Origin of the sequence: Hassallia byssoidea VB512170, from assembly GCF_000817785.2 — a bacterium.
GTDB classification, from domain to species: Bacteria; Cyanobacteriota; Cyanobacteriia; order Cyanobacteriales; family Nostocaceae; genus Hassallia; species Hassallia carrinoi.
Window position 1 is genome coordinate 1 of sequence record NZ_JTCM02000013.1, and the last position, 97,669, is coordinate 97,669.

At 41.4% G+C, this 97,669-nt stretch carries 106 protein-coding genes and 4 pseudogenes; 40 read left to right on the forward strand and 70 right to left on the reverse strand.

What is annotated here, in order from left to right; all coding sequences use genetic code 11:
- Positions 1 to 103 precede the first annotated feature (103 nt).
- The 4 genes from PI95_RS08890 to PI95_RS08905 all read right to left on the reverse strand — a co-directional run bounded on the left by PI95_RS08890 (position 104) and on the right by PI95_RS08905 (position 5,247).
- A complete protein-coding gene (locus PI95_RS08890) occupies positions 104 to 2,254 on the reverse strand; it encodes a GumC family protein (protein WP_039753526.1) in 2,151 nt (716 codons plus the stop codon).
- A 120-nt stretch (positions 2,255 to 2,374) separates the two neighbouring features.
- The gene (locus PI95_RS08895; RefSeq protein WP_039754209.1) at positions 2,375 to 3,733 is read right to left on the reverse strand and encodes a polysaccharide biosynthesis/export family protein; all 1,359 of its coding nucleotides are present in this window, start codon (positions 3,731 to 3,733) and stop codon (positions 2,375 to 2,377) included.
- 353 nt (positions 3,734 to 4,086) lie between these two features.
- Positions 4,087 to 4,779: a cyanoexosortase B system-associated protein gene (locus PI95_RS08900; RefSeq protein WP_039753524.1), complete on the reverse strand. Its 693-nt coding sequence runs from the start codon at positions 4,777 to 4,779 to the stop codon at positions 4,087 to 4,089.
- A gap of 219 nt (positions 4,780 to 4,998) precedes the next feature.
- Entirely contained in the window at positions 4,999 to 5,247 is a 249-nt protein-coding gene (locus PI95_RS08905; protein WP_039753523.1) for a hypothetical protein, read from the reverse strand.
- A gap of 433 nt (positions 5,248 to 5,680) precedes the next feature.
- Between PI95_RS08905 and PI95_RS08910 the strand changes: the two genes are divergently transcribed.
- From PI95_RS08910 to PI95_RS08920, 3 genes are all read left to right on the forward strand, one after another.
- Entirely contained in the window at positions 5,681 to 9,130 is a 3,450-nt protein-coding gene (locus PI95_RS08910; RefSeq protein WP_039753522.1) for a P-loop NTPase family protein, read from the forward strand.
- Positions 9,127 to 10,899: a hypothetical protein gene (locus tag PI95_RS08915; protein WP_039753521.1), complete on the forward strand. Its 1,773-nt coding sequence runs from the start codon at positions 9,127 to 9,129 to the stop codon at positions 10,897 to 10,899. Before PI95_RS08910 ends, PI95_RS08915 begins: the two co-directional genes overlap by 4 nt.
- A 445-nt stretch (positions 10,900 to 11,344) precedes the next feature.
- Complete coding sequence (locus PI95_RS08920; RefSeq protein WP_163518735.1) at positions 11,345 to 11,482, forward strand: hypothetical protein; 138 nt, start codon at positions 11,345 to 11,347, stop codon at positions 11,480 to 11,482.
- 81 nt (positions 11,483 to 11,563) lie between these two features.
- Here the strand turns inward: PI95_RS08920 and crtB are convergent, their stop codons facing one another.
- Entirely contained in the window at positions 11,564 to 12,457 is an 894-nt protein-coding gene (crtB, locus tag PI95_RS08925) for a cyanoexosortase B (RefSeq protein ID WP_039753515.1), read from the reverse strand.
- A 201-nt stretch (positions 12,458 to 12,658) separates the two neighbouring features.
- A complete protein-coding gene (locus PI95_RS08930; RefSeq protein ID WP_039753514.1) occupies positions 12,659 to 13,816 on the reverse strand; it encodes a DegT/DnrJ/EryC1/StrS family aminotransferase in 1,158 nt (385 codons plus the stop codon).
- Positions 13,817 to 14,697: 881 nt separating this feature from the next.
- Between PI95_RS08930 and PI95_RS08935 the strand changes: the two genes are divergently transcribed.
- From PI95_RS08935 to PI95_RS08945, 3 genes are all read left to right on the forward strand, one after another.
- Positions 14,698 to 16,230 carry a GAF domain-containing sensor histidine kinase gene (locus PI95_RS08935; RefSeq protein ID WP_039753513.1) on the forward strand — a complete coding sequence of 511 codons (1,533 nt, stop codon included), beginning with the start codon at positions 14,698 to 14,700 and terminating at the stop codon, positions 16,228 to 16,230.
- 1,339 nt (positions 16,231 to 17,569) lie between these two features.
- Positions 17,570 to 20,506, forward strand: coding sequence for a methyl-accepting chemotaxis protein (locus PI95_RS08940; RefSeq protein ID WP_039753512.1), 2,937 nt, complete (start codon positions 17,570 to 17,572; stop codon positions 20,504 to 20,506).
- 150 nt (positions 20,507 to 20,656) lie between these two features.
- The gene (locus tag PI95_RS08945; protein ID WP_039753511.1) at positions 20,657 to 22,078 is read left to right on the forward strand and encodes an IctB family putative bicarbonate transporter; all 1,422 of its coding nucleotides are present in this window, start codon (positions 20,657 to 20,659) and stop codon (positions 22,076 to 22,078) included.
- 166 nt (positions 22,079 to 22,244) lie between these two features.
- Here PI95_RS08945 and PI95_RS08950 read toward each other — a convergent pair whose 3' ends face one another.
- Both PI95_RS08950 and smpB read right to left on the reverse strand, forming a co-directional pair.
- The gene (locus tag PI95_RS08950) at positions 22,245 to 22,553 is read right to left on the reverse strand and encodes a WGxxGxxG family protein (RefSeq protein ID WP_039754207.1); all 309 of its coding nucleotides are present in this window, start codon (positions 22,551 to 22,553) and stop codon (positions 22,245 to 22,247) included.
- Between the two features lie 182 nt (positions 22,554 to 22,735).
- Complete coding sequence (gene smpB, locus PI95_RS08955) at positions 22,736 to 23,203, reverse strand: SsrA-binding protein SmpB (RefSeq protein ID WP_039753509.1); 468 nt, start codon at positions 23,201 to 23,203, stop codon at positions 22,736 to 22,738.
- A 437-nt stretch (positions 23,204 to 23,640) separates the two neighbouring features.
- Between smpB and PI95_RS08960 the strand changes: the two genes are divergently transcribed.
- The gene (locus PI95_RS08960) at positions 23,641 to 24,318 is read left to right on the forward strand and encodes a response regulator transcription factor (RefSeq protein ID WP_039753508.1); all 678 of its coding nucleotides are present in this window, start codon (positions 23,641 to 23,643) and stop codon (positions 24,316 to 24,318) included.
- Positions 24,319 to 24,336: 18 nt separating this feature from the next.
- Here the strand turns inward: PI95_RS08960 and PI95_RS08965 are convergent, their stop codons facing one another.
- From PI95_RS08965 to murC, 5 genes are all read right to left on the reverse strand, one after another.
- The gene (locus PI95_RS08965) at positions 24,337 to 24,810 is read right to left on the reverse strand and encodes a low molecular weight protein-tyrosine-phosphatase (protein WP_039753507.1); all 474 of its coding nucleotides are present in this window, start codon (positions 24,808 to 24,810) and stop codon (positions 24,337 to 24,339) included.
- A gap of 159 nt (positions 24,811 to 24,969) precedes the next feature.
- Entirely contained in the window at positions 24,970 to 25,317 is a 348-nt protein-coding gene (locus tag PI95_RS08970) for a YbaB/EbfC family nucleoid-associated protein (RefSeq protein ID WP_039753505.1), read from the reverse strand.
- Positions 25,281 to 25,532: a hypothetical protein gene (locus PI95_RS08975; protein ID WP_039753502.1), complete on the reverse strand. Its 252-nt coding sequence runs from the start codon at positions 25,530 to 25,532 to the stop codon at positions 25,281 to 25,283. The genes PI95_RS08970 and PI95_RS08975 overlap by 37 nt, the downstream gene beginning before the upstream one ends.
- A 4-nt stretch (positions 25,533 to 25,536) precedes the next feature.
- Positions 25,537 to 26,529 (reverse strand): UDP-N-acetylmuramate dehydrogenase, encoded by a 993-nt coding sequence (gene murB, locus PI95_RS08980; protein ID WP_039753501.1) that lies wholly within the window; start codon positions 26,527 to 26,529, stop codon positions 25,537 to 25,539.
- A gap of 122 nt (positions 26,530 to 26,651) precedes the next feature.
- Positions 26,652 to 28,127: a UDP-N-acetylmuramate--L-alanine ligase gene (gene murC / locus PI95_RS08985; RefSeq protein WP_039753499.1), complete on the reverse strand. Its 1,476-nt coding sequence runs from the start codon at positions 28,125 to 28,127 to the stop codon at positions 26,652 to 26,654.
- A gap of 343 nt (positions 28,128 to 28,470) precedes the next feature.
- On the opposite strand from murC, the gene nadD reads away from it, so the two are divergent.
- Both nadD and PI95_RS08995 read left to right on the forward strand, forming a co-directional pair.
- The gene (nadD, locus tag PI95_RS08990) at positions 28,471 to 29,094 is read left to right on the forward strand and encodes a nicotinate (nicotinamide) nucleotide adenylyltransferase (protein WP_039753497.1); all 624 of its coding nucleotides are present in this window, start codon (positions 28,471 to 28,473) and stop codon (positions 29,092 to 29,094) included.
- Between the two features lie 117 nt (positions 29,095 to 29,211).
- Positions 29,212 to 30,228 carry a type I glyceraldehyde-3-phosphate dehydrogenase gene (locus tag PI95_RS08995; protein ID WP_039753495.1) on the forward strand — a complete coding sequence of 339 codons (1,017 nt, stop codon included), beginning with the start codon at positions 29,212 to 29,214 and terminating at the stop codon, positions 30,226 to 30,228.
- Between the two features lie 107 nt (positions 30,229 to 30,335).
- On the opposite strand, the gene thiL is transcribed toward PI95_RS08995, so the two are convergent.
- Positions 30,336 to 31,412 (reverse strand): thiamine-phosphate kinase, encoded by a 1,077-nt coding sequence (gene thiL, locus PI95_RS09000; protein WP_039753494.1) that lies wholly within the window; start codon positions 31,410 to 31,412, stop codon positions 30,336 to 30,338.
- A 125-nt stretch (positions 31,413 to 31,537) separates the two neighbouring features.
- The gene (locus PI95_RS09005; RefSeq protein ID WP_236116996.1) at positions 31,538 to 32,644 is read right to left on the reverse strand and encodes a peptidylprolyl isomerase; all 1,107 of its coding nucleotides are present in this window, start codon (positions 32,642 to 32,644) and stop codon (positions 31,538 to 31,540) included.
- Positions 32,645 to 32,733: 89 nt separating this feature from the next.
- Here PI95_RS09005 and PI95_RS09010 point away from each other — a divergent pair, with 89 nt between their 5' ends.
- The 4 genes from PI95_RS09010 to PI95_RS09025 all read left to right on the forward strand — a co-directional run bounded on the left by PI95_RS09010 (position 32,734) and on the right by PI95_RS09025 (position 34,648).
- Complete coding sequence (locus PI95_RS09010; RefSeq protein WP_039753490.1) at positions 32,734 to 33,000, forward strand: hypothetical protein; 267 nt, start codon at positions 32,734 to 32,736, stop codon at positions 32,998 to 33,000.
- A gap of 44 nt (positions 33,001 to 33,044) precedes the next feature.
- Complete coding sequence (gene efp, locus PI95_RS09015) at positions 33,045 to 33,602, forward strand: elongation factor P (protein WP_039753489.1); 558 nt, start codon at positions 33,045 to 33,047, stop codon at positions 33,600 to 33,602.
- 107 nt (positions 33,603 to 33,709) lie between these two features.
- Positions 33,710 to 34,237 (forward strand): acetyl-CoA carboxylase biotin carboxyl carrier protein, encoded by a 528-nt coding sequence (gene accB, locus PI95_RS09020; protein WP_039753488.1) that lies wholly within the window; start codon positions 33,710 to 33,712, stop codon positions 34,235 to 34,237.
- Positions 34,238 to 34,300: 63 nt separating this feature from the next.
- Positions 34,301 to 34,648, forward strand: coding sequence for an ArsR/SmtB family transcription factor (locus PI95_RS09025; protein ID WP_039753487.1), 348 nt, complete (start codon positions 34,301 to 34,303; stop codon positions 34,646 to 34,648).
- 118 nt (positions 34,649 to 34,766) lie between these two features.
- Here the strand turns inward: PI95_RS09025 and PI95_RS09030 are convergent, their stop codons facing one another.
- The 3 genes from PI95_RS09030 to PI95_RS09040 all read right to left on the reverse strand — a co-directional run bounded on the left by PI95_RS09030 (position 34,767) and on the right by PI95_RS09040 (position 38,207).
- Entirely contained in the window at positions 34,767 to 35,387 is a 621-nt protein-coding gene (locus PI95_RS09030) for a GerMN domain-containing protein (protein WP_039753486.1), read from the reverse strand.
- A 65-nt stretch (positions 35,388 to 35,452) separates the two neighbouring features.
- Positions 35,453 to 36,262: an LmeA family phospholipid-binding protein gene (locus PI95_RS09035; RefSeq protein WP_039753484.1), complete on the reverse strand. Its 810-nt coding sequence runs from the start codon at positions 36,260 to 36,262 to the stop codon at positions 35,453 to 35,455.
- A 130-nt stretch (positions 36,263 to 36,392) separates the two neighbouring features.
- Positions 36,393 to 38,207, reverse strand: coding sequence for a proline--tRNA ligase (locus PI95_RS09040; RefSeq protein WP_039753483.1), 1,815 nt, complete (start codon positions 38,205 to 38,207; stop codon positions 36,393 to 36,395).
- A gap of 199 nt (positions 38,208 to 38,406) precedes the next feature.
- Here PI95_RS09040 and PI95_RS09045 point away from each other — a divergent pair, with 199 nt between their 5' ends.
- The gene (locus PI95_RS09045) at positions 38,407 to 39,777 is read left to right on the forward strand and encodes a glycerol acyltransferase (protein WP_039753481.1); all 1,371 of its coding nucleotides are present in this window, start codon (positions 38,407 to 38,409) and stop codon (positions 39,775 to 39,777) included.
- Between the two features lie 28 nt (positions 39,778 to 39,805).
- Here PI95_RS09045 and PI95_RS09050 read toward each other — a convergent pair whose 3' ends face one another.
- The 22 genes from PI95_RS09050 to PI95_RS36730 form a co-directional block, all read right to left on the reverse strand.
- Positions 39,806 to 40,552, reverse strand: coding sequence for a Uma2 family endonuclease (locus tag PI95_RS09050; protein ID WP_039753479.1), 747 nt, complete (start codon positions 40,550 to 40,552; stop codon positions 39,806 to 39,808).
- A gap of 124 nt (positions 40,553 to 40,676) precedes the next feature.
- Positions 40,677 to 41,249 carry a Uma2 family endonuclease gene (locus PI95_RS09055; RefSeq protein WP_039753477.1) on the reverse strand — a complete coding sequence of 191 codons (573 nt, stop codon included), beginning with the start codon at positions 41,247 to 41,249 and terminating at the stop codon, positions 40,677 to 40,679.
- A gap of 27 nt (positions 41,250 to 41,276) precedes the next feature.
- A complete protein-coding gene (locus PI95_RS09060; RefSeq protein ID WP_039753475.1) occupies positions 41,277 to 42,140 on the reverse strand; it encodes an STM4011 family radical SAM protein in 864 nt (287 codons plus the stop codon).
- 93 nt (positions 42,141 to 42,233) lie between these two features.
- On the reverse strand, positions 42,234 to 43,646 hold the full coding sequence (locus PI95_RS09065) for an STM4012 family radical SAM protein (RefSeq protein WP_039753473.1): 1,413 nt from the start codon (positions 43,644 to 43,646) through the stop codon (positions 42,234 to 42,236).
- Positions 43,647 to 43,836: 190 nt separating this feature from the next.
- Entirely contained in the window at positions 43,837 to 44,295 is a 459-nt protein-coding gene (locus PI95_RS09070; protein ID WP_039753472.1) for a hypothetical protein, read from the reverse strand.
- A complete protein-coding gene (locus PI95_RS09075; protein WP_039753470.1) occupies positions 44,288 to 44,653 on the reverse strand; it encodes a hypothetical protein in 366 nt (121 codons plus the stop codon). The genes PI95_RS09070 and PI95_RS09075 overlap by 8 nt, the downstream gene beginning before the upstream one ends.
- Positions 44,654 to 44,927: 274 nt before the next feature.
- Positions 44,928 to 45,725, reverse strand: coding sequence for an STM4013/SEN3800 family hydrolase (locus tag PI95_RS09080; RefSeq protein ID WP_201280370.1), 798 nt, complete (start codon positions 45,723 to 45,725; stop codon positions 44,928 to 44,930).
- A gap of 59 nt (positions 45,726 to 45,784) precedes the next feature.
- Complete coding sequence (locus tag PI95_RS09085; protein WP_039753468.1) at positions 45,785 to 46,909, reverse strand: STM4014 family protein; 1,125 nt, start codon at positions 46,907 to 46,909, stop codon at positions 45,785 to 45,787.
- 15 nt (positions 46,910 to 46,924) lie between these two features.
- The gene (locus tag PI95_RS09090) at positions 46,925 to 47,845 is read right to left on the reverse strand and encodes a hypothetical protein (protein WP_052325840.1); all 921 of its coding nucleotides are present in this window, start codon (positions 47,843 to 47,845) and stop codon (positions 46,925 to 46,927) included.
- Positions 47,846 to 47,971: 126 nt separating this feature from the next.
- The gene (locus tag PI95_RS09095) at positions 47,972 to 48,979 is read right to left on the reverse strand and encodes an STM4015 family protein (RefSeq protein ID WP_052325839.1); all 1,008 of its coding nucleotides are present in this window, start codon (positions 48,977 to 48,979) and stop codon (positions 47,972 to 47,974) included.
- 202 nt (positions 48,980 to 49,181) lie between these two features.
- Positions 49,182 to 49,736 carry a (2Fe-2S) ferredoxin domain-containing protein gene (locus PI95_RS09100; RefSeq protein ID WP_039753467.1) on the reverse strand — a complete coding sequence of 185 codons (555 nt, stop codon included), beginning with the start codon at positions 49,734 to 49,736 and terminating at the stop codon, positions 49,182 to 49,184.
- 151 nt (positions 49,737 to 49,887) lie between these two features.
- Positions 49,888 to 50,091, reverse strand: a complete 204-nt coding sequence (gene nifT / locus PI95_RS09105) for a putative nitrogen fixation protein NifT (RefSeq protein WP_039753465.1) — start codon at positions 50,089 to 50,091, stop codon at positions 49,888 to 49,890.
- Entirely contained in the window at positions 50,088 to 50,354 is a 267-nt protein-coding gene (locus PI95_RS09110) for a nitrogen fixation protein NifZ (RefSeq protein ID WP_039753463.1), read from the reverse strand. The genes nifT and PI95_RS09110 overlap by 4 nt, the downstream gene beginning before the upstream one ends.
- Positions 50,341 to 51,474 (reverse strand): homocitrate synthase, encoded by a 1,134-nt coding sequence (nifV, locus tag PI95_RS09115; protein WP_039753462.1) that lies wholly within the window; start codon positions 51,472 to 51,474, stop codon positions 50,341 to 50,343. The genes PI95_RS09110 and nifV overlap by 14 nt, the downstream gene beginning before the upstream one ends.
- A gap of 391 nt (positions 51,475 to 51,865) precedes the next feature.
- Positions 51,866 to 52,063 (reverse strand): DUF2949 domain-containing protein, encoded by a 198-nt coding sequence (locus tag PI95_RS09120; RefSeq protein ID WP_039753461.1) that lies wholly within the window; start codon positions 52,061 to 52,063, stop codon positions 51,866 to 51,868.
- Between the two features lie 168 nt (positions 52,064 to 52,231).
- Complete coding sequence (locus PI95_RS09125; protein WP_163518743.1) at positions 52,232 to 52,489, reverse strand: Asr1405/Asl0597 family protein; 258 nt, start codon at positions 52,487 to 52,489, stop codon at positions 52,232 to 52,234.
- A 147-nt stretch (positions 52,490 to 52,636) separates the two neighbouring features.
- Positions 52,637 to 53,383, reverse strand: a complete 747-nt coding sequence (gene cysE / locus PI95_RS09130) for a serine O-acetyltransferase (RefSeq protein ID WP_039753458.1) — start codon at positions 53,381 to 53,383, stop codon at positions 52,637 to 52,639.
- Positions 53,384 to 53,834: 451 nt separating this feature from the next.
- The gene (locus tag PI95_RS09135) at positions 53,835 to 54,014 is read right to left on the reverse strand and encodes a hypothetical protein (protein WP_163518736.1); all 180 of its coding nucleotides are present in this window, start codon (positions 54,012 to 54,014) and stop codon (positions 53,835 to 53,837) included.
- Positions 53,995 to 54,939, reverse strand: coding sequence for an NAD(P)-dependent alcohol dehydrogenase (locus PI95_RS09140; protein WP_039754204.1), 945 nt, complete (start codon positions 54,937 to 54,939; stop codon positions 53,995 to 53,997). Before PI95_RS09140 ends, PI95_RS09135 begins: the two co-directional genes overlap by 20 nt.
- A gap of 45 nt (positions 54,940 to 54,984) precedes the next feature.
- The gene (locus PI95_RS09145; protein ID WP_336507191.1) at positions 54,985 to 55,428 is read right to left on the reverse strand and encodes a type II toxin-antitoxin system PemK/MazF family toxin; all 444 of its coding nucleotides are present in this window, start codon (positions 55,426 to 55,428) and stop codon (positions 54,985 to 54,987) included.
- A 2-nt stretch (positions 55,429 to 55,430) separates the two neighbouring features.
- The gene (locus tag PI95_RS09150; protein WP_039753456.1) at positions 55,431 to 55,661 is read right to left on the reverse strand and encodes a hypothetical protein; all 231 of its coding nucleotides are present in this window, start codon (positions 55,659 to 55,661) and stop codon (positions 55,431 to 55,433) included.
- 82 nt (positions 55,662 to 55,743) lie between these two features.
- Positions 55,744 to 55,869 (reverse strand): hypothetical protein, encoded by a 126-nt coding sequence (locus PI95_RS36730; RefSeq protein ID WP_268896709.1) that lies wholly within the window; start codon positions 55,867 to 55,869, stop codon positions 55,744 to 55,746.
- Positions 55,870 to 56,623: 754 nt separating this feature from the next.
- Here PI95_RS36730 and nifB point away from each other — a divergent pair.
- The 5 genes from nifB to PI95_RS09175 all read left to right on the forward strand — a co-directional run bounded on the left by nifB (position 56,624) and on the right by PI95_RS09175 (position 61,519).
- Positions 56,624 to 58,057, forward strand: coding sequence for a nitrogenase cofactor biosynthesis protein NifB (gene nifB, locus PI95_RS09155; protein ID WP_039753454.1), 1,434 nt, complete (start codon positions 56,624 to 56,626; stop codon positions 58,055 to 58,057).
- Between the two features lie 113 nt (positions 58,058 to 58,170).
- Positions 58,171 to 58,506, forward strand: coding sequence for a DUF362 domain-containing protein (locus PI95_RS09160; protein ID WP_039753453.1), 336 nt, complete (start codon positions 58,171 to 58,173; stop codon positions 58,504 to 58,506).
- Between the two features lie 269 nt (positions 58,507 to 58,775).
- Positions 58,776 to 59,978 (forward strand): cysteine desulfurase NifS, encoded by a 1,203-nt coding sequence (gene nifS, locus PI95_RS09165; RefSeq protein ID WP_039753449.1) that lies wholly within the window; start codon positions 58,776 to 58,778, stop codon positions 59,976 to 59,978.
- Between the two features lie 127 nt (positions 59,979 to 60,105).
- A complete protein-coding gene (gene nifU, locus PI95_RS09170; RefSeq protein WP_039753448.1) occupies positions 60,106 to 61,014 on the forward strand; it encodes a Fe-S cluster assembly protein NifU in 909 nt (302 codons plus the stop codon).
- 148 nt (positions 61,015 to 61,162) lie between these two features.
- The gene (locus PI95_RS09175) at positions 61,163 to 61,519 is read left to right on the forward strand and encodes a group I truncated hemoglobin (RefSeq protein WP_039753447.1); all 357 of its coding nucleotides are present in this window, start codon (positions 61,163 to 61,165) and stop codon (positions 61,517 to 61,519) included.
- 283 nt (positions 61,520 to 61,802) lie between these two features.
- Here PI95_RS09175 and PI95_RS35740 read toward each other — a convergent pair whose 3' ends face one another.
- Entirely contained in the window at positions 61,803 to 61,976 is a 174-nt protein-coding gene (locus PI95_RS35740) for a hypothetical protein (RefSeq protein ID WP_236116997.1), read from the reverse strand.
- Between the two features lie 2 nt (positions 61,977 to 61,978).
- On the opposite strand from PI95_RS35740, the pseudogene nifH (PI95_RS09180) reads away from it, so the two are divergent.
- Positions 61,979 to 62,758, forward strand: a pseudogene (gene nifH / locus PI95_RS09180) (nitrogenase iron protein); the annotation flags it as partial.
- Between the two features lie 114 nt (positions 62,759 to 62,872).
- On the opposite strand, the gene PI95_RS09185 reads toward nifH (PI95_RS09180), so the two are convergent.
- A complete protein-coding gene (locus PI95_RS09185) occupies positions 62,873 to 63,793 on the reverse strand; it encodes an NAD(P)-dependent oxidoreductase (RefSeq protein WP_052325838.1) in 921 nt (306 codons plus the stop codon).
- A gap of 297 nt (positions 63,794 to 64,090) precedes the next feature.
- Between PI95_RS09185 and PI95_RS09190 the strand changes: the two genes are divergently transcribed.
- Positions 64,091 to 64,945, forward strand: a complete 855-nt coding sequence (locus PI95_RS09190; protein WP_039753446.1) for a dienelactone hydrolase family protein — start codon at positions 64,091 to 64,093, stop codon at positions 64,943 to 64,945.
- A gap of 233 nt (positions 64,946 to 65,178) precedes the next feature.
- Complete coding sequence (locus PI95_RS09195; RefSeq protein ID WP_163518737.1) at positions 65,179 to 65,328, forward strand: hypothetical protein; 150 nt, start codon at positions 65,179 to 65,181, stop codon at positions 65,326 to 65,328.
- 102 nt (positions 65,329 to 65,430) lie between these two features.
- Here the strand turns inward: PI95_RS09195 and PI95_RS09200 are convergent, their stop codons facing one another.
- Both PI95_RS09200 and PI95_RS09205 read right to left on the reverse strand, forming a co-directional pair.
- The gene (locus tag PI95_RS09200) at positions 65,431 to 66,612 is read right to left on the reverse strand and encodes a Shedu immune nuclease family protein (RefSeq protein WP_039753445.1); all 1,182 of its coding nucleotides are present in this window, start codon (positions 66,610 to 66,612) and stop codon (positions 65,431 to 65,433) included.
- Positions 66,613 to 66,757: 145 nt separating this feature from the next.
- Complete coding sequence (locus PI95_RS09205) at positions 66,758 to 67,774, reverse strand: isopenicillin N synthase family dioxygenase (protein ID WP_336507192.1); 1,017 nt, start codon at positions 67,772 to 67,774, stop codon at positions 66,758 to 66,760.
- Positions 67,775 to 68,001: 227 nt separating this feature from the next.
- On the opposite strand from PI95_RS09205, the gene PI95_RS09210 reads away from it, so the two are divergent.
- Complete coding sequence (locus tag PI95_RS09210; protein WP_052325837.1) at positions 68,002 to 68,382, forward strand: NmrA family NAD(P)-binding protein; 381 nt, start codon at positions 68,002 to 68,004, stop codon at positions 68,380 to 68,382.
- 145 nt (positions 68,383 to 68,527) lie between these two features.
- Here the strand turns inward: PI95_RS09210 and PI95_RS36735 are convergent, their stop codons facing one another.
- From PI95_RS36735 to PI95_RS09235, 6 genes are all read right to left on the reverse strand, one after another.
- Positions 68,528 to 68,656, reverse strand: coding sequence for a hypothetical protein (locus PI95_RS36735; protein WP_268896711.1), 129 nt, complete (start codon positions 68,654 to 68,656; stop codon positions 68,528 to 68,530).
- A gap of 9 nt (positions 68,657 to 68,665) precedes the next feature.
- A complete protein-coding gene (locus tag PI95_RS09215; RefSeq protein ID WP_039753441.1) occupies positions 68,666 to 69,022 on the reverse strand; it encodes a DOPA 4,5-dioxygenase family protein in 357 nt (118 codons plus the stop codon).
- A 16-nt stretch (positions 69,023 to 69,038) separates the two neighbouring features.
- Complete coding sequence (locus PI95_RS09220) at positions 69,039 to 69,431, reverse strand: carboxymuconolactone decarboxylase family protein (RefSeq protein ID WP_039753437.1); 393 nt, start codon at positions 69,429 to 69,431, stop codon at positions 69,039 to 69,041.
- A 30-nt stretch (positions 69,432 to 69,461) separates the two neighbouring features.
- Positions 69,462 to 70,499, reverse strand: a complete 1,038-nt coding sequence (locus PI95_RS09225; RefSeq protein WP_039753436.1) for a threonine aldolase family protein — start codon at positions 70,497 to 70,499, stop codon at positions 69,462 to 69,464.
- A gap of 381 nt (positions 70,500 to 70,880) precedes the next feature.
- On the reverse strand, positions 70,881 to 71,507 hold the full coding sequence (locus tag PI95_RS09230) for a 2-phosphosulfolactate phosphatase (protein ID WP_236116998.1): 627 nt from the start codon (positions 71,505 to 71,507) through the stop codon (positions 70,881 to 70,883).
- Positions 71,508 to 71,648: 141 nt separating this feature from the next.
- Entirely contained in the window at positions 71,649 to 71,870 is a 222-nt protein-coding gene (locus PI95_RS09235; RefSeq protein WP_052325836.1) for a VOC family protein, read from the reverse strand.
- A gap of 343 nt (positions 71,871 to 72,213) precedes the next feature.
- Here PI95_RS09235 and PI95_RS09240 point away from each other — a divergent pair, with 343 nt between their 5' ends.
- The gene (locus PI95_RS09240) at positions 72,214 to 73,194 is read left to right on the forward strand and encodes an aldo/keto reductase (RefSeq protein WP_039753435.1); all 981 of its coding nucleotides are present in this window, start codon (positions 72,214 to 72,216) and stop codon (positions 73,192 to 73,194) included.
- A gap of 223 nt (positions 73,195 to 73,417) precedes the next feature.
- On the opposite strand, the gene PI95_RS09245 is transcribed toward PI95_RS09240, so the two are convergent.
- From PI95_RS09245 to PI95_RS09265, 5 genes are all read right to left on the reverse strand, one after another.
- On the reverse strand, positions 73,418 to 74,284 hold the full coding sequence (locus PI95_RS09245) for a CmcJ/NvfI family oxidoreductase (protein ID WP_039753434.1): 867 nt from the start codon (positions 74,282 to 74,284) through the stop codon (positions 73,418 to 73,420).
- A 3-nt stretch (positions 74,285 to 74,287) separates the two neighbouring features.
- Entirely contained in the window at positions 74,288 to 74,545 is a 258-nt protein-coding gene (locus PI95_RS35745; RefSeq protein ID WP_236116999.1) for a hypothetical protein, read from the reverse strand.
- A gap of 60 nt (positions 74,546 to 74,605) precedes the next feature.
- On the reverse strand, positions 74,606 to 74,830 hold the full coding sequence (locus PI95_RS09255; protein ID WP_039753433.1) for a hypothetical protein: 225 nt from the start codon (positions 74,828 to 74,830) through the stop codon (positions 74,606 to 74,608).
- Between the two features lie 99 nt (positions 74,831 to 74,929).
- Complete coding sequence (locus PI95_RS09260; protein ID WP_039753431.1) at positions 74,930 to 76,201, reverse strand: MFS transporter; 1,272 nt, start codon at positions 76,199 to 76,201, stop codon at positions 74,930 to 74,932.
- Positions 76,164 to 76,625, reverse strand: coding sequence for a MarR family winged helix-turn-helix transcriptional regulator (locus PI95_RS09265; RefSeq protein ID WP_039753429.1), 462 nt, complete (start codon positions 76,623 to 76,625; stop codon positions 76,164 to 76,166). The genes PI95_RS09260 and PI95_RS09265 overlap by 38 nt, the downstream gene beginning before the upstream one ends.
- A gap of 331 nt (positions 76,626 to 76,956) precedes the next feature.
- Here PI95_RS09265 and PI95_RS35750 point away from each other — a divergent pair, with 331 nt between their 5' ends.
- The 3 genes from PI95_RS35750 to PI95_RS09275 all read left to right on the forward strand — a co-directional run bounded on the left by PI95_RS35750 (position 76,957) and on the right by PI95_RS09275 (position 78,748).
- Entirely contained in the window at positions 76,957 to 77,388 is a 432-nt protein-coding gene (locus PI95_RS35750) for a class I SAM-dependent DNA methyltransferase (RefSeq protein ID WP_236117000.1), read from the forward strand.
- A 7-nt stretch (positions 77,389 to 77,395) separates the two neighbouring features.
- Entirely contained in the window at positions 77,396 to 77,518 is a 123-nt protein-coding gene (locus PI95_RS36740; protein WP_268896712.1) for a hypothetical protein, read from the forward strand.
- 558 nt (positions 77,519 to 78,076) lie between these two features.
- Entirely contained in the window at positions 78,077 to 78,748 is a 672-nt protein-coding gene (locus PI95_RS09275) for a cadmium resistance transporter (protein ID WP_039753427.1), read from the forward strand.
- Between the two features lie 671 nt (positions 78,749 to 79,419).
- Here the strand turns inward: PI95_RS09275 and ssuE are convergent.
- The 4 genes and pseudogenes from ssuE to PI95_RS37145 all read right to left on the reverse strand — a co-directional run bounded on the left by ssuE (position 79,420) and on the right by PI95_RS37145 (position 80,953).
- On the reverse strand, positions 79,420 to 79,992 hold the full coding sequence (gene ssuE / locus PI95_RS09280) for an NADPH-dependent FMN reductase (protein WP_039753425.1): 573 nt from the start codon (positions 79,990 to 79,992) through the stop codon (positions 79,420 to 79,422).
- Between the two features lie 29 nt (positions 79,993 to 80,021).
- Positions 80,022 to 80,255 (reverse strand): annotated as a pseudogene (locus PI95_RS09285) (alkanesulfonate monooxygenase); the annotation flags it as partial.
- A gap of 29 nt (positions 80,256 to 80,284) precedes the next feature.
- On the reverse strand, positions 80,285 to 80,701 hold the full coding sequence (locus PI95_RS09290) for a VOC family protein (protein WP_039753423.1): 417 nt from the start codon (positions 80,699 to 80,701) through the stop codon (positions 80,285 to 80,287).
- A gap of 42 nt (positions 80,702 to 80,743) precedes the next feature.
- Positions 80,744 to 80,953 (reverse strand): hypothetical protein, encoded by a 210-nt coding sequence (locus PI95_RS37145; RefSeq protein ID WP_039753421.1) that lies wholly within the window; start codon positions 80,951 to 80,953, stop codon positions 80,744 to 80,746.
- Here PI95_RS37145 and PI95_RS37150 point away from each other — a divergent pair.
- From PI95_RS37150 to PI95_RS09310, 3 genes are all read left to right on the forward strand, one after another.
- Positions 80,940 to 81,083 (forward strand): NAD(P)-dependent oxidoreductase, encoded by a 144-nt coding sequence (locus PI95_RS37150; RefSeq protein ID WP_336507193.1) that lies wholly within the window; start codon positions 80,940 to 80,942, stop codon positions 81,081 to 81,083. The two genes, PI95_RS37145 and PI95_RS37150, sit on opposite strands and share 14 nt — an antisense overlap.
- 224 nt (positions 81,084 to 81,307) lie before the next feature.
- Positions 81,308 to 81,577, forward strand: coding sequence for a class I SAM-dependent methyltransferase (locus tag PI95_RS09305; RefSeq protein ID WP_052325835.1), 270 nt, complete (start codon positions 81,308 to 81,310; stop codon positions 81,575 to 81,577).
- Between the two features lie 330 nt (positions 81,578 to 81,907).
- Positions 81,908 to 82,051: a hypothetical protein gene (locus PI95_RS09310; protein WP_163518738.1), complete on the forward strand. Its 144-nt coding sequence runs from the start codon at positions 81,908 to 81,910 to the stop codon at positions 82,049 to 82,051.
- Here PI95_RS09310 and xisF read toward each other — a convergent pair.
- Positions 82,029 to 83,570: a fdxN element excision recombinase XisF gene (gene xisF / locus PI95_RS09315; protein ID WP_163518739.1), complete on the reverse strand. Its 1,542-nt coding sequence runs from the start codon at positions 83,568 to 83,570 to the stop codon at positions 82,029 to 82,031. The genes PI95_RS09310 and xisF overlap by 23 nt on opposite strands.
- 39 nt (positions 83,571 to 83,609) lie before the next feature.
- Here xisF and nifH (PI95_RS09320) point away from each other — a divergent pair.
- Positions 83,610 to 83,735, forward strand: a pseudogene (gene nifH, locus PI95_RS09320) (nitrogenase reductase); the annotation flags it as partial.
- Between the two features lie 123 nt (positions 83,736 to 83,858).
- On the forward strand, positions 83,859 to 85,253 hold the full coding sequence (gene nifD / locus PI95_RS09325; RefSeq protein WP_063842459.1) for a nitrogenase molybdenum-iron protein alpha chain: 1,395 nt from the start codon (positions 83,859 to 83,861) through the stop codon (positions 85,251 to 85,253).
- Positions 85,254 to 85,512: 259 nt separating this feature from the next.
- Here the strand turns inward: nifD and PI95_RS09330 are convergent, their stop codons facing one another.
- Positions 85,513 to 85,770 (reverse strand): PDDEXK-like endonuclease domain-containing protein, encoded by a 258-nt coding sequence (locus PI95_RS09330; protein WP_039753417.1) that lies wholly within the window; start codon positions 85,768 to 85,770, stop codon positions 85,513 to 85,515.
- Positions 85,771 to 85,873: 103 nt separating this feature from the next.
- On the opposite strand from PI95_RS09330, the gene PI95_RS09335 reads away from it, so the two are divergent.
- The gene (locus PI95_RS09335) at positions 85,874 to 86,431 is read left to right on the forward strand and encodes a COP23 domain-containing protein (RefSeq protein WP_039753415.1); all 558 of its coding nucleotides are present in this window, start codon (positions 85,874 to 85,876) and stop codon (positions 86,429 to 86,431) included.
- A 44-nt stretch (positions 86,432 to 86,475) separates the two neighbouring features.
- Positions 86,476 to 88,122: a serine protease gene (locus PI95_RS09340; protein ID WP_039753414.1), complete on the forward strand. Its 1,647-nt coding sequence runs from the start codon at positions 86,476 to 86,478 to the stop codon at positions 88,120 to 88,122.
- Positions 88,123 to 88,397: 275 nt separating this feature from the next.
- Here PI95_RS09340 and PI95_RS09345 read toward each other — a convergent pair whose 3' ends face one another.
- Both PI95_RS09345 and PI95_RS09350 read right to left on the reverse strand, forming a co-directional pair.
- Entirely contained in the window at positions 88,398 to 88,607 is a 210-nt protein-coding gene (locus tag PI95_RS09345) for a BrnA antitoxin family protein (protein WP_039753412.1), read from the reverse strand.
- A gap of 126 nt (positions 88,608 to 88,733) precedes the next feature.
- Entirely contained in the window at positions 88,734 to 89,333 is a 600-nt protein-coding gene (locus PI95_RS09350; RefSeq protein ID WP_039753411.1) for a hypothetical protein, read from the reverse strand.
- A 267-nt stretch (positions 89,334 to 89,600) separates the two neighbouring features.
- Between PI95_RS09350 and PI95_RS09355 the strand changes: the two genes are divergently transcribed.
- On the forward strand, positions 89,601 to 90,200 hold the full coding sequence (locus PI95_RS09355) for a hypothetical protein (RefSeq protein WP_201280371.1): 600 nt from the start codon (positions 89,601 to 89,603) through the stop codon (positions 90,198 to 90,200).
- Here the strand turns inward: PI95_RS09355 and PI95_RS36745 are convergent.
- From PI95_RS36745 to PI95_RS09370, 4 genes are all read right to left on the reverse strand, one after another.
- A complete protein-coding gene (locus tag PI95_RS36745; RefSeq protein WP_268896715.1) occupies positions 90,177 to 90,311 on the reverse strand; it encodes a hypothetical protein in 135 nt (44 codons plus the stop codon). The genes PI95_RS09355 and PI95_RS36745 overlap by 24 nt on opposite strands.
- A gap of 111 nt (positions 90,312 to 90,422) precedes the next feature.
- On the reverse strand, positions 90,423 to 90,758 hold the full coding sequence (locus tag PI95_RS09360; RefSeq protein WP_039753409.1) for a XisI protein: 336 nt from the start codon (positions 90,756 to 90,758) through the stop codon (positions 90,423 to 90,425).
- Positions 90,746 to 91,186 carry an element excision factor XisH family protein gene (locus PI95_RS09365; protein WP_052325834.1) on the reverse strand — a complete coding sequence of 147 codons (441 nt, stop codon included), beginning with the start codon at positions 91,184 to 91,186 and terminating at the stop codon, positions 90,746 to 90,748. The genes PI95_RS09360 and PI95_RS09365 overlap by 13 nt, the downstream gene beginning before the upstream one ends.
- A 101-nt stretch (positions 91,187 to 91,287) precedes the next feature.
- Positions 91,288 to 91,866 (reverse strand): Alr1449 family protein, encoded by a 579-nt coding sequence (locus tag PI95_RS09370; RefSeq protein ID WP_039753407.1) that lies wholly within the window; start codon positions 91,864 to 91,866, stop codon positions 91,288 to 91,290.
- 214 nt (positions 91,867 to 92,080) lie between these two features.
- On the opposite strand from PI95_RS09370, the gene PI95_RS09375 reads away from it, so the two are divergent.
- From PI95_RS09375 to PI95_RS09385, 3 genes are all read left to right on the forward strand, one after another.
- Positions 92,081 to 92,395 carry a hypothetical protein gene (locus tag PI95_RS09375; protein WP_039753406.1) on the forward strand — a complete coding sequence of 105 codons (315 nt, stop codon included), beginning with the start codon at positions 92,081 to 92,083 and terminating at the stop codon, positions 92,393 to 92,395.
- A gap of 36 nt (positions 92,396 to 92,431) precedes the next feature.
- Positions 92,432 to 92,857 carry a hypothetical protein gene (locus tag PI95_RS09380; RefSeq protein ID WP_039753404.1) on the forward strand — a complete coding sequence of 142 codons (426 nt, stop codon included), beginning with the start codon at positions 92,432 to 92,434 and terminating at the stop codon, positions 92,855 to 92,857.
- A gap of 89 nt (positions 92,858 to 92,946) precedes the next feature.
- On the forward strand, positions 92,947 to 93,498 hold the full coding sequence (locus PI95_RS09385; protein ID WP_039753402.1) for an REP-associated tyrosine transposase: 552 nt from the start codon (positions 92,947 to 92,949) through the stop codon (positions 93,496 to 93,498).
- Positions 93,499 to 93,571: 73 nt separating this feature from the next.
- On the opposite strand, the gene PI95_RS09390 is transcribed toward PI95_RS09385, so the two are convergent.
- Complete coding sequence (locus PI95_RS09390; protein WP_039753401.1) at positions 93,572 to 94,159, reverse strand: hypothetical protein; 588 nt, start codon at positions 94,157 to 94,159, stop codon at positions 93,572 to 93,574.
- 186 nt (positions 94,160 to 94,345) lie between these two features.
- On the reverse strand, positions 94,346 to 95,764 hold the full coding sequence (locus PI95_RS09395) for a site-specific integrase (protein WP_201280372.1): 1,419 nt from the start codon (positions 95,762 to 95,764) through the stop codon (positions 94,346 to 94,348).
- A 110-nt stretch (positions 95,765 to 95,874) separates the two neighbouring features.
- Between PI95_RS09395 and PI95_RS37445 the strand changes: the two are divergent.
- Positions 95,875 to 96,033, forward strand: a pseudogene (locus PI95_RS37445) (nitrogenase molybdenum-iron protein alpha chain); the annotation flags it as partial.
- Here the strand turns inward: PI95_RS37445 and PI95_RS09400 are convergent.
- Positions 95,971 to 96,132, reverse strand: a complete 162-nt coding sequence (locus tag PI95_RS09400; protein ID WP_163518740.1) for a hypothetical protein — start codon at positions 96,130 to 96,132, stop codon at positions 95,971 to 95,973. The pseudogene PI95_RS37445 and the gene PI95_RS09400 sit on opposite strands and share 63 nt — an antisense overlap.
- Before the next feature lie 62 nt (positions 96,133 to 96,194).
- Between PI95_RS09400 and nifK the strand changes: the two genes are divergently transcribed.
- The gene (nifK, locus tag PI95_RS09405) at positions 96,195 to 97,499 is read left to right on the forward strand and encodes a nitrogenase molybdenum-iron protein subunit beta (RefSeq protein WP_039753399.1); all 1,305 of its coding nucleotides are present in this window, start codon (positions 96,195 to 96,197) and stop codon (positions 97,497 to 97,499) included.
- The last annotated feature ends 170 nt before the right edge of the window (positions 97,500 to 97,669 follow it).

A 97,669-nucleotide genomic window follows, 5' to 3' on the forward strand; every position in this document is an offset into this window, starting at 1 on the left:
AAAATGGCACTCATAGTTCGTTTACTAGATCCTCAACACCCCACGACATTTTACAGATGTTGGCTGTCAATGAGTGAAAGAGTGTTTGTGAAACCCCTAGACATCACCCAACAGACACTTCTCGTTCTTCAGGTGGATAGACTCGTGGTGCAATTGGTTGAGGCATAGAAACGATGATATCAGCGCCATTGATAACGGTTCCCAATAGCCCCAATTCAGATTCAACCAATTGATCGACAGCTTCACCGAGCATGTTTTCTTGTGTATAGTTTGGTCGTGTTACCAACACTATGCCATCGCTGTAAGGTTGAATTAACAAGGGGTCATTAGATAAACTGAGAGTGCCAGTATCTAAAATCACTAAATCATAACGTTGGCGAGCATCCTCCATTAGCTTTCGCATTTCGCTAGATTCTAAAATAGCGGCAGATTGGCGCACAGGACCCGCGCTAGGAACAATGTATAAATTTTCGACTCCGGGGACTAAATAAATACACTCACTCAAGCTGCCGTAATAGCGTAGGGGTTCAACAGTGGCATCGGAGTCGAGAGTAACATTGAGGGATTGGCAACGGCTATGCGATCGCAAATCTGTTTCAATAATCAAAGTTCGTTTGCCAGCACGCGCAGAGGCAATGCCCAAATTATAAGCACTCACCGTTTTTCCTTCCGAACTGCTGGTGCTAGTAATCAATACAACCTTCAAGTTTTTCCCACCAATGCGGCGCAGATTACTGCGGAACTTTTCATAATACTCTAAATAGGGAGACTCCGCAGAAAGTATTGTTGGCACTGCATCTAAACTTAAATCATCAACTGGCATTAAAGGCAATTCGCCCAGCAGATTGACTTCTCGTTGTTTGAGGTTGTTGCGGATATCTTCTTGAGTTTTGAAAGTCCCTTCCAGCGCTCCTAACAAAAATATTACCCCACCACCAACCAACAATCCAAGTATTGCACCTACACCCAAAGTAACTGGCACATTCTTAGGCGGTTTTTGGTCGCTAATGACTACTGGTGGTCTAGCAATGCTAAGACTAGTAACAGTTTCTGCTTCTGCGGTTCTCGCATCAGTTAGCTTTGCTTGCATTTGATCGTATACGGCTTTTTTGAGGAGAATTTCCTGTTCTATACGCGATCGCTCCAATTGCTTATTAGGTATCAGAGAATACTCTTGCCGCAATCGCGCCTCTTGTTTGATTTCGTCAGTTAGTTGCTTTCGGAGAGTATCCCGTTGGGTTTCCAAAGCCACCAGTTGATTTGCCAACAGTTGACGGGCTGGGTCTAAATTGCTATTGCTACGAATAGCCCCAGAGTTAGGAGTCAAAGCCGCTGCCGTACCGCCACCACCTACAACCTCAGCTGCACGTTGTTGCAACAGTTTTTCCGAAGTTTCTTTCTGACGTCGCAATCCAATCATTGTCGGGTGTTCTGGGCGCAAGTCTTTTCTAAGCAATTCAATTTGCGACTCAGTTTGATAAATTTGCAATCGCAAGTTGGCAAGAATCGGATCGGCACTCAAAGCCGAAGATACATAAGCTTGGTTAACTGTCAACCCCAGCTTATTTTGTAAACTGGCAATTTGAGCATCAATACCAGACAGCGTTAATTGAATTTGCCGTTGCTGACCTTGGCTGATAGTGACTGCGTTTAGCAAACTGCCATTTTCAGCAGCTAATATAGCAGGTCGTTGCAGGCGATCGTACCTTTCTAATTTCTGTTCAGCAGCTTGTAATTCTATCTTCGCTCGTGGTAAGCGCTCGTTAATTTTGGCAATAATTGCCTTTAATCGCCCAGTATTAATCTCACCGCTTAACTTGACCATTGCTTGCATTAATGCCAGCACAGTCTCTTGTGCCCGCTTTTGGTCACTATCTTTATATTTGATTTGAATAATTGCCGGGGCTGCTGCTTCTCCTTCCTTGGCTGCTTGCGGAACACTAAGCGCCACATTTTCACCAATTGTTTTCGGCTCGACCTTTACTTGCGATGCCACAGACTCAATGATCTGGTCTGAGAGCAAAATTTCTTGAGACAGTTCTTGTCCTTGCTGCTGAATTTGCGTACCAGTTGCCGAGAAAGAAACTGGCGGACGAGTGTAGGCAAGTGCAGCACTGGCTAGATAGCTAGGGGCTGGATCTGGTTGCACAGCCACCAGAGTTGACCCCGCTACAACTAAACCAAAACTGGCTAATCCAATCCACTTGTATTTATCAAAAGCAATAAGATAGCGCTTAACAATCGGTGGAGCCATGACAATAATCAATTCTTAGGCAGGTTTTAGCAGAAAGGCAGAAGCACGAACCAGATAAATCACATCTTTTACTTACTTTAAACAAGTTTTGTGACCAACAGCAATCAAGCAACAAAGTAACTACCTTCTGTCACCACTAAAAGTGTCAAAGAAGCGGATAAAGCTTTCAACATTAAAGAAAGGTCGAGTAATTGTAGTCAAAACATTAGTGATTTTACCGATAAGGTTTCGACCTACAACGATAACATCATTGTCTTGCAGCGGCACGTTTTGAGACGCATCGCCGGAAAGCGCCTTTTTCGCATCAAGTTTCTGGGTGACGGCTTTACCTCGTTCTGGATCGAAGCGAACAAGAGCAATGTCTCGGAGATTGGCAGTATCCGGATTGATTCCTCCTAAAGCATCTATAAAACTACTACCATTAGGCAGTACTTGAGTGCCAATTCCACTCGCCGCATAGTTTAAAATGCGGATTCTAATTTGCGGTTGAGCTAAAGTTGAACGAGCTACTAAATTTCGGTCGTAACCGTCATCAGCACCGATTTCTCGACGCGGTACAATTATCGCATCACCATCTTGCAGCCGTAAATTAGGTAATGAGCTAGCATTTTGCAACGTGGCATACAAATCAATAGTTTGTGAAACCACAGAACCATCAATTAATCTCCGCCGCACTTGCACTTGCCGCAGGTCTGCGTTTAGTGTCGAACCCCCAGCTATCAGCAGCGCATCACCAAGACGAGGTGTCGGCGAAGCGATCGGATAAATTCCTGGACGCGGCACTTCGCCACTAATCGTAACTTGAACTGGTCGCGCCCCTGCCAGCCCGACTGCCACAACCGGATCGACCAAAATGCGACTTAAACCCAAGCGAATTTTTTCTTGAGCTTCTTCCAAACTCAAGCCTTGTACCGAAACTGTTCCCAATTGCGGCACTACAATATTGCCTTCGGGATTTATTTGCGCTTGAAAACTCAACTCAGGACGTTGCCCTGTCAGTGATAAAGCGACAATTGGATCGACGACAAACCGATTTAAACCAGAGCGAATTTTTCCTTGTGCTTGTTGTAAAGTTAAACCTTGTAGGGACACTGTTCCCAGTAGCGGCACTGTAATATTGCCTTCGGGATTTATTTGAGCTTGAAAACTCAAATCGGAAAAGCGCTGAACCACAACGGTAATTACATCTCCAGGTCCTAAGCGGTAGCGACCTGGAGGACGCTGAACCGTTATCCCCAATACATCTCCAGGTCCTAAAAGATAGCGACCGAGTTGGGGTGATATTCCCTCATTTAAACCCGCAGGTGCAAAATCAACACTCGACGGGGGTGAGGGAGGTTGCCCTTGCCCCTGTCCTGGGGAGGGTAAAGGTTGAGCCACAACATCCGGGACAGATATTGTACAGAATACCCCTACCTGAAGACTGACAAGACACAAAGCGCTAAATACACGCCTAGAAGAACTGGGAACTATGAACATCGATGCAATCAAGCTAAGTTAAGAAATGCTACGCCGACTCGCTATTTTACTCTGGAAATACTCTGAGTGTCCGCTCTTAATCGCAGGTATTTTTATACAATTTATCTTTTTTTGCATAACCTAAGAGCGAAACCTGTTTGATAAAGAAGTGGTCAAAAGTCAGAAGTCAGAAGTTAGATGGGAATAGGTATGTTACTGACACCATAAAGATTGGTTTAAAGCCTCATCTATGAGTGGACGAGAAAAAATTAATAAATATAAAGATTGAAACTCCACCCATAAAGCGATCAAGTTCTCCAAACTGCCCGTACAGACGTTCCGGACCGAACGTCTCTACATAACTCCTAACTTTTTTATAAAGGACCTGCCATTAATGCCCGTTGGACTGTTTCACCAATAGACTTGGTTAAAGACCAAGTTGTTTCTACCTGCCCCAAAGGTTCCATCGGAATCATAATGCTCACGCCAACCCAAGGAGCACGCTGCTTGCGTAACTGTGCTAATTGATCTGCCACAAACCACTGTAAAGGTGATGGGTTTCCACCATTAGGGAAAGCATACCATTGCAAAACCGCAAATGTTTGCTTCATAGTGGAGGCGCGAAAAAATTGAGCCTCGACTTTAACTTCGGTTGATGCAAGTTTTACCGTAAATTCCGCCGGACGAAATTGAGCTACGTTCCACTGCTGCCAGCTTTGAATCTCTGTCCATTCTACTTCTGGTTGATTTTTGTCATCAGTTTGCGGCAGCAAAAGCAAGATAGCCTGAGTTTGTGTGCCTTGTTTTTTGTTGATTTGCATTAACCATTTGCGTCCGCCAATTTGTTGTTGGCTTTTTTCAATTGTTTCCCAACCAGGAAGGTTTAACCCTTGCTGCCGCAACTGTCTCAACTGCTTGATACTGGTGATAGGAGGCAGCTTTTGCCATTGCCAGTGTCCTGTCATATATCCGGGAACAGCTCCTATCACCAGCAGTACTAGTAACAACAAAAGCGCTGCTAGCTTAGGAAATTGGTTTTCTTTGAGTAATTTAGAAAAGGATATCATAAGTAAAATTTGCAATACTTACGCAAAATTTTACCTGCTAAAATCACTTCCTGAGTTCAGTAATTTTGACAGTGCCCTACGTATTTCCCCAAGAGTAAACCGTATAGCGGCTTTTGGCGTTGCCGATTGCTGATTTGATATCTCTCGTAACTGGGCTGCTGCCTTGTTATGCAACCGGAGGTAGAGCGTTCCCAGGCAGAGCCTGGGAACAAGATAATATCACTTTCTGAGTTCAGTAATCTTGACAGTCCCCCTTTTTTGAATCGAAATTGAGAGTGCGTCTTCGACTAAATCTCCTAACTTCATACGAACTACGGAGGCGATCGCGTTCAAGACTTGCTGTAGTGTTGGCTTGGGTTGTTGAAGCTCTTCGTAGTGTTCAGCAATAGCCTTTAATGTAAAGTCCAGAGTATCGGCAGGACGATCGCCGATAATATCCTCATCTTCTCCTGTTGCCCACCATCCCATATTTAACTTTTATTTAATTAATGTTACAGTCCGTTTTAATTTGTAACTATACCTTATGATGTTGGTAGATTTTTATATACATGGGTCGTGCAAATATTTATAATCATTTTTAAGTTAAACCCCTTTCCCTCGAATAGTTCCTCCGCTTTTATTACTCCAATCTCATCAAATTATTCGGATAAATCAGGTTCAGGAACTTCACAAAAACCTTCTTTTGTTGACTATTTAGTGACTTTGAAAATAACGCGAATTTAACTGCTGGGAAAAATCATAAGCATCATAAAGAGTCTCAACAACGCCTGTGCCGTCCCCGGACTATGATAATAATTTTTATCGATGTGATAGTGATATTTTTTAATTTAATAAATTAATTTCTGGCTGGGGTAATCATCTCAAACTTAAAGTCTATTAATCTACTAAAATCATCAGGGATATGGAACAAATATTAAACGAATACTGTAAACAATTTAATCCGGGGCTGCTTCTTTTGAGTATGCCGACTGGTTCTGGTAAAACATACAATGTCCTTAACTTTATCTATTCTAATTACGAGGAATTTGCTACTCAAAAAAGAAAAATACTGTTTATTACCAACCTCAAGAAAAACTTGCCAATTAACGAACTAAAAGAGCGTTTTATTGCTGACAGAAAAGAAGATGAATTTGATAAGTATGTTCTTTTTATTAATTCTAATGTTGACACGGTTATTAAAAAGCTACTCGCCATTGATGATGAAATTCCCGATCAATTCAAGACAGAAAGTTATAATAAATTAAAATCTCATATAAAAATACTCCAAAATAGTCAACTTCCCAAAGAAGTTAAAGATAGCTGGGAAACAGAAATTCGCAAAAATATTGAGCCAAAATTCCGACAAATTATTAAAAAAGAACTGGAGAATAACTTCAAAACAAAAAAAGCCCGCCTTTCAGCTATAAAGAACGATCAAGACTATCAATGGATTGGGAAATTATATCCCGCAGTATTTACAGATGAAAAAACTGTTTTTTTCCTTAGTATAGATAAGTTCGTCGCTAAAAATACGACACTTGTTGAGCCGTCATATTACTTTAATGAACGGTTTATTGAGAAAGCACTTATTTTTATTGATGAGTTTGATACTACCAAAGAAGCTGTACTCAAAAAGATCATTGAATCAGGCTTACACCATCGAGTGGATCTTCTTGATTTATTCTTGAATATTCATAACCATCTTATGCAAAATGAATGTCCTGAACTGCTTATTAAAGAATCCGAAACGTTCAAGAAAAAATCTTCCGGTAAAAATTGGTTATCCCCGCGACAACACATTGAAACCTTTCGAGATAAAGCTAATTACATATTCACCACATATAAATTACAGCATACCTGTAAATCTCATGAGGACTTTTCAACAAAGCAAAGGAACTTTCTGTTCTATGACTATCAATTCCATAATGTGATGGATCGTGATAAGCGTATCGAGATTATTGAAGATATAGAAAACCGTACAAATTGGATTAAGGCTTTTGATATTAAAACAAAAAATTCTGGTGTCGAGATACAGAAACTGCTGAGTGAGATTACTGGATTTTTAACCTACTTTCAGAGAGGAATTAAGTATTTAGCCGATAACTATCGTCATTTGAAAGACGAAAATAACAGCATTAACGAAGCCTTTTCCCTTGAATTTGCCGTTACGACCGTTCTTAATAATTTTCACATTGACAATACAGATGTCGAATTGTTGACCAGTAAAATTCTCGAAGATGACTTACCGTATGACTTGCAAACCGACAAAGGAACAATCCAGCGTCAGGGGTTCTATGATACAGGCTTTCGTTACCACGATATCGTCGATAGTGATGAGCATGATACGTTATCGAAAATATATATGTTCAACTTCAGCCGTACACCCGAATCCTTTTTGGCTGGAGTTTGCTCAAAGGCTATGGTAGTCGGCATTTCTGCGACTGCTGGACTTTATACCAACATTGGAAATTACGATCTTGAATATCTGAAATCCCGTTTGGTAAATTCATTTATACGTGTTAAAGAAGATGCTATTATCAGGCTCAAAAACGCATATTCTGAAGCAACTAAAGGATATGATCAAGTTGTCATAAAAACTGAATTTATTGGAACAGATTCGCAGAAGGAAGCAATCAAACAGCTTGAGGAGCTTTTGCGTGACCGAGAAGCAGCACAGGCTTTCTGGAACGATCTTCGTCATAAAAATACTGATAAGAAGAAGAATATTGAATTTTTGTTTGACCGTTATGTGAGAGCGTTGACTGCATGGAAATATTTTCTGGATCACCCTGATTGCCATGCGTTTCTTTGCCTCTTTAATAAATTGCCAAAGCCTGCCGATCCAGAGTTCGACCTGGATATATTACATAATTACGCCAAATTACTATTGGATGACAATAAAGATGTCATAGATGGTAGTGTACATGATACGATTTTCCTGCTTAGTGGAGATAACTTTGAGGAAAATAAAGAGCAACTGCTAAATGAACTGAAAGATAATAAACGTCGATTCATTATCTCTGCCTACCAAACAATTGGAGTCGGACAAAATCTACAATTTCCCATTCCTTCTTCTATAGAGCCAATACATATTAACAGCTTGCCAAAGCATTCAGATATGGATATTAACGGTATTTATTTAGATAATCCAACTAATCTAGTTGTGAATATTTTTGGGAATGAACTCGAAAATGATAATTTTATAAAATACATTTTTCAATTGGAATTTTATCGTGAGAATGGAGCTTTTTCTCTCAACACATTTAAGAGCAAGTTGGATGAAGCTTTTCAGAGATATATAAGAAGAGATAAGCCTAAGCGCAAGGCTGAGGACTTCATCAGCTTATACAATACAGATACTTATTCACGCTTCTTGAATAAAATAATTATTCAGGCAATAGGTCGGATATGTCGCACCAATATGAAGGCTCCAACAATCCATATTCTTGCTGATGCTTCAATCCGAAAACATCTAACTAGATTTTCTCTACCAGAGGATGTAATTCCTGTTCGTGAATATACTGCTCTCCTTGAATCAGTCACTAAATCGACCAATCAATCTGAAGATTTGATAGAAGCCCAAAACCGTGCATCCCACACAAGCAATCAGACTTCTGCTTACATACGCCGCCAACTGAATAGGCCGTGGACATCTCAGAGTGTTAAAGCATGGCAGGATCTTAGAGAGCAAGTTCTCCGTCAACCCGCTATTGCCAAAGAGTCAGAATGCAATCCTAAATGGAATAGTATCTACATTCAATTGCCGAAAGCCGCCTCTTTATATCGTTATTCAGAAGAATATGATTTTAGGGAAATTGAAGTTTTATTTTCTGAGGAATACGGTAAAAAAGAAGTTAAAGAAGTGAGTGAACGAACTGCCCGTCTTTCAGATTTGATGAGAATCAATATCCTACATAAATTGTTCATTGATTCTGGCTGGGCAACAACATTCCCTGAATCTGAACTTCTGCTTACACCTCCGATGTTCAACAATATTTATAAAGGGGCATTAGGCGAAGTATGCGGGAAACATATTCTTCAAAGCCAGTTAAATATTCACTTGCTAGAACTTGATGTGGATGAATTTGAATGCTTTGACTTCAAAACTGATCGGAACATTTATATAGACTTCAAGTTATGGAACGATCAGGTTGCAGTACCAGCTGATGAATTAATTGATAAAATCCGTGAGAAAATGGCGATCGTTGGGGCAGATCGGGTTTTTGTGATTAACATTCTTGGTAGCTCAGATACAGCTTTTGGTGAGATTATTCAACGTGACAGGAAAATCGTCGAAGTTCCTTATCTTTGTAAAAACGATAAAGTTGACGATAAAGCAATTGAATTTATTCTCAAGGAATTTTGCAAATGAGTATTCTCACGAATCGTCTGAAAATCACTTTTAACATTGATGCTATTAAACAAGACTTTGTGTTTATTCGATTAGAAAGACAACAAAATGGTAAATGGTATGGAACTAGAGAATTAGATTATCTTATTGGTAAAGATTTCAATGCTGCTGCTGTCATGTTTCAGTATGGAAAATATGCCTATGCCATGTTCAAGAAACCGCTTGATGTTTACCAATTTCTCTCTAAGATTAGGGAAAATGATAAATTCAAAAACAATGCTGTTATTGAAGTTACTCCGAAAGCTATACTTGCAGGCTCTGAAGAGTGCATTTGTGAAGCATGGCTAGCTCAGATTTTATTAAACTCGCTTTCATCCTCTAGATCGCGTTTTGCTAAATATCATTATTGCAATCTAACCGGATCATTGTTACTTGTACGAGATTTTGAAGGCAAAAACAAAGACTGTCTTGATGTTGCAAAAATCACTCTCCATTCTGGATACTTGCTAGAGATTAAAACTGCTCGTCACCGAACAAAAATTTCTATTCTTACAGAGCTAAAAAATACTATTGATAATAAACGGAAACAGGAACTTAAAAATGCTCTTGATAAGCCTAATTATATATTTGAAGTATCAACTGGAAGTCTTCGGAGACATTTACCACGTGATGGTGAAATTGATGCAAAATTAATATATATCGAATGTGGTTTAAAAGGTAAAAAAGCATCTACTCCATTTCTGGAGTTTGTAAGTATTGATAATTTTTATAAAAGTAGCGCTGGTGTTTTTCACCATATCATGATCAGCATTCAGGAACATCTATCAAAATACATGGATGTTAACTTTTGTTGCCGTGAAATTGACGACAACTTACCACTTACAAACACCTTGTTTAAAAGTCCAAAACAACTTCACTCAAAACTTGATGGTCAGGCAATACATATAGTTGATAGAGTGAATGATGAAGATTCTGCTGATTTAGCAATCACACTGAAAGAATTGCTTCTTCCTTATATTACTGATGAAAAGCTAATTACTGTTGGTAAAGGTGATAAAAAAGACGCTCTAAATTTTAGAATTCTTCATGATGCTGACTTTTATGAAAAGACGGGACAAAAAGACGAATATCTCCCTTCAACAGATAAATTTCAGCGGCAGCACCTCACAATTGAATCAACCATAAATGTCACTGAAGCTATTGTTAAAACAATCATAAAAGAACAGCTTATAAAGCGTGATATTAGCTCTCGAACATTGAACATGTTTGATTGGTCTAAACTTAAATTAAAAGGAGTTTGGACTTTTGCTGCTTGGGATGAAGATGAAAATCACGTTATTTTTATGGAAATCGAACCGAATGGTAATTTTGAATTCTATGAAATAAAAGATCAAAACATATTTAACTGGGAAAAGTTTGAGAAATATAGAAAATTCATGACAGATAGTAGCTCTGGAGATAAAATCAGGACGTTGGAAGGTCTTGTTATTTCTGATGCAGGTGATATAAATCAGATATTCCGTACCGATGAAATCACCATTCCTGAGCTTTCTAAAATTGAAGCTATTATCAACGAAGTCGAAACTGAGTTTCCCGAAAATAAGCGAAGTGGAAACGCTTTGGCAGCGTTGATACAAGAATTTATGACTGAAAGTTCTAGGAAAGATAATGAAGAACTTGTGATATTTTCCGATGAATTGCAAATTTTGGGTAGCAATGAACTAGACAAAAAAAGCTTCAAAAAACTTCTGAATCAAAGGCTAGGAAAGAGTTCAAATATTTCATCTTAATTACGGAACTATCTTCTAAACAAACATAACATAAGGCTGATTTTTTCAAAAAATAAGGAAAATATTGAAGATTTATTTGACGCTTCTCTCAATATAAAATATTTCGGTGAAACTGAAAAAGAAGCAGATTATTTCGTGGGAGATGGAAATGTAAAAGATTATTCTTTCAACGATGCCTGTCATCTCCGTAAAATTGTTGCGGTGAATAACTCAAAATTGATATTCAGACAACTCCTTCAAACTATGAATGTTGATTTTGTCCGCACGGGGCAAAGTACCGTAATCCCTTTTCCATTTAAGTATATTAGGGAGTATAAAAATTTTGGCGTTGCTAAATAACTGTATGAATCGGTATTAATCAACTACTGGGACACATATTCCCACACAAACAATACTAATTATCCCAATTCAATATCACTCCCCCAATGGGGGATTTTTTAGGGCAATGAGCGAAAAACACCGCCATGAACAGCAAATTTACAGTTTATTACCACAAAGCTTTTGGACATTACCTCGTACACCCATTGGATATTATCGCGCTCGCGGAGGGAAAGAGAGTTATTGCTGTGCCGAGGCAGAGTAAGACCAATAAACCGCAAGGTGGAAAGGCATCTGTCGTTGAAGCCAGAAGCCTACACTTACCCGAAGGGTAAGTGTGGGTAGTTCACCTTTCGTCTTCTGGCAGAATTGCTTCAGGTTCTGAGAAATATCTATCAAGTCGATTGAGAATAGGCACTAACAAAAGCAGCATAATGGCAGAATATAAGTCTCCACCCCAACTGTCATGCAGCCATTCAAAAGCTGCCTGTTGTCCTGTGCCATGAAAGAAACTCAGTAAAGTGTTGCGAATGATATTCGCGGTGATGCTTACCACAACAGCAGTAGATAAAAACCAAATAGTTGTGCGACGCGATGATAAAGCACCTGTCCAATAAAGCAGCATTAAGCAGACGTATAAGGTAGTAAATAACATCTTCAACCCCGCACAGTAAGGGGCAACTTCCACAATGCGTCCCCCGACAAAGATATTTGTGCCATCGACAGCTACTTCCAGACCAAACTGACTTAGGATGAAGCCAGCGGTACCAGCGATGAAGCTTTGAAGAGGCAAGGTGTAGGGAGCGATGAGGTAAGGTAATGCTGTTGGAGTTGCCAAAAATACTAATACTAGGGGAAATCCTTGCAATTTAAAGCCGGCAATTCCTTTTAACCACAAGCACAATCCTGCTAGGATGGCGGGGAAGGAAAGGTTAACCCATTCGGTGACACCGCTAAGATAAAAAATTCCCCCGATTATCAGCAAGACTACACCCAAAGGATGATTGACATCTGGCAGTCGTTGCCATTTTTTTCGGTTTATCCAGCCCAGATAAGCGGCAAAGGGTATACCAATAATACCGTGGCTAAAATATTCGTGTTCTGTACTAATACTTTTGTTTAGCCAACCATCCAACCAGTGTAGCAATATTGGCGCATAAAGCAGCGCTAATACACCGAGAATGGCAAAGCTGAACAATTGTGTTGCGTTTCTGTTTTGAATTTGACGCTGGAATGTCATAATTTTCAGCTATTTAAAATTAAATATTTCAAATTTGTTAAGTAGATGGGCATAAATAAACGAAGGACTGAATGTAGTAAGGGATAGGTGCCCTTAATACCGAAGATATGAGCGGTAAACCGCTCACTACGAATCAGGACAGTTTTTGCGAAGGGCTAAGAGCTCATAGTTAAATGATAATGAGCAATTAGCCATTGGTGATTAAATGCACAACAACTGTTGTTGTTCGCCACTGAGGATTGATGCCAAGGCTGCGACAACTTCTTTGACTTGGCTATGGCTTAAGCCTGGGTACATGGGTAATGATAAGATTTGCTTTGCCTGCTTTTCTGCTTGGGGAAAGTCTCCAATTTGATAACCTAAGTCGGTAAATGCCGGCTGGAGATGGCAGGGAATTGGATAGTGAATGCCTGTTTGAATTCCTACTGCTGCGAGTTGTTCCTGGATTTGTTGGCGTTCAAGCACGCAAGAATCATCGATTTTGATGACATAAAGGTGATAAACGTGTCCTGTGCCACTTTGGTTTTGCATGGGGATGATACCTAGCCGATTTAAGGGTGCTAATTCAGCATCATACTGTTGGGCAATGTTCAGGCGATCGCTATTCCAATTCGGCAAGTATGGTAGTTTCTCTAGCAACACTGCCGCTTGCATGGTATCCAAACGGCTATTCGTACCCGCTTCGGTATGATAATACTTCGAGGATGCGCCGTAATTCCGCAAGCGTGTCATTTTCTGGGCAACATCTGCATCTTTTGTTAGCAGTATTCCCCCATCCCCAAATGCGCCTAAATTTTTACTCGGATAAAAACTAAATGCTGCTGCTATCCCCACCGAACCGGCGCGATATCCATCGCGTTCGGCTAAATGCGCTTGTGCTGCATCTTCAAAAATTAGTACTTTGTATCTATCGGCAAAGTCTAACAACTGCTGTGGCGATACCATTTGTCCATAAAGATGCACGGGGATAATCGCTTTGGTATGGGGCGTAATTGCTCTTGCTGCCGCTTCTAAATCAATTAAGGCTGTTTTGGGATCGCAATCGACAAAAACCGGTTTTGCTCCCGCTCGCAGCACGCCAATTAGGGTAGCGACAAAGGTGTTTGCTGGCAAAATTACTTCATGTCCGGCACCAATATTACACGCTTGCAAGCCGAGAGCGATCGCATCGGTTCCGGAAGCAACACCAATACCGTATTTTGTCCCAGACTCCGCTGCAAATGCTGTCTCAAAATCTTTCAATGCTTGCCCTAAAATAAAATCTCCCTTTTCAAATACAGCCTGCATTGCTTGCTGCAATTGAGTTTTCATCGATTGGTGTTGTAAGTTCAGGTCTACAAAAGGAATTCTAATTGTCATATTATTCTTTTTCAGAAAGCCTCAAAATTAATCTCAAAATCCGGTTTTTTCACATCTAATCCATTTTTGACTGAATACCCAACTTTTGGGTGGTTTCTGATTATGAAGTATTTGTGAACTTTTTATTAAGTTTGTCTTTAGTTACCATTTTTATTTGTAGCAAAAAAGGATTGTATCTTTGATTTTTTGTCAGATTTTCTCAACTTATTACCGACAAAGTAAAAAATTATATTTAATATTTATTTTATTTATTTACCCAAAAAAATCACTATAAATGTGAAGCGCGATCGCTTTCAGAATTTTCGAGAAAACAGCCTCAGTAAATTCCAGGAAAAAAATAATTTTTCCTTAAATGGGATTGAGTATATAAACGGAAAATTTTCCCTTTATATATTAAGAATCGGAAAATTTTATCCTTAGCGTTATCGTACCCACATCAAATGCAAAACTAACGCGCTTGTGGCATTAAAACCTAAAGTAAGGTACAGCAGCGAGTTCAAAGAAAGCTCCTGCGCCTTTATTAACACCCTTGCAGTGCGAAAAGAAGTGCATGTTTTTTCTTACCCTTTCCCCAAATAATTGCCATTCGTCTATTAGATAATTAGTGAACTGCAACGGCGATGTCTACCAACAAGCCACTATACGTGCAGGCATTGCTTACCAAAATGCATTCACATACCATAAACTTAATACACGAGTCGCATTCTCAAAGTATTTATTGTTTTACTCAGCACTCAATAATTTTAAGTAAGGTAAAAAATTTTCTGGCAAAATTGTTTATCGGCAGCAAAATTGGGGAATGCTTAAGTTAGCAAACAATAACCCATAAATAGGGGTTATATAAATTACAGTATCAAACAATTATCAAGGTAACAGTGGCAATGGTAGAGCCGGAAAACAAGTTGTTTGCCCTCAAGGATGGTTGGGCTTCCCAGGAAACGAAAGAACAACAACGACTAAAAGCATTGTTGGAACTAGGTTTGCGGCAATCAGAAACGATTCCTGTTTTTGAAGAAGCGACTCAAACTGCTGCCCACTTTTTGGATGCCCCAATTTCCATATTGGGATTTGTCGATGAAGACCGTCATTGGTTCAAGTCAGCGGTAGGCTTATCGAGACTGGGAATCATGAATCAGCTGGCGCAAAGTCGTCAACTGTTACGCCGGGAATCGTTTTGCACCCAGGTGGTAGAGTCTTCGCAAATAGTGGTTATCACCGATACGCGAAAAATCACGGATGCAGAACTGCAAAGTAGCAAATTGGTAAAAGATTATGGCATTCGCGCTTACATGGGAGCACCGCTAATTGATGCTTCTGGGCATTGTCTGGGTTCGCTGGCAGTCATGTATCTCAAGGAACACGAATTTTCCCATCGAGATATTGAGTTTCTACAAATCATAGCTCGTTGGTGCATGAGTGAATTTGAGCGCAATCGACTTTTGCAACAAAAGCCAGAAAGCGCTCATAATAACGTTTCTCATTTCTCATTTAAGGATGAGCAGCACAGCGAAATCAGAATCACCACACCCCTAATAGAAAAAGACACCGATCCTACCAAGGAACTGAAGTTGGAACTATTGGGGCAGCTAACTCAGGAGTTGCGTACACCGTTGACATCTGTGTTAGGTATGGCTAGTGTTTTGGGACGTGAGATTTATGGACCTTTGACGACTAAGCAAAGAGAATATCTAGAGATTATTCAACACAGTGGTCGATACTTGCTTTCGTTGGTAAATGAAATTAGCGAACTCGGAACAGTGGATGAAAGTCCGAATGTGCTGAATCTAGCTCCTATGGATATTGAAATGCTGTGTCAACAAGCTATCAATACTTTAGAAGAAGCAGCCAACCGGAGAGAGCAAGATATTCGCTTGTCGATAGAACCAAACCGCAGTCGCATTTGGACTTTGGATAAAGACAAGGTGCGACAAATGCTTTATCACCTGGTTTTCAGCGTGATTCAACTTTCTGCTACAGGTAGCGTTGTTCGCATTCATGTTTCTAACAAGGAAGATACACTCAACATTACTGTCTGGGTATCGCATCCCTGGTTGGGAGACGGTATAACCGAGGTTGATCCTTATTTTCGTCTAAGTCCACTAGCGTTGGTGGAACTGACTGCTGAGGCTGCAAGCTACAATATTCATCAGAAAAATCAAGAGCAAGTAAGGAGTTTGCCATTAGTAGAGTTGGATGATTCAAATTCATACGAATTTGGTGTTGATTCCAACTTAGATTTAACTAAGCCGCATAAAAGCATGTCTCGCGAAAGTTTGGGTCTGTTGCTTAGTTGTCATCTGGCTTCTTTGCATGGTGGGCAAATTTCGATTCAAGGTTCACCAGAATCAGGATACCGCTATGTGCTTTGTTTACCATTAAAAATAGCGACAACAGAAAAAGTTAGCGATATCTGATGCAGATCGTATGCCGATCGCGTTTGAGGATGGCAAAAACATTTGTTATGTTGGCACTGATTCCTGGAAGTTTCGCTCTTATGCGTCGAAAATCAGCTATTTAGTCTATTTATCACAAGAGTGAGAAAAACTTAACCTAAATGTCGCGGAATTCCCCACCGTCTTATACGGTGGGGATGGATAGCGACCAAAAAACAAATTGCGAAGCAACATTATTTTCTAGATATATGCTATAGGGAACGTAAGTCAAAAGGCGCAAAACTTCTGTTTTGCTAGATGCTGTTCCCTGTGAAGTTGGAAACCCCACCCGTCGAGGGCGCGGGGTAGTTCATGATTGATTGTTGCGAAACTAGTCGTCACCGAGGAAAGTAAAATTTGCTTTTGCTTGGACTGCGATCGCGCAAGTTTTTATTACCAAAGTAGATTTCTCGTCTTTTTCCAAGACGCAAAGAGCGTTCGTGTCTTCTCAATCACGGAGATCAAGAAAGAACGTGGTTCGGTTTTCCTAATGAGTGCGTAAGTCCTATAAATATTTTATTTCCTACTGGCTGCGATCTACTTTTTAGGAATGAGCGCTTTTCCTAAAGTCTTGTAGGGGACCCTTCATGAATTGCCCCTACGTCAATTCAATGGTGACGACGAAGGAAGTGCGTAAGTCCTACTTTTATCATCACAGTTGGCAGTATATATTTTCCAAAGTAAATATACCTTATTAACACTCCCCCATGCTGATATCATAGGGTTATTAACTTATACGTAAGTAGGAACATGTATCAAATTATTATGATAGCGTCGATTTAGAATGAGCAAAGACCTTATGTGTCTTTGTTTTCAGCTAATTTTGTCAAAAATATAACTTAAGACTGATGTTTTATTGTAGAAAATTTGCATTCATGATAAATTAATTACTTGACTCATGAGCTATATCAGACAAATCCGGCAGAACTTTCTTCGGATATCAGAGTGCATCCTAATTTTCTTTTCGATGTTATGTATTCCCCAATTTAGATTCCCGGTTAGAAATCAGTGAAATGTATAGTTGTTCACTTTTCGATTGATTCAATTGATGACGGATATTTACGCTCGTAGGCTTAACGTTTTCATCATCGCTTAAGTCAATATCAGTGTGTAAATATGTATTCGTTATTTCTAGGACTTACGCAAAAATAATTGTGCATGCACATTATTCCGTAGCGGTAATTCATGAATTACCGCTACTTACAACTTTGTCGATTGCGTAAGTCTGATTTCTTCGGCAGTTATTAAGCTTAGTGCTATAACTGTTCAATTTGTGCTGCGAACAAGATTTATAAATTACTGAATTAAGAGGAAAATTGAAGTGAGTAAACATTTTTTAACAACAAAAGATAGTCAATTTACTTCAGAAACACATTTGTTAAATAACTCCGAACAAGATTCTGGATTAAAAAAATTTACACAATCTATCAATAAGCTTAGTTCGTTGCGAGTCAAACCTTCTTTATGGCAAAAGTTTGCTAATCTTTCTATTGCTCGCAAACAGTTGATTGTATTGATTGCTTCGGAACTAATAGCAATTTTGGGGCTGGGTGTTGTCAGTAGATATTTAACTACAAGTAATCTTCAAGCTTTGTCACTGGAACAAGCTAAGTCAGAAGTTGCAGTTACAAATATGGCTTACAATATTAAAGTTGATCAAATGGGCTATGGTTTTCGAGGGCAATCAGATAATACTGCAATTATTAGAGCGGCAAAGCTGAATGCTTCTGGTCAACTTATAAGTCCATACTTGAAGGCACAAGTCAAGCAAATTCTGACAAATGAAATCAAAGCAAGAAGAATAGAATATGCTACGCTTGTTGGCAAAGATTTTAAGATTATAGTCAATGCCAATGCTGACCGTCAAGGGGAAATTTTTAATCCCGACAATTTAGTGAGTGAAGTTTTCAACTATCCAAAACAGGTTAAAGCTACTCGCATTGTCAAATGGTCAGAACTAAGGCGAGAATCGCCACCTTTACCGAGTGGGTTTAGAAATAAAAATGCACTGATTCGTTACACAGTTACCCCGGTAAAAAATCCGGAAACAAACGTAGTAATCGGTGCTTTAGTTTCTGGGGATATAGTCAACGGCAAAAACTCAATTTTCCGAGGTGCATTGACAACTACTGCTGGTGGCTATAGCGCAATTTATTTTCGCCAACCAACAGGAGAATTTACCTTAGCAACATCTTTAGCTCAAGGCGAATCGGAGAAACTCTCAAATTTAGACTTACCTCAAACAGGTAAATCGTTACTAGAAACAGCATTAAATTCGGCAGGTGAAGCAGTCACGGCACGGATGAAAATTGACAATGAAACTTACACTGTAGCGACGAAGGCTGTACCCTACAAAATTATCCAAGCAGATGATGAGCCGATTGCTATTTTTAGTAAGCAGCCTGTGGCTATTTTAGTGCGGGTAACTCCAGAAACAGCGTTGAATAAATTGCTTGCAGATAGTTTTTGGGTGCAGTTATTGACGATTATTTTGGCATTAGCGATTATCTTGATTTGGACTTTGATTCAGAGACGGACAATTATTAAACCGATTCAGCAGCTACAGCGAACAGCGTTAAAATATGCAGCAGGCGATCGCGCTGCTCGGGCAGAAATTTTTTCAGCTGATGAAGTTGGACAATTAGCTGTCAGTTTCAACCAATTAGCAAACAAGATTAATCAACAAATCCGTCAACAAGAAGATGAAGTAAAACTAGCAAAACTAGTTAATGAAATTACTGGGCGTTGCCGTGGCTCCCTGAACACTCAGTACATTTTGAATGCTGCTGTGACGAGTGTACAAGCAGCTCTGGAAGCAGATAGAGTTATTGTCTACAAATTTGATGAAACTTGGAAAGGCAAGATAATTGCTGAATCCTTAAATCCTGAATTCCCGGTAGCTTTGGGAGCAGAAATCGCCGATCCTTGTTTTGCCGACAGTTATGTAGAAAAGTACCAGAAAGGACGCGTGCAAGCGATCGCAAACATTTATGCAGCTGGTTTGACTGATTGTCACCTAGCTCAGTTGGAACAATTTGAAGTCAAAGCAAATTTAGTTGCACCAATTTTAATTAACAATAAACTTTATGGTTTGCTCATCGCTCATCAATGTTCTCGTCCCCGTCAATGGCAAGAATTAGAAATTAATTTGTTGAGGCAAGTGACAATTCCGATTGGTTATGCTCTAGAGCAAGCATCACTCATCGAAAAAGTTGAAAATGCCAACTCTTATGCGGAAATTTTTTACGATGAGCAATCTCAACAACAACAATTACTACAACAGCAAATTCTCAAATTGCTCAAAGATATCGACAAAGCATCTCAAGGCGATTTGACAGTTAAGGCAGAAGTAATATCTGGAAAAATAGGCATTATCGCTGAAAATTTTAATGCCATAATCGATAATCTCAGAGCAATTGTGGCGAAAGTACAATCATCTACCTCTCAGGTAAATATAGCTGTTAATGAAAACCAAGATGCAATTCGACAACTATCTGAAAAAGCGCTTACAAAAGACACTAAAATCAACCGGACTTTAGATAGCGTTCATCAAATAAAGCGGGATCTGCAATCAATGTCAGAAAACGCTCAAAAAGCTGCGTCCTTCGCTCAGACAGCCACTTTTAATGCTCAAGAAAGCGGAACGGCTATAGATTTGACGATGCAAAACATCTTCAATTTGCGTTCCACAATTGATGATATGGCAAAAAAAATCAAGCGCTTAGGAGAATCTTCACAACAAATTAGCCATATGGTTTCTTTGATTGACGAGATAGGAACGCGAGCCAACATATTAGCATTCAATGCTGAATTAGAAGCTGCCAGAATTAATCAAGACAATAACAGTTTTTTGGTATTTGCTACAGAGTTAGGCGAACTAGCTATACGATGTACAGGTGCTACCCAAGAAATTGAGCAAATAGCGAAAAACACGCAACGGGATACACAACAAGTCGTCAACGCGATGGAGTTGGGAACTTCGGAAGTGGTGAAAGGAACGCACCTTGTAGAAGATGTGAAAAAATCCCTAAATCAAATTTTGAATGTATCCCAGCAACTTGATAAGTTAGTGCAATCTATTTCTCAGGCAACAGTATCTCAGGTGCAAACATCCCAAGCAGTTACAAAACTTCTAGAAGAAATTTATCAAGTATCAGAAATTACTAGTAGTTCCCAGAGAATTTCTCAATCTTTGCAAAAAACTGTAGACATTGCTCAGGAATTGCAAACAAATGTAAGTAAGTTCAAAATCAGTTAGTCAAAATTCACTTACGTTTGTAGCGATCGCCTACATCTAGTAAAATCTCCCATTAGGAATTTTAAGCAATTAATTCCTAATGAAAGGAACTACTCGCATTACGATAGAGTCCAAGCGAGAGCTGATTGTTAATTGATCGCAGTTTTCTTTATGAATTTAGTCTGGCAAAGATTCACTTTATCTTACTTGCCGCTCAAACAATATCTCACCACTAGCTACCTGCACCGTTTTCTAGTCGGGTTGTTGAGTTCCTGGCGGCAAGGCAGTATCCTAATGCAATGGGGAGACACAATCGCGGCTGCTTTATTGAGTCTGGTGTACGGTCTTGCGCCTTTTGTATCGACTACACTTATCGGGTTATTGCTGACGGGTTGTGTGGGATTTTGGCTGTTGTTGACTTTATCAGATGAAGCCGCACCAGGAAATCTGGCATCTGTCACTCCCATTCACCTGTTGGTATTGCTTTACTGGGCTGTTGCTGCTACAGCTACGGCACTATCACCAGTAAAAAAGGCGGCGATTAACGATTTGGCAACGTTAACGCTCTATTTGTTGCTGTTTGTCCTTTGTGCTAGGGTGTTGAGGTCGCCTCGCATCCGCTCTTGGATGATTGTTCTTTACTTGCACGTATCCCTAATTGTCAGTATTTACGGGATGCGGCAATGGTTTTTTGGCGCTCCTCCCCTAGCAACTTGGGTCGATCAAGAATCTAGTTTTGCTAAAACTACAAGGGTCTATAGTTATTTGGGCAATCCTAACTTACTTGCCGGATACCTTCTACCCGCTGTGGTTTTCAGCTTAGTTGCCGTGTTTGTATGGCAAGGCTGGATCAAGAAAGCTTTAGCACTAACGATGTTTGTTGTCAATACTGCTTGCCTAATTTTGACTTTTAGTCGTGGTGGCTGGATTGGGCTAGTTGTGGCACTTTTAATTGTGATGGGATTGTTGGTTTATTGGTGGAGTATAGAAATGCCTCCTTTTTGGCGAACTTGGTCGCTACCGATTATTTTAGGAGGTTTGATTGGGGTATTGCTGCTAGCGGTGATATTTGTAGAGCCGGTGCGCTTGCGGGTTGTGAGTATTTTTGCTGATCGCAAAGACAGCAGTAATAATTTTCGGCGCAATGTTTGGGATGCTGTTTTTGAGATGATTCGCGATCGCCCAATTATCGGTATTGGTCCTGGTCACGGCTCTTTTAATAAAATTTACCCGCTTTACCAACACCCTCGTTATACTGCTTTAAGTGCTTATTCGATTTTATTGGAGGTGACTGTAGAAACTGGCTTTATTGGTTTAGCCGCTTTCCTCTGGTTGCTAATCGTAACTTTTAATACAGCATTTTTACAAATGCAACGCTTGCGAAAATTGAGAAGAAACGATGGCTTTTGGTTAATTGGAGCGATCGCCACAATGGCAGGTATGCTCGCTCATGGCACAGTAGATACTGTCTTTTATCGTCCTGAAGTCAATAGCGTTTGGTGGCTAGTAGTTGGTTTGATTGCCAGCTATTACACATACACACCTCAAGACCAAAGTCAAGAAGGAAATTCACATCTTGCACCTGCACCCTAGAATAATCCAACCGTTGTAGAGACGTTCCAATGGAACGTCTCTACGATATGTGTCCCAATATAGGACAGATGTGAAAAAAGAAGAAAGAGGCTATGAATCCCTTCTTTCTTCTTTTTCGTGATTCCCCTATTTTTATCCAAAATAAGCAACTGAAGCGGCGAATATCTTATTCTCTGTAAGTCGTCGAAGTACCTACGGTGTTTGGGTCGCGATAGCGGGTTGTGTCTTCGCTGCGCTTTTTACCAGCCAAACCTGCTAGACCTAATAAACCTGTTAATCCTAACCAACCCCAATCAAAATCATTTCTTTCATAAGTTGTTGTTGTTGTGCTTGGGGCAGTTGTTGTGGTTCCATCTGTGGTGGTGTTGGTGTTTCCACCATTAGATTGAGCTTGTGCAGGCAATGTTAAGGGCAACATTGTCATACTCAAGGCAAAAACGCTAGCGCCAATAACTTTGGTGAGATTACTTTTCATAAATGTTTGTTCCTGTTCGGTTCCTTTGTTACTCACCAATTTATCTACTCCAAAGATTAATTGAATCAATCTACAGCTATAAACTTAAGTTTCTCTCAACTCACGCTGAGGATAGACAAATGTTGGTAACTTAAAGTAAGTTTCTCCCTCTGATGTAGTACTTCTGTCTGTCACCCTGCGGCTTAATAATTCTTCATCGCCCGTTGAATATCGCGTTGATCTTGGCGTCGTTTCAAGTCTTCTCGCTTATCGTGCAGCTTTTTACCTTTGCCTAGAGCGATACTTACTTTTACTAAACCTCGTTTCAAATACATTTTCAAAGGAACTAAAGTTAAACCTTGCTGTTCCACCTTGCCAATTAGCTTGCGGATTTCTTGGCGATGCAGCAGCAGCTTGCGCGTGCGGCGCGGTTCATGGTTAAAATATTGTCCGCTAGCAGTGTAAGGGGAGATATGTACATTCAAAAGCCATGCTTCGCCATCGCGAATCAAAGCATAGCCATCTTGGAGATTAACTTTTCCCGCACGGATTGACTTAACCTCGGTGCCTGTCAACTGAACTCCAGCCTCGTAGGTTTCCAGGATTTCGTACAAATAACGGGCTTGCCGATTATCGCTTACAACTTTGTAACTGTCGCTTTTCTCGCTCATTGAGTATTTTGCTTGCGTCAAATTTGCCTAAAAATTCGTGTTTAGTTGTTGCTAAACTTTAGTGGGGGATATTAAACCACTATAAATGCTTTACTGGATAGATATCAGTGTTATCTTATTAATTTAACGTGCGAGGTGATTTATTTAGTAAGTATTAATTTATAGTCATCGAATGGGCGATCGCCTTCAAGTACTCGTTTAGTGATGACAAATCATAAAACTATCTGCCCGCATCACACACCTGAAGAAAATGAGTTAAACTTTATTAAGCTATTGTAAGAATTTAAGATTTTATTTATAAATCAACCCAAAGGCAGTTACTAGCTATTAATCCTGTCATAGTATGAAACATAAGAGTACTATTGTTGCTTAAGTCTACTGATATTGCTCATAGAAGCAAATTGTTTATTCAAAAAAATGCTAGGGGTGTACTGTCCATGCCCTTGACGATCCTTGTAGTGGATGACGACCTGGGCACTCGTCTGTCTATCAGCGATTATCTTGAATTATCTGGCTACATAGTAATTACAGCTGATGATGGTCAAGAGGCTCTGGAGATTGTGGAAGAGTACCATCCTGATTTGATTGTCACCGATATTGTCATGCCACGAATGAATGGCTATGAATTGGTGCGCCAGGTGCGTCAAAAACCAGCGTTTCGTTTGTTACCGGTAATTTTGTTAACGGCAAGAATTAAGACTCAGGAAAGAATCTTGGGCTATCAGTCAGGGTGCGATTTATATTTGCCCAAGCCTTTTGAGTTAGAAGAGTTAGCCGCAGCGATTCGGAATTTATTAGAGCGATCGCAAATCATGAAATCAGAGTATGGCTTTTCTCCTCAAGAAAATCCAGCTAATTCTGCGCCTAAAGTTGCTGACTCTCATAATCATGTTAATCATTTTGAGAAGGGAGAAGTACTTTTATCTTTAAGTTCTAGAGAACAGGAAGTCCTCTACCTGTTAACTCATGGTCTTTCTAATGCCCAGATGGGTAATCAGTTACATCTAAGTCCTCGGACAGTAGAAAAGTACGTTAGCAGCTTACTAAAGAAAACTGATACCAACAACCGCGCCGAACTAGTGCGTTTTGCGATTACGCACGGTTTAGTTAAATAACAGCTAATCACACCTTGATTACTGGCTGCGAAGGTGTTTCAGCAGACCTTGACAAGCATCTACGAGTAAATCAATCACCTGATTAAATCCCTCTTCACCGCCATAGTAAGGGTCTGGAACTTCTTTGATGGTGTATTTAGAGCAAAAATCACACATCAAGCGCACTTTCTGGCGATATAGCCCAGTTGGATCGAGAGAGAGGATATCCTTATAATTCTCTCGATCCATAGCCAAAATCAAATCAAAATCTTGAAAATCTGACTTTTGAAACTGTCGGGCTGAACCACGTAGTTTAATTCCCAACTTTTGAGTAGCCGCAGCACTCATGCGTCTGTCAGGTGGGCTACCAATGTGGTAACTAGATGTCCCAGCAGAGTCGCAGAGGATGCTTTCGCTCAAGCCGGCACGCTCGATTAAATGATACATGATATTTTCTGCCGATGGCGAACGGCAAATGTTCCCCAGGCAGACAAAAAGCAGCTTATAAGGCATAAAAATCCGCTTTACGGAGTCAAGAGTCAATAGTCCATAGTCAATAGTCCATAGTCCAAAGTCCAAAGTCCAAAATTCTTAACTGTTGACCCTTTACCATTGACTCTTGACTTTTGACTCTTGACTATTAACCGTTGACTATTGACTATTGACACTTTACTAAAATCCGGGAAGTTCTAGCCCACTGGTCAAGTCTTCCATGCGATCGCGCATTGTCGCAGTGGACTTGTTGTAAGCATCTTTCATTGCTGCTGTCACAAGGTCGGAAAGTACGTCTGCACCTTCTTCTAGAGCAGTTGGGGAAATTTCCACGCGCTTTGGTTCTTGGTTTCCGCTGACAATCACCTTGACCAGACCACCACCAGACTCTCCCAAAATTTCCATTTGCTCCAATTCTTCTTGGAGTTTTTTCGCGCCTTCTTGAACTTGCTGCGCTTTTTTAAACGCTTCGGCGAGTTCTTTCATTTTTCCTAAGCCGAAGCCAAATCCCTGTCCTTTTTCTGCCATAACTGATTGTCCGCGTGTGCGTTGAATAACAAATCAAATTCAATTATAGATGCCGCAGGCAAGTTGCCTGTTTTTTTACCTATTAGGGGCATTGGGAATTGGTAATTGGTAATTGGTAATTGGTAATTGGTAATTGGTAATTGGTAATTGTTTTTCCATTCCCCATTACCCATTACCCATTCCCCATTACCCATTCCCCATTCCCCATTCCCCATTCCCTCAAACTGGTTGAAAATCTCCGATCATTTTCACTTCTGGCTCTAACAAAATCGACCAACGGTCTTGTACCCGCTGCTGGATGTGGCGAATTAGACCAAAGATATCGTTAGCTTTTGCTCCGCCACGATTGACGATAAAATTAGCGTGGAGTTGTGCTACCTGCGCTCCGCCTATTTGATAGCCTTTAAGACCGGTTTGTTCAATTAACCAGCCTGCGCTATGAGGTTTAGGATTGCGGAATACGCTACCACAGCTGGGGAAGTTGTAGGGTTGAGTGGTCAAACGATGTTGTTTGTGTTGTTTTGTTGCGGCTACAACTAAAGCCGGATCTGCCCCTGGCTTAAGTTGGAAGGTGGCTTGGGTGACTATGCGATCGCTTCCTTGTAGTAACGAAGTTCGATAGGCGTAACCCAACTGATCGGGGGTGACAATTTCTAATGTGCCATCAGGTGAAAGCACTTCGGCGCTGACTAACATATTAGCTACACAGCTACTGTGTGCCCCAGCATTCATCACAACCGCACCGCCGACGGTTCCGGGGATGCCAACCGCCCATTCTAATCCTTCCCAACCCAAATCTGCTGCTTGCCAAGCCAAGCTGGGGATTGATTCTCCCGCTGCAACTGTTAATCGACCTGTTTGGGGGTCAAAGTGGCTGTGGCGCAGATGACGAGTCGCGATAACTAAACCGGATATACCGCGATCGCTTACCAACAAGTTAGAGCCTGCACCGAGTATTGTTACTGTTAAATCATGTTCTTTTGCATACTTGACACTCGCTTCCAGTGCTGCTAAGTTTCGCGGAGCTGCGTACCATTCGGCAGGTCCGCCAACTCTGTAGGAAGTAACTGCTGCGAGGGAAGCTTGAGACTTGATGGCAAAATCGCTACCGATTATGTAAACTTTCTTGTCGATAGAATTAACTGTTTCTTGCTTACTTGTCGCTAAGGTAGAAACTTTGCAGACGTTTTTAGCTGCCTGGGAAATTGTCATATAACTTCAATTGGTGATTTTTTTACATTTATATGCCGTATAGATACGGCAAAAAGGTGAAGTAAGGAAACTCTCGCGAGACAGACACAATGCTTTTGGAATTAAGCAACAAGTGTCAGCTTTTAGGATGTAGCTTTAGCTGGTTCGCAAAGAGTTGTAATTACTTCGGGTATCACCATGTTCAAGTTCCCAGCACCTAAAAACAAAGCTAAGTCTCCAGGACGCAGCTTAGAAAGTAAATATTCACGCACTGAGGATAAAGTCGGTTGATAAGTCACGTTGGACTGGTGAGTAGCAATTTTCGCCACCAGTTGTTCACCACTGACTTGTCCTAAATCTGGTTCGCCAGCACTATAAATATCAGTGATGACGACCAAATCAGCATAACTAAAGGATTCGGCAAATTCTTCTAAAAAGGTGAGCGTGCGGCTGTAACGATGTGGTTGAAAGATAGCAACTACTCTTTGTCCGGGTCTAGCTTGGAGACGTGCGGCAGCAAGAGTGGCGCGAATTTCACTGGGGTGATGGGCGTAGTCGTCAATAAAGGTAATACCATTGACTTGACCCCGCAATTCAAAGCGGCGTCTTGCACCTTCAAAAGTGGCGAGAGATTCAGCAATTAAGCCAAATTCTAAATTTAAGACTCGACCAACAGCGACTGCGGCTAAAGAGTTACTGAGGTTGTGACGACCGAGCAAACGCAAGTTTAACACGCCCAAGGCTTTGCCTCGTTCCCAAACTAAAGCTGTAGTACCATCAGCGCGATATTCGATATTGGTGACAGTGTAATCAGCATCGGTGTCTGAGTGTAAGCTGTAGCTGATAGTTGGTTTGAGGCGATCGCTTACCGTTTGACAATCAATACTACCGATCAATACTTTGCAACTTTTAGCAAATGTCTGGAAAGTTTCCACCACCTGCTCTAATGTGTCGTAGTGGTCGGGATGATCTAATTCAATATTGGTGATGATGCCAATTTCCGGGGCATGTTTCACCAAAGAACCATCTGATTCATCTGCCTCAGCTACTAAATACTTACTTTCTCCCAATCGGGCATTGCCAGACCAAGCTTTTACTTCGCCACCTATCAGAATCGTTGGGTCTAAACCAGCTTGCAATAGCATATAACCAATCATGCTACTAGTAGTAGTTTTACCATGCGTTCCTGCTACTGCAATACTGTAATATTCCGCAATTAATGCGGCTAGTACATCAGACCGATGAAAGATTGGACAACCTAATTCTAGTGCTGCTTTGTACTCTAAATTATTTGTATTAATTGCTGTTGAACAAATGACTTGGGGCAGTATTGCTTTACTTACAGTAGGCAATTTTTCTGGTGAATTTAATACTACTGTATTCTTCTCAGTAATAACCTCACTTTGAGGATGAAAAAACGCGAGATTGCTTGCTGATTGTGTCCCAAATATATGAGAGCCGATACTTTCTAACTTTCGCGTAATGTGGTTGGGACGAAGATCCGAACCTGACACTGGCAAATGGCGTTTTGTCAGAACGTATGCCAGAGCAGACATACCTATACCGCCAATACCAATAAAGTGAAATGGTCTACCACTAAAGTCTACAGAATTGCTCATTGTTTAATCCTCTTACACCACACCACACCAATATTCACAAATGACACGCGTATCATAACAGGAATTTGATTTTTACCGTTACAGATTATGCATCATTTTCTGCCTGATAATTCAGTTGCTTTGTTTGCTAAACATCTACATATTCAGAATGATTTTACCAAGGCATGCGATTTTTTCTTTTTCTGAACTGTTTTTATGTTTATTCTGAAAATTTCCGCCGCATCGGGAAATAAATGGCTGTAATTTCAAATACATTTTTTGCCTTGGTTACTGGAATTATCGCTCAATAGTACATTAGGATGCGAAACTGCTTTTAAACTGAAATAAAACTCACACTAAGCATATGCGGTCTATTGCAATTTTCGGCGGCACTTTTGATCCTGTTCATTGGGGACACTTGATTTTAGCCGAGACTGCTTTGCATCAAGTACCCTTAGAATACGTAATTTGGGTGCCATCGTTAAATCCTCCTCATAAACAAGCGACTTCCTTTGAGCATCGAGTAGAAATGCTCCAACTAGCGATCGAAGACAACCCCTCGTTTACTATTTCATTGGTTGAGATGAATCGCTCCGGAACTTCCTATGCGATTGATACCCTACTTGAGTTATCTACTTTTTACCCTAATACTCACTGGTACTGGATTCTAGGCTTGGATGCCTTCCTGACTTTGCCCCGTTGGTATCGTGGACGAGAATTAGTACAAATGTGTGATTTGTTGGTCGCACCCCGATTAGTCGGTGGTGAGAATATAGCTCAAAGCGAGTTGATCTGCAAGCAAGTACAACAACTGCAAAAACAATCCTATACCATTAGCTGGCAATTATTGCATATACCTTTAGTGGGACTTTCGTCAACTATAATTCGGCAGATGTGCGGCGATCGCCAGTCAATTCGTTATCTAGTCCCGGAATCGGTTAGATTGTACATCACCGCCCAAAACCTCTACTTCGATAAATCTAAATAAAATATGTATTTTTTTGTTGCTTCAGCACTTTATAGTTATAAATACCCTCCCGCTTTGCGGTATGATCGGGGTCAACGATATTAATGTATAGGCATAAATACAGAGGGGCAAGACGCTGTGATTAGAGTTGCAATCAACGGTTTTGGGCGCATTGGACGTAACTTTATGCGCTGCTGGGTAGGTAGAGAACATAGCAACATCGACGTGGTTGCTATCAACGACACCTCAGACCCAAGAACCAACGCGCATCTGCTCAGATATGACACGATGCTAGGAAAGTTACAGAATGCTGACATTTCTGCCGATGATAATTCTATCATCGTTAACGGTAAAACCGTGAAGTGCGTATCCGATCGCAATCCAGAAAACTTGCCCTGGAGAGACTGGGAAATAGACCTGATTATTGAAGCAACAGGTGTATTTACCAGCAAAGAAGGGGCAATGAAGCATGTAAATGCAGGTGCCAAAAAAGTTCTGATCACTGCCCCAGGCAAAAACGAAGATGGTACGTTTGTAGTTGGCGTGAATCATCACGATTACGACCACAACAAACACAACATCATCAGTAATGCCAGCTGTACTACCAACTGTTTGGCTCCCGTTGCCAAGGTGTTGCACGAAAAGTTCAACATCATCAAAGGCACAATGACCACTACTCACAGTTACACCGGCGACCAACGTCTGTTAGACGCTAGCCACCGGGATCTGCGACGTGCTCGTGCTGCGGCAATGAACATTGTACCCACCTCTACCGGTGCGGCAAAAGCTGTAGCGTTGGTACTACCAGACCTCAAAGGTAAGCTGAATGGTGTGGCATTGCGCGTACCCACCCCGAACGTTTCGATGGTGGATTTCGTCGTTAACGTCGAGAAGCGCACTATTACCGAAGAAGTCAACCAAGCCCTGAGAGATGCTTCTGAAGGTCCACTCAAGGGGATTTTAGACTATTGCGACCTCCCCTTGGTATCATCCGATCACCAAGGTACTGAAGCTTCTTCGATTGTCGATGCTAGCTTGACAATGGTCATGGGCAGCGACATGGTGAAGGTGATGGCGTGGTATGACAACGAGTGGGGTTACAGCCAGCGAGTCTTGGATTTGGCAGAGCTAGTAGCCGAAAAGTGGACTAATTAAAGAATTTTGGATTTTAGATTTTAGATTTTGGATTTTAGGTTTAATCCAAAATCCGTCTTGTAAAGTTCTGATCGGAGGAAACCTCCGCTTGTGACTTTCCGCAAAATCTAAAATCCAAAATGTTGAAACCCTCGACCAAGAGTGAGAACTTGGTCGGGGTTTTTTGCGTTCTGGTCGTGCAAAATGACTTTGGAGCCAGATGTAATTGTTCCGACGATCGCTGCCCGTTTACCAAGTTTTTGAACTAATGCATAAGCTGGCTGTTTTGGCAAGCAAAGCACTAATTCAAAGTCTTCGCCACCGTAAAGAGCGTTAAAGAGCGCTTTTTCTTTTGTCAGCCAGTAGTTGAAAGCATCTGGTAAAGGAATTTGCGTAGATTCTAGAACAGCGCCAACACCACTGGCGCGGCAAATTTGCAAAACTGCATCCGCCAAACCGTCGCTGCTGTCCATACCGGAGATGGGGAGAGGGGGGGAGGGGGAGAGGGGGGGATGGGGAGAGGGGGGGATAGGGGGAGTAGGGGCGGGGTTTTTTCGCCCTTGTGGAATTGAGTCAGATAAAATTTCCCAGAGGATGGGTAAGACATCTAAACGGGGTTGTGGGCGCTGGTGTGCGAGGATGAGAGCCGTATAATCCCCTTGAGTGAGGTTTTGCCCCAATTCTGGATGTAACAGCAGTTCTAAGCCGGCGCGGGAGGCTCCATGAACACCTGTGACAACGATCGCATCCCCGACTTGGGCTTGATTGCGGCGGATAATTTGATGGGGATGAGCTTGACCAAAAGCGGTGATTGATAAAGTGATGACAGGCGATCGCACTACATCACCACCCACAATTGAGGTATTGTATTTTTGCAGGCATTGTGTTATACCCTGGTACAATTCCTCAACCCAACTGACGCTAACTTCTCCCGGAAGTCCCAAACCAACAGTAATTCCCAATGGCGTAGCGCCCATTGCCGCCAAATCTGATAAATTGGCAGCAGCAGCCCGCCAACCCGCATCTTCAGCAGAAGTAGTAACTTCGCTAAAATGCACGCCGTCAACCAGCACGTCGGTTGTCACCACCAAAGATTCCCCTGGTTTAGTCACCAGCACCGCAGCGTCATCCCCGATAATCTCCGGTGGACAAAAGCGCTGCAATCTTTCTAAAAGACCTTGTTCACCAATATCTCGAACTTTCATCGCGATTTTAGATTTTAGATTTTGCGGAAAGTCACAAGCGGAGGTTTCCTGCGATCAGAACTTTACAAGACGGATTTTGGATTGAATCTGAAATCCAAAATCCAAAATCCAAAATCCAAAATCGATTATGCTGTTTTCGGCTCGACTAAATTTTCTATGCCTTGGGTGACTTTTGCTGATTCGATTTTGTCACCTGCCTTAAGTTGATCTAAAACTTCTTTACCCTCGGTGAGGTAACCAAAAACGGAATAGCGTCCATCTAACAAATTGCGTCCAGCTGGGGTAAGTTCTGGTTCAAACAAAAAGAAGAAAAATTGCGAAGAACCGCCATTAACTTCATTTTCCGGACGAGCCATCGCCAACGCGCCAAAGGCAGAAAAAGGCAGAACTGGCATATCAGTATAACGTCCAGCTTCTTCTAGTGTAATCCCGTAGGTCGGTTCTTTATCGCCTTCAGCGAGAATTTCTAAGGGAATAGCGCGGTATTTTTTCGTTTTTGGGTCAATAAAACCGACTTCCTTACCTGCGGGATCTCCGGTTTGCAAAACGTAAGATTCTTCAGAGCGGGTAAATTCTAAACCGTTATAAAACCCTCTTTGCACCAAATCAACAAAGTTTCCGGCGGTGACAGGGGCGCTGTAACCGTCCACAATCATAGTAAGATTACCTTTGTTGGTTTTCATTTCTACGGTGGCACGACCTTTGAGTTGAGGTAGGTTGCTGTACTCAGCAGGCACTTCAAAGGGGTATTTTTTCACCATTGACTCTTCTAACAAAGTAACGAGATTCAACAGCTTGGCTCGTTCAGAGCGAAGTTTTTCTTTATCTTTGGTTTTAACGACTTCATCCAGAGAAGTCACGCCAGATTTTAACTCAGCAATCCAAGCTTCTGCTTGGGGCTGGCGTTCTTGGGGGACACTTGCTAGGATTTTGTCGGGATTATTCAGAATCCGCGATGCTTTGCTAAGGTCTTTGGAAATAGCTCCCCAGCGGCGATTTGCTCGCAGTTGCGCGGCAATGTCTTCTAAAGAAGCTTGCAAGTCCCGCACGGGTTTATTATCTATGGGAAGGGCGTAGCGTAACAAGGCGTTGCCATCGGTGATTGCATTTCCAGCTGGTAGCGCGGCTCTACTCATGGGAGTCCACCCAGCTGTACTTATGCCTAAACTTATTGTCACCAACAACACTGCAATTAGGCTTTTTTTCAGCCAGGATTTTAATAAGTTGAACATGGCATTGCTCAAATACGGCATCTAAATTTTTGACTTCTTGCGTAACCCATGAATAATCTTCCCACAGTACAGGGACTGGGGAATGGGGAATGGGGAATGGGGAATGGGGAATGGGGAATGGGGAATGGGGAATGGGGAATGGGGAATGGGGAATGGGGAATGGGAAAGAATTATTACCGATGTCCAATGACGGCAGGTGCTCCTTTGCAGGTGAACCCCGCTCCCCGCACAGCCAAACCTATGCCCAATGCCCAATGCCCACGTTCCCACGTTCCCACGTTCCCAATGCCCAATGCCCATTGCCCCATGCCCAATTCCCAATTCTCAATGACAAAATGACTAATTCCTCCGCTTGAGGGGTACAATAAATGCCGATTGTCTTCCAAAGAGTAAAAGCTTCATGATTTCTAGTAACGACTTTCGACCCGGTGTTTCAATTGTTTTAGATGGATCTGTATGGCGGGTGGTAGAATTCCTGCACGTTAAGCCAGGTAAAGGTTCTGCGTTTGTGCGAACAAAGCTGAAAAATGTCCAGAGTGGGAGTGTGGTAGAAAAAACCTTCCGAGCCGGGGAAACTGTGCCGCAGGCTAATCTAGAAAAAAGCACGATGCAACATACCTATAAAGAAGGCGATGAGTATGTCTTTATGGATATGGAAACTTATGAAGAAGGCAGATTGAGCGCTAAACAAATTGGCGATCGCGTAAAATACCTCAAAGAAGGTATGGAAGCTGAAGTCATCCGCTGGGGCGATCAAGTCCTAGGTGTGGAATTGCCTAAGTCTGTGGTTTTGGAAATTGTCCAAACAGATCCAGGTGTCAAAGGTGACACTGCCACAGGTGGTTCAAAACCAGCAACTCTCGAAACTGGCGCAATTATCATGGTTCCTTTGTTTATTGCTCAGGGAGAACGCATCCGAATTGATACTCAGGAAGATAAATATATCAGTAGGGAATAATTTTTATCTCACCTGGTTTATCTGAAGGCGGAATTCCACCACAATCGGGATGCGAGCTTTTTGCCACGAAAAATATTTCATACGGATAGGTTGAGGTAAGAAAAACTGTGCCATTGGACTTTAATGAAATCCGCCAATTGCTGGTAACTATTGCACAAACAGATATTGCAGAAGTAACCCTTAAAAGTAACGATTTTGAATTAACGGTACGTAGGGGGGTTAACGTCAGCAATCAAGAGCACCTTAGCGGTGCAGCTGGTGAGGGATTGACAACGACACCAGCTGCACCCCAAGTGGCATTTACTCCGTTACCGGAAATTGCCATAAGTCGCGTTACAGAAAATGCCGGGACTGGGGTGTCGTCGTCAGCACAAAACTCGACGCGTGACCAGCGATTAGTAGAAGTGCCTTCCCCGATGGTGGGAACATTTTATCGCGCTCCGGCTCCAGGTGAATCGTCTTTTGTAGAAGTGGGCGATCGCGTCAAGAGCGGTCAAACTGTCTGTATTATCGAAGCAATGAAGCTGATGAATGAGATCGAAACCGAAATATCCGGACAAGTGATGGAAATTTTGGTGCAAAATGGCGAATCGGTCGAATATGGTCAACCTTTGATGAGAATTAACCCTGATTAAGTATTAATCTATATATGAAATGAGTAATTGTTGATATTTTCTGTCCTTGCGGGTTAAACAGTAATGAAACAAGTGTTGCCTATACCCCCTGAAGTGGTGCAACAAGTAGCCGAATACTTCAGCCTGTTGAGTGAACCGATGCGCTTGCGGCTGTTGCACCTACTACGGGATGATGAAAAATGCGTGCAAGAGTTGGTAGAGGCAACACAAACTTCTCAGGCAAATGTGTCAAAACACCTGAAGGTAATGTGGCAAGCGGGAATTCTCAGCCGTCGCAGTGAAGGAACTTGCGCTTATTACCGCGTGGAAGACCAAATGATTTTTGATTTGTGCAATCGAGTTTGCGATCGCCTTGCCACTAGGTTAGAACAGCAAGCTCGTAGTTTTCGGATTTTGAATAGCAAGCTGTAAGTCAAGAGTCAATAGTCATTAGTCCACAGTCAAAAGTCCACAATCCAAATACTTACTCTTGACTGTTAACTATTGACTCTTGACTCTTAACTCAAGACTATTGACTATTGACTCCTGATTAAAGCGAATAGTCTTTCTTAAAGCTTTCGCGAGTTAATGGCTGTTCTACTTCCAAACCTTCACCGCCTAAAGTTTCTAACTTTTTGCCGTTCACATCAATGTATACTTTGGCGGTGGGATTCAATGTGGTAGCTGTGTAGACAACTTGTCCTACGCGACCCATCATTGAAGTACTACCACCTCCACTAGTAAATTCATTCGATAAGTTAACGTGGATCTCATCATTTTGCACTTTTAAACTTTCTAGTTTTGTTCCTTTGGGGATGGTGGTGGAACCTGTTCCTTCTGTAGGTCCTGCTAACAAACTTTGGAAAACCTCTTCTAAAACTTGGTCGGGCTTGTTACCAGATGCTTTAGTTTGAACTTGAACTGGCTGGGGAACAAATTCAAAGTTTCTACCATTATCTTTCAACCAATAAATATTAGTTGCTTTTTCAACAGGCTGGGTTGGTATAGTATTGCCTGAATTTGGTAAGCCTGTAGGTGCAGGAGTTGGCACTCCAGAATGATTGGCATTCCAAGTTAGCCAAGCTACACCACCACTGACGGCTATAACTGCGGCTGAAACAGCTGCTATTACACCTGAAGAAATACGTTTAGATCCTTGTTGGTCTTTCATGCTTAAAAGCTTCCTGAGAGCTAAGATAATATTTATGTGAGTAGAAGCCTGGGTAACGACGATACTTATAAACGGGGAGTTTCCAAAAGCGCTAAGTAGGATGGCTCTATCCTTACAAATGCTGCCATCTCTAATTCTCCTTGGCTTATCTTCAATTTTAGAATTCGCGCTTGCAGTCCGCCACCTTCTAGGTTACGTAAATCTAATCGTTTGTTGATGTTATTTAGGATTAGATTAATAAGTTTTGGTGGAACTTCTACTTGATCGACTTGGGCAACTAAATTAACTAGCTGGATTTGTCTGCCATTAACTATACTCACTTGTGATTCTGCTTTAATTAAAAGTGGTTTGCTTTTTCCTTTTTCCTGTAATTCTACTTGGATTTGCAGGCGGTTATTAGGTAAAAATTGTACCTGTGGATTGACTAAATTGTATACAGTGTTAGCCCTTGTATTTGTAAAATCTTTTAAATTGATGTTTAGTTTTTGTAGCCTAGCTATTAATTGTGGCGATCGCAAACCTTGATTAATATCTTCTTCAGCCAAAACTAATCGCACCCCCGCTTGTAAAGGTTTCTTTAATTGAGGAAAGCGAGTTAAACTACGCGGTTTGATTTCAATGCGATCGCTTTCTAATTCTAAAACTGCAATCCGGATATTTTGCCTTTTCAATTGCAAAGAACGTCCGGCAATTCTTATTCGTTCTACTTTACCTTGCAATAATTGATAACTGGGTGCGTTATCTACACGCACTTGTAATTCTCCCACTTTCGCAAACTGAGAACGGATGGCATTTTCCGCAGTGCGATCGACTGCGATTCCCACGGGGGAAACTAAACCCAGCAAACCTGATAAAAGGATTGTGAGGAATTCCATTTTTTTGAAGATATTTTTTAACGCAGAGGAACGCTGAGGATAACGCAAAGGAACGCGGAGTATTTCTCTGCGAACCTACCCTACGGGAACGCCTAACGGCGAATGCGTAAGCCTTTGTGTCCCTCTGCGTTTATTTTTTAACTTCTATTGCTTCGGAAATCCACTGTTTTAGGGTTGTCACAACTTCTTCAATGGCAATTTCTTGAGATTGGCGAGTTTGGCGTTCGACTACTTCGACTTTGTTGTTTGCGATCGCTCTTCCTGTTACAATCCTGTAGGGGATGCCTATTAAGTCGGCGTCTTTGAATTTAACGCCTGCACGCTCATCACGGTCATCAAGTAAGGTTTCAACCCCCGCTTGATTAAGTTCTTTGTAAAGTTTTTCGGCGATTTGGACTTGTTGAGCGTCTTTTATGTTAGGGATTGTGACTATGGCGTGATAAGGTGCGATCGCTACTGGAAAGATTATCCCGTCTTTGTCATAAGATTGTTCTACAGCGGCTTGAGCCAAACGAGATACACCCACACCATAACAACCCATGTATAAAGGCTTTTCTTCACCTTGTTCGTTGGTGTAATTTGCTCCCATGATTTGGGAATATTTGGTTCCGAGTTGGAAAATATGCCCTACCTCGATTCCCCGCGCTGTGGCAAGAGTTTGTTCGGGGTTGTGCTGGGCGCGATCGCCTGGTCTTGCCTTGCGTATATCTACTATTAATTCTGGTTGCTTAATTTGCTCTGACCAATTTGCCCCGACTACGTGATAGCCTGATTCATTCGCACCTGTGACAAAGTTCTTTAAATCGACTGCGGTTTTATCTACCAGCCGGACAAACTTCGGTGAAACATCGAGGGTAGACTGAATATAATCATCGGCGATATCGGGGGCAATATAACCCAAAGGAAGAGATTTTGCCGCCCATTTTTGCTGCGCTTCTGCATCTGGTACGCTTAAATTAATAATCGTCTTCGCGCCGTACTGCGAAGCTAGTTTTGTTAACTCATTCTGCAACTTGACTTCATTAACTTCCTGATCGCCGCGAATGCTCACCAGTACTAATACTGTTGTACCATTATCGTAAACTGTCTGATAAAGAACGTTTTTGACAACTTGGGTAGGAGAACATTTCAGGAATTGGCAAAGCGTCTCGATTGTCTCTGTCCCTGGTGTTTCGCGTTTCTCGAAGGTGGTAAACTGTGAAGGTTCAGCATCAGCGGGTAAAGAAACAGCCTTTTCGACGTTAGCCGCGTATTTGCCATCTTCAGTATAGAGAACTTCGTCTTCACCAGCTTCCGCCAATACCATAAATTCTGTAGAACCAGATCCACCGATCGCACCAGAATCTGCTTCGACTGCTCGGAAAGCTAAACCAGAACGCCGCAGCATATTACTGTATGCTGTGTACATATCTTGGTAAGTTTTTTTCAGGCTTTCTTCATCGGCGTGGAAGGAGTAGCCATCCTTCATGATAAATTCGCGTCCGCGCATTAAACCAAAGCGGGGACGAATTTCATCGCGGAATTTAGTTTGAATTTGGTAAAGATGCAGCGGTAATTGGCGGTATGAGCGAATCATATCACGAGCGATCGCCGTGATAACCTCTTCGTGAGTTGGACCTAGTGCCAATTGTTCGTCTTTGCGATCGATGAGGGAAAACATGATTCCCTCAGCTTTAGTATAAGTATCCCAGCGACCAGATTCGCGCCATAATTCAGCGGGTTGTAATTGCGGTAACAAACATTCTTGTGCGTTTGTTTTGTTCATTTCTTCGCGCACAATCTGAGATACTTTTTGTAAAACACGCCACATCAAGGGGAGATACGCATAGAGACCTCGACCGATGCGACGAATATAACCTGCACGGACTAGTAATTTGTGGCTGGGAATCTCGGCATCTGCTGGATCGTCCCGGAGTGTAACGAATAACATTTGTGACAGTCGCATCGTTTGTCCTTTTTTAGATTCGATAATTTCTATCTCAGTTAAAGTCTATTGAAGTATCAAGTATGAAGTATAAAGTGTAAAGTCTTAAACTTTCTGCGTCAATTTTTTCTTTTAGGAATTTCTAATTTTTTTCTTGTTTCTCTCAATCCAAGCGTCCCCAGTCCCCAATCCCCAGTCCCTAATCCAGGAGAAAACCACTTTGTCAGATGTAATTTATCAAGCACAACCACCCTTAGAATTCATTCCCCCAGCGCTGAATCCGTTATTTTTGAGATTTGTCCATCTATTTTTACCGAGTTGGATGCGTTGGAAAACTGCGATCGCTGATGTTGAAGCAGATAAAGTAGAGATTTTGGTGGATCTCTATCGCCAATTTCAAGATGGTAAAATCCGCTTTATGTTGGCGTTTCGTCATCCCAAGGTGGACGATCCATTTTGTTTGGGTTATTTACTTTCGCAACTCGTGCCCAAGGTAGCACGTTATCAGGGTACAATACTAGAGTCGCCGATTCATGCTCATTTTATCTACGATCGCGGTATTCCTTTATGGGCTGGTTCCCATGTCGGTTGGATCGCTTCTAATTTGGGTGGTACGCCAATTCAACGGGGTAAAGCTGATTGGACGGGTTTGCGATCGGCTCGTGAGTTGTTTGTAAATGGAAAATTCCCGATGGCGGCGGCGCCAGAAGGTGCTACTAATGGTTTGAGTGAGTTTATCAGTCCATTAGAACCGGGAATCGCGCAATTAAGCTTTTGGTGCGCGGAAGATTTGCAGAAAGCACAACGCTCGGAACAAGTTTTAATTGTACCAGTTGGAATTAAATATAGTTACGTCGAAGCGCCTTGGGAAGCGATCGCAACTCTATTAAGTGAATTAGAAGCGGATAGCGGTTTACCTGTACAAGGAAATAATCCTAGCTTCGAGTCGCTTTATCCCAGGTTGTTAAATGTGGCTGAACATTTAATGTCTTTGATGGAAAAGTTTTACACGCGGTTTTATCATCAAAAGCTGCCAGATATTAAGATTGTTGAAGGACAAGATAGAAATGAAGCGTTAGCAGCTAGACTGCAAGCGATGTTAAATATAATTCTACAAGTACCAGAGCAATATTTTGACTTGCACCCCATAGGAAATTTAACCGATCGCTGTCGTCGAGTAGAACAAGCAGGATGGAATTATATATTTAGAGAAGAATTTAAAGATGTAAAAAAGCTGTCTGCTGTAGAAAAAGGTTTAGGCGATCGTATTGCCGAAGAAGCAAATTTACGAATGTGGCACATGCGACTTGTAGAAAGCTTCGTTGCAGTTACAGGAAAATACATTCAAGAAAAACCGACAGCAGAAAGGTTTGCGGAAACAACTTTACTTTTATGGGATATGGTAACACGAATTAAAGGTAGCAATCCCTTCAAGCGTCCGCAATTAGGTAAGCAAAAAGCAAGAATTACTATCGGTGAACCGATATCAGTTTCTGAACGTTATCCTGTTTATAAAGCAACTCGTCAAGGTGCGAGACAATCAGTTACTGAGTTGACGAAAGATTTGCAACAAGCGATGGAAAAAATGTAGTAAGCGCTTCAGCGCTTAAACCACTATTCTAAGATAATTCCCCAAAGCGATCGCGATAACGCTGTAACAAAGCTTGCATTTCTGCTGCTTGTTGTTCAACTAACTCTCTTTGCTGTCTTTCCTGTTGTGCTTTAATACTTTCTTGTTGTGCAACTTCTTCAGGAGTGGGGAATCTGTTTCCTTGTTCGTCAAACCAGTATAACCACTCACGCTGCCATCCTTCATGAACACCTTGACCTCTACCAATTCCCAAATCTATTTCTGGCATCCACACTGGTTCACCAGAACAAAGCAAATATACGCCATTTTCTAAGCGATAAACCTCAAAAGGTTGATGCTTGTCACGCTGATAATATTCAGGGTTGTAAATCACATAATACAACACGCCCAGCCGAGCATAAGCGGTTATTTTATCTTCGTATTCTTTCCCGTAGGTTTGAGAAACAAGTTCTAACACCAAAATGGGAGCAATATTATTTTCTTCTAACAAAACGTAACTTAAACGTCCCTTGGGATCATTTTTGCGACGCGGTACTCCTAAACTTAAGAAACCATCAGGAATTATTGGAGTTCGTCGAATTTGACCTGTGCGGTCATAAATTCCCATATCGACACCAAAAAACCAGTCCCATCGGTTTTGCCAAATTAAAGCTAAAATGGCTTTTAACAAATTGGGAATCAGGTTTTGTAGTTCATTATCCACAGGGGTATCGTCCGAGCAAGGTAACTCTTCTGAGGAGGGTAAATACTCATACTCAGGTGTATTGTATAGCATGATGAGTCATTTATTTTAGATTGATTATATTGCCGTCGAAATCATTTTTTAACGCAGAGTAACGCAAAGGTTTCGCTAAGGTTCGCAGAGTTCTTTATATATGTATGGTGCTGCGAGTGACACATTATCCCGGAAAAACTTTAGATAAATCAAGAGTTAAATCGGGAAAACACGGTAAATTAATTGATTCGTTTGGCAAAGAAATAAATTTGCGACGATAGCCAAATTTATCTGGTAGATTTTGATAAGGTTCGCTGTAAGATTCCAGGTAATTATCTACTAAATTAAATATCCAATAATCGCAAATACCGGCTTCAGCATAAAGTGATAATTTCACCTCTTGGTCATATTTTAAAGAAGAATCGGCAATCTCAATTAAAAGTAATATATCAGCCGGACTGGGATGAGCAGAAAGGTAATTATCATTGACATTACGGACAATGGTTAAATCTGGTTCAGGTTGGCTGCTGTATGGTATAATAATCGGCTGTTGTCCTCGCACTAAAGCGCGGTCTACCAAAAGCTTGATTAACTCCCTAAACAAAAGTGTCTCACAAACTGCGTGCGGTTTACCTTTAGCTACCATTGGGATTATTTCTCCTCTAATTAGCTCAAATCGGTCGTTTTCTTTGAAAAATCCGAGTTCTGCCAAACGTTCATATTCATTTATCGTAAAGCGTTTAGTGGTGATAGTCATAACAGTTATGGGTGTGTAGGGCTACTTTTATTTTAATGGTTGGAAGTTGATAGGAATGCGTTCTAAAATGCCAGAACCAAATACTTTTTCTAGTTCTAAATACTCAAGATGAACGTAACCGATGTGACAGTGACAAGTTTGGTTAATGCAAGAGCGATCGCACAAATTATCTGACCAATTCAAATCATATATATTACCAATTAATTCTTTAATAAAATGGCAACGTCGCATCGTCCCATCACCATCAACTGAAATCGCTGATTTACCAGCGCGGCATTGATGACCGAAGCTGGTATAATGCTGAGTATTCAGATGAAACAGCGGATCGATTGACTCGAAAAAATTCCGGTCTTCATCAGACAAATTTGGTAGTTCTCGCTTAACTGCATTAATCCACAAATAAATGTGTTTAGGTAACTCGCGACGTAAAGCAGCAATTTCATCTTTGAATTGAGGAAAACCGACAACACCCGCACTAAAACGGACATTTCGCTTATCGAGTTCTAAACATCTATTTAGAAAGCTTTGACGTGATACCCATTCTGGATGAAATGTTGCCCAAAGTGCCAATCTTTCTTTATTACACTCTTCCACCCAATCTAAATTACAGGAAAGATTAGTTTGAATTGCTGCCTTATTAACGTGAAACATTTGAGTTAATTTTATCAATGCTTGCTGATACCACTTCTGAATAAGCGCTTCACCCCAAGGTGTGAATAATATTGAGAATTGGTGTTGTGAATTTTCAGCAACCCAATTTACAAACCGCTCTAAAGATTGTTTATCTATAGCTAATTCTGCGGCTGTTTGTTGGCGTTTCGCAAAAGGGCAATATTCGCAGCCGTAGTTACAACTTATCAAAGAACCGCGATAGAGAATTGTGATATGCATGGTAAATTAAAAACTTAAAAGGTCTTATTTGAGTTGTGAGATTCTCTATTTATTTCTTACCTTGAAAAAAAGAGAGACTGCTATGTTCCGTAGCTATTTCAACTCATAACTTTGCATTAATTGGTTCACTTTCTCTGAAAATAACCAAGCACCAATTACATCAGATTTCTCAATACCAACTTCAGTCAAACGCAAGATTTGTTCATCTTGTGTCGCCAAATTCAAAGATAGCAATTGCGAAAGTTCTGGAAATGCAATTACATCTGTCCCAAACTGATTTTGATAGTCAGCAAGATTCAATCCTTCATCGGAAAACAAAGATAATAAAATGTAGCGACGACGGCGTTCTTGAGCATCCAGTTGAAAGCCATAATTAGCATACTCGAAAACTTCATCAGGTGTCTGAATAAAGTAAAGCAAAATGTCGCGAATTTCCCTAGAATTCACAGCATAGTCGTTAGAGTAGTGCAACGTATCAGTGTAAGAACGTGCCCCACAACCCAAACCGACCATTCCATCTGCTTGACAGCAGTAGACGGGAGTGGGGGAGGGGGGGAGTGGGGGATGGGAAGATGAGGGAGATGGAGAGACAAACTCCCCCTGCCCCCTGCCCCCTGCCCCCTGCCTCCTGCCCCCTTGTCCCAACTGTCGGAACATTCGCATGGAAACTTGAGTATATCCAGATGACAAAAGGAGCGATCGCCCTTGGCGATAACATGCTAAACGTATATCATCCCATTCTTTATCCGAGCGTCCCAAACCTGTCAGCGGTCGCACATACAAAGGATATAAGTAAATTTCCTCTGGCTGAAAGCGCAAAGCCGCACGTATCGAATACAACCAGGTTTCTACAGTTTGTCCGGGAAGTCCGTAAATTAAGTCTATATTAATTGTCGGAAATCCAGCCTCGCGCATCCGATTTAGTGCGGTTTCTACCTGCGCGGTGGTTTGACGGCGACCGGTTGCGAGGACTTCTGACTCAATAAAACTTTGGACACCAATGCTTGCTCTATCTACGCCACGCGATCGCAACAATTCTAGTTTATCTTTGTCTGCTGTCTCTGGTGACATCTCTACAGAAACAGGAATATTCTGCAAATCTGCACCCATCGTTTCTGACGCAACATTAAGGATTGTTTCCAAATGGTTAATTGGTAACTGAGTTGGTGTACCGCCACCAAGAGCAAATCTAGCAAAAGTCACTTCACCTAACAATGATTTTACTTGTCGCGCTTGTCGCTCAACCGTGCGAACATATTGACTAACAAAATCTTCGTTATGGGTGACGGTGGTAAACAAATTGCAAAATCCGCAGCGCATTTCGCAAAACGGGATGTGAATGTAGAGAAACAGCGCTTGTCTATCTTGCTTTGACCATAAATCTGCGAGTTTGACAGGCGGGGTGAGAGGACGATAAGCTGTCTTATGCGGGTATGAGTAAACGTAAGCTTGATAAGGCGATTTCTCAAGAAAGGATTTTAAATTTTGGATTTTGGTTGCGATCATCTTGTCAATTTTAGTTTTGGATTTTTGTTATAAATTGAGTTTTTTACTCCCCACTTTCTGCCTTGACTGTAGTCTATACATTTGAAAATGGCAGTAAGACTAGATAGCGATATGTTAATAAGGCAAAACAGCAATATTTAAAGTTAATTTCCGCACTTGTTACCAGGATTTGAGTAGGCTAATAGCAATGCTACTTGTTTTTTCTGTCTAAATATCCTTTCAATCCAAAACCGCTACCTAGTCCGCCGGCAAATGCAATAGCTAGCTTAAGTAACTCTCGATAACTTTCTACGTCTTTATAAACTAAGAAAACTGTGATAAATCCAAAAAATATTAAAACAACAATAGTATTAATTAAAGTATATTTCCGAGATGCTTGGGCATCAGCGAATGTCCTTTCATCATCTTTCTCAACAATCTCAAGTATTTTTGAGATATGTGATTCATTAATTTTTTCTTGAAGTGGCGATAAATAAGGTGTTGCAGAAATACGCTGCATTGAGAGAGTTGCTTCCACAACTCTCTTTAATTGTGGAGGTAAATCCTCTAATTCATCAGGCAGATTTTCTAAGTCTCCAGTATTATCTAATTCTTCCTTTTTATTTTTCTTATCCAAGCTTTCATTCGGTTCAGGCTGGTTGCTAGACATCTGATAATCTACTCCTTATCAGCCGGGATATATCCAAGCCGTAAATCACTTTTTCTATATCATAAGCTTCATCTGTAGATGAAAATTTAGAGCGTACAAACTGCATAAGTTTACGCTCCAAAGTTTCTTGAACTATTTCCTCTACTTCATTCTCAATAAAAATAGAGCAGGCATAGTGAACTAAACTTTCAAATGCTTTGTCGCTAATTTCTCCATTAGCACGTAAATAAGAAAAGTAAGATAAAACCCCCTTAAGCTTTTCTACATTTAAGCTCGTAAACTTTGCTCTGTTTAATGATGCGCTTTTTTTTAACGCCAAGTTTGATATTCCTGTAATCTCTTTATTTTGTAAAAACATAGTAATATTCTTGAACTCAGAAAAGAGTTTAGTTTATTACGAACTTGAAACAAATATCTAACTATTGTATAAATAGCAACAATTAAATAAAATTAATTTGCCATACCATATGTGAATACATTTTACTGAATATAAATTTTAACATTATACAATGATTATAAAATATCGCTGGCAAATCCTCTTCACTGACAAAACCGGAATTGTCAAACTTGCAAATTTTAGATGTTCACCAAAACAAGTGTAGCTGGGGCAAATTACCTTTAATGTCTCCTCATCACCCCAAAATAAACTCCGCATAAGGAACCGTCCACACTGCCGGATGGCTGAGACGATGACCAGTGTATCCATCATCACCATAAGTTGTGCCGTGGTCAGAGCAGAGAATACAAAACGTAGAAGCCTTTTGCTGTAAGGCATCCCAAAGTTTACCTAACTGACTATCGATATATTCCAAGGCAGCGACGTGAGATTCAATAGTATCTTTTTTAGCATCATGGAGGTAGAAATAATTCGGTTGATGCAAAGCTGAGATATTGATGAATAAAAATAAGCGTTGATTTTTGGGAGTTTGGGCAAGGATTTTTTGGGCGATCGCTACCTGATTTTCTGTAGAGTTAAAATTGGTGACACCCAACTCCGGACTCCAATAACTCTCAGCAAACATTGAAGGAAGCACATTACCCAAAGGATTTCGTTTGTTAAAAAAGCCGACACCACCAATACAAACAGTATGATAGCCTTTAGCCGCAAATCCACTGACAATATTAGCACCATCCAACACACAAGTACATTCAGTAGTAGTCATACTACCCTCAAAACCCAAAGCAAATAATCTTGGGTGTACTCCAGGTTTTACAGGAGTTGGTAGAAAACCGGCAAAAAAAGCATGATGAGCAGCATAAGTAAAACTTCCCGGAGAATGACGTTCTTCCCAACCACTTTCGGGTAAAACTGCCGCTAAATTAGGAGTGCGTCCTTTTACAAGTAAATCTTTTGCAACATCATAACGCAAAGTATCTAAAGTAATAAACAGAATATCGTGTGTACCGACAACTTGATTCATATTCAGCATAAAAGTATTTCGTAGTGAGCGCTTTAGCGCTCTCATCTTCTCATTTTCTCATTCCCTATCTAAAACAGAAAACTAGAAAAAATCGCCTTTATTTCACTCGCATAAGTATCCATTCCATTCCAACTAATCCCAGGTAATAAATCACCAAAAGCATTAACTTCCAAAATTGCATGATTTTTCCAATCAGGTAAAATCAACAAATCAACACCGCAATATAAACTATTAGGAAACAACGCTGCTACAGCTTCGCAACTTTGCTTCATCACTTGCCAATTTTCAACTTTAACTTTCGCAAAAAATTCCTCACTATCTCCTCTTTCATTACCAAGATGTAAATTCGTCATCGGACTTTTTCCCAACCTAACAACGATATGTTGCGCTTCACCGTTAATAACCACCACACGCAAATCAAAACCGCATCCTTGCAAGCGTGCTTTAGGGAGCCATTCTTCAACTTGAACGCCTTCAGATGTTAAAATGTTAATAATATCGGCAATTTCTTCTCTTTTTGTATAGTTACGAATTTTACGCGAGTTGTAAAGCAGTGTTTGCCCGTTTTTCTGCACTCGTTCCACCGTAGTTATAGCAGACTCAAAGCGCGAATTTGCTTGATAGGCAACGACTCCAGACGCAGCTGAACTGTGAGAAAGCTTGATAAATACTCGCTCTAACTTTTGCTGCTGCATCTTTTGGCGTAGATGTTCGTAGTTTTCAATAATACCTAAAGAGCGCGGAACCGGGATACCGTTGCGATTAAATTTTTCATGACACAACGGTTTATCAAACATCGTCGCAATGTCTTGCGGATGATTCATAATTGAGCATTTGAGTTGCTTTTCCCATTCCTGAAGTAGATATTGCCAGCCTAAATACCATTGTCGGGGATAAAGAATGCGTCCTTTATCAAAGACTAATTTTGCAGCTTCAAGAGAATTAATTTGTTGATGTTTACCTGCTGCAATTTCAGCACCAACAGCAATGATTGCTTTCTCAACTTCAAAGTTTTTTTCAGGGGAATCAAACCGGATGATAGTATCGGGTGTATTAAAATGTTCGAGAGTTTTACCTGCAATTAAATCTGCATAAGCTATGAGAATTGCAGGTGGTAAATTGAGATTTTTAAGCGCTTGTTGAAAGAAATTAACCCGCCGATTTTCCGGGTTAGCGATGATGACATTCAGCATTTTATTGCTTATACTTTATTCGTAAAGGGCGCAGTAGCGTTCTTCTTCATCGTCTTGCGGTTCTGCTATTACGTGACAATTAAGTTGAGAAAATTTTTGAATCATATTTACAGATAATTGGTTCAATGAAACATTGAGCGTATGAAGCTGATTAACTGGTGGAAAATTCAATAAAGCTTCAGCTCCTTCATCAGTTAAAGTTCCCATTGAAAGGTCAAGTATTGCAAGGTGTTCAATGACTGTGGGCAATTCCGCTAGGCAAAAAGCAATATTGTCAGAATAGTCGCTGCTACGTAATCCCAGATATTTTAAACTAGGGAAAACCTTTCCGGCTAAAATTGGCAATAGGTGTTCGGTTCCAACATCATCTCCATACCTATGACAACCACCAAGCCACAATTCAAGGTACTCTAGTCCTGGTAGATTAAGAGAGCAAATCTGATTTATAGTATCAGGCTCAATAAACATCAAACCTGTTTCAACAACCAAGGTTTTTAAGGACTCGTGTTGTAAAGGTCTAACCTGTAAACCCCAACCACCACGCACTTGTAAAACTTCTAAATAAGGAAAAGCCTTCAATATTGGGGTTATTTCACCTAGTTCTAGCCAGGAATTCATATATGGGCATTCTTCACCATCACCAATGAACAAAGCCTTAAGATTGGTTAATCGCTCGTAAGCGTCAGAGAGAGTATTTACGAAAGTGTAGAACTGCACATTATAATTGTGTTCATAAGCCCACAATTGACAGATTAAAGCTTCAACCTTACTAGCATGTGGGTCTTGTAGTAATAATTTCAGTTGCTCGATATTTACAATATAAGCCGTACCAACTGGATCTGTAATGCCTACTGGAGGATTAAATTCTTTAGCTTTCCAATCTTGCAACTTAATAAAAAAGTCAAATTCTTTTGGCTGATTTGGATTATTATTCATATTTTAATTTAATAGTTTGCGAGCGCTTTATTAAAAGAAAACTCCACCCTACCTTTGTCTTGTGCTAAAGTCTCTTCGCGAGTCAGGAGAGGTGGAGTGCAGTGCAATTACAAAGCGTACATGATTTTACTCGGCAACAGAGCAATAACGATAAGCATCATCCTCATCATAATCTTCTTCCGGTTTTTTCTGTCCATCAGTGATGATGCGAACCTGCATATCATCCTGTTTTACTTGCACAGATGCTATCATTTTTTTTGATAAGAAGTTTTCGGAAAGGTTGAGAATATTAAGTTGATGAACAGCGAAACAATTAAGCAATACTTCAGCACCAGCATCACTCAGCGTTCCTAGTGATAAATCGAGAATTTTAATTGAGTTAATTAAAGGTGAATTTATCACAACTTTGGCAATATCATCAGAGTATTGGCTATTTCGCAATCCCAAATAAATCAAGTTAGGAAATACTGTATTAACTAAAATTGGATTTAAGTTTTCAATGGTCGAATCTCCACCGTAACTATCTGAACCCAGCCATAATTCTAAATGCTGTAATTTCGGCAAATCGAGAGCGCAAATTTGGGCAATGGTTGCACTACTCAAGCCACCAGTTTCAATAATTAGTGCTTTTAAATTTTCATGTCTGACAAAGGGGCTAAATGCTAAACTATCACCACCGCGAATTTGCAATACTTCTAGTTTGGGATATGCTTCTAAAACAGGGCTGATGTCACTCTGTATTATCCAAGAAATTTCACTTTCATCGTAAGAAATATCTCCTATAAATAGCGCTTTTAAATTAGTTAGTTGATCTTTGGCAGCAATTAGGGCGTCAACTACAAGTTTAGAACTGTGAGCATACATTTCTCCATGCCACATTCCGAAAATTAAAGCTTCTAGTTTACTAGCTTGGGAATCTTGCAGCAGTTCTGCCAGTTTCTCTATAGCATCTTCTTGAGCATCATATTCGCATCGAATGGCGTATGCGGTGTTAACAAAATCGCTGATAGCAACTTCTGGATTGTATTCGACAACTTGCCGATTCGCAAATGTGGAGACGTGCATACCTCTGTATCCTGGATACTTCTCCAATCGTTCGTGAAGATTCCAAGATTGATTTTGATTGTCTGCCATGATGATCTAACTTATGCACTGGTAATAGGAGTTCTATTAATATTACTAAGCGATCGCTCTTTCCACCAGATCCTATTTCTAGTAATATTTATCTTCTAATATGTTATCTGCGATTTCATACAAACAACTTATAGGGACATAACAATAGTTATGCCCCTAGACAGTGGTATATTCATTTGATGAAAAGCTTTCTACGAGTGAGTTAGCACTCATCGCTTTTGCAGGTGAAGTGATTTTCTAACAGAGAGGCGATCGCTTCCGGGCGCACTTTGTTGTATTGCTTCTTCCCAACCTGTAAAATACAGTTGGGTGCGCTGCTACAACGTTTTTGGCAGCTGGTACGTTCGATTGTAACTCGATCTAACAAACCGCGATCGCATAAAGTTTGTTCTAATTCTGACAACAAACCTTTACCACCACGCTTCAAGCAACCGGATTTTTGACATATCATAATCCGTGCTTTTTGGTCAGGTGCATTTTGTTTTGGGCAAACACCACTTCGAGACACACCATCAGCCTTAAGTTTAAGTTCGCCTGTCACCTTATTTAACTTACTAACACCAACAACGCGAATTTTATCACCTGGTACTAAAGATACACTAATAGAGGTACGCAATTCTTTAGGAATTTTAATTTCTACCTCTTCAGAAGAAACTACTAAGCGCAAATATTTCGGCTTTCTTGGTTTATCACCAATAAAATTTAGTAATTCTCCTTCAAGATTAAATTCTGATATCGTCAGGTATTTGTCGCTCATTTTTGATTGTTGGTTGTTGGTTGTTAGTTGATAGTTGATAGTGGATAGTTGTTAGTGGATAGTTGTTAGTGGATAGTTGTTAGTGGATAGTGGATAGTTGTAACCACTACCCATTACCCATTACCCATTACCCATTACCCATTACCCATTTTCACGCCAGCCGTTTCGCTTCAAAAGTTTGTGGTAATTTCAGCGGTTCTGGCAAGTTGGAAAATTCTAATTCCCAACCGTTAGCTAAAGTAAAAATCATTCCGTCGTCGCCGGCTGTTTGCTTAACAACTTCTTCTTCTAAGTCTTTTTTAGCAACGTAGGCAATTAAATTTCCGGCATCATTCATCCGCAGCATTACTTTCATTTAGTTTCCTCAACAGCTTCTAATTCTTTTTTGCGACAACCGACGATGAATCCTGTTTCCAAAAAATGCACCGCATAAATATACGAACTTTGTAAAAAAGTGCCGATACTGGCAATGTAGCCAATATCTCCCTTTTTCGCTAAAACTGCCCCGATTTCTTGACCGGGAAATGTGCCATCATTTTTAATTAACTTGCGAAGTCGGACTTTTTGACCGATTTCAAAAACTGGTGGCAAATCCAGTTCTAATTCATCCCGCTGCATGAGAATACCTCTGTTGTTCGACCAAATTTAAAAGTTCTTGTGTAGTCAAGCTGCGTTTTTTCTGAACTGACTGCTGTCGCACTGCATCCAAGACAGATTTTGTTTCTTCTGAGTTCAGGCTAATACCGTGCTGCTGAAGTAAATTAGATACCAAATGACGACCAGAATGTTTGCCTAAAACCAAACGTCGCTCCCAACCTACTTCTTCGGGGGCAAATGGTTCGTAGGTGATAGGATTTTGTAGGACACCGTGAGCGTGAATACCGGATTCGTGAGCAAAAGTGTTGTCACCAACGATCGCTTTCCAAGGAGGTACGCTGCAACCTGATGCTGATGCCACAAGTCGGGAAAGTTCCAACAACCTAGGTGTATCAATGCCCAAATCAACATTATGGATGCGCTTCATCCCCATGACAACTTCTTCTAAAGCTGCATTTCCGGCTCTTTCACCCAACCCGTTGACTGTGGTATTTACTGATAACGCACCAGCTTTTATACCAGATAAAGCGTTAGCAGTCGCTAAACCAAAATCATTATGAGTGTGGATTTCCACGGGAATCATCAAAGCATTCACCAATCGCTTTACTTTGGTGAAAGTTCCGAATGGTTCGAGAATCCCGACGGTATCGCAGAAGCGAAAGCGAGATGCACCCCACTCTTGAGCATAAAGCGCGACATCTAAAAGAAAGTTATCATCGGCTCTAGATGAATCTTCGCCTCCGACTGCAACCCAAAGACCTTTATCAACGGCGAAGCTGATAGAATCTCTCAATTGTTGCAAAGTTACCCGCCACTGACCGTGAAATTTTGCGGCAATTTGAATTCCGGAGACGGGAATCGAAATATGCACTCGTTGCAAACCACAAGCCATAGAAGCTTGAATATCTGAGATAACAGCGCGGTTCCAGCCTAATAGTTTGGCTTGCAAACCCATATTATTAATTATAGATATAGCGCGTATTTCTTCCTCGCCCATCGCCGGAATTCCGACTTCTAATTCCTGAACACCCATTGCATCCAAAAATTTGGCGATCGCTACTTTCTCTTCTAAATTGAAAGCAACACCTGCCGCTTGCTCACCGTCACGCAGCGTCGTGTCATTAATGATGACTTGATTCATATCTAATATCCTCTTAGGAATCTTTCCTAATACCCTTTGTTGATTGCGGTGCTACTTTTCAAAGAATTCCTGGTAATGGCTGTTTATGCTCGACGGTAAATGCTGAAAAATATCACATTTCATATTTTTCCATTATTAACCGAATACCAACAGCACATCTGTATGAGATAGAACGAAAAAAGGGTATAAATTACAAATTCTTTATTTCCGTAGGATACTTTATTGGTTCTAGCAGCAGGTAGCTAATACAGCTACTAGCAATTGCCGGACAAACTTGATGCTAATTCCAGCTAAGAAAGTGAAAATCATTGCAAAATCCTCATGTAGTTCCAAAGTTTTGGCATTTAGGGTAGACAATTCCGATGGCTATAAGTTAAAGAGCGAAAGTTTCCTAAATTTGGTTTTCCAGCCAATCAAAAATTCTTTCTAATTGCTCTAGGTCTACTAAACCATATTGCCAAAGAAGCATCGGTAAGGGACCTCTATCTAATTCCCGATGTCGCAGTGCCACAGCGATATCGGCAGTCGTAAGCGAAAGTTCTTGATGCAAAAAATTGATAAATTTTGTATCGCTGCGAGCTACCATCATCGAAAATTCAACTCCTTCACCGAATAAAGAATTAAAAATTTGAAATTAAAAGTCAAGTTTGATAATTTCACCTTTTTAATCACTGGGATATGTGGAAAAATGTTCATTTTTAACAGATTGAATAACAGCGAAATGTATGCTATTTTTCTGCTAAAATTGTCCGGATACTCAGTAATTATCGCTGTAATTCCAGCAACGCTCTAACCAGTGAACTAACTCGTGACGTGAAGCAACAAATTGCATCACGATACTACGCACAAGAATCGCGGTTATACAACTATTTACTTGTACCCGCAAAGAACCATCAGCCGGACAAGAACAAGGAATCATTAACTCTTGTAAACGGTGATGAATTCGCCAGCGATCGCATAAAGGAATTTGCAAAATCTGATCGCCTAAAGCATCGGAATTACTACAAGGTGGCATAGTTAGGGATTGGGGAGAGGGGGGGAGGGGGAGACAGGGAGAGGGGGAGACAGGGGGACAAGGGGGACAAGGGAGACAAAAAGGAGAATAAACATTCACTATTGACTCTTGACCATTGACTCTTGACTCTTGACTCTTGACTCTTAACTATTGACTATTAACTTTTGACTGATGATTTTTGAGAATTTGCAATTCTTTTTCAAGTTGCTCGATGCGAGAGAGCAAAGTGTGCATTACCGACGCTTCGACATCGGGTAACTTTCCATGTTCTAAGGGGGAGAGGGTTTCTTCCTTTTTGCGGCTCCGGGTGCGTCCGGGAATTCCCACGACGGTACAATCTGAAGAGACATCGCGCAAAACAACCGAACCGGCGCCGACACGCACGCGATCGCCAATTTGAATATTACCTAAAATTTTCGCACCCGCACCCACCACAACGTTTTTGCCTAAAGTGGGATGGCGTTTACCTTCTTCTTTTCCAGTACCGCCAAGAGTCACATCTTGGTAAATCAGCGTATAATCTCCGACAATGGCAGTTTCGCCAATCACAACGCCCATACCGTGGTCGATAAATACACCTTTGCCAATCTTTGCACCTGGGTGAATTTCAATTCCGGTGAAAAACCGCCCAAAATGTGAAATCAAACGCGGAATGAAACTTACTCCCCGACAGTGCAACCAGTGAGCAAGACGATGCAAACAAAGTGCATGTAATCCTGGGTAGCAAAACAGCACTTCCAGCCAATTACGTGCCGCCGGATCGCGCTCAAAGATAATGCGAAAATCACTCAATATCGGCTCAAAAAAAGCTCTAGAAAGCAGACTTTTCCGCAAGTCGGTATTCGTATAATCCGGCGTGGGTGAATTTTTAATACTGTCCAAAAGCTGTTGCATCGGTACTGTCTGAGTAAAAGAGCCGTGTGCTGTTTTTATGCTTATAGCAGGCGACTCTAAATAGGGCAGTGCATCCGATGCGTATTGGATTTATTGAATTGATTAAGCTTGTACTCATAACCCCAAACCCCGACTTAAGGGAAATTTAAAATTTCCTTTGGGGTAGGGGTGCTAGTATTTTAGGATAGGGGTACTAGTATTTATGGGTAGGGGAGTAAGTATTTCTGCACTCAATCTGATGCTTCTTTAATGTAAGGCTGAGTAAGCATTTCTGCAAAATATTTTCTGAAAATTTCACTTGTACTCATCTTCACTGAAAGATGAAGTATTCGCCTTAAAAATAAAACTTCTGTATATCGAGTTACTAAATATATCCTATTATTCAAGTCAGGAAAAAACGACTTTCTTTATTTTCTTTTAGGCTTCTGTTGTCTGTATGTACAAATACCATTTAAAATCTCATCGCCGCATCTGCTGAAGGGAAGAGGGGGGAGGAGGGACAGGGGGGACAGGGGGGGACAGGGGGAGCAGGGGGAGCAGGGGGAGAAATTCTCCCTTGTCTTCCTTGTCTCCCTTGTCTTCCTTGTCTCCTTGTCCCCTTGTCTCCTCCTCTAGCCGATCGCGATCGCAATTTTCCCCACAGTTCGACCGCTTTCGCTGTAAGTATGCGCTGCTGCTAACTCATTTAAAGGAAATGTGCGATCGATTACAGTTCGCATTTTGCCAGCTTCGACTAAATCCTTAAGGTAAGTAAAGTCCTCAGTGTTGGAATTGAGAAGAATGAATTTGGCTTTTTTACCAGGAATCAACGCAGTCAAAGCACCTTGCACAAAAGTATCAGGACTTGGTAGTGTAGTTATGTAAATACCGTTAGGTTTAAGAACTTCTTTGCAGCTAGAAAACGATTCTTTCGCCACCGCATCAAAGATAATATCGTATCTGGCAGCATCTTGAGTGAAATTTTGTTGCTTGTAATCAATCAAGCGATCGGCTCCCAAAGACTTCACCAAATCAAAGTTTTTGCTACTACAAACAGCCGTCACCTCCGCTCCGAAAATCTTCGCAAGTTGCACCGCAAAAACGCCTACACCACCCGAAGCACCATTTATCAAGACGCTTTGTAAAGGTTGGATGTTTCCCAAATCTCGCAAAGCTTGCAACGCAGTCCCCGCTGCCACAGGTAAAGAAGCTGCTTCTTCAAACGTCATATTCGCCGGTTTGATTGCCGCAACTTTTTCAGGAACAGCAGCGTATTCTGCATAAGCACCACCGAAAGCTGCGCTTAAGCAACCATAAATCAAATCTCCCGGTTTGAAGCGCGTGACAGCAGAACCAACTTCTACCACTTCACCCGACAAATCAAACCCCAAAATCTTCGGGAAAGAATAACCCGTAATCAATTGCAACATTCCTTGGCGGATTTTCCAATCAACCGGATTAACACTAGCAGCGTGAACCTTCACCAGCAACTGATCTGATTTGATTTTCGGTGTTGGTAAATCCTCATACTGCAAAACATCAGCCGAACCATAACCACGAATAGCGATCGCTTTCATAAATTTCCCTCCTGCAACCTTCAAAAACATTTTGTAAAAGTCTTGTTAAAGCCCAAAAGTGTAGCGAAGCGCAGCATCAACACAAAGCATATCCGACCAAACACCAATAGTCCGATCAATTTCTACATCAAGAACAGTCACAAGATTGTCGGTCATAATAACTGAGTCTGTTAGTAATCCTGTTTGTTGCCCTTCTGGAGTTGCTAGCTGCACTAACACTCGGCTAGGATGTCCTGCACGAGCAAAATTGCTGGTAATCATAGCCACAATGGTCTGCGGTAAATTAGTCCCCAAACGATCTGCCTGAACAACCAAAGCGGGAGCGAGTCCTTCCCTAGACAAATGGGGACAGCCTTCATCAAAAATATTCGTGAAGGATCGAGGATCTACAAAACAAGGCTGTCCCCAAATGCCTGTGGGTTGTTGCAGGACGACGTTTAGCAGTTCGGAGATTTGAATCTGGAAAGAAAACCAGTACCACGTCTCCACGGCTATAAGGCATCGTAAGCTGCCATATCAGGACTATCCCAATCTTGGGCAAAACTTTGCAGCCTAGCGCGTAAATTTGCGGCTTGTTCCTGATTGATACCGCGAGATGGCAAATCAACAGAACCAGATTTCGGAAGAAAAGTGACAATCACTCGCGCTTGATCTACATCGGTGGGAACTTGCAGCAATTCAACTTTGCCGTTTTGATAAATTCCTTCTACTGATTGCAACATTGGTTTTATTATTCAACGTCGGTTATGCCTAGCATAACTTTTACAACAAAAGTGAAACACTACAGATTTTATCTGTAAGTTTTTAGTGCAAGGCGATTATCCCAAATGCTTTTGAGCGCGATCGCCCGACAGAAATGCAAAATATCCGCATCGCTGCATCTCCCCACACAAGCGGCTTTGCGCCATCAAAACCCACTTTTATGTGCAATTTAATCTCATTAACATTCCGACAAATCTTAAAAAAAAATAAACGGCATTTTTTCATTAAAAAAAATGATATTCTGTATACAGAATTGAATTTCGCAATTTTCTGGAGTAGTCCAGACAAGCCTACTCCAGATTTTCGCCCCTTAAATCTGCCATAAATGGTATTTGTTGATGCATTTAAGGGTAACTTGAGTACAACCTAAGAGAGATAAAAAAAAGCTAAAATTCTGCTTTAATCCTTATGAGGATTGGGTTAGAGTTGAGTACATCAAACCCCTGCACCCTCCTCCCTAAATACTAGTACCCCTATTGAAAAATACTAGTACCTAACCCCGAAAAAATTTTTTTGAAATCTCTAAACCCAGACGAGATGTAGGTTTGGATATTTTGAGTACAAGCATAATTAATTCAATAAATTCTATTCAGAACAGCCGCTTCAACCTTCTTAAAAACGACTGCTATAAATCTTATATCGCCAATCACTAAGCGCTCCGACAACGACAACAGCTTATTTTCCTCCCAGATAGAAGAGCGATTAGTGAGTGGAGGGATGAGATAGCACCATATCCTGTAAATAGAAGTCGCGGCTGTACAGACCAAGATTCAAACGTTGACACACACCAGCCGACGTAAACCAGGGTTTTACAACCTTCGTCATTAGACAAAGTGAGTAGAAGACGCGACTTCAATTCTACAGGTAGTACTTCCATCTCCCACAGTGGCAGCCACAGTCCACCGATCCTTTGCGAGATTCAATGACACTACCGTCTACAGAAGTTATCAACACCACCGTCACAGAACCAACCAAAGCAAAATCCGGTGGTTGCGGACGTAAGAGCGATACTAGCCACATCGTGGAAATGGACGAAAAGACCAAAGAGCGCATCGCCAAACATCCTTGTTATAGTGAAGATGCACATCATCACTACGCTAGGCTGCACGTTGCAGTTGCGCCGGCTTGTAACATTCAATGCAACTATTGCAATCGGAAATATGACTGCGCGAACGAAAGTCGTCCCGGAGTAGTTAGCGAATTGCTAACTCCCGAAGAAGCAGCACACAAAGCTTTGGTAATTGCAGGTAAGATTCCCCAAATGACAGTTGTGGGAATCGCCGGTCCTGGAGATCCACTAGCGAATCCAGAAAAGACCTTCCGCACATTTGAGTTGATTGCCGAACAAGCACCGGATATTAAGCTTTGTTTGTCAACCAACGGATTGATGCTTCCCGAATACGTGGATCGCATTAAACAACTAAATATCGATCACGTCACCATCACCATCAACATGGTGGACCCAGAAATCGGCGAAAAGATTTATCCTTGGGTTCACTACAACCGCAAGCGCTACAGAGGTATTGAAGGAGTTAAGATTCTGCACGAAAAGCAGATGGAAGGACTCGACGCTTTGAGAGAAGCTGACATCTTGTGCAAAGTCAACTCGGTGATGATTCCGGGAATCAATGACGAGCATTTGGTAGAAGTAAATAAAGTCATTCGTTCCAAAGGTGCATTTCTGCACAACATTATGCCGTTGATTTCTGCACCAGAACACGGCACACACTTCGGCTTAACCGGGCAGCGCGGTCCTACCCAAAAAGAACTCAAGGCAGTTCAAGATGATTGCTCCGGCAACATGAAAATGATGCGCCATTGTCGTCAATGTCGTGCAGATGCGGTAGGATTATTAGGAGAAGACCGCAGCCAAGAATTTACCAAAGACAAAATCTTGGAAATAACACCTGAATACGACTTGAGCAAACGTCAAGAAGTCCACGAAGGAATTGAGAAATTCCAACAAGAAATCAAAGCAGCTAAAGAAAAAGCCAAAGCTGACAAGAAAGTTGCTAACAGTCCCAAAATCTTAGTTGCAGTTGCAACCAAAGGTAGCGGATTGGTAAATCAACACTTCGGTCATGCGAAAGAATTCCAAATTTACGAAGTAGATGCAAACGAAGCTCGCTTTGTCAGCCATCGCAAAATAGACCACTTCTGCCAAGGTGGATATGGAGAAGAAGGCACACTAGAAAAAATTATTGAAGCGATCGCAGATTGCAAAGCGGTTTTAGTCTCCAAAATTGGCGAATGTCCCAAAGAAAAATTACAAGCAGTCGGAATACAGACTGTTGAAAGCTACGACATCATCGAAAAAGTTGCTTTAGAGTTTTACCAGCAATGGAATAAAGGCTAGGGATTAGGGAGTAGGGAGTAGGGAGTAGGGAGTAGGGAATTTTCTCCCCACTTACCACTCACCACTCCCCACTCCCCACTCCCCATTCCCCTAATATAATAAGGAGAATAATCATGGCTTACAAAATTACCAGCCAATGTATTTCCTGCAAACTGTGTGCATCTGTATGTCCAGTTGGCGCAATTAAAATAATTGACGGAAACCACTGGATTGACCCCGACCTTTGCACAAACTGCGTTGATAGTGTTTATAGCGTGCCTCAATGTAAAGCAGGTTGTCCCACTTGCAACGGCTGCAAAAAACAGCCAAACGATTACTGGGAATCATGGTTTGACACTTACAACAATATAGTCAAAAATCTCAAAAAAGAACCAGATTATTGGGAAACTTGGTTTAACTGTTATTCCCAAAAATACTCCGAACAATTGCAAAAACTCAACAGCAAATAGCTAGAATCAAAATATAACTTTTCCCTCATTGTATGAAGTGTGAAAAGTGAAATCACATCCTTTTTGCAACTAAAACACTTCATACAGCAATCCGCGCATCATTCCCTAGAACTCTCCCCATCTCTTTTCTTAGCGCCCTTCTCCTGTCGGAGACGCTGCGCGAACGCGTCTTTGCGGTTCGTTTCTCTAATGCAAATAGGATTGCTACACCCCTAAAAACCCTCAATAAAAAGACAAATTTGCGAACCCGTCAAATTAACTAAAAAGCAATGCAAAAGAACTGCATTTATCTGGATAACAACGCCACAACCAAAGTAGATCCAGAAGTAGTAGAGGCAATGATGCCCTACATGACAGATTTTTACGGTAATCCTTCGAGTATGCACACCTTTGGTGGGCAAGTTGGTAAAGCCGTAAAACAAGCGCGTCAACAAGTTGCAGCCTTATTGGGAGCCGATGACTCAGAAATCATCTTCACCAGTTGCGGTACAGAAGGAGATAACGCTGCGATTCGTGCTGCATTGTTAGCGCAACCCGAAAAGCGTCACATCATCACCACCCAAGTTGAACATCCAGCAGTGCTAAATGTCTGCAAACAACTTGAAACTCAAGGTTACACCGTTACCTATTTATCGGTCAATGGTAAGGGACAGTTGGATCTAGATGAACTAGAAGCTTCCCTGACCGGTAACACCGCTTTGGTGACAATTATGTACGCCAATAACGAAACCGGTGTAATTTTCCCAATTGAGCAAATTGGGTTGCGCGTCAAAGAGTATGGTGCTATATTTCATGTAGATGCGGTGCAAGCGGTTGGTAAAATCCCGCTAAACATGAAGACCAGCACCATAGATATGCTTACGATGTCAGGTCATAAAATACACGCACCAAAAGGAATTGGCGTTCTGTATGTGCGACGCGGTGTGAGATTCCGTCCTTTCCTAATTGGTGGACAACAAGAACGCGGACGCCGTTCAGGAACAGAAAACGTTCCGGGAATTATCGCCTTGGGCAAAGCTGCGGAACTGGAACTGTTACACTTAGAAGAGGCGACAAAAAGAGAAAGAAGATTGCGCGATCGCCTCGAACAAGCCATACTCACCAAAATCCCCGATTGCGAAGTGAACGGCGATCCAACGCAGAGATTACCCAACACCACCAACATCGGCTTCAAGTATATCGAAGGTGAAGCAATTCTCCTTTACTTAAACCAACACGGCATTTGTGCATCTTCCGGTTCTGCTTGTAGTTCTGGTTCTCTCGAACCGTCTCACGTTCTGCGAGCAATGGGCTTACCCTACACCATTTTACACGGCTCAATTCGCTTCAGCCTTTGCCGCTACACTACCGTTGCCGAAATTGACCAAGTTATCGCAGTAATGCCCGATATTATCCAACGTCTGCGCGATATGTCACCCTTCAAAAACGATAAAGCAGATTGGTTGCAAGCACAAACACTCGCTCATCGCTAATTACTAGGGAGTAGGGAATAAAGAGTAGGGAGTAGGAAAGAGTGAAGATTTTTCTTATATCTTGTCACCACTCCCCACTCCCCACTCCCCACTCCCCAATCCAAAATCTAAAATCTAAAATCAGCTTATGTGGGAATATACAGACAAAGTATTAGAACTCTTCTACAATCCCAAAAATCAGGGTGAAATTGAAGAAACTGCTGAACAAAATGTTAAGGTTGCTACTGGTGAAGTCGGCAGCATTGCTTGCGGTGATGCTTTGAGATTGCATCTAAAAGTTCAAGTTGATACAGACAAGATTCTTGATGCACGCTTTCAAACCTTTGGTTGTACGAGTGCGATCGCTTCAAGTAGTGCTTTGACTGAATTAGTTAAAGGTTTAACTCTCGATGAAGCGCTTGCGGTAACAAACAAAGACATTGCTAATTATTTAGGTGGACTTCCTGAAGCCAAAATGCATTGTTCGGTGATGGGACAAGAAGCGCTAGAAGCTGCTATCTTTAATTATCGCGGCATTGAGCGCGAAGTTCATGATGATGATGATGAAGGAACGCTAATTTGTACCTGTTTTGGCATCAGCGATACAAAGATTCGTCGCGTAATTAGAGAGAATAGTCTTATCACCGCAGAGGAAGTAACAAATTACGTCAAAGCCGGTGGCGGATGCGGTTCTTGTTTAGCGACTATTGATGATATAATTAAAGAAGTGCAAAGGGAATCTGCACTGCCAATCGCCGCTCCTGCAAGTAATAAGAGCGCGGTTGCTACAAAAATTGCTCCTTCAACGCTAACGACTGTCCAAAAAATCGCACTCATTCAAAAAGTGCTGGATGAAGAAGTTAGACCTGTATTGCTTGCCGACGGTGGAGATGTTGAACTTTACGATGTCGAAGGCGATCGCGTCAAGGTTTTATTGCAAGGTGCATGTGGTTCATGTTCTAGCAGTACTGCGACATTAAAGATTGCTATCGAAGCGAGATTGCGCGATCGCATTTCTCAAAGCATAGTCGTCGAAGCGGTTGAGCCATTATTTTAAGGCTTAAGTACTCTACAAATACGTCATAGTATCAGCCAAGTACACAAAGTAGGATTTGACCCACATAAAAGAGCGATCTTTCAGTCCTACTGACAACAGACAGCAACACCACATATTAGTCATCCAAATCGCTTCAAAGGAGAAAGATATGGACAAGTTGTACGACAAACTTGGCGGACAAGCAACTCTGGATAAAGTAGTCCAGGATTTCCACAAACGTATTTTAGCAGATAACACCCTCCAACCGTTTTTTGCTAATACAGATATGGAAAAGCAACGCCAGCATCAAGTTGCTTTCTTCTCTCAAATTTTTGAGGGTCCCAACCAATACTCTGGTCGGACAATGGAAAAAACCCACGCGGGTATGAATCTACAGCAATCACACTTCGATGCGATCGTTTCTCATCTGAAAGAATCAATGGCTTCCGTTGGTGCATCCACAGAAGACACAAACGCCGCAGTTGCTCGTGTTGACAAATTAAAGGGCGCTATTTTGAACAAGTAACCGCTTTGGGAAATTCAAAATTCAAAATTCGTCTTGGAAAGTTTGGCGGGACGGAAGCCGACACCGCCACGCCAGATGCCTCAACGGAGGGAACCTCCGCACAGCACTGGCTCAACTTTCCGCAAAATTCAAAAATAAGACTTGAATTTTGAATTTGGGCAAAGCGCGGGTCAAGTTCTACTTCGGATTAAGCGCTTTTACACATTATGACGTATTTGTAAAGTGCCTAATTCTTAAAATCATTGGTCATTAGTTAAAACTAATGACCGATGACAAAAAATAATCATAAAACACAAAAAGAAAACAAATTTAACGAGGAAACGATGATGCTTTCAATAATTTTAGTGGGAGAGCGATCGCCTCCAGGCACGTTCTTCTCGCGGTCAGCGCTATAAATCGGGCGTGAACGCATCAAAAAGCCAAGACCCACCAAAATCAACCAATTGGAGATTAACAATCATGTCCGTTGATGAAAAAATTAGACAGATAGCTTTCTACGGTAAAGGCGGTATCGGTAAATCTACCACCTCTCAAAATACCCTTGCAGCTATGGCAGAAATGGGTCAGCGCATTTTGATTGTGGGTTGCGATCCCAAAGCTGACTCTACCCGTTTGATGTTGCACAGTAAAGCTCAAACCACCGTGTTGCACTTAGCTGCTGAACGTGGTGCAGTAGAAGACTTAGAACTACACGAAGTCATGCTCACCGGTTTCCGTGGTGTGCGTTGCGTAGAATCTGGTGGTCCAGAACCCGGTGTAGGTTGCGCCGGTCGTGGTATCATCACCGCTATTAACTTCTTGGAAGAAAACGGTGCTTACCAAGACGTAGACTTCGTATCCTATGACGTATTAGGTGACGTTGTATGTGGTGGTTTCGCTATGCCTATTCGTGAAGGCAAAGCGCAAGAAATCTACATCGTTACCTCCGGTGAAATGATGGCGATGTACGCTGCTAACAACATCGCTCGCGGTATTCTGAAGTATGCTCACACCGGCGGTGTGCGCTTGGGTGGTTTGATTTGTAACAGCCGTAAAGTTGACCGGGAAATCGAATTGATCGAAACCCTGGCAGAACGTCTGAACACCCAAATGATTCACTTCGTACCTCGCGACAACATCGTTCAACACGCAGAATTGCGTCGGATGACAGTTAACGAGTACGCACCTGATAGCGATCAGGGTAACGAATACCGCACATTAGCGAAGAAAATCATCAACAACGACAAACTCACCATTCCTAATCACTATTGGATAATTATTCAGCTAGATAATTAGGTAAAAAGTAGAAAGAGTGAGTGTTTTGTTAATTCCACGTCGGGTAATGGGTTTTGCAGACTCCGATAAATTACATATTTATTCATGTTGAAAGTCTCCTGAATGAGTTTGAAAGTCATTTGATGTACTTTCAATAGAAAGAATACTAATAATTTCGTTTAGTAAACGTGTGTCTTTACGCTGTTCTGGTGTTTCCTTCCCCAAAGAGGTTTCTTTGACCAAATCGTAAATATCGGCTGCTCCCTGAAAGGTACGCTCAGTCAAACCCAACGCTTGAAAGGTTTCGGCAATCTCTTCCATTTCCCCCACCCAGCGATGAGCTTTAGGTGTCATCGAGGGAATGGAACGGGTTAGTATATTAGCTAGTTCCTGTTGGCTATGAGATAATTCATCCCACAGCTGCTCATCCAAGTTTAAGCGATGAGCCGCAATCAGTAATTGAGTACCGATCGCTGTCAGTCCTTTTGTTAAAGCTGCATAGCACATCTTTAACCCGGAAGCTTGACCAATTTCATCACCAATTACTCGCACATCTAAGCCATAATTTCGCAACTGTTGAAGTTCACTAGCTTGTTTTCCAGAAGCATAAATCCGGGTGCGATTGGGAACTCGTGGTGGTGGACCAATAATTGATGCATCTACGAATTCTCCCCCAGCCCAAGAGATGATTTGGGCAATGCTTTTCACTTTCTGGGGTGCGATCGCGTTACAGTCAACATACAATACGCTTTTGCCAACGTTGCTTATTGTAGTAGCTACTTGCTTTGCCGCTTCTTCTGCTGCTGCGGGAACCAGAACTGACAAGATCGCATCGGATGCAATCACCAGCTGTTTGAGGGAACCTACATCTTGAATGTTTGCTGCTTTTGCCAATGCGATAGTGCGATCGCTTCGTTCGTCTAAAGCAGCTACTGTCCTCAATCCGTGCTGATTGAGTACAGAGGCGATCGCCTGCCCCATGTCACCCGGACTTAAAATACCAACAGTTTGGATCTGCATGGAAAGCTCTGCTTAATATTCAGCTTCTAACTAACAAACTAATGATCGGTGATTTCCTTAACTATTATAAACAACATTAAACTGATATACTAACCGTAGTTAGTAATTCAGAACAATACTACAGTAAACCTTAAAAAGCTTGCTGCTGGCTTAACAAGCTCCCCTAGGGCAGCTGAAGATGATTTACAATTATTCATGATATTAATTTAATTATTAAATAATCGAACTATACTAGTTAACCCAATAGCTGCTTGATTAAAAGTCATTTACAGCAAAAGCGATCGCATAAAAGATAATATGAAAGAGATAACGCGCCGTCAATTTATTGCAACAGCTACCCTAGCAACAGGTTTTGCGCTTGCTGTGCAACCCGTTTCTGCCAAAGTCATCACCACCGATAGTAAGGGATTAGTCGCAGGTGCGGTGAAAATTCCCGTTAAAGATGGCGAAATTCCGGCTTACAGAGCGATGCCTGCTGGAGAAGGAAATTTCCCGATTGTCCTAGTAATTCAGGAAATCTTTGGTGTACACGAACACATTCAAGACGTTTGCCGTCGCTTTGCCAAGTTGGGGTATGTGGCAGTTGCACCGGAATTGTTTGTGCGTCAAGGCGATGTCTCGAAGTTAAGTAGTATAGAAGAAATTCGCCCGATAGTAGCTAAAGTACCAGATGCTCAAGTGCTATCCGACCTTGATGCCACAGTAGCCTGGGCAGTAAAGTCAGCAAAGGGGAATAGTAATAAATTAGGGATTACAGGCTTCTGCTGGGGTGGTCGTATTACTTGGCTGTATGCCGCACACAATCCTCAAGTTAAGGCAGGTGTAGCTTGGTACGGGCGACTGGTAGGTGATGTTACCGAATTAACACCCAAGCATCCTGTTGATATTGCCTCTACGCTGAAAGTTCCTGTTCTCGGACTTTATGGCGGCAAGGATACGGGTATTCCTCTTGATACTGTGAAGCAAATGCGCGTTCGCCTTGCGTCTCGGAACGAGAATCGCCTGAAGTCGAGTAGCAGCAAATCGGAAATCATTGTTTACCCAGATGCACCCCATGCCTTTTTTGCCGATTATCGTTCTTCCTACCACGAGTCAGACGCTAAAAGGGGCTGGCAACGCCTGCAAGCATGGTTTAAGCAGCATGGGGTGTAATAATCTTTACCGGAAATTGTTGATACATAATCAGTCAGCCAGAAATTAACTCACTTCAAGAATTTTATGAAATAGTGTAAGTCTGCGGAGCCGTTGTCCAAACGATTTAAGTTAGGACTTGCACAGATGTCAACCATCGCATTGATTGTAGGTGCAGTCAGCGCACGATTGCCTTCATAAAGCTTTACTGGTGCTTTTCTTCGGCAGGGCAACCTGATATACTCATAGGACTTGTGAAAAAAGAACACAAAAAATTAAGCGATCGCACGTTGTATTTACTGATTGGCGATCGCCGTAATTTCTCTGTTTATTTTCAATGGCGATCGACCCTAGAAAAAGAAGTGAAAAACAACCAACTGCGACCTTGGGTTGAGTCATTTTGACTCAGACTCTATTTAAGTACAGCATGAGCGTAAAAGTGTAGCGTTTTTAAATGCATCCCGATGCAATGTTAATGCATCGAGATACATTGGCTTAGTGAACAGCTAATCAGCATATACTTTCATCAGATTTTCCCCTCTTTGAAGTAAGTCTGTATAAGTTAGAATTTCTATTCCGTGTAATGAGTGATTTAGCCTTCTAAAAGCTTCCTTATGCTTTTCATTCCAGTCATCAGACCTTCCTATCAAAATAAAAGCACGCGGTTTTATAGCGCTTAATTCAAGTGAAAGTTCTTGCTTAAGCTTTTTGGCAATTTCAAGTTGATGTAACTCTATTTCGTGTAAGTAGTTTACGACTTGTCCAATAGCTTCATTTACTTCACTAGACCATTTAAAAGCTCCAGGGTGGGATTTATCTTCTTTGATAACATCATGTGATGGTTTTTTGATTTCTAAAATGTCAATAAATCCATCTGGAGTTGGAAACAAATAGTCAAGAATGCTTCTAAAACCTACTTGTGGGTGTGCAATAGAGCTTCCATATTGAATGCCAAACAGCCAATTATTCTTATAAATCCACTCTTGCCAAGAATCTGTACCGCTAGTCTCTGGATAATCGCTTTTTAATCTGTTTTTAAATTCATCAAGCTTTTGTTGATAAGCGAATAGCTTGCTTTTTTCATATTTAGTCTTAAATTCCTGTGATTGCTCTTGTAAATTTTTATTTTGCGATTGTAATACGTCAATTCGTTTATCTTTTTGTTCAAGTTCTAAAAAAAATAAATTTTCGCTCTCCACAAGTGGTCTTACATAGACATCATCTTTCTCATTGATTATTCTTTGCTGTTTTTCAAATTCATCTTCAAAAGGCTGATAAATTCTGTCTCTCAGAATCTCCAATAGTTTCCAACAATCATCTTTATCCTTGAAGTAAATGTTATCGTATACTTTACCTCCAGGAGCCAATCGGTTTTTTTCAAATAGTCTCGAAATTTCCTGATAAGTCTGGTTCAAACTTTTTAGTTGCTCGTTAGGTAAAACAGGGGTACTAAATTTACATCGTTCCAAGTCCCTACTAAGCTTTCCTGCTTTTGAAATGCTAAACTTAATTTTCAGAAGCTCGTCAAGAGAAATTGGAACATATACACCAGCTTTTTTTGGTTGCACTTTAATTTCTCGGACAGTCAAACGCTTTAACTCTTCATCTACATCTTCTGATGGCTTAACAAGCACCATCAGTTCAGTTTTTTCTGGTAAAAAATCAACAATCTGACTAAACACTGACATAGTTTATTTATAGAGTTTTTCAAGAGCGATAATTTGCTTTTGAGAGCAACTTAAGTATTAATTATGCTACTGACAATACTTTATTCCTCAAAGGAGGAGAGTTGGCTTATATTGTATAAAAAAAGACAAACATTTAACAGAATTTTTACAAAACCGATCGCCTTAACTCTGGAAAAACTTTCGACACCTTACTCAATACATAATCCCCATACGTTCCCCGAAAGTCATGAACGCTAGCTTGATCCCAGCGTTGTAGCTGATCATCTACCACCACATGATCTAATTCAATCGGCTTCACCTCAACATCAAAATTGGGATCGAAAAAGAACGGGAACGAAAGGCGATCGCCTCCCGACACATTCAAAACGCGATGAGGTGTAGAACGATACAATCCTCCCGTCATCCGATCCAGCATATCTCCGATATTACACACAAATGAATTGGGAATAGGAGGCGCAGCAATCCAGCCTGACTTTGACTTCACTTGCAATCCCCCGGAATCGTCCTGTTTGAGAATCGTCAAAACACCGTAGTCAGTGTGTTCTCCCACACCCCACCTATCTCGATCGTTAGATGCAGGGTAGTTAAAGATACGAAACAATGTCAAGGGGTCTGATGTGTAACGGTCAGCAAAATAGGACTCTTCCAGCCCTAAGCTCAGAGCAATACCAGCCATTAGCGTGTGTCCAAGTTGCGTCATCGCCTCCATATATTCCAGGACTGTCTCGCAAAATAAAGGTATGTTGTCAGGGAAGAGGTTAGAACCGTGCATAGGAGTACCAGCTTGCACAAGTGGGTGATCCTCTCCCAATTGGGCACCAAAGTAAATACCCTCTTTCAGGTCAGGTTTGCCGGATGTTAATTCACCTCCAACCGGAAAATACCCCCGCCATGCTTTACCACCACTAGCCATGCGAATTTTCAGCTTAGTTTCCAGATCCTGAGCAAAAAACTGTCGGCTGAGTTGTTCGAGCCTTTGCTGCAACTTTTCATCCACACCATGTCCAACGATATAAAAAAACCCGCACTCACGACACGCTTGCCCGATTTGAGATGGAATTGTCAAATCGCCGCTTTTTTTTATTAACCCGCTGATATCAATAACGCTCACTTGCGAGATTTTCACCGAACCTCCTCGTTGTGCGCCGTGTATAACGCTCACATAAAAATAATTATGACGCACATATTGGTCAAACTGATACAATACGAGACGCTTCTCTACGAGACGCGGAGCTAACGCCAACGCGAACGCGAACGATTTCGTTCAGCTTTACCCCTTTAATGCGCGTGCTTTATGAATTATGAATTAATAATTATTTGGTCAGGGTTAAAAGTTAGGAAAAGAAGTGAGAAAGCGATCGCTGTGTGTTTGCCGTTGTGTGATGCGGGATGATTTTATTATATGTGGAACAAATGATGAGTGAAACGGGCGTTTGGGTGACGTTCGTGCGTTGCGCGTGGTTTATGCAGAACTGGGCAGGTGTTGTCGCAACAGCCTCATTACAAGGCGTATTGCCGAGTTTCTTAACGCCGCTTGAGCGTCAAATCCCGATGGTTTCCACTGCCGACATCGGGCGTGTGTGTGCAGAAGCAATGCTTGAAGATTGGACGGGCAAACGAATTAAAGAGCTGCGCGGCGAAGATGTTTCGCCCAACGATGTAGCAGCAGCGTTTGCAACAGCGATCAAGCGCGATGTGCAAGCCGTTGAAACTCCGCGTGACCATTGGAAAAACAATAAGATTGCAGTTCAATTCACCAAAAAACGCTGACGCTTGGACCATCGATGATTGACGCTTTCTGTCTTCGGCTACATGACCTTTGAAGGTGGTTCGATTGAACAAGTTAGAGGGGCGAGTCCTACGCTCGCCAAATGGGGACAGGCTTCTCGATTCGGGGAGACGCGAAGCGCGAACATCACTCATTTGTCGTGGGTAATTGCGGATCTACAAAACAAGCCTGTCCCCATAAGGCGCTGGGTTTTTGCAAGGGATGTAACGATGGTAGAAGCCGCCCAGGAAATGGCTTTACGGTAAAATTTGACACAAACATTTTTTAGCTCGTTCTAACCTGCCTTAGAAACTCAATATTTAATTCTAGTTTCTCTCCCAGCCACAAAGAATGCTCGGTATGGTCTGCCACATCATCGCCTGTATTAGGATGGACGAGAATATCCAACCCCTGACGATTAAGCATTAACCACGGAACAACTTTGCTAAATTGCTCTGGTGAAAATGCAACTTGATACATCGCTTTTGGGTGTGGTCCGATAGGCTTCTCATGCCAGCGTCCTAGCTGTACATCAAATCTAGCGCCCAAGTCATCGCGTACACGCGCAGCCGCATCACGAGTTGCTGTATCGAAGTAGACATGAGCGTGAAAACTAGTAATTTCGGTGGTATCTTCTTTCATAGTGTTTGCAATGCTCTTACGTCTTAAATTGCTCGTCCACTGGAATCTGATAGCCGTTGGCGAGGCGATTAGTCATGTTTGCGGTGGCGATAATTGCCATCACTTCTCCAAACATACCATCACTCATTCCTTTCCCACGGGCTGCTGCCGTATGCGAGGCAATGCAGTATTCACAACCATTTGTCACACTCACGGCAATATAAATTAATTCGCGCATCAGTGGATCTATTTCCCCAGGACTAGCCATTACTTCCTTCAGCGTTTCCCAGGTTCTTTGCAGGGTGGGGGGATGGTTGGCTAAGGCTTTCCAAAAGTTGTTAATGTAGTCAGTTTGCCGCGTGGCGCGGATATCATCATATACTGCACGCACTTCGTCGCTACTGTCTTCGTATTCTATCAGATTAGTCATCATTTGGGTTTTAGATTCGGTAAAGTGATATTAGGCTTTTGCTTCCTTTATATCATCCACCAATTCATCGATCCTTGCCTGAGTTGTACTCCAAGAACACATAAACCGCACTCCTCCCACACCGATAAATGTGTAAAACTGCCAATTCTTCTCTCTTAAGGTTGTAATAACTTGTTCGGGTAACTTCACAAAAACACCATTGGCTTCTCTCTTAAACATCATCTCAACGCCTTCTATTTTTAGCAATTGATTTTCTAAATATTCAGCACATTGATTTGCATGACGTGCATTCTTAAACCAAGCACCCGTTTCCAATAACCCAAGCCAAGGAGCGGAAATAAATCGCATTTTCGATGCAAGTTGTCCCGCTTGTTTACAGCGATAGGCAAAATCTTCTGAAGTCGCTTTATTAAAAAAAATAATCGCTTCCCCCAACGCCATGCCATTTTTTGTCCCGCAAAAACACAACACATCTATCCCACACTTCCAGCTAATTTCCGCAGGACTTTTATTCATCGCCACCACTGCATTTGCAAAACGAGCGCCATCCATATGAATCTTTAAATTATACTTTTGGGCAACTGACTTAATCGCAACTAGTTCATCGATTGAATATAAAGTTCCTAATTCTGTCGCTTGAGTTAGACTAATTACTTTCGGTTTGGGATAGTGAATATCCGCCCGCTTATTTACAATTGCTTCAATAGCTTCCGGTGTTAACTTGCCATTTTCCCCTTTAGCAAGTAGCAGCTTGGAACCATTAGAAGCAAATTCCGGCGCACCACATTCATCAGTTTCGATATGGGCATTTTCATGGCAAATCACACTATGGTATGATTGACATAAGGCAGCCAATGATAATGAATTTGCCGCAGTACCATTAAACACAAAAAAGACTTCGCAATCAATTTCAAATAAGTCTCTAAAATAGTCTGTTGCTAACAAAGTCCATTCATCATTTCCATAAGCGGGAGCGCTACCCAGGTTTGCCTTAATCATGTATTCCAATGCTTCCGGACAAATCCCAGAGTTGTTATCGCTAGCAAACTGCTCTAAATTACAATCCATGTGCTACTTATAGTTTTAAGCTTTCTGTAAAAGATTCCATGTTATACCATTTCACAAAAATCTTGGTACAAATCACTCCCCCTGCCTAAGAAAGCCTAAGAAAGCTTGCCAATATGTATCAGCCTTAAGCTGAAACGGTATTAGGGGGATGAAGTCTTACCCAAATCGTGTTGAGACGTTTGTCACAAGATTTTAATAATTTATATTTTTTGATAGAATAAAAAAGTATTTGTTGTTATTATGTCAGCATAAATTGGAGTTATATGGTATTGGCGATCGCGTGCTAACCATGAATAAAAAAGTAAATAGTCATACTAAAAGCAACAACCATCACTACTTTACGAATTAAGCGGGGTTCAAGTCTTTAGACTTCACCTGACTTTATACTAAGTTGTTGTTGATATAAACGTTTTCAGTAAACAAAGGTACGCAATCGCTAACATTAAAAGCTGCTGCTAATTCAACATCTAACTCAAAACCTTTGGCAATCAATTCTTTTCCAGAACTGCATTGTTTCAAATACGTTAATAAATCATGCTTGAATGCATGAAAAGCTACTACAGCAGTTTCTGCTTCTGGTGATAGACTGCCATTTAAATAACTAAGAATTGCCCCAGCACCAATTAAATCTTCAAATGCTGGACGTAGGGTGTTATCTTCCCACTTTTCACCTGCGGGAATTACTGCAATTCGAGATCCATATTTTTGAGCAAATTTTGCCACAGCTTCACTATTTCGCAAACAACCAGCGATGGTGGGAGTCTTTGGAGTCAGCAACGTCAGAGAGGAACCGTTAGGAGATGGTACAACCAGCTTAGTTCCCGCAGGAATTTTAGTTAGAGATGCAGGAGAAAGCGAATAACCATCTTTGGATAAACGACAAGATTGATAATTCTGCTTGTAGAGATTGTGCATAGTCAAGCGCTGACTCATCTCTCCATTGGTAGGGATAAATGATTGCACCATTGTTTGTAGCAATTTCTGTTGAAGTTGAGAAAGATAGAACATCAACTATAACAACGACATCACTAATAGGTGCGAGTTCAGAAACTCCTTTTGCACCCTATTCGCAGCGTAGGTTAAATTCTTCTTGGTCAAAAATCATTTTTTATGATTGTGAATTTTTCTGCTATTTCTATTCGATTTCCACTACCGATCGCGTAAAAAGAAGCGATCTGCCCTTGGCAGCAGCGCTTCGCTATCGCGTCCTGGTATTGGTTGTTGATCGAGAATAATTTCCACACCATACGCTTGTAAATATTTCTGAAAAGCCTGTAAATCACTTACTAAGTAACAAATATGTCGTCTAGATACTGCATTATCCGGGTTTTTCTCAATACTAATATGAAGAGCGAATATTTCCCAGAACATACCGCACCTGATTCGCTTTGATTGTCTCAGGTTTAGGAATTTCAGTGAGTCTCAAAACTTTGCCGTAGAAAACCTGAGCAAGTATTAGATTTTCTGAAGTTTAGATAAGCATAAATTTAGTATGTTTAATTTTATCTGATGAAAAACCAGGATACACCAATAGCTATTTTTTCGCGCTTTACGGATGGTCAATTGAAGAAGTCGGGAATCTGACAACCTTTTACGCTACTCATTTTTATAAGATACAATAAATTGATAGACATACCGTTGTATAATACCTAGAGACAGAAAAATCCTAACTGTTTGCAAAGATGACCAACACAGCGACAGTAAAGTAAAGAATATGAAATACGTTAATCTTGGCAAAACCGGACTGAAAGTATCGCGCCTGTCTCTTGGTACAATGACTTATGGCTCTCGCAAATGGCGAGAATGGATACTAGAAGAAGAAGAAAGTCGCCCATTTATCAAACTTGCTTTGGAGTTGGGGATTAATTTCTTTGATACCGCTGATGTTTACTCTTTGGGTGTTAGTGAAGAAATATTAGGGCGATCGCTCAAAGATTTTGCTAAAAGAGATCAAGTCATCATTGCTACCAAAGTTTACAGCCAAATGGGTGATGATCCCAATGATAAGGGACTATCTCGCAAACATATTTTTGATAGCATTGATGCTTCGTTACGACGACTACAGACAGATTACGTAGATTTGTACCAAATTCACCGTTGGGACAACTCTACACCGATTGAGGAAACTTTAGAGGCACTGCATGATGTCATAAAATCGGGTAAGGTACGTTACATTGGTGCATCGAGTATGTACGCATGGCAGTTTGCCAAAGCCCTTTACACCGCAGACAAACACGGCTGGACGCGCTTTGTTTCCATGCAAAATCACTACAACCTAGTTTATCGGGAAGAAGAACGAGAAGTAATACCCTTATCTCGCGCTGAGGGAATTGGGATAATTCCCTGGAGTCCCCTTGCACGCGGCTTTTTAGCTGGAAATCGGCAAAAGCAAAGCTACGGTGAGACTATAAGGGCGAAAACCGATGATTTTGCCCACAATCTCTACTATCAAGAGTCAGATTTTCAAATAGTTGATCGCGTCGTAGAATTAGCTAAACAACGTGGAGTTACCCCAACACAGATTGCTCTAGCTTGGCTGTTGCACCAACCGGGTGTAACCGCTCCTATCATTGGTGCTAGTAAGATAGAACATCTTAAAGATGCAGTAGAGGCTGTAGATTTGGAACTTTCTTCAGACGAGCGGAAGTTGCTTGAGGAACCTTACAAACCTCATCCCATCTTAGGGCATCAGTAGAAAATGGGCGTTGCACAATTAAGGGATGCTTTATATCAGGGACGGGCAAGATGCCCATCCCACAAAAATATTAATTTGAACAGACAATACAACGCGCATCTATTTAAATAATAGGGCAAACGCGCCTGAAAGTGTTATAATATAAGATTACCAATGGTCAGATTCCCGACTTCTTGAAAAAGTCGAGAATCTTGCAACCACTCAAAATTAATGATACAAAGCACTAGTTGCCATAAAAGACCAGCGCCCGCAATTCAATGCTTTCGCGGGGTGGGGCATCCGGCGGACTTGTTGGGTCGTCGAAGGCAGTGTGTGCTGCAAACCGCGCCCGTCCATCCTCCGCAGAGTCGAAGCACTTGATAAATAACGCCTCATTTGGTTGCAATTGTGGAAAATAAAACCAGCGGTGTGCTGGATTGTACGTAATTTCGTAAGTCTCGCCAACGCGATCGCGATATACAAGATCCGCAACTACCAAATCTTTCGGCGCGATGCTTTGCGCGTCACACACCGCCAATGGAGACTCTTGAACTGTCAGAGCGATCGGTCGCCAGACGTTGACGATGCTGAACCGATGTCGCAGAAGTTCATCGGGGTCATCTGTACCAAGTGCTGTCAGCACGGCACGAGCGCGACTATAGCCAGACTTGGCGGTGAAGTCGGTGTGTACCTGCTTTATTGGCTCTTCTACCCCGTTCTCACCCTGCTTCGCCCGCTCAATATTACGGAGGTTGTGGTCAAACACTAGCACCTTTTTTGCACCCGTCACATCTGTTAAAAGTTCCTCGGCTTCTCTATAATAGATGTGGCGCACTTCGTCATCGTCATAAAAGTCGCGGACAGCACTGTTGACAGAGGCGTAAGCAAATCCCTCTCGGTCTAGGGATAAGTCTTGTATAATCGGACGAGCATTGCGGATCGGCAGCTTGTGCTTTTCGTACACTTGGTTCTGTTTTGGAACACCTGGTGGTGGTTCGTAGGTGTAGTAAACAGGCTTTTCTGCCATTGGAGTCAGGTAATTGAGAACTGCCTCAACATAAGGCAAATCCTCTAAAACAGGTTTGGATAAAATTGAATTGGATAGGCTCATACCCTAACAGGATTTTGGATTAATTAGGTAATGGGTAATCGGTAATCGGTAATTGGGCATAGGTTTGGCTGTGCCGTGCGGAGGTTCCCTCCGAGTCCCGCACCTGCCGTCATTGGGGAGGACACCTGCCCTACTTTTGAGCAGCACCGAGGCAGTAGGTTCACCGAGAATCTTGGTAAATCTTTCTAAATAGTAACTCACGGGATTTTCAACTACCCGAATTGTAGGGCGATCGCGCACCACATTCCACCATTGCTGCAAGCGAGGTGTTTCTGAACGGCAAGCACTCTAAGCCTTCAACTGTATCTAGAAAAACAATCATTATTGAGAGTAAATTTTATGTCTTGGCAATCGTTCATTATCAACTATTTTTTTGAAAGAATCAAAATATATTTCTCTTTGAATTGACTCGTATTCTGAGATTTCTTCTTTTATCCATCTGCTTAACATTTCCATAGCAGCGTGATTTTTTTGTAATTGTTCTTCTGGTGTTTGTCCCATATGCGGCAAAAATGGTGTCAAATAATGCTTACCTGTTACCGTCATAGTTTCTCCTAAAAATAAACTTTTCTGAGGGCTTAGACATATGCAGTAGTCAACCACCCTCCGATCTTACCTAATATAGTTCGTGAAACCCAAAACTAACTACTCATACTCATGCAATGCCCCTAACTTGCCAATCCCCGACCATATCGAAGCCACGGCAATTACTACCAAAATCGTCCCGATTCCCCCACCAACAACGGCAACCACCGGACCAAATAAAGCCGCAGCCAAACCAGACTCAAAACCCCCCAACTCATTCGATGCACTAATAAACACACCATTAATAGCCGCAACCCGACCGCGTAAATAATCGGGAGTGCGAATTTGCACCAATGTCTGGCGAATCACAACGCTAATATTATCGAATGCGCCACTTAACGCCAACATCAGCAGTGACAGCCAAAACCAACGCGATAAGCCAAAGATAATCGTCACCACGCCAAAGCCGATAACTGATAAAAGTAGAGCTTTTCCGGCTTTGCGTAGGGGGGGCGAATGTACCAAAATTAACGCCATAATCAACGCACCAATTGAGGGTGCTGCTTGTAAATATCCCAGTTCTATCGGTCCTACCCGCAAAATATCTTTAGCAAAAATTGGTAGTAAGGCTGTCGCACCCCCAAACAATACGGCAAACAAATCTAAGGTAATAGCTGCGAGAATTAACTGATTCTGCCAGACAAATTTAGCACCAGCAGATAATGCTTTGATGGAAAGTGGTTCTTTGGAAAGAATTGTTTTCGGCTTTTTAATCAAAGTTACGGAAACGAAAGACAAAAAGGTAATAAAAGCTGCAATTATATATACTCCCGTTGCACTACCTAAAGAAGCGATCGCATATCCTCCTATAGCTGGTCCCATTACTGAGGCAAGTTGAAAGCTGCTACTATTCCAAGTGGCTGCATTCGTAAACAAACTATTAGGTATCAACTGCCACAGAAGAGAATCGCTAGCAGGCTTGTTAAATGCTCTAGCAGCACCTGTTAGCAGCAAACAAGCATACACTAGATAAATTGGTGCTTGGGTATAGGAAGCTACTGCTAACCCCAGCGAAGATAAACACGATAGCAGCACTGTTATCATCATGATGCGTTTGCGATCGCATTTATCTGCCACATGTCCGGCAATTAATGTTAGCGCGAAGATTGGTAACACTTGTACCAAACCGACACCCCCCAAAACCATTGCTGAACCAGTGCGATCGTACAGTTCCCAACCCACTGCAATATTTCTAATTTGAAACCCTGTAAACAGCAGTACCCGTCCAATAATAAATAGTCGATAGTCACGAATTCTCAACGCTGCAAAGGCATCTTGTTTTACAGCCTCAGCTTTAAGGTGCTTTTTTAACTGACGATCGCTCGAAGACATGTTTAAGTAGAGTCAACCCTTCTTCAATGTGTGCAATTTCTTCTGTCGTCAGACTTTCTAGCAAGTCTGCAATGTGAGTGCGAGTTTGGGCAAGGGTTTGCTCAAGATGGTGCTTACCCTCAGGAGTAAGATTGAGAACCACCCGTCGTCTTTCCTGGGGATGGTCGCTACGTTGAATAAAATTACGCTGTACTAGCCGTTCTGTAGTTGTAGAAGCAGTAGCACAAGTTACGCCTAAATGTTCCGCAAGTTCTGATAAAGACGCTCCCGGATTGCGTTTGATGAATAGCATTGAGCGCAATTGCGGTATAGATAGAGACGCTACACTATTCTCACGCATATCCGCTCGGATAAACCGCATTAATAACGGAATCGTATCCATTACTTTAACGGCACATTCTTGGGAGGGTTTACCGAGCTTCATGGGGCTGTTTTTCTCCTGATTACATCGCCACCCGTGGATAAAGTCGTCCACAGATGATAGTCAAGCCTTTTCGGGTCAGTTTCGTCACCGGCAGTACATTCCTTGGTGGTATATTTAGGTTATCTAATTATTAGCTTCTCATATATTCTCCGAAAGTCAAGAGCCTATTTTTTTTAGAATGAGGGATAAATAAAATATTGTCTTAAAATTATGCAAGAGTATTACAAACAAGACAAGAGCGTTTATTCATGATGCCGGTTTCCATGACTATGCTCTCAAGTCTGCTCCCGGCATATTATCCATTCTGGCTCAAAACAAGATACAATCCGGATTGGTAGTAGACTTAGGTTGTGGAAGCGGATTATCGGCGCAAGAGTTCGTAAAAGCTGACTACCAAGTTCTTGGAATTGATATTTCTGAGTCAATGATTGCGATCGCACGAACAAGAGCAAGAGTGCAGTGCGATCGCGTTTGCTCATTGTTCAAGGCTGATATTCCACTGTGTAATGCGGTTACGTCAATCGGTGAATGCCTTAATTATCTGTTTGATCCAGATAGCGATCAAAAAACACTAATTCATCTGTTCCATCGCATATATAACGCCTTAACTCCTGGAGGTGTCTTTATCTTCGACATTGCAGAACCAGGACAGGTCACACAAGAACAGAATCGCGGATTTACTGAAGGAAAGGATTGGGTGGTACTCGTCGAGAAGCAGGAAAATCCAGAGCAAGAAACCTTAACCCGTCGGATTATCAGCTGAGTGGAAGGTGGGAGAACACTACAGACGGGATGACGAAGTACACCGCCTGCGGTTATACAAAGCGACAGATATTGCCAGAGAACTTGGTCAAGTCGGCTTTCAAGTTCAGACGATGCGTAGTTATGGTTAATATTCTCTGCCAAAAGCGAATGCAGCATTCATTGCACGCTAAGAAGTGAATAATGCTTTTTCATTGCGGTCAAATCGATTCACATCCCGAATCCACTCATCAGCTAAACGCGATTTGAGCCGGGAAATCTGTGTTTATGCTTTGGGCGATCGTATCGGCAAAATAGTCTGATGAGAAGTTGTTGCCGTTTAAGATTGATACATCGTTCATTCAATAGCGGTCATATCAATTCGCCTCAATGTCAAAACGGATAGTTAAGTTATTCATCAATTTTATTTATCGTTTTAAAAATAAATAATATTTGCTGTCATTAAGTAAAAACGAATAATATTGATTTCAAATCAAGCCAAGGTATTTTGCAGCAAAAAATCATTAGCTCATTGAAGCGCGATAACCCGGAGGGTTAAAGCTTTGCTTATCGCTCATTCAAATTTATGAGCGGGATTTGTCTGCTGATACTAGGCAAAACAAGCAAAACAATCTCAATCATGTGCCCTCACCTGAAAAAACGGGGAGGGACTAGGACGAAGACACATTAAATCATTAAGAGCAACAAATATGAGTTGGTTAATTGGTACTTTACTTATCGGGATTTCTGCTGCTTTTGCGACTACCTTTGATGATAATTTATATTTGACGGCTTTCTTTGGTAAAGTGAATCGTTCGTTTCGTCCCAAGCATGTTATTGTCGGTGAATTTGTGGGATTCACTGCCTTAGTATTTGCTAGTCTCCCTGGTTTCTTAGGTGGTTTAGTTCTTCCAGAAGCGTGGATTGGATTGCTAGGTTTGCTTCCAGTGGCAATTGGCGTGACTCATCTCATGAGTCGAGAAAATAATCAAGAAGTAGTGCAAGATGTGTCAGTTAACTTAAATGCTGCTAAACCTCAGCGTCAGAAAAAATCGCTATTTGCAATTTTACGCGATCGCCAAACTTACCGCGTCTCTGCTGTCACCATTGCCAATGGGGGAAACAATATTGGAATCTATGTGCCATTATTTGCCAGTAGTAATCTTTCCAGTTTAAGCGTAATCTTATGTGTTTGCTATTTTACGGTTGGATTGTGGTGTTTTATGTCTTACCACATGACTCGTAATCCTCTCATGGCTCCGGTTCTTGCCCGCTATGGTCGGAAAATCTTTCCCTTCGTATTAATCTGGTTGGGACTCTCTATCTTGATGAAAAGTGGAACCTTTCAACTTATACCTAGTTTTTCAACGCTTTATAATTAAGCACGCTCTTTGCGATACTCCTTCATAAGTCGCACTCTCTAAAACTTCTATTTAAGCAACTATGAAGAACAAGTATCTGTACTTATTCCCTCACTCACGCATAGCGCTATTGTTGACCATAAATAATCTATTAGTCCGTCACACCAACAATGCTTGGCTTACCAATTTTGGTGAATCTTTCTCTCTTTCTCTTCCTCTGCGTTCTCTGTCGCTCTGCGGTAGCCTTGTCTGCAACACGCTGCGCGAACGGCAACTTTGCACCCCGAAGCGAACCTTATTTAAAGAAAACAAACTTTGATTGACAAACTACTATGTTTTTGGTATAAAATATTATTACAAAAAATCAAGTTTAAAACGATGACCATTCGTAAGGCTAACTCGTTTTATTAACAATTTAGGACTTACGCTTTAAATCGGCGTAGTCCTTAATTTACGAGTGCGATAATTCATGAATTATCGCTACAGAAGATATGTTTTGCGCTCCTTCCTGCAATTGTTGAGAAAAGTAGCAAGCTGGGGTATCACTCATGTTAGACAAAAATGGACAGCCTTGTTTTGAAATATTCGCTCGTAGCTCACAGACAGTCTAGTTAGAAGGCTGTCCATTTTTGTCCAGGTTTAGCCCAAGGGAGGAATAACCCATCTGCTACTTGCAACCGGGAGAAGAAACATTACGGGCGATCGCCTGCGTGAGCTACTTCTTTTGTGACAGGAGAAATATCGATCGCTTTTACCAAATCCTGCACAACATCCTGTAACCTCTGCTCAATTTCTGCATCTAGCTGGATACTCCCATCAGGTTGTATTTTAATTTGCTGATCTACAGTGTAAATAGTGCTAAGTATGTGCCTAGCTCCTAATTCTGACAGCACAGGTTTCAAAGCATATTCTATAGACAATAAATGAGCGATTGTCCCACCTGTGGCAAGTGGGAGTATGACTTTTCCTGCTAACGCTCTCTGCGGTAACAAATCCAAAAAGGCTTTTAGAACACCTGTGTATGCAGCTTTGTAAATTGGTGTCGCAATAATCACACCCGAAGCTTTTTCTAATAAAGCTTTCGGTTTTTCCAAGGCAGGACTATTGTAACGCCCAAATACTAAATCTTCAGCAGGGATATCACGCGCCAAAATGATATCTACCGTGAAACCTTGTTGTGAGAGGATTTTGCTAGCGTACTCTACTAAGCTATAGCTTCGGGAAGGATGGGAAGGACTGCCTGCAATTCCTAAAATATGAGCCATTTTGTCAAATCCTAGTAATAATTTCTCAGTTAATCTACGGTAGCTGCGGTTTTTTGTTTTACTTGTTGTTCGCTTAATTCCCGATTGGCAACTATCTCGCCAAACGGACTAGTCAGCTATAATTCTACAACAGGTATATTTTCCAACGGTAAACGCCCAAAGAGTAATTCGTCGATGCGGTAGGCTTCTTGTAGATGCGGATAGCCAGAAAAGATGAAAGTCTCAATTCCCAAGTCTGCATATTCTAACATTCTTTGGGCAACGCCAGTCGATGTATAACTTTTGCGAACTACTACTCTTGCAAGTCTTCAATTTCCAAGGCGACAGATAGATTTCTGTATGCCTTTATTTCAATTGCATTTCCGCTCGGGTCGCTTAATAGCATCTTCGCTTGCTCTGCGTCGGTACCCACACCAGAAACATTTGGCTTTACTTTGAACTGAACCCTCATTTCATCAAGACGATTTGCAAGAGTCTCCCAATCATGCCACGCCAAAATCGCGCCGAAGTGACGCACGCCATGTTCTCTCATCGGTAAAACCTCAGAAGGTCGTTCGTGCAAAGTAATCTGAGCTTCAAAGAGAAATATGTCGAGCCACTTGTCACGGACACGACCGACTTTTGCACCAAAGGTGGTAACATAAAACTTTTTGGACTCTTCGAGGTCTCGGACGCTTAAGGCAAGATGAAAGATTGGGTGAAACATCATGAGAGTTCTTTTTGATCGAAGGGCTTGAGGACTTCTAAAAAACTACCACGCCGAGATAGCGGCTTGCATGGCAATGCTGCTTGCGATCGCATCTTCTACAAAGTCAAAACCACGAATTAACAAAGTTGTCACCCCAACTTCATAGTAATCAAGCTTCTGCCACCACAGACGTTGTGTAGCGATTGTACTAAGATGAAAATGCGTTGCTGAATGCTCTGCGTGAGGGTTGGATAGAGAAGTGCATTTAGACACATTTTCAACGGAACCACTACCGACAGAAAGTCCCTTTTGGTCTTTGCCTAATGCATTTATAACACCTCATTGTTCAGCACTTACACCACAACTTCGCAGCCGGATTGTGAAGTATTCCTCGACAATTTGACAAGTTATCAAAGAGGAGAAAAACTACGCAATATTGTGGACAAAAATGTAGGTTACTAATGCAAGAAGATTGTTTCGCACTGTTCTGGTCATTCTCCCAAATCTATCGTAGCGCGATCGCTTGCACTTTTCCTCGATAATTTAACACGCTACCACCACGGAAAAAATATGCGAAATGTCGTGGATAAAAATACTGGTTACTAATAATGACTATCTACAATTCCATTGGCAAAGTCTACTCGATCTTCGCGTCTTCCCGATCTGAGGATTGTAAATTCTCTAATTGATTTACTCAACCTACCAAAGAAAAGTATTATTGCTGATATTGGTGCTGGTACTAAAGGTTATAGTCGAGCGATCGCCGAACGTGGATATTCAGTTTACGCTGTCGAACCTTCATCGGTAATGCGTTCTCAATCTATCGAACATGCACAGGTAAAATATTTTGCTGGTTATGCAGAAGATATTCTTTTGTTGGCTAACTGTGGCAATTAAAGCGATATTGTGGCTTAATTGTTGATAATTTAACAACTAAAATACGTTGATTGTTTAATAACTTTTCCCAAAAGAAAACACCACTAATACAATTATTTTCTAGGTATTTGTATTTAGTTAAATCTAACTATATTTAAATATATAGGATTTTCATGGGTATTGAAAATGATTACACCAATTTATTTTCAGCAAGTCTTTATTACTAATCTCGCGCCGATTCATGAACTTAGTTTTAGAAGTTTATACAAATTAAATAACCTCAAAATTATCACTGCGAACAGAAACTTTTCGCCAAGCTAATAACCTTAATAATGGCGAACAAGTCAATTTATGGACTCCGAACAGAAACCCCCACATCAAGAAACAATTCCCGAACTCGTGGCACGTCTGGTAATTGCCTTTGAGAAAAAGCAGGCAGCTAAAAAAGAAAGCAAGCAATCAAAATATTTGCTTAAGTCTGATGCCGATACTTGATATTTGATACCCTCATACCATCTACCTTAATTTCTCGCACGCACTCCGAGAGTAACCGTTTCTTATCGGTGTATGAGTCAATCGAATTCCAAAACTCAGGGTTTGCAAATGCTTTAATAATGCGATCGCGTGAAATAGTCCATTCAGTCTGAATGTTAGCCAAGCTGGCTATTTTCAGCAAGATGTCTTCTTTGATTTGGGCGATCGCTTTCTCAATACTGATATTTTTACCGGGTATCCGCTCCAATTGGGCTAGTTGTTGCTTAAGAGTAATTAACTCTAATGGTTCTTCCACTTTAACGACACCAATACCAATTATACTCAAACGTTCTGCTTCCACAGTAAGCATCTTGATAACCTCCTTTTCCAGTTCGACGCTGGAAATCATGGTTTTATTAGCACAAGTACCATTATTACGGTAGTACAAACACTGAAAATAACTGATATTCTTTTGAGATTTTTTTAAATATTGAGTACCATTTATAGTCATTTTTGAACCGCAATGAGCGCAATAAACTAGTCCAGAAAATATCTTGCTCTCTGCCGTATCATCAGTTGCCCAGCGATTGTGTTTATTTTTAGCTAAAATACTTAGTATCTTGTCACGTTGCTCAATACTAATTATTCCTTCATGGGTTCCCCAATGAATATTTAGCTCATGACGCGGTTTACTGTACTTTTTGCCAGGTGCGGTTTTGTCAATCACCGTACCCCCAGCAATTACCGGATTTGTTAACCAAGCTGACAAACCAGAACTACTCAAAAATAATCCATTGGATGTGACACTACCAGTCTTTGACCATAACCTACTATTAATATCATCCTCTTCGTTAACTATGTTTACTCGGTCTGGTTGAGCATTTCTTGGTTGAATTCTCCACACCCCAAACAAACCATTCATCTTTTTGGTAGCCGAACGAATAGAGCCACATTCAAAAAACGCCTCAACCCTCATCTTTGCTACATCAACCGCAGTTAATTCCCTCAAATCATCCAATAAACAAACTAGAGGAGTTGTATCAAATTCGTAATGGTCGTAGTTGTCACCACCAACTTTAAAGCCAAATGGTGGTCTGTAGCTGGGTTTTTTGTTTTTCTTTCTTGTCTCCAAATCTTTACGCACTCGCAACGATAACATTTTTACTTCGTGCTTGGCAATTAAAACCCGTACATCTGCTGAAAACTCTCCTCCCACCGAATCTAAATCAATGGCATCATCTAAAGCCTCAAGTTTAATTTTCTTTGCCTTGCAAACTTCGACTAGCTGATAAAATAGCACAATAGAAGCGGATATGCGATCGAGCCGAGTAAATATTAATGTCTGTATTTGTCCTGGGTTACTCGATTCAATGTATTTTATTAACTGATTTATTCCTTTGCGCTTATCATTGGTACGCTTGCCAACGTCGTAAAAAATCTTGTTTGCCCCAGCAGAGCGTAAACGCATCAACTGTTTTTCTAGTGCGCGGTTATCAATAGCCTGCTCTTCACTACTAACCCTACCGTATCCCAATTTCATAAGTTCCCAGAAAATCATCCTGTTGTGATTAAGAGTAGCACCATTCCTACTCCAATTGAAATGGATGAACTAGAAGCATTGTTGATCGAATTCGGTATTCTCGAAAGCGACGAAGAAGCAGAAAAGCTGATTGCCGCAGAAAACGCTGCTAAAGCAACTGCATAATTCCCCAGCAAAAGGAAAAAGGAAAGAATCTCATCTCTGACCTTTTCCCTTTCGTTTCCCCCAACCCCAGAGGGGACGACAAGTCCCCTATTACCAGATCCTAAAGAGCAACTGAGGCAGAATATGACACCTCCAGAAAACAACAACATCGTCGAAGAAAGAAAAGAACTAATTAAAGAAGTTCTCGATGCTTACCCCGACAAAGCCAAGAAAAAACGGGAAAAGCACCTAAACGTATTTGAAGAAGGCAAAGCTGACTGCGGCGTTAAGTCTAACATCAAATCTCTTCCTGGTGTAATGACCGCTCGTGGTTGTGCTTATGCAGGTTCTAAGGGTGTGGTCTGGGGTCCAATCAAAGACATGATCCACATCAGCCACGGTCCTGTGGGTTGTGGTTACTGGTCTTGGTCTGGTCGTCGTAACTACTATATCGGCACCACTGGTGTTGACACCTTTGGTACGATGCACTTCACCTCCGACTTCCAAGAAAGAGATATCGTTTTCGGTGGTGACAAAAAACTCGTCAAGCTAATCCAAGAACTTGACGAACTCTTCCCCCTCAACCGTGGTGTTTCCATTCAATCTGAATGTCCCATCGGTCTAATTGGGGATGACATCGAAGCAGTAGCTCGGAAAACATCAAAAGAGATTGACAAGCCTGTAGTTCCTGTACGTTGCGAAGGCTTCCGGGGTGTTTCTCAGTCTTTGGGACACCACATCGCTAATGACATGGTGCGTGACTGGGTATTCACCAGATCCGACAAAGAAAGAAAAGAAGGCAAACAGCAGTTTGAGGGTACTCCCTACGATGTAGCCATTATTGGTGACTATAACATCGGTGGTGATGCTTGGGCTAGCCGCATCCTCTTAGAAGAAATCGGCTTGCGCGTAGTCGCTCAGTGGTCGGGTGATGGCACCATCAATGAAATGATGATGACACCGAACGTGAAGATGAATTTGATTCACTGCTACCGTTCGATGAACTACATCAGCCGTCACATGGAAGAAGCTTACGGTATTCCCTGGTTGGAATACAACTTCTTTGGTCCTACCAAGATTGCTGAATCTTTACGGGAAATCGCTTCTAAATTTGACGAGACAATCCAAGCAAACGCTGAGAAGGTAATTGCTAAATATCAGCCTACAATGGATGCGATTTTAGCAAAATATCGCCCACGTTTGGAAGGCAAGACTGTCGCCATGATGGTTGGTGGTCTGCGTCCCCGTCACGTTGTACCCGCATTCCAAGATTTGGGTATGAGAATGATTGGTACAGGTTATGAGTTTGCTCACAACGACGATTACAAACGTACCACTCACTACATCGAAAACGGCACCATCGTTTACGACGACGTTACCGCATACGAGTTTGAAGAGTTTGTAAAAGCACTCAAACCCGACCTCATCGCTTCTGGTGTGAAAGAGAAGTACGTTTTCCAAAAGATGGGTCTTCCTTTCCGTCAAATGCACTCTTGGGATTACTCCGAGCTTGGCGATCGCTCCTACAATTGGTGGTAAAGCAAGGTTTTTTGGCGATGGAATAAAAAAGAGTCGATTTCTAGCCTAAATGTAAGTTGTACGCTCTCCTATAAAAATATCTCTTTGTAAGTTATAAGCATATAAGTGTTATTCTGTCCAGTTTTTTCGATGAAATTAAATCTGCGTTAGAGAAAAACTGTAAATTCAAAAACTTTTTTTGTTGATGTTTTATTAGACTAAATATATGGCGTTGGCGTAGCGATCGCCTTTTACATTGCCCGAAGACAAATCTATAAAATTAGCTCTTGATTTGTTGTAGTTGTTTGATTGTTTCTATTAACAAACGAACTTGAACAGGTTTGTTACGAAACCAGTCTGTTGACCAAATCCGGTGAATTTTCCAACCTAGCCTTTCAAGCACCTGTTGTCTGAGGCGATCGCGATCTCTTGCAGTCGGTAAACTATGGTAAAATGCACCATCACACTCAATATTGCGATTGGTGATTTTATTCCTTGGAAGTCCCTTGATGGTGGTGCGATCGCGGATATAGATCAATACTTTAATCTTTTTTCAACAAAATCTCATCATTTTGCTGATATATCTAAAATGTGGGGAAAAACTCTGAATTACGCCTTGAGAGCTAATTACACTTTTAGTTATGAGACAAAAACTCTTTGGTCAAGTGTTAACAGGGCTGACAAGATTGTTTAGTATTACTGTACTGATTTCAGCCACTGTGACTGCATTGGGGAATCAGCCAAGCTATGCAGAAGGAACAAGCTTTTTTTGTGGTAAAAGCAAATATCAAAATAAAACTGTACCTGCAACTTATGCACGCACGCAAGACGGGAGACAAATACTGATGCTGCGTTGGATTTCCGATGATAGCTTTCCACCTCCGTGGACAGCACAACAACGCTGTTATAAAGTATCCCACAGATTCCAACGCAGTTATGACAATGGTACGCTCAAATATCTCACTGCTGGAGTTATAAAAAAACAATCAGTAGTGTGTGCGATCGCAAATCAATCTGATACTTGTACAGATAGCAATTTGTTATTTACACTCAAACCCGGTACAAAACCTAGTGCTGTATTACTCAAGTTGCTAGACCGTCGCGGTTTAGCTGCTGGTAGGGTATTAAATGAAAGCGGTGGTGACGAACTGACAATTGATATCGATGCATATTTACAGGAATTAGGGTCGGAAAAGTAAAGTAAATTTACACGATTTCTAATAAAAAATTCGGAGATGAGAATATGAGGTTTTATTATGGACTTGCGCCTGCACTAATTGGTGTATCAATAGTCGTTGTGCAGACACAAGTTGCTGTAGCGCTATCTTCTCAAGAAGTGGGAAAGATTGCTAAAGAAATTACCGTATTAATTGCGAGTACAAACAATCCTGGTTCAGGTGTAATTATCAAAAAAGAAGGCAACACTTACACCGTTATAACAGCGGCTCATGTAGTTGCAAAGCCTGATAATTATGCAATTGTCACCTCAGATAGTCTACGCTATCAAGTAAACTACAAAACAGTGAGACGTTTGCCAGATATAGACTTAGCAGTAGTGCAATTTACTAGTGATATTAATTATAAGGTTGCCAAAATAGGTAACTCTGACCAAAGCACAGAAGGGACAATAGCTTACGTAGCAGGTTTTCCAAAAGCGACAGCTGCTATTTCTAGCCGTATCTATAATTTTGTTGAAGGTAAGATTAGCGCTAATGCATCAAAGGCTCTAAAAGAAGGTTACGCATTAGTTTATAGTAACGATACTTTACCAGGAATGAGTGGTGGAGCGGTACTAAACGACAAAGGCGAACTGATAGGAATTCACGGTCGTGCTGATACATCCACGGATAATTTTAAAGCTTCAGAAATCAATCCCAATATTTTTGTCAAAACTGGATTTAATCTGGGCATTCCTATTAATACTTTTTTGCGGCTATCATCAAATGTTGGGGTAAATTTGGGTATCTCCGCACCGCCATTAGTTGCTACAGCACCCAAGGCGGATGATTTTTATGCTCAGGGTGTAGATAAGTTTAGAAAAGGTGATTATAAAGGGGGAATCGATAATTTAAACGAAGCAATTCGTCTCAATCCTAACTATGCCAAAGCATACTACATCCGAGCATTTATTCGTGCTGCTTCATCAAAGAACTGGCAAGAAAAAGACTGGCAAGGAGCAATTGCTGATATCAATCAAGTTATCAAGATTAATCCCAACGATGTCGATGCATATAAAACTAGAGCTTTTTTCCGCACTCAATTGAAAGATTTCCAGGGGGCAATTGCCGATACAAACCAAGCTATCAAGATTAATTATAACGATGTCAATGCATACAAAATTCGAGCTTTATCCCGCGCTCAACTGAAAGATTTTCAGGGAGCAATTGCGGATTTAAACCAAGTTATTAAGATTAATCCAAATGATGCTGGTGGTTATGTCGGTCGGGGTATGTATCGCAACCAATTAAAAGATTTTCAAGGAGCTATTACTGATTTTAACCAAGCCATCAAGATTGATTATAACAACATCTATGCATATAACGGACGAGGTGAAGCTCGTATTAACTTACAAGATTTGCAAGGTGCGCTCGCTGATTTGAACCAAGCTATTAAGATTAATCCTAATGATGTCGAAACTTACAGCAAGCGAGGTTTAGTTCGCTATGCTTTGGGAGATAAGCAAGGTGGGATCACTGATTTTAACTCTGCTATCAAAATCAAGCCAAACGATCCTAGAGCCTATTTTGGTCTAGGTTTTGTCAGCGCTAAGTCAGGAGATAAACAGGGAGCGATCGCATATTTTCAGAAAGCTGCGAATCTGTATCAAGAAGCAGGAAATACAGAACCTTACCAACAAACCCTGGAGTTAATCAGACAACTTCAGCAGTAGAATGTATCAGTACCTTGTTGTGGTTGCGTCAGGATATTTCATATCCAAACAATTGCGATAACGAAGTTAAGCGACTAGGCGATCGCCTTCACCTCACTATATATCTACATAATTATGAAATTACGGTTATTTCTTCACATCCTAACTGGAAGTGCGATCGCTTTCGGCACACTATATGAAAATTGCTCCAGTAATTGCTATATCTAGTTTAATTTTGGCAACTACAACTGCAACCATTGCTGATGCGCGATCAACTTCACCAAACTGTTTAGACATTATGCCCAGTCGAGAGAAGGTTTACGCTTAGACTTGGCACAATCCTGTAAGTAGAGATTAATTAAAGTTTGATAGGGAATGCCTGTTTCTTCTGCAAGAGACTTAAAGTATTCAATCACATCTTCTTCTAAGCGGATTGTAATCTGCTTTTTCAGATTTTTCACATAGGGATTACGAACAGACTCAGAAAAATCATATTCATCTCTCATGGCAAAAACTCCTCATATTGCTTACGTTCGTACCTTGTAGCTGTACGAGCAGAGATAATACGAATATAGCGATCGCTCTTTTTGTACAAGTGAGATACCACTTGCAAGAACAAAGTGTTACACAAATTAACTACTGAATTGCTGAACAATTGTCTGTACAATTGCTAAAATGGCTCCTACGTTATCCAAGTAATATCTTTGCTTATCAAGCAAAGCCACTTTTTGCGAAAGTTGCAGAAACTGCCATACTTCTCCTGTTGTCACACATCCATACACGGGTATTTCTGCTTGTCCAGATGAACGATTGAATAAATCCGCCGCCACCATTTGCGCGATACACTGTCCTAACCCAGCTTCAACATCATTTTTCTTCGCTTCCACAACAGTGAGAATTGGCGATCGCAACGGTGGTAAAGGTGGAGCTATTGCTAAAATAAAATCACATTCCCCAATCAAGCCCTGTGCAGGATCGACATCAAGTCTTTGTCCAGAAAAAATAGCCAAGCTATCTTGGCTGAGATCGCGACAGGCTAGTAAAATCGGTACAATAATAAACTCGCTGCGAGCCTTTTCACTAATTAGAGATAACTGAGTTCGTTTTCCTAAAGTTTCATTTAACCACGAAGGAATAGAAAGAGGTACAAGCTTGGGAAACAGATCGGCTTCTTGGGTGGTGATTCCTAAAACAGCCGCAGCTTTTTCTAAAGTAAAGTCGCTGTACGCCATAGTTTTGCACTGCTTTTCTGAGTATGACGTTTTCAATAAAAGGGAATTGCTTCTATTTTACCGCTGTTGTAGAGTTGTCCAGAGATTGTGTGTGAGATGCAACGCCATGAGTAACCCGTAAAGCGCGATCGCCTTCACTCGACAACAAACGACTGTATATTTAGGGATGGTGTCAGGTGCGATTCACCCCCAAAAAGCAGAGCAGTTTATTTACATCATTCTAAACTAGTAACAGCAACCATAGCAAATAAGAATGAGGTAACGCAAATGGCTTATAGTGACTTTACCTTGAGTAAGTTTAAAAAGGATTTCAATATTCATCTTGATGAAAGAATTGATTTATTTGCTGACATTGAACCTAGAGAAATAAGCACTCAACTAACAACTACTTTAGAAGAAACTACCGATTTAGCCTTGGCGATTAATACAGAAAAAGCTCGTTCCGAAATGATTATTACGCCGATTTTGTTGGAGGTAAGGCGTAAGGCTAATTATCAAATTAGTTTATTTTCGGGGACAGATTTTAATGTTGATGCCGAGAAGGGGTTAAATGGTTATTGTGATTTTGTTATCAGTCGCTCTAAGGAACAGTTAACAATTAATGCACCTGTAATGATTATTGTCGAGGCTAAGAATGAAAACATTAAAGGTGGATTAGGTCAATGTATGGCGGCAATGTTGGCAGCACAGATTTTTAACCAGCAGGAGGAAAATGAAATTAAAACTATTTATGGAGCGGTGACGACAGGAGATATTTGGAAATTTTTGAAGCTGGAAGGTGCTGATTTGTTTGTTGATTTGAATAATTATTATATTAAAGAATTAAATAAAATTTTAGGTATTTTATATCAAGGAATCCAAGGTTAAAATCACACATAGCAGATAGCGATCGTATTCCTCTTCGGTGTGAGGAACTTTGACGTTTTCGGCAATGGATGACCAAGCAGTGATGGTTTGATCCAGGTTGAAACTTTGCATTATTCTTTAGCAATCCTAAATTTAGACTTGACAAATAACCATGTAGTTACATATTCTGTGTGAAATGCATTTCTAAGTAGCCCGTCGTCAACATTGCACTTAGTAGAAAATTTAAGCGATACCGTACTCTGTGTACTGTCGTTTATATGGAGGTTGCAAACCCAGCACAATGTCCTCTCTTAATACTCCCATAGCAACTAACTCCTCTGCTGGATTTTGATCCGTCAAATTCTGCTGAAGCCAAATTTTACCATCTCTAATATCAAAATGCATAATACATCGATAAATACGGTTTAACCCTTGCCAGCCAACATTCATCCACTGATAATGATCTCGATCTGTATCAAGAATAAGTTGAACTTCTACTTCATCGTCCGATCTATCATCACTAGCATAACGAGTCAGTAATGTTTGAATATATTCCCGATATTTTGCTACTTTGTCCATTGCACAATCACCTCATTTGCTGGATCGTATACGATTAATAAAACCTCATATCTTTCTATCGCGGTTTGTGTGAACTCATATTGAAAAAAGGTTTGGTAAGTGTCTAATGGAACTGCCATATACAAAAATCGGTCTGGTTCAATAGCTTCTATGGCAAGACGATAGCTAAGAAATTGTCCCAAGGCAGCGTAAAAATCAGTAATTGCGGAAGGATTGAGAAAGCTCTTGATTTCAACGGCTATTTTTTCACCTGCTCTTTCTGCTGCCAATACGCGCTCCGCGCCCAGATCAATCTGAAAGTTGATATTTCCAAACTTAAGCTTCAGTGGGTCGTCTGTAACTACCCAGTTTTCTTTTTGAAGAGCCTGCTTGACTGTTTCGTGGAAAATATATGACAGCAGACATCGGCAGAATCCAAAAACCGCCATCCTATGATACCGCGCTCACTTGGAGAAGAATCAGGCAGCCCAACAGATAACTATAATAGCGCTTCAGTGTCTGTCTACATGAATTATCCCTACCTTGTGGTTTAGTCTGGAAAAGCCAAACCAGTCATTGGATCGCGGATATAAAGTCCTAGGGTGAGACTACGCATCACTTCATCCCAAACGGGTATTAGCTGTTCTGCCTGATCTGCCCAATAATCGAATGTAATCAAGCACTGAACATTTGACCCCAAACCAATGCAAGTCCGGGAAAAAGCTTCGCGTGGTTCTGCTTGAGTGTCGATAAACTTAATTTCCGTCCAGACAATTTTAGCAGTTTGGCGCTTGACGGTAAAGATTTCTCCCCGCTCAATAGGGTTACGACTGTCATCTTCCATCACTTTCCTCAAAGTTGATTTTAGCGGAAATTGGCTCCAGTCGTTGGGTGGCAAGCGATTGAAAGATACTTCCAAACAGCAATCATCTAGTGGTGGTTTTTTATCGAGAAACTTGAAGGATTTTTCTTGTGGCTCTAAAACCCAATTTTGGGGTACATTGAAGCGAACAGATCCCCGGTCTAGCACAAAAATCTTGTAGCCTGATGGAGATTCCCAACGATGGTCGGGTTTTAGTTCAAGCGTTTCTTTAATCCACTGGAGATTGCTTTTTTTACGCTTTGCCATAATGTTTTTGCTTTCTCGGTGAGGAGTGCGATCGCTATTCGTTGGGTTGAGCGGCGTAGGCGTAGCCCCTTAAAGTAGACATCGCGAACTTCGTTAATAATATCAAATCGGTAGGGTGTATTGTCACTCTTCGCAACGCACCGTACTCCAGGGATGCGATCGTACTGGTCATTGCAGCGCAAAAATATGGATCAAGTCGATTTTAATAAGCAAAATGCCTTTTGACTTACTCAAAATGCCTTTTGACTTACTCATTTTGGTGTTTTCCGCAAGCAAAATGCCTTTTGACTTACTCAAAATGCCTTTTGACTTACTCATTTTGGTGTTTTCCGCAAGCAAAATGCCTTTTGACTTACTCATTTTGGTGTTTTCCGCAAGCAAAATGCCTTTTGACTTACTCAAAATGCCTTTTGACTTACTCATTTCAGTAGTTCGCGCATTCATGACAAATATCGCGCTTGTAGCAAAAGTCATTGCAGATTTGCCGAAATTCTCTGAAGCCGATCAATACGGAAGTTTTTTAAGGTAAAGAATATTAACCGTACTCTATTACAAGGTGTATATCATGGCTCGTAGAAAAAGAACCTCCATAGTGTTAGAAAAAGCAGTGCGTCGTGCGGCTGGCGTAAACTCAATTGATCCGAGTTTAGATTTAGGCAATGGACTTACCTTACCTGCCTTCTCAACCCTGATCGAGACGATGCGAACTAGAGAAAATGCATATAACAGTGCCCTTTCCAGCTTGGATAAATTGTACCGTGAAATGCTGGAAACAGAAAGCGAGTTGGGAGATATGACAGAACATATGCTGTTGGCAGTTGCTACTCGATATGGCAAAAGCAGTGTAGAGTACGGCATGGCAGGAGGAATTCCTAAAAACCAGCGCCGCAAGGGACTGCGAGGCGAAGCACCAATTCCTACACAGCAACCAATGACGGTTGCCAGTGTGGACGGCAACCAGAATGGAAAGAAAGCAACAGCCACAAAGTAGGGTGCGTTGTCGCTCGCGCAACGCACCACACCACACCACACCACATCAATCATGGGCATCCTAAATACAACTACCATCCGCTCACACCCATGCCCAACTACCGCAGACCGCATATTCCCGCGCAGACCTACTTCATCACTCAAGTTACCTACCAACGACAACCCTGGCTTTGCTCCAATATCGGACGCACTGCTCTACGCGCTGCCCTTGTGCATGTCCGACAGAATTACCCTTTCTCGATTGATGCCTTTGTTCTACTGCCCGATCACTTTCATACCCTATGGACTCTACCTGAAGGAGATAGTAATTTCTCGATGCGAATGCTTTTAATCAAACGCTTTGTAACCAAATACTACGGGCATCAGCTAGGGCTTGATGCCGCTATCTCCCGTTCGCGGGAAAAGCGAAAAGAAAGAAACTTATGGCAACGCCGTTTTTGGGAGCATCTGATTCGAGATGAAGTTGATTTTGCCAATCATTGCAATTATATCCACTATAATCCTGTGCGGCATAAACTTTGTGAATCACCGCAGCAATGGACTTTTTCAAGTATTCATCGTTTTATTCAGCAGGAAATTTACCCGCTTGATTGGGGTGGGGGTGGTGAGGTTCAGCTGGCGTCGGATATTTGGGATGTTTGAGATTATGGTGCGTTGCGCTTTGCGACAACGCACCCTACATTAGGGATGCGATCGTACTGTTTTCCCATGACTGTCATAGCTCCCAACATCTTGCAACGAGAATAAAACAACGATCTCCAACAAAAAGATATGGTGCAAAACCACAATTAGAATCATTATCGTCTTCCATCTTGTAGAAGATAATTTCCTCTCCCAACCAAGGTTGTACAGACTTCAGCCATATATCGAGTGCTTCTTCTTCTGACTCATCTGGACAAAATGTATCTTGCATCCAAATTGCAAAGTCAAGCGGTTCCAGCACCTCAGCCGCACTTTGCATATCTTCATCAGTCCACCATTCAGGTAATTGAGAATGAGGATAGTCGTCTGGATAAAGATTTCCGCAAAGTGTTAATAGATCAATAATTTCAATTTCTGTAGTCTCTTCATCCGAATCAAATAATATAAAGTCTTCAGGCTTTGCAAAAACTCGAATATCAACCACTCCGTGATTCCAGTTTTTTCTAGGACCTAAAAGCAAATCCAGAGTATTTTGCATTGTTGCATCAAAACCAAAGCTTGGAATTATGTAGGTGTCGCCAATTTTAACAGCCTCATTCTCGTATGCCTTAGCAGCTTCACCATGCTGCTGAATTAGTTTTTCCAATTCTTCAGGAGACATATTTGCAATTTACGTCAATACGGAACTTTAACAGACAATTCCTCAAAATGCCCTCACTGATACTGAATTGGTATAACTAGACATTATACAAAAAGTTTTCGTCTAATTACCTGATTTTGGGTAGTTATCCAACCGATCAAGTAGGGTGCGTTGTCGCAAAGCGCAACGCACCACATATTAGCAAATTTAACTCCGCTTATAAACCAACTCTATTTTCAACTTCTCAATCTCCAACTTCAACTTTTCATTCTCCATCCTCAACTTAGCATTCTCCTCCCTAATCACCTCAATTTCATCCCTCTTACTCAAAGCTTGATTAATCGCCAACTTCCGCATATCCAGCGAGAACCAACGCTGATAAGTTTGAGTATGAACTTGCACGCTATGTCCCAAATTATCAGCCGCCGCTTTAATTGGTATTCCCAAAATATGCGCTCTAATTGCCCATGCATGACGTAAATCATACGGCTTAAAATCTAATCCGATTTTCCGAAACCACCAACTAACTCGTTGTGTTAACGCCGTTATCTCTGCATGATTACTTTTATCTTTTTTACTAACTGTTGTTGCCAGCATTTCTAAATATTTAGGATTTCTTAAATCAAAGTCTGCAATCCATTCTTTATGTAAAGGTAACGCTTGTCTTTCCCCAGTTTTACAATCTTTATGAACTTTCCATGTCATGTCTGCATTCTCTTCGCTTAACCACCAATCGATATCAGGATTAATAAAAAGCTCTCGCGGACGTAAACCAAAAGTTGCTAACATTCCATAAGTCCAGCGCCAAAGCTGCCAACTATCTTTCACATCTGGATTAACTTGATTACCTCTGTTATTCAGGTAATCTGCAAACTTGATAATTCCTGCGGATATTTCCGCATCGCTGGGTATATTCCGGGAATTATTCTCAGGCATTTTGGAATATTTAGATAAATCTATTTCGATTTTGAATGTTATGCAAAACGCCGATATAGCTCTCATTGCATTATATCTAGCCCATTCTTTCTCGATTTTATCAATTGAATTTATCAGATTTTCCGAAGTTGCCAAATCTTTAGGGTTAGTGAATCGCTTAGTTCGAGAAAAGTAATAAAAAAAAGTATGTTCGCTTTTTGTGGTGCGTTTATGAGTTTTGAAATACTCCTCTTCAAATTTTTCTAATAACTCTCCTATTGTTTTCAAGTCTTTTTTAGTTGCCTCATTACCTAAATATTTATCATTCCATTCAAATGTATGTCTTGCAATTAACTTTCCTAATTCATAAGATTCCTCCTCAGCGGTTTTTAATCCATCCAAATTAGCGGGAATATTCAAGCTAATATTATATTGTTTTCTTCCAGTGCCGTTTGTGTCTTTATCTCCGGGTTTAATTGGTAACGTCGCTCGTAATTGCAGACTTCCATTTGATTCCCTGATTGTCACCTTTGCCTTTGCAGACTTCAAACGCTGATTAACTTTCTCTAATTCTAGTAGTAATTTTGTTCTCATATGCTCTCTTTGCTGCTGTGCTTGCTGACTTGAGCCAAGAAAACTGCCATCGGTAGATGAAACTGGCTGCAAGTCTGCAAAAGCTTGTTGATACTTGTCAAAATCCTGGTTATGCATTGCGGTATTTTTAGCCTATATTTAGCCTAAAAATAAATGTGTAATCAGCGAACAATGTTTAAAACTGACACTGCTTGCTGTAAACATTAGGCTATTTTCAGCTATTAAATCATAAAAAGGATTACTCCGGTCCTTATCACGGTTATGATGGCTTCGCTATCTTCGCTCGCGATATGGATCTAGCACTGAACAGCCCAACCTGGGGATTAATCGGCGCTCCCTGGAACAAAAAAGCTGAAGCTAAGACTGAAGCTAAGGCGATCGCCTAAATAAATGGGAGAAAGACAGATGTAGGAATAGCCTGGGGTTTTAGCCCTAGGGGGGAGTAGAAAGTAGAGAATTAACATTCGCCACTTCCCACTCCCCATTCCCTACTCCCCATTCCCCTCCACACGACACGTAACGACTACAGCAGCTTGGAGAACTAGAAATGCCTCAGAATCCGGAAAATATTCAAGATCACGTCGAACTATTCCACCAACCGGAATACCAACAGTTATTTGAAAACAAAAGGCAATTTGAAAACGGACACAGCCCCGAAGAAGTTGCCCGTGTTGCAGAATGGACGAAGGGTTGGGAGTATCGTGAAAAGAACTTCGCCCGTGAAGCATTGACCGTCAACCCCGCTAAAGGTTGCCAACCATTGGGCGCAATCTTCGCTGCTGTTGGTTTTGAAGGCACTCTACCTTTTGTCCAAGGTTCTCAAGGTTGCGTAGCTTACTTCCGCACCCACTTAACCCGTCACTACAAAGAACCGTTTTCTGGCGTCAGTTCTTCAATGACAGAAGACGCAGCGGTGTTTGGTGGACTGCAAAACATGATTGATGGGTTGGCAAACTCCTACCAACTCTACAAGCCAAAAATGATTGCTGTCTGCACCACCTGTATGGCAGAAGTTATCGGTGATGACTTGCAAGCTTTCATCAACAACTCCAAGAATGCAGGTTCAGTTCCTCAAGATTTCCCAGTACCTTTTGCTCACACTCCTAGCTTTGTTGGTTCCCACATCACTGGTTATGATAACATGATGAAGGGTATTCTTTCTAACTTGACCGCAGGTCATAAGAAAGAAACCAGCAATGGCAAAATCAACTTTATTCCTGGCTTTGATACCTACGTTGGTAACAACCGGGAAATCAAGCGGATGTGCGACATGATGGGCATCGATTACACCATCTTGGCAGATAACAGCGATTATCTGGATTCACCCAACACAGGTGAATTTGATATGTATCCAGGTGGTACAAAGCTGGAAGATGCAGCAGATTCGATTAATGCCAAAACCACTGTTTGTCTGCAAGCACACTCTACCATCAAAACCCGCGAGTACATCGAAAAAGAATGGAAGCAACCAACTGTTGTTTCTCGTCCTTGGGGTATCAAGGGTACTGATGAGTTCTTGATGAAACTCAGCGAACTGACTGGTAAACCGATTCCCAAAGAACTAGAAATCGAACGCGGTCGCGCAGTTGATGCGATGACTGACTCCCATTCATGGCTTCACGGCAAGCGCTTCGCTATGTATGGCGATCCCGATCTAGTTTACAGCGTAGTCGGCTTCATGCTAGAAATGGGTGCTGAACCCGTGCATATCCTTGTCCACAACAGCAATGATAACTTTGAGAAAGAACTCAAAGAGTTGCTAGCTTCTAGCCCCAATGGTAAGAGTGCTACTCTGTGGGCTGGTAAAGATTTGTGGCACATGCGTTCAGAGATGTGTTTGCTATCAGGTTAAATATAGAGCCATTCCTGACAAACGATTATATCTGCAAATTTTTCAACCCCTGCAACAACTCACGACAAATGTAGACAGGCAAGTTAGGTAGATCCGCAACCACCCACGAATATTTTTGATGTTCGCGCTTCGCGTCTCCCCTTGGGAGAAGCCTGTCCACATTTGTAAGC

What these genes read in the sequence shown, in the direction of transcription:
- PI95_RS08950 (WP_039754207.1), bottom strand. Translation starts at nt 22,553, where the DNA reads ATGAAAAGTAATCTCACCAAAGTTATTGGCGCTAGCGTTTTTGCCTTG.
- nifS (WP_039753449.1), top strand. Translation starts at nt 58,776, where the DNA reads ATGCAAAAGAACTGCATTTATCTGGATAACAACGCCACAACCAAAGTA.
- efp (WP_039753489.1), top strand. Translation starts at nt 33,045, where the DNA reads ATGATTTCTAGTAACGACTTTCGACCCGGTGTTTCAATTGTTTTAGAT.
- PI95_RS09225 (WP_039753436.1), bottom strand. Translation starts at nt 70,499, where the DNA reads ATGGATTGTAATTTAGAGCAGTTTGCTAGCGATAACAACTCTGGGATT.
- PI95_RS08920 (WP_163518735.1), top strand. Translation starts at nt 11,345, where the DNA reads ATGAGCGAAAAACACCGCCATGAACAGCAAATTTACAGTTTATTACCA.
- PI95_RS09375 (WP_039753406.1), top strand. Translation starts at nt 92,081, where the DNA reads ATGCCTTTTGACTTACTCAAAATGCCTTTTGACTTACTCATTTTGGTG.
- PI95_RS09385 (WP_039753402.1), top strand. Translation starts at nt 92,947, where the DNA reads ATGCCCAACTACCGCAGACCGCATATTCCCGCGCAGACCTACTTCATC.
- PI95_RS09395 (WP_201280372.1), bottom strand. Translation starts at nt 95,764, where the DNA reads ATGCATAACCAGGATTTTGACAAGTATCAACAAGCTTTTGCAGACTTG.
- PI95_RS36745 (WP_268896715.1), bottom strand. Translation starts at nt 90,311, where the DNA reads ATGCAAAGTTTCAACCTGGATCAAACCATCACTGCTTGGTCATCCATT.
- PI95_RS08915 (WP_039753521.1), top strand. Translation starts at nt 9,127, where the DNA reads ATGAGTATTCTCACGAATCGTCTGAAAATCACTTTTAACATTGATGCT.
- PI95_RS08890 (WP_039753526.1), bottom strand. Translation starts at nt 2,254, where the DNA reads ATGGCTCCACCGATTGTTAAGCGCTATCTTATTGCTTTTGATAAATAC.
- nifB (WP_039753454.1), top strand. Translation starts at nt 56,624, where the DNA reads ATGACACTACCGTCTACAGAAGTTATCAACACCACCGTCACAGAACCA.
- PI95_RS09090 (WP_052325840.1), bottom strand. Translation starts at nt 47,845, where the DNA reads ATGAATAATAATCCAAATCAGCCAAAAGAATTTGACTTTTTTATTAAG.
- PI95_RS09080 (WP_201280370.1), bottom strand. Translation starts at nt 45,725, where the DNA reads ATGCTGAATATGAATCAAGTTGTCGGTACACACGATATTCTGTTTATT.
- PI95_RS09380 (WP_039753404.1), top strand. Translation starts at nt 92,432, where the DNA reads ATGGCTCGTAGAAAAAGAACCTCCATAGTGTTAGAAAAAGCAGTGCGT.
- PI95_RS09035 (WP_039753484.1), bottom strand. Translation starts at nt 36,262, where the DNA reads ATGGAATTCCTCACAATCCTTTTATCAGGTTTGCTGGGTTTAGTTTCC.
- PI95_RS09210 (WP_052325837.1), top strand. Translation starts at nt 68,002, where the DNA reads ATGATTTTATTATATGTGGAACAAATGATGAGTGAAACGGGCGTTTGG.
- nadD (WP_039753497.1), top strand. Translation starts at nt 28,471, where the DNA reads ATGCGGTCTATTGCAATTTTCGGCGGCACTTTTGATCCTGTTCATTGG.
- PI95_RS09215 (WP_039753441.1), bottom strand. Translation starts at nt 69,022, where the DNA reads ATGAAAGAAGATACCACCGAAATTACTAGTTTTCACGCTCATGTCTAC.
- PI95_RS09240 (WP_039753435.1), top strand. Translation starts at nt 72,214, where the DNA reads ATGAAATACGTTAATCTTGGCAAAACCGGACTGAAAGTATCGCGCCTG.
- nifK (WP_039753399.1), top strand. Translation starts at nt 96,195, where the DNA reads ATGCCTCAGAATCCGGAAAATATTCAAGATCACGTCGAACTATTCCAC.
- nifT (WP_039753465.1), bottom strand. Translation starts at nt 50,091, where the DNA reads ATGAAAGTAATGCTGCGGATGAATGATGCCGGAAATTTAATTGCCTAC.
- xisF (WP_163518739.1), bottom strand. Translation starts at nt 83,570, where the DNA reads ATGAAATTGGGATACGGTAGGGTTAGTAGTGAAGAGCAGGCTATTGAT.
- PI95_RS09070 (WP_039753472.1), bottom strand. Translation starts at nt 44,295, where the DNA reads ATGTCTAGCAACCAGCCTGAACCGAATGAAAGCTTGGATAAGAAAAAT.
- PI95_RS09050 (WP_039753479.1), bottom strand. Translation starts at nt 40,552, where the DNA reads ATGCTATACAATACACCTGAGTATGAGTATTTACCCTCCTCAGAAGAG.
- PI95_RS08960 (WP_039753508.1), top strand. Translation starts at nt 23,641, where the DNA reads ATGCCCTTGACGATCCTTGTAGTGGATGACGACCTGGGCACTCGTCTG.
- PI95_RS09265 (WP_039753429.1), bottom strand. Translation starts at nt 76,625, where the DNA reads ATGAAGCTCGGTAAACCCTCCCAAGAATGTGCCGTTAAAGTAATGGAT.
- PI95_RS08965 (WP_039753507.1), bottom strand. Translation starts at nt 24,810, where the DNA reads ATGCCTTATAAGCTGCTTTTTGTCTGCCTGGGGAACATTTGCCGTTCG.
- PI95_RS09055 (WP_039753477.1), bottom strand. Translation starts at nt 41,249, where the DNA reads ATGACTATCACCACTAAACGCTTTACGATAAATGAATATGAACGTTTG.
- PI95_RS08935 (WP_039753513.1), top strand. Translation starts at nt 14,698, where the DNA reads ATGGTAGAGCCGGAAAACAAGTTGTTTGCCCTCAAGGATGGTTGGGCT.
- PI95_RS09160 (WP_039753453.1), top strand. Translation starts at nt 58,171, where the DNA reads ATGGCTTACAAAATTACCAGCCAATGTATTTCCTGCAAACTGTGTGCA.
- PI95_RS08945 (WP_039753511.1), top strand. Translation starts at nt 20,657, where the DNA reads ATGAATTTAGTCTGGCAAAGATTCACTTTATCTTACTTGCCGCTCAAA.
- ssuE (WP_039753425.1), bottom strand. Translation starts at nt 79,992, where the DNA reads ATGGCTCATATTTTAGGAATTGCAGGCAGTCCTTCCCATCCTTCCCGA.
- crtB (WP_039753515.1), bottom strand. Translation starts at nt 12,457, where the DNA reads ATGACATTCCAGCGTCAAATTCAAAACAGAAACGCAACACAATTGTTC.
- PI95_RS09200 (WP_039753445.1), bottom strand. Translation starts at nt 66,612, where the DNA reads ATGTCAGTGTTTAGTCAGATTGTTGATTTTTTACCAGAAAAAACTGAA.
- PI95_RS09335 (WP_039753415.1), top strand. Translation starts at nt 85,874, where the DNA reads ATGAGACAAAAACTCTTTGGTCAAGTGTTAACAGGGCTGACAAGATTG.
- nifV (WP_039753462.1), bottom strand. Translation starts at nt 51,474, where the DNA reads ATGAATCAAGTCATCATTAATGACACGACGCTGCGTGACGGTGAGCAA.
- PI95_RS09110 (WP_039753463.1), bottom strand. Translation starts at nt 50,354, where the DNA reads ATGCAGCGGGATGAATTAGAACTGGATTTGCCACCAGTTTTTGAAATC.
- nifD (WP_063842459.1), top strand. Translation starts at nt 83,859, where the DNA reads ATGACACCTCCAGAAAACAACAACATCGTCGAAGAAAGAAAAGAACTA.
- cysE (WP_039753458.1), bottom strand. Translation starts at nt 53,383, where the DNA reads ATGCAACAGCTTTTGGACAGTATTAAAAATTCACCCACGCCGGATTAT.
- PI95_RS09260 (WP_039753431.1), bottom strand. Translation starts at nt 76,201, where the DNA reads ATGTCTTCGAGCGATCGTCAGTTAAAAAAGCACCTTAAAGCTGAGGCT.
- PI95_RS09120 (WP_039753461.1), bottom strand. Translation starts at nt 52,063, where the DNA reads ATGATGGTAGCTCGCAGCGATACAAAATTTATCAATTTTTTGCATCAA.
- PI95_RS09370 (WP_039753407.1), bottom strand. Translation starts at nt 91,866, where the DNA reads ATGGCAAAGCGTAAAAAAAGCAATCTCCAGTGGATTAAAGAAACGCTT.
- PI95_RS09095 (WP_052325839.1), bottom strand. Translation starts at nt 48,979, where the DNA reads ATGGCAGACAATCAAAATCAATCTTGGAATCTTCACGAACGATTGGAG.
- PI95_RS09030 (WP_039753486.1), bottom strand. Translation starts at nt 35,387, where the DNA reads ATGAAAGACCAACAAGGATCTAAACGTATTTCTTCAGGTGTAATAGCA.
- PI95_RS09275 (WP_039753427.1), top strand. Translation starts at nt 78,077, where the DNA reads ATGAGTTGGTTAATTGGTACTTTACTTATCGGGATTTCTGCTGCTTTT.
- PI95_RS09010 (WP_039753490.1), top strand. Translation starts at nt 32,734, where the DNA reads ATGGGGAATGGGGAATGGGGAATGGGGAATGGGGAATGGGGAATGGGG.
- PI95_RS08895 (WP_039754209.1), bottom strand. Translation starts at nt 3,733, where the DNA reads ATGTTCATAGTTCCCAGTTCTTCTAGGCGTGTATTTAGCGCTTTGTGT.
- PI95_RS09355 (WP_201280371.1), top strand. Translation starts at nt 89,601, where the DNA reads ATGGCTTATAGTGACTTTACCTTGAGTAAGTTTAAAAAGGATTTCAAT.
- PI95_RS08930 (WP_039753514.1), bottom strand. Translation starts at nt 13,816, where the DNA reads ATGACAATTAGAATTCCTTTTGTAGACCTGAACTTACAACACCAATCG.
- PI95_RS09290 (WP_039753423.1), bottom strand. Translation starts at nt 80,701, where the DNA reads ATGATGTTTCACCCAATCTTTCATCTTGCCTTAAGCGTCCGAGACCTC.
- PI95_RS09060 (WP_039753475.1), bottom strand. Translation starts at nt 42,140, where the DNA reads ATGCATATCACAATTCTCTATCGCGGTTCTTTGATAAGTTGTAACTAC.
- PI95_RS09185 (WP_052325838.1), bottom strand. Translation starts at nt 63,793, where the DNA reads ATGCAGATCCAAACTGTTGGTATTTTAAGTCCGGGTGACATGGGGCAG.
- PI95_RS09140 (WP_039754204.1), bottom strand. Translation starts at nt 54,939, where the DNA reads ATGAAAGCGATCGCTATTCGTGGTTATGGTTCGGCTGATGTTTTGCAG.
- PI95_RS09390 (WP_039753401.1), bottom strand. Translation starts at nt 94,159, where the DNA reads ATGTCTCCTGAAGAATTGGAAAAACTAATTCAGCAGCATGGTGAAGCT.
- PI95_RS09190 (WP_039753446.1), top strand. Translation starts at nt 64,091, where the DNA reads ATGAAAGAGATAACGCGCCGTCAATTTATTGCAACAGCTACCCTAGCA.
- PI95_RS08905 (WP_039753523.1), bottom strand. Translation starts at nt 5,247, where the DNA reads ATGGGATGGTGGGCAACAGGAGAAGATGAGGATATTATCGGCGATCGT.
- PI95_RS09125 (WP_163518743.1), bottom strand. Translation starts at nt 52,489, where the DNA reads ATGCCACCTTGTAGTAATTCCGATGCTTTAGGCGATCAGATTTTGCAA.
- PI95_RS09245 (WP_039753434.1), bottom strand. Translation starts at nt 74,284, where the DNA reads ATGAGCCTATCCAATTCAATTTTATCCAAACCTGTTTTAGAGGATTTG.
- PI95_RS09310 (WP_163518738.1), top strand. Translation starts at nt 81,908, where the DNA reads ATGGACTCCGAACAGAAACCCCCACATCAAGAAACAATTCCCGAACTC.
- smpB (WP_039753509.1), bottom strand. Translation starts at nt 23,203, where the DNA reads ATGAGCGAGAAAAGCGACAGTTACAAAGTTGTAAGCGATAATCGGCAA.
- PI95_RS09365 (WP_052325834.1), bottom strand. Translation starts at nt 91,186, where the DNA reads ATGGCGGTTTTTGGATTCTGCCGATGTCTGCTGTCATATATTTTCCAC.
- thiL (WP_039753494.1), bottom strand. Translation starts at nt 31,412, where the DNA reads ATGAAAGTTCGAGATATTGGTGAACAAGGTCTTTTAGAAAGATTGCAG.
- PI95_RS08970 (WP_039753505.1), bottom strand. Translation starts at nt 25,317, where the DNA reads ATGGCAGAAAAAGGACAGGGATTTGGCTTCGGCTTAGGAAAAATGAAA.
- PI95_RS09235 (WP_052325836.1), bottom strand. Translation starts at nt 71,870, where the DNA reads ATGTTCTGGGAAATATTCGCTCTTCATATTAGTATTGAGAAAAACCCG.
- PI95_RS08900 (WP_039753524.1), bottom strand. Translation starts at nt 4,779, where the DNA reads ATGATATCCTTTTCTAAATTACTCAAAGAAAACCAATTTCCTAAGCTA.
- murC (WP_039753499.1), bottom strand. Translation starts at nt 28,127, where the DNA reads ATGAGCAATTCTGTAGACTTTAGTGGTAGACCATTTCACTTTATTGGT.
- PI95_RS09085 (WP_039753468.1), bottom strand. Translation starts at nt 46,909, where the DNA reads ATGCTGAATGTCATCATCGCTAACCCGGAAAATCGGCGGGTTAATTTC.
- PI95_RS09400 (WP_163518740.1), bottom strand. Translation starts at nt 96,132, where the DNA reads ATGGGGAGTGGGAAGTGGCGAATGTTAATTCTCTACTTTCTACTCCCC.
- PI95_RS09345 (WP_039753412.1), bottom strand. Translation starts at nt 88,607, where the DNA reads ATGAGAGATGAATATGATTTTTCTGAGTCTGTTCGTAATCCCTATGTG.
- PI95_RS09025 (WP_039753487.1), top strand. Translation starts at nt 34,301, where the DNA reads ATGAAACAAGTGTTGCCTATACCCCCTGAAGTGGTGCAACAAGTAGCC.
- PI95_RS09150 (WP_039753456.1), bottom strand. Translation starts at nt 55,661, where the DNA reads ATGTTGCAATCAGTAGAAGGAATTTATCAAAACGGCAAAGTTGAATTG.
- PI95_RS09255 (WP_039753433.1), bottom strand. Translation starts at nt 74,830, where the DNA reads ATGACGGTAACAGGTAAGCATTATTTGACACCATTTTTGCCGCATATG.
- PI95_RS09005 (WP_236116996.1), bottom strand. Translation starts at nt 32,644, where the DNA reads ATGTTCAACTTATTAAAATCCTGGCTGAAAAAAAGCCTAATTGCAGTG.
- nifU (WP_039753448.1), top strand. Translation starts at nt 60,106, where the DNA reads ATGTGGGAATATACAGACAAAGTATTAGAACTCTTCTACAATCCCAAA.
- PI95_RS09175 (WP_039753447.1), top strand. Translation starts at nt 61,163, where the DNA reads ATGGACAAGTTGTACGACAAACTTGGCGGACAAGCAACTCTGGATAAA.
- PI95_RS09340 (WP_039753414.1), top strand. Translation starts at nt 86,476, where the DNA reads ATGAGGTTTTATTATGGACTTGCGCCTGCACTAATTGGTGTATCAATA.
- PI95_RS08910 (WP_039753522.1), top strand. Translation starts at nt 5,681, where the DNA reads ATGGAACAAATATTAAACGAATACTGTAAACAATTTAATCCGGGGCTG.
- PI95_RS09040 (WP_039753483.1), bottom strand. Translation starts at nt 38,207, where the DNA reads ATGCGACTGTCACAAATGTTATTCGTTACACTCCGGGACGATCCAGCA.
- PI95_RS09075 (WP_039753470.1), bottom strand. Translation starts at nt 44,653, where the DNA reads ATGTTTTTACAAAATAAAGAGATTACAGGAATATCAAACTTGGCGTTA.
- PI95_RS09350 (WP_039753411.1), bottom strand. Translation starts at nt 89,333, where the DNA reads ATGGCGTACAGCGACTTTACTTTAGAAAAAGCTGCGGCTGTTTTAGGA.
- PI95_RS08975 (WP_039753502.1), bottom strand. Translation starts at nt 25,532, where the DNA reads ATGGGGAATGGGGAATGGGGAATGGGTAATGGGGAATGGGTAATGGGT.
- PI95_RS09230 (WP_236116998.1), bottom strand. Translation starts at nt 71,507, where the DNA reads ATGTTCTATCTTTCTCAACTTCAACAGAAATTGCTACAAACAATGGTG.
- murB (WP_039753501.1), bottom strand. Translation starts at nt 26,529, where the DNA reads ATGACAATTTCCCAGGCAGCTAAAAACGTCTGCAAAGTTTCTACCTTA.
- PI95_RS09220 (WP_039753437.1), bottom strand. Translation starts at nt 69,431, where the DNA reads ATGACTAATCTGATAGAATACGAAGACAGTAGCGACGAAGTGCGTGCA.
- PI95_RS09100 (WP_039753467.1), bottom strand. Translation starts at nt 49,736, where the DNA reads ATGAGCGACAAATACCTGACGATATCAGAATTTAATCTTGAAGGAGAA.
- PI95_RS09065 (WP_039753473.1), bottom strand. Translation starts at nt 43,646, where the DNA reads ATGATCGCAACCAAAATCCAAAATTTAAAATCCTTTCTTGAGAAATCG.
- PI95_RS09360 (WP_039753409.1), bottom strand. Translation starts at nt 90,758, where the DNA reads ATGGACAAAGTAGCAAAATATCGGGAATATATTCAAACATTACTGACT.